Source organism: Streptomyces sp. Ag109_G2-15 (assembly GCF_900215565.1).
Classification (GTDB): Bacteria; Actinomycetota; Actinomycetes; order Streptomycetales; family Streptomycetaceae; genus Streptomyces; species Streptomyces diastatochromogenes.
This window is the reverse complement of sequence record NZ_OCNI01000001.1, coordinates 5,939,370-6,051,828: the sequence shown is the minus strand read 5'-3', so window position 1 is coordinate 6,051,828 and position 112,459 is coordinate 5,939,370. Positions and strand designations below refer to the sequence as shown.

Sequence of the window (112,459 nt, the reverse complement as noted above, 5' to 3'; positions counted from 1 at the left end):
GCAGCGCCTGAGCAGAAACGTGCCGCCGGGGCGGCCGGAACCGTATGTTCCGGCCGCCCCGGCGGCTTTCTGCGCGCTTGGCAGGGCGCGGAGGTACGGATGCGCCGGGGGGCCCGCAGCAGTCGTGCTGCGGGCCCTCCGGCGCTTGTCGTACGCCTTACGCCTCGTCCCGGCGCAGCGACGGCTTCAGCTCCTTGAGCCGGCCGAGCAGGCCGTTGACGAACGAGGGCGACTCGTCCGTGGAGAACTCCTTGGCGATCTGCACCATCTCGTCCAGGACGACGGCGTCCGGGGTCTCGTCCACCCAGATCAGCTCGTAGGCGCCCAGACGCAGGATGTTGCGGTCGACGACCGGCATCCGGTCGAGCGTCCAGCCCACCGCGTACTGGGAGATCAGCTCGTCGATGCGCCGCGCGTGCTCCGCGTAGCCCTCGACCAGCTGCATCGTGTACTCACTCACCGGCGGCTGCCGGGTGTCGGACCGGGAGAGCCGGATCCAGTCCGCGAGGACCGTCAGGACGTCGGCGCCGCGCTGGTCGCCCTCGAAGAGGATCTGGAAGGCGCGTTTGCGGGCCGTGTTGCGGGCAGCCACGGTTAGCTGTTCACCCGGCCGAGGTAGTCGCTCGTACGGGTGTCGACCTTGATCTTCTCACCGGTGGTGATGAAGAGGGGGACCTGGATCTGGTGGCCGGTCTCCAGGATGGCGGGCTTGGTGCCACCGGTGGAGCGGTCGCCCTGGACACCCGGCTCGGTCTCCTGGATGGTCAGCTCGACGGCGGCCGGGAGCTCGACGAAGAGCACCTCGCCCTCGTGCTGCGCCACGGTGGCCGTGAAGCCCTCGATGAGGAAGTTGGCGGCGTCGCCGACGGCCTTGCGGTCGACCATCAGCTGGTCGTAGGTCTCCATGTCCATGAAGACGAAGTAGTCGCCGTCCATGTACGAGAACTGCATGTCGCGCTTGTCGACAGTGGCCGTCTCGACCTTGACGCCGGCGTTGAAGGTCTTGTCGACCACCTTGCCGGACAGCACGTTCTTGAGCTTGGTGCGCACGAAGGCCGGGCCCTTGCCGGGCTTGACGTGCTGGAACTCGACGACGGACCAGAGCTGGCCGCCTTCGAGCTTGAGCACCAGGCCGTTCTTGAGGTCGTTCGTGGAAGCCACGGTTGCGGAATCTCCTGGACTGACGTACGACCCCGGGGCATGCGCACAGCGCGAGGCTAGAGCGCGAGCAGCTCCTTGGTCGTGATGGTGAGTAGCTCGGGTCCGCCGTCCGCCTCAGGGCGTACGACGAGCGTGTCATCGATCCGGACGCCGCCCCGGCCCGGGAGGTGGACCCCCGGTTCGACGGTGACCGGCACGCAAGCGTCCAGTTTACCCATGGCCGCAGGGGCCAGCTGCGGGTCCTCGTCGATTTCGAGTCCGACGCCGTGTCCCGTCAGCGGTGGTAGAGCCTCAGCATAGCCTGCGGAGCCCAGCACCTGGCGTGCCGCACGGTCGACCTCGCGGTAGGCGGCGCCGGGCGCCAGGGCCTCTCGTCCGGCGCGCTGGGCAGCGAAGACGAGGTCGTACAGCTCGATCTGCCAGTCGGCGGGCGAGGTGCCGATGACGAAGGTACGGCCGATCTCGCAGCGGTAACCGCGGTAGGTGGCGCCCAGGCACACGGAGAGGAAGTCGCCCTCCTCCACCCGGCGGTCGGTGGGGCGGTGGCCGCGGCGGCCGGAGTTCGGGCCGGTGGCCACGGAGGTGGGGAATGCCGGGCCGTCGGCGCCATGGTCGACCAAGCGCCGTTCCAGCTCCAGCGCGAGGTGCCGTTCGGTGCGGCCGACCAGGATGGACTCCAGCAGCTCACCGAGGGCCTGGTCGGCGATCTCGGCGCCGATGCGGAGGCAGGAGATCTCCTCCTCGTCCTTGACGACCCTGAGCTGCTCGACGGCTCCGCCGAGGTCGGCGAGGCGCAGCCGTGGGGCGACGGCGGAGAGGGCTCGGTGGCGGGCGACGGTGAGGTGGTGTTCCTCCACGGCGAGGGATTCGGCGCCTTGGCCTCCGGCGAGATCGGCGGCTGCTACGGCGGAGTCGCCCCCGGGTGCGGGAAGGACGTGCAGCGCCAGCGTCTCGTCGGGGCGGCCCTCGGTCGGCCGGTCGTCCAGCGGGCCGGCGCAGACCAGCAGGTCCTGGCTCTTGCCCAGCAGCAGTACGGCGCCCTGCGGGGCTGCGGCGGCGAGATAGCGCACGTTGGCAGGGCGTGAGATGAGCGCTGCCGCGGTGCCGGCCGCGTTGCAGCGTTCCCTGAGCTGGGCTCGGCGGGTCGCGTACACCTCTGACATGAGATGAGCGTAGGAGTTTTGGGCGGTTTGTGCGTATTGGTGAGGGCCGAGTGGGGTTCGTGAGGGGTGCGGTTGTGTTCTGAGTGCGGGTCGGTGGGGGTTGATCGCGCCCACGCGGCGGAGCCGCGTATCGATACAGCCCCGCGCCCCTGACTTGGACCAGTCAGCCCCTGCTTACCAGCTCGGTGGGCTCGCTATCGCCCTCGCCAGGACGTCGTCCAGTACTCGGGCCGTGCCGGGAACGTCCAGCTGGGAGTTGTCGATGATCGGGAGGCCTGAGCCGTACCAGCCGGCCATGCGGCCGTGGATGCGGGCCACCTCCTCGTCGGTGAGGCGGCGGTTGCCGGAGCGCTCGGCGTTGCGTTCCAGGACGATGTCGAGGCCCGGAAGGAGAACGACCGGGAGCAGGCCCGGGCCGACGTGCCGTTTCCAGCCACCCAGGCCCACGACGGGGCGGTCCGGGAAGACGGCGTCGTCGAGGACGCAGGAGATGCCGTTGGCCAGGAAGTTCCGGGCGGCGAAGCCGCAGGTGCGGCGGGCCAGGCGGTACTGGGCCTCGGAGTTGTCGTTCCACCCGGACTGCGGGTTCGCATAGCCCGCGCGGACCCATTCGCGCACGTCGTCCAGGCTGATGTGGGCGGTGGGCACCCTACGGTGGTCCGCCCAGTACTTGGCGACGCTCGTCTTGCCCGCGCCCGCGGGGCCGATCAGCAGGACGGCCAGCGTGGTGGCCGTGGGGTCCGGGACCGCGGCCGCGGCCGGCGGTGCGGTGGGGACACCGACCGGGCCGCCGGGCGGCAGCGGTACGTGACCGGTCGTGTCGGGCGGTGGCGGGGCGGGGGCGTGCTGCGGAGGTGCGGGCGGCATGGGACCGACGGGGGGTGCGGGAGGTACGGATCCAGGTCCGGCCCCGGGGAAGCCGGGTGGCGGCGGGGGCACGGGTGCGGGACCCTGTGGGGCTCCCGGGTGGTGTGCGGCCGGCGCCCAGCCGGCGTGCGGTCCCTGCCCCGGCTGGTGGGGCGGCGGCAGCGGAGACCCCACTGCGTGCTGCATCCGTTGCCACTCCGTCTCGTACACACATTTGGCGCTGGCAGGCGGGTACGGAGCCCGCTCCCTACCGAACGGTACCGCCCCCGGCCGTCGTTTGGTGAAACGACCGGGGGCGGTCCGAAGTGCCCGGCCCGGGAAGGGAATCGGGCGGAAGGGAACAGCGGAGTACTTACTGGCCCACTTCTCCGTAGGCGGCGAGGAGGACGGCCGGGTCCGGGCCCTCCAGGACGGTCGGCTTCGCCAGTCCGTCCAGCACGATGAAGCGCAGCAGGTCACCGCGGGACTTCTTGTCGACCTTCATCGTCTCGAGCAGCTTGGGCCACTGGTCGTAGCGGTAGTGCAGCGGCAGGCCGACCGACTCCAGGACGGTGCGGTGGCGGTCCGCCGTCGCGTCGTCCAACCGGCCCGCCAGACGGCCCAGTTCGGCGGCGAAGTGCATACCGACCGCGACCGCGGCGCCGTGCCGCCACTTGTAGCGCTCGTTCTTCTCGATCGCGTGGCCGAGCGTGTGGCCGTAGTTCAGGATCTCCCGCAGGCCGGACTCCTTCAGGTCGGAGGAGACGACGTCCGCCTTGACCCGGATCGAGCGCTCGATCAGCTCGGCCGTGTGCGGGCCGGCCGGAGTGCGGGCGGCCTCGGGGTCGGCCTCGATGAGGTCCAGGATCACCGGGTCGGAGATGAAGCCGGCCTTGATGATCTCCGCGAGCCCGGAGACGTAGTCGTTGACCGGGAGGGAGTCCAGCGCGGCCAGGTCGCACAGCACACCGGCCGGCGGGTGGAACGCGCCCACCAGGTTCTTGCCCTCGGCGGTGTTGATGCCGGTCTTGCCGCCGACCGCCGCGTCCACCATGGCCAGCACCGTGGTCGGGACGGCGATCCAGCGCACCCCGCGCAGCCAGGTCGCGGCGACGAAGCCCGCGAGGTCCGTCGTCGCACCGCCGCCCACCCCGACGATGACGTCGGAGCGGGTGAAGTTGGACTGGCCCAGCGCCTTCCAGCAGTAGGCGGCGACCTCGGCGGTCTTGGCCTCCTCCGCGTTGGGCACCTGGATGGCGACGGCCTCGTAGCCCTGATCGGCCAGGTCGGCGCGCAGTGCGTCGCCGGTCTCGGCGAGTGCCTCGGGGTGGATCACCGCGACGCGCTTGGCCTTCGGCCCGATCAACCCGGCCAGCTCGCCCAGGAGTTGCCGGCCGACCAGCACCTCGTACGGGTCGGTGCCCGCGGTGCCTGCGACCTGGATCCGGGTGACTGCCTCGCTCATGCTTCCTTCAACTCCAGTGCGTCCAGCGCCTGTTGGGTGACCTCTTCGGGGGTGCGGCCGTCGGTCGGTACGACCGCGGTGGCGACCTCCTCGTACAGGTGACGGCGGGCCTCCATCAGCTCGCGCCACTGCTTGCGCGGGTTGACGGCGAGCAGCGGGCGGGCCGCGTTGAGGCCGGTGCGCCTGACCGCCTCCTCCACGTCCATGGAGAGGTAGACCACCCGGTGTCCGGCGAGCAGCGCGCGCGTGTCCGCGTCGAGGATCGCCCCGCCGCCGAGCGCGAGGACGCCCTCGTGCTCGGCGAGCGCCGTGTGCACCGTGCGCTTCTCGATCGCGCGGAAGGCGGGCTCGCCGTCGTCCACGAAGATCTCGGCGATGGTGCGGCCCTCGGCGGCGACGATGTCGTCGTCGGTGTCCCGGTAGCCGACCCCGAGCCGCTCGGCCAGCAGCCGCCCGACGGTGGACTTGCCCACGCCCATCGGGCCGACCAGTACGACCGCGGTCATGGCGGTCACCGGATGGCGAGGTTGTCGAGGTACGACTGCACGTTCCGCCGGGTCTCCGGGACGGAGTCGCCGCCGAACTTCTCCGCGACGGCGTCGGCGAGGACGAGCGCCACCATGGCCTCGGCGACGATGCCGGCGGCCGGGACCGCGCACACGTCGGAGCGCTGGTGGTGGGCCTGGGCGGCCTCGCCGGTGGCGACGTCGATGGTCTGCAGGGCCCGGGGCACGGTCGCGATCGGCTTCATCGCGGCGCGTACGCGCAGCAGCTCGCCGGTGCTCAGACCGCCCTCGGTGCCACCGGAGCGTCCGCTGGACCGCTTGATGCCCTCGGGGGTGGTGAGGATCTCGTCGTGCGCCTTGGAGCCGGGCACCCGGGCCAGCTCGAAGCCGTCGCCGACCTCGACGCCCTTGATCGCCTGGATACCCATGAGCGCGGCGGCCAGGCGGGCGTCCAGCCGGCGGTCCCAGTGCACGTGCGAGCCGAGGCCGACCGGGACGCCGTAGGCGAGCACCTCGACCACACCGCCGAGCGTGTCGCCGTCCTTGTGGGCCTGGTCGATCTCCGCGACCATCGCCTTCGACGCGTCGGCGTCCAGGCAGCGCACCGGGTCGGCGTCGAGCTTCTCTACATCGGCCGGGGTCGGGTAGACGCCGTAGGGGGCCTTGGCGGAGGCCAGCTCGACGACGTGGGAGACGATCTCGATGCCGGCCGTCTCCTTCAGGTAGGAGCGGGCGACGGCGCCGAGCGCCACACGCGCGGCGGTCTCACGGGCGGAGGCGCGCTCCAGGATCGGGCGGGCCTCGTCGAAGCCGTACTTCTGCATGCCGGCGAGGTCGGCGTGGCCGGGCCGGGGCCGGGTCAGCGGCGCGTTGCGGGCGAGGCCGTCGAGGATCTCGGGGTCGACCGGGTCGGCCGCCATGACCTGCTCCCACTTGGGCCACTCGGTGTTGCCCACCATGACCGCGATCGGGGAGCCGAGGGTGAGGCCGTGCCGGACACCACCCAGGAAGGTGACCTCGTCACGCTCGAACTTCATCCGCGCACCGCGGCCATAGCCGAGCCGCCGCCGCGCCAGGTGGTCCGCCACCATCTCCGTGGTGATCGGCACGCCGGCGGGAAGCCCCTCCAGCGTCGCGACAAGTGCGGGACCGTGGGACTCCCCCGCGGTCAGCCAACGCAGCCTGCTCAACGGTGCTCCTCAGTGTTCGCGCCCGGTACTGCCCTCCGTACCCGCGTCCTCGCGTACGGCGACGGCGCGACCGGGTGCGCGACCCCGGTCCGCCACCTCCGATCCTCCCACGTCCGGGGGCGGTGTCCGGCCGCTGGTCCAGCAGGCGGGACGGAGCGGCGGAGCGGAGGCGGCCGTTCAGCGCGCGGCGAGTGCCTTCTCTCCGGCGTGCCGCATGGCTTCCAGGGGTGCCGGGGAGATGCCGGTCATCTGCTCGACCTGGAGAACGGCCTGGTGGACGAGCAGGTCCAGGCCGCTGACGACGGCGCCGCCGAACATCGACCAGCGGGCCGCCAGCTCGGTGGGCCAGGGCTCGTAGAGCACGTCGAAGAGGGTGGCGGGGCGCTCGGGTACGGCGGTGGCGAGGGCGTCGGTGGCCCCGGCCGGGGTGGTGGCGATCACCAGGGGGGCCTTCAGGGCCTGCTGGGCGTCGGCCCAGTCCGCCGTACGGACGTCCACGTCGAGCCGTTCGCCCCACTGGCGCATCTCGGCGGCGCGGGCCTCGCTGCGGACGTAGGCGACGACCTCGCCGGTGCAGATCCGGGCGAGCGCGGCCAGGGCCGAGGAGGCGGTGGCGCCGGCGCCGAGGATCGCGGCGGAGTCGACCTGTTCGATGCCGTGCTCGCGCAGGGCGGCCACCATGCCCGGGATGTCGGTGTTGTCGCCGATGCGGCGGCCGTCCTCGGTGAAGACCACCGTGTTGACGGCGTCGACCGAGGCGGCGGTCTCACTGATCTCGTCCACCAGCGGGATGACCGCCCGCTTCAGCGGCATGGTCAGCGACAGCCCCGCCCACTCCGGCCCGAGCTTCTCGATGAAGTCGGGCAGGGTGTCCTCGTCGATCTCGAAGCGGCCGTACGACCAGTCGGTGAGCCCGAGTGCGTCGTAGGCCGCCCGGTGCAGCACCGGGGAGAGGGAGTGGGCGATGGGCTTACCGAGTACGGCGGCCCGGCGGGCTTCAGTTGCCCGAGGTGGCATTGAATTTGTCCTTGAGCTGCTGGAATTCGGCGTAGGTCTTGGCGAATTCGGTATTGGTCGTACCGTCGGTCGCCACGAAATAGATCCAGCCGTCGTGGGTCGGATTCAGTGCCGCCTTCATCGCGTCCTCACCGGGGTTGCCGATCGGACCGGGCGGAAGGCCCTTGTGGGTGTAGGTGTTGTACGGGCTCTGGTTGCTGTTGATCTCCTTTTCGGAGATGTGGATGTTGCTCGTGCCCTTGAGATAGTTGTACGTCGAGTCGAACTGGAGCAGCTGGTTGGTCTCGGTGTTGGTGGGCTTCAGACGGTTGTAGATCACTTCCGCCATCTTGCGGAAGTCGTCGTGCGTCTTGCCCTCGGCCTGGACCAGGCTCATGACCGTGACGAGCTGGAACGCGTTGTTCAGACCCAGCGTCTTCGCCTTTGTCTGCAGGTCGTAGGCGGCGTACTTCTCCTTGGCCTGGGTGACCATCTGCTTCAGGATCGCGTCGGGCTTCATGCCCTTCGCGGCCGCATAGGTACCCGGGAACAGGAAGCCCTCCAGCGGGTCCTGGACTTGACCGCTGGTCTGCGCCCAGCTCGGCAGACCGAGTTTCCTGGACTGCTGCTTGGCGATCTTCCGGGTGGTTCCGGTGGACAGTTGGAGTTTCTTGTCGATCGCCGCGTAGACACCCGCGTTACGCTCGCCGGGCGTGACGATCACGTTGTTCTGGCTCTTCGGGTCGAGCATCAACTGGACGGCGCTGGCGGCGGACATCTGCTTCTCCAGCGTATAGACGCCTTCCTGGAGGCCCTTGCCCTTGGGGTTCGCCTGCAGTGCGGAGACGAACGCGTCCGCGCTCTCGACGACGCCCGCCTCCCTCAGCTTCTGTCCGATCTCCCAGCCGCCGGCACCCTTCGGGATGGTGACCGTGACCTGTTCGCCGTTTCCGCTGCCCGCGTAGTCAGGGGCCGGGCCGAAACGATTTTGGTAGTACTTCCAGCCGAAGTAGCCGACCGTGCCGAGGCCGCCGCCGAAGACCAGGACGACCACCATGCAGGCGCAGCCGGTGCGCCGCTTCTTGCTCTTGACGGGTTTCTTGCCGCGCCGTTCGCCACGGCCGGACCTGCTGTCCGCCTCGTCGTCGGCGTCCTCGTCGTCGCCGCCCCCGGCGAAGAAGGCGTGTTCGCCCTGGTCCTCACCCGGGTCCCAGCCGGTCTCGGGATCCGGGTCCGTTCTCGGCTCGGGGCTCCTGCGACCGGGCGGCACCGGCGGCGGGTAGGCGTCCTCGGTGCCGTAGAAGTCGGGCTGCTCTCCGCCGTAGGCCACCGGCTGCTGGCCGTACGGGTCGCCGGGGTCGGCCGCGTACGGCACATGGCCGTGCGTGCCGGTCGCGTCCCAGCCGCCCTGGTGCTGGTACTGCTGCGGGGTGTGCACCGCGAACTGCTGCTGGTCCTGACCGGCATACTGCTGGTCCTGACCTGCGTAGTGCTGATGGCCCTGTTCGTCGTAGTACTGGTACTGCTGCTGGTCGTACCCGGGCTGCTGACCCTGGGTCCAGTCGCCGTACTGCGGCTGGGGGTACTGCTGCTGTGGCTGGCCGCCGTAGGGGGACTGCTGACCCACGTGGGCCTGCTGTCCTCCCCATCCGCCGTCCCCGTACAACGGGTCCTCCGGATGCCACGGTTCGGGGCCAGGGCCCCGGCCATACTCAGTCATCGATCCCCTAGAGCCGCGAGGCCGACGGTCGCGCGGCCGGTGCTCCGGCTTCCGTTCCGCCTCTTGCTGTGCGGCGGCTGTTCGAACACCGCCGCATCGCGCGGAACGTTACCGTATCGCGATCAGATGACCACTTCGACGCCCTCGCCGGGTGCTTTACCTGACACCCGTTCGGATTCCAGGGCCTGCTGCAGGATGATGACGGCTGCTGCCTGGTCGATGACGGCCCGGCCCTTCTTGGATTTCACCCCCGAGGCGCGCAGTCCCTGACTGGCCGTCACGGTCGTCATCCGCTCGTCCACCAGCCGGACCGGAACGGGCTTGATGCCCTTGGCGAGTTCCTGGGCGAAGGTGCGGACCTTCAGGGCGGCGGGGCCCTCGCCCCCCTTGAGGGAGCGAGGGAGTCCGACGACGACCTCGATCGGTTCGTACTCCTCCACCAGCTGCCTGAGCCGGCGGTGGGCGGCCGGGATGTCCCGGCCGGGGACGGTCTCCACCGGAGTGGCGAGGATCCCGTCGGGGTCACACGAGGCGACCCCGATCCGGGCGTCCCCGACGTCGATCGAGAGTCGGCGTCCTCTGCGCATTTCCGACCGTTTCCTTACTCGGCTGTCACTTGGCGGTGTCGGCGACGAGTCGCTCGACGGCCTCGACGGCCTCGCCGACGGCGGCCGGGTTCTGGCCGCCGCCCTGGGCGACGTCCGGCTTGCCGCCACCGCCGCCGCCGAGGGTCTTGGCGGCGGTACGGACCAGGTCACCGGCCTTGAGACCGCGCTCGCGGGCGGCCTCGTTGGTGGCGATGACCGTCAGCGGCTTGCCGTTGTTCACCGTGAAGAGGGCGACCACGGCGGCCCGGCCGCCCTGGATGCGGCCGCGCACGTCGAGGACCAGCTTGCGCAGGTCGTCCGGCGTGGTGCCGTCCGGGACCTGGCCGGTGACCAGGGCGATGCCGCGGATGTCCTTGGCGGACCCGGCGAGACCGGCGGCGGCCTGCAGCACCTTCTCGGCGCGGAACTTCTCGATCTCCTTCTCGGCGTCCTTCAGCTTGCCGAGCATGGCGGAGACCTTCTCCGGGAGCTCCTCCGGGCGGCCCTTGATCAGCTCCTGGAGCTGGGCGACGACCGTGTGCTCGCGGGCGAGGAAGTTGTAGGCGTCGACGCCGACCAGGGCCTCGATACGGCGGACACCCGAACCGATGGAGGACTCGCCGAGCAGCTTCACCAGGCCCAGCTGGGCGGTGTTGTGCACGTGGGTGCCGCCGCACAGCTCCTTGGAGAAGTCGCCGATGGTCACGACGCGGACCCGCTCGCCGTACTTCTCGCCGAACTCGGCGATGGCGCCCTGCTTCTTGGCCTCGTCGATGCCCATGATCTCGGCGTGCACGTCGAGGTCGCGGGCGAGCACCTCGTTGATCTTCTGCTCGACGTCGGTCATCACGGCCGTCGGGACGGCGGACGGGGAACCGAAGTCGAAGCGGAAGCGGCCGGGCTGGTTCTCGGAACCGGCCTGGGCGGCCGTCGGGCCGAGGGCGTCACGCAGGGCCTGGTGGGTCAGGTGGGTGGCCGAGTGGGCGCGGGCGATGGCCTTGCGGCGGCGGTGGTCGATCGAGGCGTGGGCCTTGGCACCGACCGTGACCTCGCCGACCTGCACGACACCCTTGTGGACGTACACGCCCGGGACCGGCTTCTGGCAGTCGCGGATCTCGATCACGGCACCGGAGTCGACCTTGATGCGGCCGGTGTCACCGATCTGGCCGCCGCCCTCGGCGTAGAACGGGGTGCGGTCGAGGACGATCTCGACCTCGTCGCCCTCGGTGGCGGCCGGGGAGGACACGCCGTCGACGAGGATGCCGACGATCGTGGTCTCGCCCTCGGTGTCGGTGTAGCCGATGAAGTCGGTCTCGCCGGTCCTGTCGGCGATCTCGCGGTAGGCACCGGCGCCGGCGTGGCCGGTCTTCTTGGCCTGGGCGTCGGCCTTGGCGCGCTCCCGCTGCTCCTTCATCAGGCGGCGGAAGCCGTCCTCGTCCACGGACAGCCCCTGCTCGGCGGCCATCTCCAGGGTGAGGTCGATCGGGAAGCCCCAGGTGTCGTGGAGCAGGAACGCCTTGTCGCCGGGCAGGACGGTGGAGCCGGCCTGCTTGGTCTCGGTGACGGCGGTGTCGAGGATGTTGGTGCCGGCCTTCAGCGTCTTGAGGAAGGCGTTCTCCTCGGCGAGGGCGACCTTCTCGATGCGCTCGCGGTCGGTGACCAGCTCCGGGTACTGCTGACCCATCATGGCGATGACGGTGTCGATCAGGTCGAGGACGACCGGACCGGTGGCGCCCAGCAGGCGCATGTTGCGGATGGCGCGGCGCATGATGCGGCGCAGGACGTAGCCGCGGCCCTCGTTGCCGGGGGTGACGCCGTCGCCGATGAGCATCACCGACGTACGCATGTGGTCGGTGACCACACGCAGCGAGACGTCCGAGTCGTGGGCGTCGCCGTAGGCCACGCCGGTCAGCTCGGTGGCCTTCTTGATGACGGCCATGGAGGTGTCGATCTCGTACATGTTCTGCACGCCCTGCAGAATCATGGCGAGGCGCTCCATGCCGAGGCCCGTGTCGATGTTCTTGCTCGGCAGCTCGCCGAGGATCTCGAAGTTGTCCTTGCCGATGCCCTCGCCGCGCTCGTACTGCATGAAGACGAGGTTCCAGATCTCCACGTACCGCTCGTCGTTGACGGCGGGGCCGCCCTCGACGCCGAACTCGGGGCCGCGGTCGTAGTTGATCTCGGAGCAGGGGCCACAGGGTCCGGGGACGCCCATGGACCAGTAGTTGTCCTTCATGCCGAGGCGCTGGATGCGCTCCTTGGGCACGCCGACGACGTCGTGCCAGATGCGCTCGGCCTCGTCGTCGTCCTGGTAGACGGTGATCCAGAGCTTCTCCGGCTCCAGGCCGTAACCACCCTTGTCCTGGGGCGTGGTGAGCAGCTCCCAGGCGTACTTGATGGCGCCTTCCTTGAAGTAGTCGCCGAAGGAGAAGTTGCCGCACATCTGGAAGAACGTGCCGTGGCGCGTGGTCTTGCCGACCTCTTCGATGTCGGGCGTGCGCACGCACTTCTGCACGCTGGTGGCGCGGTCGAACGGCGGCTTGACCTCACCCAGGAAGTAGGGCTTGAAGGGCACCATGCCGGCGGGGACGAGGAGCAGAGTCGGGTCGTCCGCGATGAGCGACGCCGAAGGGACGACGGTGTGCCCGCGCTCCTCGAAGAAGCTCAGCCAGCGGCGGCGAATCTCGGCCGACTCCATCAGTGGTCCTCATTCCGGTTGTACGAGTACGTCGTGTTCTCGATGTACTTCGGGTTGCTGCGGTCGTTCTCGATGGCGGCGTACCGCCGGGGCGCGGGGAGTTCGGGGTTCTCCTGGATGCCCAGCGCCTCCCCCAGCTCGGCCTCCCGCTGCGCCATGTTGTCGCGGACGTCGAGCGCGAAGCCGACCGCGCGGTCCTTCAGGCGCTGACCGGTCTCCAATGCCTTGTTGGCCGCGGTCGCGGCGAGGCTCTCGGGGGTCAGCTGCTTCAGCTTGCGGTTGACCTTGGTGGTGGCCCACACACCGGCGGCGACACCCGTGGTGAACCAGAACGTACGGCGGAACATCGCTCGGTCAGTCCTTCTTTCCCCGGTTGCTCCGCTTCCGTGCCGCCGGGACCGTACGGCCCACGATCACGGTACGCCTGGGCTCCTTGGCGGGCACGTTCTCCTTGCGGCCGCCGATCGCCCTGCGCACGCCGTAGCCGAAGGCCGCGACCTTGACCAGCGGGCCGCCGAAGGTGGAGGCGACGGTGGTCGACAGCGCGGAGGCGTTCGACGTGACCTCCTGGACGTCGGAGGCGATCGCGTCGACCCGGTCGATCTGGGTCTGCGCGGAGCGCACGGCCGCGGAGGCGTCGGCGAGCAGCGGGACGGCCTGGTCGGTCACGTCCGCCACGAGCTTGGTGGTCGCCTTGAGCGTCTGGGCCAGCCTCGCCAGTGCGACGGCGAGGAAGGAGACCAGGATCGCCCAGAAGACGGCCACCAGGATCCCGGCCACCTCTCCACCGGACACTGTGCGCACCCGCTCCCTGAAAACGTGCCTGAGCATCGAAAAAGTCGTGCACCGAGCCTATCGCGCCACGGGTGGCGCTCCGTACCGGATTACGGTCGGCGGACGGCGGAGTTGCGGGAAGCGATTGTACGGAATGAACACGGTTCAGTACGCTCCGTGTCCCATGCGAGGTCCTCAGCGCCCCGGCCCGTCCGCGGACGGCGATCTGCCCCTTGAACTCACCTCTTTCGTCGGGCGCTCGGCCGAACTCGCGGAGCTGGCCGAGGCGATGGAGGCGGCCCGGCTGGTGACGGTGACCGGGGTCGGCGGAGTGGGCAAGTCCCGGCTGGCCGTACGGGCGGCGGCACGGTCGGCGCCGCCGGACGGGGTGTGGCGGGTCGAGCTGGCGCCGGTCCGGGATCCGCAGTTCGTGGAGTACGCGGTCGTGGAGGCGCTGGGGCTGACCGACCACACCACCCGGCTGCCCCGGGAGATCCTGCTCGAGCGTCTCGCCTGCCGCCGCGTCCTGCTGGTGCTGGACGGGTTCGAGCACCTGGTGGCGGCCTGCGCCGAGCTGGTGTCCGAGCTGCTGCGCAGGTTGCCGGAGCTGCGGGTGCTGGCCGTAGGGCGGCGTCCGCTGGGGCTGACGGGCGAGCGGCTGTTCCCGCTGGCACCGCTCGTCGAGGACGAGGCGGTGGAGCTGTTCGCGGACCGGGCCCGGCAGCACGGGCTGGATACGGGTGACTGCCCGGTGGTGCGGGAGCTGTGCGGTCGGCTGGAGGGGATCCCGCTGGCTCTTGAGCTGGCCGCGGGACGGCTGTGGGCGCTGTCACCGGCTCAGCTGCTGGAGCGTCTCGACGACCGGTTCCGGCTGCTGACCGGCGGCGGCCGGGACGCCCTCCCCCGCCACCAGACGCTGCGCACGGCGATCGGCTGGAGTCATGAGCTGTGCACTCCGGCCGAGCGGCTGCTGTGGGCGCGGCTCTCGGTGTTCGCGCAGACCTTCGACCTGGAGGCGGCCGAGTACGTGTGCAGCGGGGACGGGCTGGCCGCCGAGGACGTCCTGGACGTGCTCGCGGAGCTGCTCGCTCAGTCGGTGATCTCCCGCGAGGAGACACCGACGGGCCCCCGCTACCGGATGCTGGACACGGTCCGGGCCTACGGCGCCGACTGGCTGGAGGCGACGGGGGACGCGGTACGGCTGCGACGGCGGCACCGCGACTGGTATCTGGGCCTGGCGACCTGGTGCGAGCTGGACTGGTTCTCGCCCCGGCAGCGCGAGGTGGCCGCACGGATCGAGGTCGAGCTGCCGAACCTGCGCACCGCCCTGGAGTTCTGCCTGACCGAGCCGGACGAGGCGCATCTGGGCCAGTATCTGGCGGGCTCGCTGTGGTTCTGCTGGGCGGGCTGCGGGCGGCTGTCCGAGGGGCGGCGCTGGCTGGAGCGCAGCGTGGAGCTGGAGTCGGAGTACGAGCAGTCCCGGCTGAAGGCGCTGTGGGTGCTCGGCTATGTGGCGATCCTGCAGGGCGACACCGTGCCGGCGCTGGCCGCGCTGCGGGAGTGCCGGGTACAGGCGGAGCGGGTCGCGGACCTGACGGCGGTGGCGTACGCGGAGCACCGCACCGGCTGTCTGGCCCTGGTCACGGACGACATGGCGCGCGCAGAAACGCTGCTGCGCTCGGCGCTCGACCGCTACCAGGAGATCGGCGAGCTGAACAGCAACGTGCTGATGGGCCAGGTCGAGCTGGCGATGACGCGGGCGTTCCAGGGGGACCTGGCGGACGCGGTGCGGCTGTGCGAGGACGTGCGCCGGGTGTGCGAGGACCACGGGGAGCGGTGGGCACGGTCGTACGCGCTGTACGTGCTGGCCTACGCGGCCTGGCGGGACGGGGATCCGGCCGGCGCGCGGGAGCTGCTCGCGGACTGTCTGGACAACGCGCACGCCTTCCACGATCTGCTGGGCTCGGTGCTGTCCCTGGAGCTGCTCGCCCTGGTGACGGCGGCCCAGGGCGACCCGGCCGAGGCGGCGGTCCTGCAGGGCGCCGCGGGCCGCATGTGGCCGTCGGTGGGGCTGCCGCTGTTCGGCTCGGCGTACTACAACGCCCCACACGAATTGTGCGAGGCGACGGCCCGGCAGGCGCTCGGCGACGAGCGGTACGAGGAGTGCGTACGCGAGGGAGCGCGGCTGGACCGGGACGCGGCCGTGGCCCGGGCGCTGGGCGGCGGCGGTGTACGGCCGCTGGAGGCGCTGCCCGCGCCGCGCGGACCGGTGTCGCACGCCCTCGGGGACGCCGGGAAAAGCAGACCCGCCGCCTCGCCCACCCGGAAGGGCGGGGAGACGGCGGGCTGAGGTGCTGCGCCGGGGCTGGGATCAGCGGGCGTAGTACTCGACGACGAGCTGCTCGTCGCAGATCACCGGGATCTCCTTGCGGTTCGGCTCGCGGTCCAGGCGGAACGCCAGGGCCTTGAGGTTCACCTGCAGGTAGCGCGGGGTCTCACCGTCGGGGGCGAAGCCACCCTCGCGGGCGATCTGGAAGAGCGTCTTGTCCTTGGAGCGGTCGCGGACCTGCACGACGTCGTCCGGACGGACACGGAAGGACGGCTTGTCGACCTTCTGGCCGTTGACCTGGATGTGGCCGTGGACGACCATCTGGCGGGCCTGGTAGATCGTGCGGGCGATGCCCGAACGCAGGACCAGCGCGTCGAGACGGCGCTCGAGCTCGATGATCAGGGCCTCACCGGTCTTGCCCTGGACCTTGGAGGCACGCTCGTAGGCGCGGACGAGCTGACGCTCGGACACGTCGTACTGCGCACGCAGACGCTGCTTCTCGAGCAGACGGACCTTGTAGTCCGAGTTCTGCTTGCGGCCGCGGCCGTGCTCACCCGGCGGGTAGGGGCGGGCCTCGAAGTACTTGACGGCCTTCGGGGTCAGCGCGATGCCGAGGGCACGCGACTTCTTGACCTTGGGGCGGGACTGGTTCGCCACTGTCTCTATCTCTTTCGTCGTTTTCGGCTCGTCAGAGTTAGGGAGGTCGCATCCGCAGCCGGGAAAACCCGCCGGGTCCGCAGGGGACCTGCCGGGCAGCCGCTTCCCTGGTCTGGGCACATACGTGCAGCACGCGAGTGGCCCACCGACCTCTCCCGGGATTCCGGGTGGTGGTGGGCTGCCCGCGACACCGTTCGACGGTGCGCGACGCTCCTGGAGTCAGTCCCGAGGGACTGGATCTCCGGCTGGCTGTCCCGCTCTGACTGCGCGGAACTCAGCACTTCGGGCAAGTCTACAGGGCGCTCAGGACCGCTTGCGACCGAGGTGCTTGCGGGTCCATTCGACGGCGTCCGCGTATCTGGCCTCGGCGCCGTGCCGGGTCGGTGTGTAGTACTCGCGGTCCTTGAGGGCGTCCGGGGCGTACTGCTGCTGGGCGATGCCCTCGGGCAGGTCGTGCGGGTACACGTAGCCCTGCGCGTGGCCGAGCTTGGCCGCGCCCTTGTAGTGCCCGTCCCGCAGGTGCGGCGGGACCGATCCCGCCAGGCCCTTGCGTACGTCCTCCATGGCGGCGCCGATCGCGGTGGTCGCGGCGTTGGACTTGGGGGCGAGCGCGAGGGCGATGGTGGCGTGGCTGAGGGTGAGGGCGGCCTCGGGGAAGCCGATCATGGCGACGGCCTGGGCGGCGGCGACCGCGATGGGCAGCGCGTTGGGGTCGGCCAGGCCGATGTCCTCGCTGGCGGAGATCATCAGGCGGCGGGCGATGAAGCGGGGGTCCTCGCCGGCCTCGATCATGCGGGCCAGGTAGTGCAGGGCGGCGTCGACGTCGGAGCCGCGGATGGACTTGATGAGGGCGCTGGCGACGTCGTAGTGCTGGTCGCCGTCGCGGTCGTACTTCACCGCGGCCCGGTCGACGGTCTGCTCCAGGGTCTGGAGGCTGATCTCCGTCTCGCCCTGGTCGAGGGCGGCCCCGGCGGCGGCCTCCAGGGCGGTCAGGGCGCGCCGGGCGTCGCCCCCGGCGATGCGCAGGAGGTGGTCCTCGGTGTCCTCCGGGAGGGAGACGGCCGCCTTGAGGCCGCGCTCGTCGCTCAGCGCCCGCTTCAGCAGTCCCCGGATGTCGTCGTCGGTGAGGGGTTCGAGGGTGAGGAGGAGGGAGCGGGAGAGCAGCGGGGAGATGACCGAGAAGTACGGGTTCTCCGTGGTCGCCGCGATCAGCGTCACCCAGCGGTTCTCGACCGCGGGGAGCAGGGAGTCCTGCTGGGCCTTGCTGAAGCGGTGGATCTCGTCCAGGAAGAGGACGGTCTCCTTGCCGAAGCCGCCGGTGGCGCGGCGGGCTCCGTCGATGACCGCGCGGACCTCCTTGACGCCCGCGGTGATCGCGGACAGCTCCACGAACCGCTTGTTGGTCGCCTTGGAGACGACGTAGGCGAGCGTCGTCTTGCCGGTGCCGGGCGGGCCCCAGAGGATCACCGAGGACGGTCCGGCCGGGCCGCCGTTGCCCTCGCCGACCAGTCTGCGCAGCGGGGATCCCGGCTTGAGCAGGTGCTGCTGGCCCACCACCTCGTCGAGGGTGCGCGGGCGCATGCGGACCGCCAGGGGACTGCCGGCCGGGTCCTTCTCCTGGCGTTCCTCTGCTGCGGCGGTGAACAGGTCGGGTTCCACGCCTTGAACCCTAAATCACCGCACTGACAACCCGGCCCGGGCTGTCGGCCAGAGGCTGCCGTCAGCTGGTCCAGAAGTCCCACCAGCGGGTCAGGATCAGCATGCCGATGATCCCGATGTGCAGGACCGGCATGACCCAGGTGAACTCGCCGAAGAAGGACTTCAGCCAGCGCGGGGACGGCAGGAAGTCGTTGCGGATGTTGAACGAGGTGACGTACCAGAACATGGTGATCGTGGCGACCCAGGCCAGCGAGCACCACAGGCACAGCGCGTTGATCCGGTACAGGGACTGGAACTGCAGCCAGGTGCAGAAGGCGACGCCGAAGAGCGTGCCGAAGTTGAAGGTCAGCCAGTACCAGCGCGGGAAGCGGGCGCGGGCCAGCAGGCTCACGCCGACGCAGATGACGATGCCGTAGCAGACCAGGCCGAGCATCGGGTTCGGGAAGCCGAAGGCGGCGGCCTGCTTGCTCTCCATGACGCTGCCGCAGGAGACGACCGGGTTGAGGCTGCACCCGGGGGTGAACGTCTTGCCCTCGACCTTGGCTTCGAGCAGCTTGAACTTGTCGATCGTGATGACCCAGGCGGCGAGCAGTCCGGCGGCGCCGGTGATCACCAGCAGCAGGGCGAAGGCGCGGCTGCCGCCCACCGTGCGGGGTGCGTCGGCGGCACGCTCGGGCCCGGGCTCCGTGGAGACGTCTTTGACTGTCGTCTTGCTCATCACGCCGATTCCGTCACTTGAGAGTTGGACCATCTTCGGGCACGGGTCATTGTGCCGCACACACCTGGGTACGCACCGTTCGCTCCGCATAAGCATGTACGTATGACCGGTGCCTCCTGTTCGCTTCCGGACAGCACTCAAAGCCGCTGACGACAAAGGCGCCGGACGCTCCCCCGGGGAGCGTCCGGCGCCCACGCGCGCGTGTGTGCGGCTAGCCGAGCCGCGATTCCAGCTCGGCCACGATGTCGTTCACACCGACCGCCGTCTGCTCGCCGGACTCCATGTCCTTGAGCTGGACGACGCCTTCGGCGAGGTCGCGCTCGCCGGCCACGATCGTGTAGCGGGCCCCGCTGCGGTTGGCGTTCTTCATGGCGCCCTTCAGGCCCTTGCCGCCGTAGGAGAAGTCCGCCGCGACGCCGGCCTTGCGCAACTCGGTGACCTTCGCGAACAGGACGCGGCGGGCCTCTTCGCCGAGCGGCACCGCGTAGACGCTGGTCGAGGACGGGATGTCCAGCTCGATGCCCTCGGCCTCCAGGGCGAGGACCGTGCGGTCGACGCCGAGGGCCCAGCCCACCGAGGGCAGCGCGGGGCCGCCGATCATCTCGGACAGGCCGTCGTAGCGGCCGCCGCCGCCCACCGCGGACTGGGAGCCCAGGCCGTCGTGCACGAACTCGAAGGTGGTGCGGGTGTAGTAGTCCAGGCCGCGGACCAGCTTCTCGTCGTCCTCGAAGGACACGCCCGCCGCCGTGATCAGCTCGCGGACCTCCTCGTGGTACGCCTTGCACGCGTCGCACAGGTAGTCACGCAGCAGCGGGGCGCCGCCCAGCTGCTTCTGGACCGACTCCCGCTTGTCGTCGAGCACGCGCAGCGGGTTGATCTCGGTGCGCCGGCGGGTGTCCTCGTCCAGGTCCAGGCCGCGCAGGAAGTCCTGCAGTGCGGCCCGGTACACCGGCCGGCACTCCTTGTCGCCCAGACTGTTCAGCAGGATGCGGAAGTTGCTCAGGCCCAGGGAGCGGTACGCCTGGTCGGCCAGGATGATCAGCTCGGCGTCCAGCGCAGGGTCCTCGGCGCCGATCGCCTCGGCGCCGACCTGGGAGAAGTGCCTGTAACGGCCCTTCTGGGGGCGCTCGTAGCGGTAGTACGAGCCGGAGTACCAGAGCTTGACCGGCAGGTTGCCCGCCTTGTGCAGGTTGGCCTCGAGGGCCGCGCGCAGTACAGAAGCGGTTCCCTCGGGACGCAGGGCCAGCTTGTCGCCGCCCTTGGTCTCGAAGGCGTACATCTCCTTGGTCACGATGTCGGTGGACTCACCCACACCGCGGGCGAAGAGTTCGACGCTCTCGAAACCGGGGGTCTCGATGTAGCCGTAGCCGGAGTTGCGCAGCGGGGCCGCGATCGCCTCGCGGACCGCCAGGTACGTCGCGGAGTCCGGCGGAATCAGGTCGTACGTGCCCTTGGGGGCCTGAAAGGTACTCACGGAAGCTCTCTCGTCACATTCCTCGTCGGGGAGCCTGCGAGGCTCCCTGGCCGGCCGCCACCTGCCGCAGATAGGGGTTGGTGGCGCGCTCCTGGCCGATGGTCGTCTGGGGGCCGTGGCCGGACAGCACCACGGTGGAGTCCTCGAGCGGCAGGCACACGCGGGCCAGCGAGTCGAGCATGTCCTCCATGGAGCCACCCGGCAGATCGGTGCGTCCGATGGAGCCGGCGAACAGCAGATCCCCGGAGAAGAAGACCGAGGGGATGTCCGCGGTCTCGGGCATCTGGAAGGTCACCGACCCCTTGGTATGGCCCGGTGCGTGCGCGACGGAGAACTCCAGCCCGGCAAGCGAAAGCCCGGCGCCGTCGGTCAGCTCCTTGACGTCGTCCGGCTCCCCCACGGTCAGCTCGCCCATCAGCGGCATGCCGATGGACCGGCCGAGCGCCTTCTCGGGGTCGCTCATCATGTACCGGTCCTCGGGGTGGATCCAGGCCGGTACGTCGTGCGCGCCGCACACGGGGACGACCGAGGCCACATGATCGATGTGGCCATGGGTGAGGACGACGGCGACGGGCTTGAGCCGATGCTTCTTCAGTGCTTCCTCGACGCCCTGGGCGGCCTGGTGGCCCGGGTCGATGATCACGCACTCCTCACCGGCGGCGGGGGCGACGAGATAACAGTTCGTCCCCCAGGCCCCGGCGGGGAACCCGGCAATGAGCACGATCGTCCTTCGTTGTGTCGATACGGGAGGGCTTACGGGCGGGCGGCCCGTGGTCCAGAGCCTACCGGCGCTGCCGTTTCCTCAGCGAACCCATATACGGTACGGGGCTACACGCGTCTGTCGGCTCACAGGACGCACGCGTACCGGTCGACACACGACACGCATGAGGAGAGAACCCGGTGGTCAGCCAGGAGCAGCGGCGGCGTCAGCTCGCCCGGGAGAAGTTCTTGCGGCAGCAGCAGCGACGCACCAGCGCGCGGCGCAAGGCACGCATGCGCAACTCCGTGATCGCGTCGGTGCTGGGCGTGGTCGTGATCGGCAGTGTCGCGCTGTACACGACCGGTGTGCTGAAGAACGACGACGACAAGAAGACCAACGCGAGCGCGGACGTCACGCCGAGCGCCACGCCGTCCAGCAAGGCGCCGGACCCGTGCGAGAAGCCGGCCGCGGGCTCGATCAAGAAGGAGACCTGGAAGAAGGAGCCGGCGATGTCGATCGACACGTCGGCGAAGTACACGATGAAGCTCGCGACGACGTGCGGTGACATCGGCATCGCGCTGAAGACGTCGGCGGCCCCGCACACGGTGAACTCGTTCGACTTCCTTGCGGGCAAGGGCTTCTTCGACCACACCAAGTGCCACCGCCTGACCACGAACGGCATCTACGTGCTGCAGTGCGGCGACCCGACGGGCCTCGGCAGCGGCGGTCCGGGCTACACGATCCCGGACGAGAACCTGAAGGACGCGAGCCTCAAGGGCAACAAGTACCCGGCGGGCACGGTGGCGATGGCCAACACCGGCCAGAAGCACACCGGCGGCAGCCAGTTCTTCCTCGTCTACAAGGACAGCCCGTTGCCGCCCAGTTACACGCCGTTCGGCACGATCGACGCGGCGGGTATGAAGGTGCTGACCAAGATCGCGGCCGCCGGCGAGAACACGGGTGCCGGTGACGGTGCCCCGAACGCGACGGTTGTGATCAACAAGGCGACGGTCACCAAGTCCTGACGCCGGAGCGACGCTCAACACGGCCAACTGCGGAATTCGGTCGCGCTGGATGCGGACAGGCAACCCGCTGGTCGCCTATGTTGGCCGTGACGAAACTGTGGACGATGCCCGGGGGCGCTGAGGCCCCCGCAGGCATCATGTGGAGGAGGCGCTGTGAGCAGCGACCCGTGGGGCCGCGTCGACGAGACGGGGACCGTGTACGTGCGTACGGCCGACGGCGAGCAGGTCGTCGGTTCCTGGGCGGCCGGCTCCCCTGAGGAGGCGCTTGCCTACTTCGAGCGCAAGTACGAGGGCCTGGTTGTCGAGATCGGCCTCCTCGAGAAGCGAGTGCAGACGACGGACCTGTCGGCGAAGGACGCCCAGACCGCGATCGACCACCTGCGCGAGCAGGTGGACGCGCACCACGCGGTCGGCGACCTGGAAGCGCTGCGGGCCCGCCTCGACAAGCTCGTGGCGACGGTCGAAGCCCGGCGCGAGGAGCGCAAGGTGCAGCGGGCCAAGCAGTCCGACGAGGCCCGCAAGGCCAAGGAGGACCTGGTCGTCGAGGCGGAGCAGCTGGCGCAGTCCGACCAGTGGCGGGCCGCCGGCGAACGGCTGCGGGCCCTGGTGGACACCTGGAAGGGGCTGCCGCGTCTGGACCGCAAGTCCGACGACGAGCTGTGGCACCGCTTCTCGCACGCCCGGTCGGCGTTCTCCAAGCGTCGCAAGGGGCACTTCGCGCAGCTGGACGCGCAGCGCGAGGAGGCCCGCAAGACCAAGGAGCGGCTGGTCTCCGAGGCCGAGGCGCTGTCCGGCTCGACGGACTGGGGTCCGACGGCGGCGCGCTACCGCGAGCTGATGGCGGAGTGGAAGGCCGCGGGCCGCGCCCAGCGCGAGCACGAGGACGACCTGTGGAACCGCTTCCGCGGCGCCCAGGACGTGTTCTTCGCCGCCCGCGGCTCGGTCTTCGCGGAGCGGGACGCCGAGCAGGCGGAGAACCTGAAGCTCAAGGAGGAGCTGGCCGGGGAGGCCGAGAAGATCCTCCCGGTCACGGACCTCAAGGGCGCCCGGGCCGCCTTCCGCTCGATCAACGAGCGCTGGGAGGCCATCGGTCACGTCCCGCGGGACGCGCGTCCGAAGGTCGAGGGCCGGATGCACGCGGTCGAGCGCGCCATCCAGGAGGCCGAGGAGGCCGAGTGGCGCCGGACCAACCCGGAGGCACGCGCCCGTGCCGAGGGTCTGACCGGTCAGCTGCAGGCCGCCGTGGACAAGCTGCGGGCGCAGATCGAGCAGGCGCGCGCCCAGGGCAACAACTCCAAGGCCGACAAGCTGGAGCGGGAGCTGGAGGGCCGCCAGGCGCTCCTGGACCAGGCTCTGAAGGGCCTGCAGGAGTTCGGCGGCTAAATCCCCGCCTCCCACGCGTAAGGGCCCCGTACGTGGCGTACGGGGCCCTTCTGCATGCGTGCCTGCGACCGGCCGCCGCGTGCGTGTCCTACGCCCGGCTGCGCGCCGAGGTCACGCGGTAGACGTCGTACACGCCCTCCACACCCCGAACGGCCTTCAGGACGTGGCCGAGGTGCTTCGGGTCGCCCATCTCGAAGGTGAAGCGGGAGGTGGCCACCCGGTCGCGGGAGGTCTGGACGGCCGCGGAGAGGATGTTGACGTGCTGGTCGGACAGGACGCGGGTGACGTCCGACAGCAGGCGGGAGCGGTCCAGGGCCTCGACCTGGATGGCGACCAGGAAGACCGAGGACTGGGTGGGCGCCCACTCGACGTCGAGGATGCGCTCCGGCTCACGGGACAGTGACTCCACGTTGACGCAGTCGCTGCGGTGAACCGATACACCGCTACCCCGCGTGACGAAGCCGATGATCGGGTCGCCGGGGACGGGCGTGCAGCAGCGGGCCAGCTTGACCCACACGTCGTCGACGCCCTTGACCACGACGCCGGGATCGGCGCTGGAGCGCCGCTTGCGGCCGCGGGTGCGGGTCGGCGGGACGGCCTCGTCGATCTCCTCGGTGGCCGCCTCCTCGCCGCCGAGCGCCTGGACCAGCTTCTGCACGATGTTCTGCGCGGAGACATGGCCCTCGCCGATCGCCGCGTACAGCGCGGAGATGTCGGAGTAGCGCATCTCGTGCGCGAGCGTGACGAGGGAGTCGCCGGTGAGGATGCGCTGGATCGGCAGGTTCTGCTTGCGCATGGCGCGGACGATGGCGTCCTTGCCCTGCTCGATCGCCTCGTCGCGGCGCTCCTTGGAGAACCAGGCCCGGATCTTGTTGCGGGCGCGCGGCGACTTGACGAACCCGAGCCAGTCGCGGGACGGGCCCGCGCCCGGTGCCTTGGAGGTGAAGACCTCCACCAGGTCGCCGTTGTCCAGGGTGGATTCGAGCGGTACGAGTCTGCCGTTGACCCGCGCTCCTATGGTGCGGTGGCCGACCTCGGTGTGGACGGCGTACGCGAAGTCGACCGGAGTGGCCCCGGCCGGGAGCGCGATGACGTCGCCCTTGGGCGTGAAGACGAAGACCTCGTTGCGGGACAGGTCGAAGCGCAGCGACTCCAGGAACTCGCTGGGGTCCTCGGTCTCCTTCTGCCAGTCCAGCAACTGGCGCAGCCACGCCATGTCGTTGAGGTGGTCGTCCTTGCCCTTGCCGGCCTTGGGCACGTCGGTACGGACCTTGGAGGCACCGGCGACGGCCTCCTGCTTGTACTTCCAGTGCGCGGCGATGCCGTACTCGGCGCGGCGGTGCATGTCGAACGTGCGGATCTGGAGCTCAACGGGCTTGCCGTTGGGGCCGATCACCGTCGTGTGCAGCGACTGGTACATGTTGAACTTGGGCATCGCGATGTAGTCCTTGAACCGGCCGGGGACCGGGTTCCATCGCGCGTGCACGGTGCCGAGGGCGGCGTAGCAGTCCCTGACCGTGTCGACCAGGACACGAATGCCCACCAGGTCGTAGATCTCCGCGAAGTCGCGACCGCGGACGATCATCTTCTGGTAGACGCTGTAGTAGTGCTTCGGGCGTCCGGTGACGGTCGCCTTGATACGGGCGGCGCGGAGGTCGGTCTGGACCTCGTCGGTCACTATGGCGAGGTACTCGTCCCGCTTGGGCGCCCGCTCGGCCACCAGCCGCACGATCTCGTCGTACATCTTGGGGTAGAGGATCGCGAACGCGAGGTCCTCCAGCTCCCACTTGATGGTGTTCATGCCCAGGCGGTGGGCGAGGGGCGCGTAGATCTCCAGCGTCTCGCGCGCCTTCTTCTCCTGCTTTTCGCGCTTGAGGTAGCGCATGGTGCGCATGTTGTGCAGGCGGTCGGCGAGCTTGATGACGAGGACGCGCGGGTCCTTGGCCATCGCCACGACCATCTTGCGCACGGTCTCGGCCTGCGCGGCCTCGCCGAACTTGACCTTGTCGAGCTTGGTGACGCCGTCCACGAGGAGGGTGACGACGTCGCCGAAGTCGCGGCGCAGGTCGTCCAGGCCGTACTCGGTGTCCTCGACGGTGTCGTGCAGCAGGCCCGCCATGAGGGTGGCCGGATCCATGCCCAGCTCGGCGAGGATGGTGGTGACGGCGAGCGGATGCGTGATGTACGGGTCGCCGCTCTTGCGCTTCTGCCCCCGGTGCCAGCGCTCGGCGACCTGGTAGGCACGCTCGATCTGCCGGAGCGTCGAGTTCTCGATCTTCGGGTCGTTGCTGCGCACTATCCGCAGCAGCGGCTCCAGCACGGGGTTGTACGGGTTCGCGCGCTGCACGCCCAGGCGGGCGAGGCGGGCGCGGACGCGGTTGGAGGAGCCGCTGCGGGCGGGCTGGCCGGCGGCGGGGCGCACAGGTGGGACCGGTTTGGGACGCGCGGCCTCGGCGGCCTTCTCGACGGGCGCGGACTGGGCGTGCTCGACCGCCCCGCGGGCGTCGCTCTTCGCGTGCGACGCGTTCGGCGCGGGCTTGGCCGCGGGTGCCGAGGCGGGCTCGGGCTTGGCGGCGGTCAGTGGCTGGGCCTCGTCTGGCAAGAGGACTCCTCGTGCGCGATCCGGGTCCCCCGGTCAGGCTCCGGAGACCCCATGGTAGCGATCCTGCGCCTAGTCATCGCCTTCAGGCGGATGTGAGGACCGTCTACCGGTGAAACGCGAGGGGCCGCCGCGGGATTCCGGGAGGTGACTTCGAGACGTTTTCCCGGCATAGGGCGAGTGTCCCGCACTCGAACGGCGACGGCCGCCCCGGTGGTGCCGGAGCGGCCGTGGAGCACAGGTGCTCGGTTGCGTCAGACCTGTCAGATCTGGAGCAGCGCCTCCAGCGGTGCCCCGTTCAGCGCCGACTCCAGACGGGCGCGACCGTCCAGGAAGCCCAGCTCCATGAGGACCGCGAGGCCGGAGACCTCGGCGCCCGCCCGGTGGATGAGCTGGATCGCGGCTTCGGCGGTGCCGCCCGTGGCGAGGACGTCGTCCACGATCAGCACACGGTCACCGGAGGACAGGTCCTCCGCGTGCACCTCGATCTCCGCCGAGCCGTACTCCAGGTCGTACGCCTGACGCAGGGTCGCCCCGGGGAGCTTGCCCGCCTTGCGTACGGGGATGAAGCCGAGGCCCGCGCGGACCGCGACCGGGGCGCCCAGGATGAAGCCCCGGGCCTCCAGGCCGACGACCTTGGTCGCGCCGGTGTTCGTGGCGATCTCGGCCAGCGCGTCCGTGAGGGCCGTGAAGGCGGCCGGGTCCGCCAGGAGCGGGGTGATGTCCTTGAACATCACGCCCTGCTCCGGGTAGTCCGGCACATCGCGGATGCGGCTGAGCAGCAGCGTCGTGATCTCTGCGAGCTCGGTCATCGGCGCTTCCCCGAGGGTCGGCCGCGGCCCCGGCTGCGGGACGACGGCTGGTTGCGGGGACCCACCACGGCGGGAGCGGCGTCGTCGGGCTCGTCACCGGCGGCGGACCGCCCGTCCGCGAAGTCCTCCTCGGCGGCGGCCTGCGCACGCTTGGCCAGGACCCGCTTCCTGAGCGCCCGCATCGCCGGCTCGCGCTCCTTGAGGTCGGCGACGAGCGGCGTGGCGATGAAGATCGAGGAGTACGCACCGGCCGCGAGGCCGACGAACAGCGACAGCGAGATGTCGTTCAGCGTGCCGGCCCCGAGGAAGCCGCCACCGATGAACAGCAGGCCCGCCACCGGCAGCAGCGCGACCACGGTGGTGTTGATGGAGCGGACCAGCGTGCCGTTGATCGACCGGTTGGCGATGTCGCTGTACGTCCAGCGGGTCTGCTTGGTGATGTCCTTCGTCTGCTCCTTGAGGCTGTCGAAGACGACAACCGTGTCGTAGAGCGAGTAACCGAGGATCGTCAGCAGACCGATGACCGTACCGGGCGTGACCTCGAAGCCGACCAGGGCGTAGATACCGCTTGTGATGGTGATGTCGTGGATCAGCGCGACGAGGGCCGCGACGGCCATGCGCCACTCGAAGGCGATCGCCAGGTAGATCACCACGAGGATCATGAAGATCGCCAGGCCCTCCCAGGCCTTGTTGGCGATCTGCTCGCCCCAGCTCGGGCCGACCAGGTCGGCGGCGAGCTTCTCCGGGTTGAGGTTCAGGTCCTTGGCCAGCGTCTGCTTGATCTGGTCCGACTTGTCGGTGTCGATACCGGCGATCTGGATGCGCAGGCTGCCGTTGCCGAGCTTCTGGACGACCGCTTCATGGCCGGAGGCGGACTTCGCGTACTCCTCCGCCTTCGCGACCGACGTGCTCATGCTCGTCGGCGTCGTGAAGACCGCGCCGCCCTGGAACTCGATGCCCATGTTCAGGCCGCGCACCGCCAGGCCGAGGATGGCCGTGATGGTGATCAGGATCGAGACGCCGTACCAGATCTTGCGCTTGCCGACGAAGTCGTAGCTGATCTCGCCGCGGTGCAGACGAGCGCCGAGGTTGCCGAGTTTCGACATCGCTCACGCCTCCTTCGGGTCGGCAGAGCCGGCGGCGGGACCGGCGGGACGGCGGGTGCGGCGCAGGGGCGGCTGGGCGCCCAGGCTCTTCGGGTCGAGGCCGGACCACTTGTGGCCGTTCGCGAAGAACTTGCGGCGGGCGAGCAGAGTCATCAGCGGCTTGGTGAAGAAGAAGACGACGACCACGTCGAGCACGGTGGTCAGGCCGAGCGTGAACGCGAAGCCCTGCACCTTGCCGACGGTCACGATGAACAGCACCGCGGCGGCGAGGAACGACACGAAGTCGGAGACGAGGATCGTGCGCCGGGCGCGCGGCCAGGCACGCTCGACGGCGGGCCGCAGCGTGCGGCCCTCGCGGATCTCGTCCCGGATGCGTTCGAAGTACACGATGAACGAGTCCGCGGTGATACCGATGGCGACGATGGCACCGCAGACGGCCGGCAGGTTCAGCGCGAAGTGGATGGCCGGGCCGAGGAGCGCCATGATCACGTAGGTCAGGATCCCGGAGACCAGCAGGGAGGCCATGGCCACGATCGACAGACCGCGGTAGTAGGCGATCAGGTAGATCACGACCAGCGCGAGACCGATCGCGCCGGCGAGCAGACCGGCGTGCAGCTGGTCACCGCCGAGTGCGGCGGTCACCGTGGTGACGGTCTCCTCCTGGAACGACAGCGGCAGCGCACCGTAGGACAGCATGTTGGCGAGGCTCTGCGCCTCCTGCTGCGTGAAGCGGCCGGAGATCTCCGCCTGGCCGCCCGAAATGGCCGTCTGCACGAACGGGCTGGAGACGACCTCGCCGTCGAGGACGATGCCGAACTCGTTCTGCGGGGACTGGTTCTTGGCCAGTTCGGCGGTGATGTCCGCGAACTTCTTCGACCCGCTGGAGGTGAAGGTCATCTGGACCTGCCAGCCGGAGGCACCCTGGGTGTCGAAGACCGCGGCGGCCTTCTTGACCTCGGTGCCGTCCACGGCGGCCGGGCCGAGCACGTACTTGTACCAGACCTTGTTGACCTCACCGCAGGCCACGGTGGCCTCGCCGGGCTTGGCGTTGGTGCCGGCCTTGGCGCGCTGGGCGGGCTTGGAGCAGTCCAGCGCGGCGTACTGCGCCTGGAGCTTGGTGGCCTCGGCGCTGCCGCTGGAGGACGCGGACGGGCTGGGCGACGACTTGGATCCCGCCGAGGACGTGGCGCTCGGGGAGCCGGAGGACGACGGCGTGGCGTCGGCCTTCAGGGCGTCGGTGACCGCGCGGCCCTGCGAGGTGGCGGTGGCCGTCGGCGTCGGGGACCCGGTGGAGGACGAGGACGCCTTCTCCTTGGCGGAGGCGCTGCTCGACGGGCTCGGCGAGCTGCTGCCGCTGGAGGACGCGCTCGGCGAGGGGCTCTGCGCGGCGGCGCCCGTGGGCTCGCTGGCGAGCACCGGGCGGAAGTACAGCTTGGCGGTGGTGCCGACCTGCTGCTGGGCCTCCTTGGAGTTGGTGCCCTTGGGGATGTTCACGATGATGTGGTCGTTCCCCTGGGTCTGCACCTCCGCCTCGGAGACGCCCAGGCCGTTGACACGGCGGTTCATGATCTCGACCGCGGTGTCCATGTTGGCCTTGTTGATCGCGGACCCCTGGTCGGCCTTCGCCTTGAGCGTGATGCTCGTGCCACCGGCGAGATCGATGCCGAGACGCGGAGTTTTGTGCCCGGAGGCGAACATCCCTCCGGTGAGCGCCAAAATGGCGATCAGGATCAAGGCCAGCGAGCGCCCTGGCTTGCTCTGGGCGCTCGCGCTCCGGCCCTTCTTAGGTGCTGCCACCTTCTCGTACTCCCTCTCGGGCCGCCCCGCGCCCGGTCGGCGCGGTCGGCCATGACATGGTGTCGGGCTCCCGTGCGGAAAACAGACGCGCCCGGGGTGCGTGGGGCGCGGTCAGGCCGCGCCGCGCACCCCGGACGTGACTACTTCGCGTCGGTGTCGCCGTCGGTCTTCTTCGGCTCTTCGTCCGCCTTGGCCTCGGCGGCCTCGTCGGCCTCGTCGGCCTTGTCCTCGGTGGCGTCCTTCTTACCAAGGTCGACGGCCTTGTCGTCGGAGGCGGCGGCAGCGGCGTCGGCAGACTCGTCGGTCTCGGTGAGGGAGGAGGCGTCGTCCGGGACGATGTCGGCGTCGGACTTCAGGTCGTGCTCGATGCCGTGGACGATGCGGTTGTACTCGTCGTCCGTGAGAACGGCGCCGATCGAGTTCTTGGCGAAAAGGAGGTCGACACCGGGGCCGGCGTCGAGGAGGACCGTGTCCTCGTTGACCTCCTTGACCGTCGCGTACATCCCCCCGATGGTGCGGACACCGGAGCCGGGCTGCATCTCGTTCCGCATGTTGGCGGCCTGCTGCTGCTTCTTCTTGGCCGAGCGCGTCATCAGGAACATGGCCGCGATGAGCACGATGAAGGGGAGAAGGGTAAAGGCATTCACGGGACGGAATTTCCTTCGCGCGACCGCGCGGTGAGCGGCCTGGGGGATGGGGGTTGGTCGGCGCCGCCCGTAAGGGCGGCATCGGCGGAGTCTAAGCGAGTCCGCGCGCATGGAACAACGCTCAGCATGGCACCTGGGTTCCTGCTCCCGCCATTGCCCTCGCCGTCACGGAGCCATCACGCCCCGAACAGGTCCTGTTGTCCGTTAGCTGACGAGCGGGGCGGGGTCAGGCCGAGATGCGCCCATGCCGCGGGGGTGCCGACCCGGCCCCGTGGGGTGCGGGCGAGCAGGCCCTCCCGGACCAGGAAGGGTTCCGCGACCTCCTCGACGGTCTCCCGCTCCTCCCCCACCGCGACGGCGAGCGTGGACAGGCCCACCGGACCGCCGCCGAACAGCTTCAGCAGCGCCTCCAGAACGGCCCGGTCCAGGCGGTCGAGGCCGCGCGCGTCGACCTCGTAGACGGCGAGGGCGGCAGCGGCGATCTCGCGGGTGATCAGGCCGTCGGCCTTGACCTGCGCGTAGTCGCGCACCCGGCGCAGCAGGCGGTTGGCGATACGGGGCGTGCCGCGGGAGCGGCCGGCGATCTCGGCGGCGCCGTTCGGCTCGATCTCGACGTCGAGCAGGCTCGCCGAGCGGTGCACGACCCGCTCCAGCTCGGCGGGCTCGTAGAACTCCATGTGCGCGGTGAAGCCGAAGCGGTCGCGCAGCGGGGGCGGCAGCAGGCCCGCGCGCGTGGTGGCGCCGACCAGCGTGAACGGGGGCAGCTCCAGGGGGATGGCGGTGGCGCCGGGGCCCTTGCCGACGATGACGTCGACCCGGAAGTCCTCCATGGCCATGTACAGCATCTCCTCGGCGGGCCGGGACATGCGGTGGATCTCGTCCAGGAAGAGGACCTCGCCCTCCTGGAGGGACGAGAGGATCGCGGCGAGGTCGCCGGCGTGCTGGATGGCGGGGCCGGAGGTGATGCGGATGGGGGCGCCCATCTCGGCCGCGATGATCATCGACAGAGTCGTCTTGCCCAGGCCGGGCGCGCCGGAGAGCAGCACGTGGTCGGCGGTGGCGCCCCGCGCGCGTGCGGCGCGCAGGACCAGGTCGAGCTGTTCGCGCACCTTCTCCTGGCCGATGAACTCGCCGAGGTCCTTGGGCCGCAGGGCGGCCTCGACGGCCTGGTCCTCCCGGTCGGCGGACGCACCGACCAGCCGCTCGGCGGCGGACGTGTCGGTCGTGTCGTCCCAGTTCACTGAAGGTACTCCTAGCTGGACGTGCCGGATGCGTCTGCTGGCCGGGGGTCCGGCCCGCGGCCGGAGGCCGCTGTCGGATGCTGCGTCCCCCGGGCAAGCACAGCATGTGATGTGCCTCGGGGTCGTCGGGTCAGCGGGCGCGGTTCAGGGTCAGCGGGCGCGGTTCAGGGTCAGCGGGCGCGGTTCAGGGTCTGCAGGGCGGCCTTCAGGAGCTGCCCCACCTGCGGTGTGCCGTCGGCGGCCTCGGCCTGGGGCGTTACGGCGGCGACCGCCTCGTCGGCCTCGCGGGTGGCGTAGCCGAGGCCGATGAGCGCCGCGTGCAGCTGGTCGCGCCAGCCCTGGCTGACCGGAGCGCCGACGGCGGGGGCGCCGATGGGCGCACCGAGCCGGTCCTTCAGCTCGAGCAGCAGCTTCTGCGCGCCCTTCTTGCCGATGCCGGGGACGGCGATGAGGGCCTTCTCGTCAGCGGTGGCGACGGCGCGGCGCAGTGCGTCCGGCGTGTGCACGGCGAGCATCGCCTGGGCGAGGCGCGGTCCCACCCCGCTCGCCGTCTGCAGCAGTTCGAAGACCTGGCGCTCGTCGTCGTCCACGAAGCCGTACAGGGTCAGCGAGTCCTCGCGCACCACCAGGGAGGTGGCGAGCTTGGCCGGCTGGCCCATGCGCAGGCCGGAGAGCGTGTTCGGGGTGCACTGGACGGCGATGCCGATGCCGCCCACCTCGACGACCGCGGAGTCGGGGGCGAGGGCGGCGACCGGGCCGCTGACGAACGCGATCATGCCGTACGGCCTTTCGTTGCGTGGACGGTGTGCCGGGCGACGGCCTGCTGGAGCCGGTTCTGGGCGGGGGCGCGCCAGATGTGGCAGATGGCGAGGGCGAGGGCGTCGGCGGCGTCGGCCGGCTTCGGCGGGGCGCTGAGCCGGAGCAGGCGGGTGACCATGGCCCCGACCTGGGCCTTGTCGGCGCGGCCGCTGCCGGTGACGGCTGCCTTGACCTCGCTGGGGGTGTGCAGGGCGACCGGGATGCCGCGCCGGGCGGCGCACAGCATGGCGACGGCGCTGGCCTGCGCGGTGCCCATGACGGTGCGCACGTTGTGCTGGCTGAAGACGCGCTCGACGGCGACGAACTCGGGCCGGTGCTCGTCCAGCCACTCCTCGATGCCCTGCTCGACGGCGAGCAGCCGGAGGCTCAGGTCGGCGTCCGCGGGCGTCCGTACGACCCCGACGCCGAGCATGGTGAGCGGCCGGCCCGCGACCCCCTCGACGACACCGACACCACACCGGGTCAGCCCGGGGTCCACCCCCAGTACACGCACGCGCGCCCCTCCCTTCGGTCGCCTGTTTGTGCAGGCTATCGGGTGCCACCGACAACGCCTCGCACAACGCCCGGCAAAGCGACGGGCCGACGGGAGGTGTCCCGTCGGCCCGGTCAGCCGTGCAGAGCGCGGCAGCGCTACGCCTCGACCTTCTCCATGATGTCGTCGCTGACGTCGAAGTTGGCGAAGACGTTCTGGACGTCGTCGCTGTCCTCGAGCGCGTCGATCAGCTTGAAGATCTTCTTGGCGCCCTCCTCGTCCAGTTCGACCTGGACGGACGGCACGAAGCTGGACTCGGCGGAGTCGTAGTCGATCCCGGCGTCCTGGAGGGCGGTGCGGACCGCCACCAGGTCGGTGGCCTCGCTGATGACCTCGAAGGACTCACCGAGGTCGTTGACCTCCTCGGCACCCGCGTCCAGTACGGCACCCAGGACGTCGTCCTCGGTCAGCTCGCCCTTGGGGACGATGACGACGCCCTTGCGGCTGAACATGTACGACACGGAGCCCGGGTCGGCCATGTTGCCGCCGTTGCGGGTCATGGCGACGCGCACGTCGGAGGCGGCGCGGTTGCGGTTGTCGGTGAGGCACTCGATGAGCACCGCGACACCGTTCGGACCATAGCCCTCGTACATGATCGTCTCGTAGTCGGCGCCGCCTGCCTCGAGACCGCCACCACGCTTGATCGCGGAGTCGATGTTCTTGTTCGGGACCGACTGCTTCTTGGCCTTCTGGACGGCGTCATAGAGCGTCGGGTTGCCCTCGAGGTCGACGCCGCCCATGCGCGCCGCGACCTCGATGTTCTTGATCAGCTTCGCGAAGAGCTTGCCGCGCTTGGCATCGATCACGGCCTTCTTGTGCTTCGTCGTGGCCCATTTAGAGTGGCCGGACATCTGCCTGTCTCCTTCGCGTAACCCGTCTATGAACGAACGCCAGAGATCCTACAAGGACTCGGGTGTCCGGTTGGCGCGCACCATGTCGACGAACAGGGAGTGCACACGGTGGTCGCCGGTCAGTTCCGGGTGGAACGACGTGGCGAGCGCGTTGCCCTGACGGACCGCGACGATGTGGCCGCCGTACTCGGCGAGCACCTCGGCCTCGGCGCCGACGGACTCGACCCACGGGGCGCGGATGAAGACGCCCTCTACAGGATCGCCCGGGACTCCCTCGACGTCGACCGCCGCCTCGAACGACTCGTTCTGCCGCCCGAAGGCGTTGCGGCGCACGATCATGTCGATGCCGCCGATGGTCTCCTGGCCCGAGCGCGGGTCGAGGATCTTGTCGGCGAGCATGATCATGCCGGCGCAGGTGCCGTAGACGGGCATGCCGTCGCGCACGCGCGCGCGGAGGGGCTCCATCACTCCGAAGAGGACGGCCAGCTTGGAGATCGTGGTGGACTCGCCGCCGGGTATGACGAGGCCGTCGACCTCGGCGAGTTCCTCGGGGCGCCGCACCGGCCTGGCCACGGCGTCGGCCGCGGCCAGGGCGATGAGGTGCTCCCGTACGTCGCCCTGGAGGGCCAGGACGCCTATCACGGGGGTGTTCATGTGTTCCGGTGCCTTACCAGCCGCGGTTCGCGTAGCGCTCGGACTCGGGGAGGGTGTCGCAGTTGATGCCGACCATGGCCTCGCCCAGGTTGCGGGAGGCGTCCGCGATGATCTTCGGGTCGTCGTAGAAGGTGGTGGCCTTCACGATGGCGGCGGCGCGCTTGGCCGGGTCGCCGGACTTGAAGATGCCCGAGCCCACGAAGACACCCTCGGCGCCGAGCTGACGCATCAGGGCGGCGTCGGCCGGGGTGGCGACGCCACCGGCGGAGAAGAGGACCACCGGCAGCTTGCCCAGCTCGGCGACCTCCTTGACCAGCTCGTACGGGGCGCGCAGCTCCTTGGCGGCGGCGTACAGCTCGTTGTTGTCGTAGCCGCGCAGGCGGGCGATCTCGTTCTTGATCTGGCGCAGGTGGCGGACGGCCTCGACCACGTTGCCGGTGCCGGCCTCGCCCTTGGAGCGGATCATCGCGGCGCCCTCGGCGATACGGCGCAGGGCCTCGCCCAGGTTGGTGGCACCACAGACGAAGGGGGTGGTGAAGGCCCACTTGTCGGAGTGGTTGACCTCGTCGGCCGGGGTGAGGACCTCGGACTCGTCGATGTAGTCCACACCGAGGGACTGCAGCACCTGGGCCTCGACGAAGTGGCCGATGCGGGACTTCGCCATGACCGGGATGGACACGGCGTTGATGATGCCCTCGATCATGTCCGGGTCGGACATGCGGGCCACGCCGCCGTCCTTGCGGATGTCGGCCGGGACCCGCTCCAGGGCCATGACCGCGACGGCGCCCGCGTCCTCGGCGATCTTCGCCTGCTCCGGCGTGACGACGTCCATGATCACGCCGCCCTTGAGCTGCTCGGCCATGCCGCGCTTCACACGGGCGGTGCCGGTCTCGGGAGCCTGGTTCTCGGTGGTGGACACGGGTGACCTCGCTAGGGAAAAGAGGGTTTTCTGCTCCAGAGAGGAAACGTGAGTGGACCAGGCCACAGCAAGGGCCAATGGCAACCCGGTGGATCCTTTTGGTCCACCGAAGGTTCAGGAGGCCCGCTCCACCAGGGCGGCGGGCGGCTCGTCGTCCATCTCGAAGGCCAGCGGGAAGGGGGCGTGGCCGGCCAGCCGGAACCAGCGCACCTTGCGGTGCTCCCGGAGCCTGCGGGCGGCTCCCACGGCGTCGTTGTGGAAGCGGCGGGCCATGGGGACCCGGCGGACGGCCTCGGCCAGCTCACGGGCCGCCTCCTCGCCGCCCGGGGCCTCCCGTACGGCCTCCACCTGCTGCGGAGCCTCGAACACCGCGCGCAGGGCCTGGCTCAGCTCGCTCTCCGCCACCTCCCGCTGCTCCTCCTCGGCCTGCCGGGCGGCGTGCGCGGCCTCGTAGAGCACGATCGAGGCGGCCGGGTCCAGCACGCCCGAGGTCGCCAGTTCCTGCGTCACGGAGGCCCGCCGCAGCAGCTGCGCGTCCAGCGCGGCGCGCGCGGCGTCCATCCGCACGTGCAGCCGGTCCAGCCGCCCGGCCGTCCAGCTCAGGTACAGGCCGATGGCGACGAGCGCGACGAGGATCCAGATGAGGGTTGGGGTCACGGGCGAAGGTTAGTCGGCTCCCGGGGCCGGCCGGAGCAGACCCTCGCCTCAGTCCCGCGCCAGCCCGAACCGGGCCCGGAACCCCGTCCGCTCGTCCGTGGCCACCGCCGCCGTACCGGTGGTGACCGTCTCGTACACCGACAGGATGTCCGCGCCGACGGTGGACCAGTCGAAGCGGCGGACGTGGCTGCTCCCCCGCTCGCGCAGTTCGTCCAGCCGTTCCGGGTCCGCCAGCAGGCGTACGGCCGCGTCGGCCAGGGCGTCCGCGTCCTCGTTGGTGAAGACCTCGCCGGCCGCGCCCTGGTCGAGGACCTGGACGAAGGCGTCCAGGTCGGAGGCGAGGACGGGGGCGCCCGCGGACATGGCCTCGACGAGGATGATGCCGAAGCTCTCGCCGCCGGTGTTGGGCGCGATGTACAGGTCGACGCTGCGCAGGAAGCGCGCCTTGTCCTCGTCGCTGATCATGCCGAGGAACTGGACGCGGGAGCGCAGCTCCTCGGGCAGGTCCTCGACGGCCGCCTCCTCGTCACCGCGCCCCGCGACCAGCAGACGCGTCTGCGGGCGGGCGGCGAGGATCTTCGGGAGGGCCTTCATCAGGACCGGCAGACCCTTGCGGGGCTCGTCGATACGGCCGATGAAGCCCAGCGTGTCGCCCTGCCACTCGGGGTTGGGCTCGGCCTTGGCGAAGAAGTCGACGTCGACCCCGTTGGGGATCACCACCGCGTCGCCGCCCAGGTGCTCGACCAGGGTGCGGCGGGCGTACTCGCTGACCGCGATCCGCGCGCTGATCTTCTCCAGCGCGGCCTGCAGGATCGCGTACGCGGCGATCATGGCGCGCGAGCGGGGGTTGGAGGTGTGGAAGGTGGCCACGATGGGACCCTGCGCCGCCCAGCAGGTCAGCAGGCCGAGCGACGGGGACGTCGGCTCGTGGATGTGGACCACGTCGAAGGCGCCGTCGTGCAGCCAGCGCCGCACACGCGCGGCCGACAGGAAGCCGAAGTTCAGCCGGGCCACCGAGCCGTTGTACGGCACCGGGACCGCGCGGCCGGCCGAGACGACGTACGGCGGCAGCGGGGTGTCGTCGTCGGCCGGGGCGAGGACGGAGACCTCGTGGCCCAGGCGGATGAAGTACTCGGCGAGGTCGCGGATGTGGAACTGGACTCCCCCGGGCACGTCCCAGGAGTACGGGCAGACGATCCCGATTCTCACGAGGGTCCCTTCGCGGGGTCGAGGTCGGCGAGCCACAACCGCTGGAGCATGTGCCAGTCCTCCGGATGATCGGCGATCCCGGTGGCGAAGGCGTCGGCCAGCGCCTGTGTCATGACAGACGTCTTCTCGGCCCGCGTACCTGACTCCGGTACCTCGATCGGCGGATGGATCTGCCCCTTCATGACCGGCGACTCGTCGTACCAGAGCGTGACGGGCAGCAGCAGGGCGCCGGTCTGCTGGGCGAGGAGGGCCGGGCCCGCGGGCATCCGGGTGCGCTCGCCGAAGAAGTCGACCTCGACGCCGGACGCGGACAGGTCACGGTCGGCGACCAGGCAGACCAGGCCGCCGTCGCGCAGCCGCCGGGCAAGGGTGCCGAAGGTGTTGCCGCCGCTGTGCGGCAGGACCTCCATGCCGAGGCCCTCGCGGTAGGCGACGAAGCGGTCGTAGAGCGTCTCGGGCTTCAGGCGCTCGGCGACCGTGGTGAACGGCGTCTCCAGCCTGGTGGTGACCCAGGCACCGGCCAGGTCCCAGTTGGCCAGGTGCGGCAGCGCGAGGACCACGCCCCGGGGGGAGGCGATCCCGTCGGTCAGGTGGTGCACGTCCTTGCACTCGAAGCCCGTCTTCACGCGCTCGGCGCTCCAGGCGGGCAGCCGGAAGGACTCCATCCAGTAGCGCAGGTACGAGCGCATGCCCGCGCGAGAGAGTTCGGCCAGCCGCTCGGGGCCGGCGTCGGGCACCACGCGCGCGTAGTTCGCCTCCAGCCGCAGGACGCCCTTGCCGCGCTGTTTCCAGGCGAGGTCGGCGATGGACCGGCCGAGGCGGACCGCGACGGGTTCCGGGAGCTTCTTGACGGTGCTCCAGCCGAGGCCGTACAGCGCGTCGGTGAGCCGGTCGGCGGTGCTCACTTCGCCGCCTCACTCCCCTGGGACGCGTTCTGCTGCGCCGCCTCCGCCTCGGCCGACTCGCGGCGGACGGTGACGACCCGCTGGATGAGGGTGACCAGGCTGCCCACGGCGACGATCCACAGGGCGATCGGCAGCAGCCACTGGATGCCCGGCACGCCGAACTTGTGGAGGCCCGCGAGACCGGCCGCGACCAGCGAGATCACCAGCCGCTCGGCGCGCTCGACGAGCCCGTTGACGGCGACCGGCAGTCCGATCGACTCGCCCCGGGCCTTGGTGTACGACACCACCTGGCCGCTGGCCAGGCAGAAGATCGAGACGGCGCACAGGACGTTGTCGTTGCCGTTGCCCGCGTACCACAGCGCGAAACCGCCGAAGATCGCGCCGTCGGCCACCCGGTCGAGCGTGGAGTCCAGGAAGGCGCCCCAGCGGCTGGAGCGGCCCAGCTGGCGGGCCATGTTGCCGTCGACCAGGTCGGAGAAGACGAACAGGGTGATCACGATCGTGCCCCAGAAGAACTCGCCCCGGGGGAAGAAGACCAGCGCGCCCGCGACCACTCCGGCCGTGCCGATGAGCGTGACCGCGTCGGGGCTGACGCCCCGGCGGATGAGAAACGCGGCGAACGGTGTGAGGACACGCGTGAAGAATGCACGCGCGTACTTGTTCAGCATGGCCTTCCCGACGGTCGTGGCGCCGCGGCCCTGGTGGCCACCGGCTGGCCCATCGTAGTCACGCGCGCACGTGCCTGACGGGCGGGCACCCGCAGTCGTGCCGCGAGCCGGTGCACACCCGCTCGCGCGGGGCGCGCGTGGCGCGAACGGCGTCCGTCGTATGGACGCAGCGTGACGGGAGTGGAAAGCTCGAAGAACCGCGGGCGTCGCAGGAGCCGCCAGTGCACGCGGTGCCGCGTGTCCGCGCCCACAGTGACCTCACCGTGCACGGGAGGCAGGATCATGGGCGACAAGGCGCAAACACACCCCGGAGCCGCCGGCAGGGCAGTGGCGGCCGACCACCCCGCGTCCGTACGGAATGTGGTGCTGGTCGGCCACTCCGGTTCGGGCAAGACCACTCTGGTGGAGGCCCTCGCGCTGACCGCGGGGGCGGTGAACCGGGCGGGCCGCGTGGAGGACGGCGGCACCGTCTCCGACTACGACGAGATCGAGCACCGGCAGCAACGCTCGGTACAGCTCTCCCTGGCCCCGGTCGAATGGGACGGGTTCAAGGTCAACGTCCTCGACACCCCTGGATACGCCGACTTCGTCGGCGAGCTGAGGGCCGGTCTGCGCGCGGCGGACGCGGCCCTCTTCGTCGTCTCGGCCTCCGACGGGGTGGACGGCTCGACCCGCATGGTGTGGGAGGAGTGCCAGGCCGTCGGCATGCCCCGCGCGATCGTGATCACGCACCTGGAGGCCGCGCGCGCGGACTTCGAGGAGATGACCCGGGTGTGCGCGGAGGCCTTCGGCGCGGACGACCCCGACGCCGTGCTGCCGCTGTACCTGCCGCTGCGCGGGCCGGAGGGCCCGGACGGGCACGCGCCCGTGACCGGGCTGATCGGGCTGCTGTCGCAGAAGCTGTTCGACTACGCGTCCGGCGAACGCAAGGAGTCCGAGCCCGGCGAGGACCAGCTGCCGGACATCGAGGAGGCCCGCAACCGGCTCATCGAGGGGATCATCGCCGAGAGCGAGGACGAGACCCTCATGGACCGCTACCTGGGCGGCGAGCAGATCGACGTCAAGACGCTGATCGACGACCTGGAGCGGGCCGTCGCCCGCGGCACCTTCTTCCCCGTCCTGGCGGCCGCCCCCGCCGCCGACGGCGGACGGCAGGGCCTCGGCACGGTCGAGCTGCTGGAGCTGATCACCGGCGGGTTCCCGACCCCGTTCGAGCACCCCCTGCCCGGGGTCACCACGATCGACGGCAAGGCGCGCGAGCTGAAGGCCTGCGACACCGGCGGCCCGCTGGTCGCCGAGGTCGTGAAGACCGCCTCCGACCCGTACGTCGGCCGGATCTCGCTGGTCCGCGTCTTCTCCGGCACCCTGCGCCCCGACGAGACGGTGCACGTCTCCGGGCACGGCCTGGCCGACCGCGGGCACGAGGACCACGACGTCGACGAGCGGATCGGCGCGCTGTCCATGCCGTTCGGCAAGCAGCAGCGCCCGGTGACGCACGCCGTCGCGGGCGACCTGGTGTGCGTGGCCAAGCTCGGCCGCGCCGAGACCGGGGACACGCTCTCGGGCAAGGACGACCCGCTTCTGATGGAGCCCTGGCAGATGCCCGACCCGCTGCTGCCGCTCGCCATCCAGGCGCACAGCAAGGCGGACGAGGACAAGCTGTCGCAGGGGCTGAGCCGGCTGGTCGCCGAGGATCCGACAATGCGCCTGGAGCAGAACCAGGACACCCACCAGGTGGTGCTGTGGTGCCTGGGCGAGGCCCACGCGGACGTCGCCCTGGAGCGGCTGCGCAGCCGGTACGGCGTCCAGGTCGACGTCGTCCCGCACCGGGTCTCCCTCCGGGAGACGTTCGCCACGAAGGCCGCCGGACGGGGCCGGCACGTCAAGCAGTCCGGCGGGCACGGGCAGTACGCCATCTGCGAGATCGAGGTGGAGCCGCTGCCGGGCGGCTCGGGCATCGAGTTCGTGGACAAGGTGGTGGGCGGCGCCGTACCGCGCCAGTTCATCCCGTCCGTGGAGAAGGGCGTACGGGCGCAGGCCGCGAAGGGCGTGGTCGCCGGCTATCCGCTGGTGGACGTGCGGATCACGCTGCTGGACGGCAAGGCGCACTCGGTGGACTCCTCCGACGCCGCCTTCCAGACGGCGGGCGCGCTGGCCCTGCGCGAGGCCGCGACCCAGACGCGGATCCATCTGCTGGAGCCGGTGGCCGAGGTCACCGTGCTGGTCGCCGACGACTACGTGGGCGCGGTGATGAGCGACCTGTCGAGCCGGCGGGGCCGGGTGCTCGGCACCGAACAGGTGGGCTCCGGCCGGACCCTGGTCCGCGCCGAGGTGCCCGAGTTCGAGATCGGCCGCTACGCGATCGACCTGCGCTCCCTGTCGCACGGGACGGCCCGCTTCGACCGCGCCTACGCCCGGCACGAGCCGATGCCGCCGCAGGTCGCCGAGCGGGTCCGTGAACAGGCGGGAGAGCCCTCGTAGTTCACCACTCGTGGACTCCGTGCGCCGGCGGGCGGCTTTGGCCGTCCGCCGTCGCGGTGTCAGTGGCTGCGGATACGCTGATCACCTGATCACGATGTGCCGAACTCGTGCGGTAGTGGCGTGGTATCGGCAGGACGGCCTGTTCAACAGGTGTGCGGAGCAAGGAAGTCGGGAAGGCCGCAGAAGCGACACCGGCGGCGATGGGGGCGGGAATGTCGGTTGGAACGGAGTGGGACGGACCGCAGGTGCCCGTGTCCGGCGACGAGGGCCAGGCGGCGACCTTCGCGCTGGCCTCGGCGGCCTACCGGGACAACGTGGTCGAGGACATCAAGAAGACCGACAACGAGTGGCACCAGTCGACGGTCAAGCCCGGCCGGATCGCCCTGCTCAAGCCCAACCTCGGCGAGGCCTTCTCGCGGGCCGTGGTCGACCGCATGCTCGCGCCCGGGCGCAAGCCGCTCATCCAGTCCTTCGGCGCCGAGCCCCAGGTCGTCGTGGAGCACTGCCTGGCGGCCAACAACATCCGCCGGGAGCGGGACAACCGGCTGTCCCTGGTCATGGTGGTGTGCGGCCTGATCTTCCTGCCGGGACTCATCGGCTGGCTGCTCGTCTTCCAGCTGCGCACGTTCGTCGCCAAGCGGGACGACAAGCGGGCCGGGGCGCTCGCCACCGCCCTGCTCGCCGGGGTCGGCGTGGTCGGCGCGCTCTTCCTGCTGAAGATGCCGCTCAGCGGATTCTGGGGGTGGTACGCGCGCGGGTGCGTCGTCGCCCCGGTGCTGGGCTGGTTCTGGGCCAAGCAGATCTGCGACCGCACCGCGAAGGATCTGCGGGCCCGCTGGGACGGCCTGCTCTCGGGCACCACCGTCGGCGCCAAGGTCCCCGAGGCCGTGCCGCGCAGCCCCGGCGAGACCGCGGCCGAGCAGCTGCGCCAGTCGCTGGCCCGGCTCAGCGCCGAGCAGCAGTCCAACTCGGTCTTCTACGCGGGCCCCAAGGGCATACTCGGCATGGGTACCCGCTGGGGCGCGTGGCAGCTCGCCGAGGACCTGGTGTCCGCCGATCCCACCCGGGAGATCCACCCCTTCCGCAGCTGGGACGTCATACGCGCGATCCACGACCAGCTGCGCATGCTGGAGCGCGGTCCACTGAACACCGGCGGCTTCCCGAAGCCGTCGATACGGCACTGGATCGTCACGCCGATCGGGGAGAACGCCAAGGAGGTGTCCCGGCCGTCGGGCACGGACGTCGAGGCGTTCCAGATCAAGTCGCACGCCATACAGGACATCTGCAACAAGCAGCAGTTCGGCAGCGGTGACCGGCACTATCTGGGCGTGCAGTGGACCCTGTGGGACGGGCAGCTGGTCCTCACCATGCTGATCACGGTGACCGTGCTGCACGAGACGCTGCGCATCGAGGTGACCGGGCACGCGCTGGGTCCGGTGAACCCGCTGTTCCGCGCGAAGCCGGAGGCGCCGACCAAGGAGGTCGCCAAGTCCCTCAAGCCGTGGGAGACCCGCACGATCAAGCTGCCGCTGGTCCCGACCGACGAGGTGGTACGGCTCGCCGCGCGCGCCCCGCTGACCTGGTATCCGCCGCTGCTCAACTGGCTCGGTGGCTCCCTCGCCCTGCCCGAGCCCTTCGGCCTCCGGCACGCCTGGGCCGACCAGCCCTGGCGCCACCGCTTCATGGCCGACGACGCGCTGCGTGCGGCCACGCCGGTCCTGCGGGTGGTGCACTCGGCCGCGCTCAGGGTCCTGGAGGAGAACGGTGTGAACACCGAGAAGTTCGGCAACCGCTCGTCCGTCCTCAGCGGCCTGGTCCAGGATCCGACACCGCGCAAGGCAGACACGTACGACGCGTAGGGGTGCCCTCTCCCGAGGGCACCCGGGGGCCTACGCCGGCCAGGCCTCCGCCAGCATCTTCCGCGTGTCCGCCAGCAGCTGCGGCAGCACCTTCGTGTGGCCGACGACCGGCATGAAGTTCGTGTCGCCGCCCCAGCGCGGGACGATGTGCTGGTGCAGGTGGGCTGCGATGCCGGCGCCGGCCACCGTGCCCTGGTTCATGCCGATGTTGAAGCCATGGGCGCCGGAGGCGGTGCGCAGGGCGGTCATCGCCTGCTTGGTCAGCTCGGCCAGCTCGGCGGTCTCCGGCCCGGTCAGGTCGGTGTAGTCGGCCACGTGCCGGTACGGCACGGTCATCAGGTGGCCGCCGTTGTACGGGTAGAGGTTGAGCACGGCGTACACGTGCTCGCCGCGGCGGACGATCAGGCCGTCCTCGTCGGACTTGGCCGGGATGGAGCAGAAGGGGCAGCCGTCGCCGGCCCCCGGGCCGGTCGGCTTGTTCTCGCCCTGGATGTAGGCCATCCGGTGGGGCGTCCACAGGCGCTGGAACGCGTCCTGCGTCCCCACTCCGATCTGCTGCTCCGGCTCACTCGTCATGCAAGGCAGCATATGGCTTCGCCCGTTCGCGGCGTGTCGCCGGGGCGGCAGGAGGGCGGTCACCGGCCAAGCTTGGCCGGTGGACGACGACAGCCCCGAGGCCCGTTGGGGGCAGCGCACCGAGATTCCCCTCTTCGCGGCCTCACTGGTCTTCCTGGCGGCCTACGCGACCCGCGTCCTGGCGACCAGCGTGGCGCCCTTCTGGCGCGACCTGTGCGGCTTCGTGCTGCTGGCTCTCTGGGTGGCCTTCGCCGTGGACTACGTGGTGCGCTGGCGGCTCAGCGGGCAACGCTTCCTGCGCTTCGTCACCACGCATTTCCTGCTCACGATCGTGGTCGTCCTGCCGCTGTTGCGCCCGTTGCGGATCGTGCCGCTCTACGACGTCATCCAGCGCCGGCAGGGCGAGCCCCGGCTGTCCCTGTACGCCCGGGTGATCGCCTACGCGAGCCTGTCCACCCTGCTGCTCGGCTTCTCCGGTGCCCTCGCGACCTACCAGCAGGAACGCGGGGCGCCCGGCGCCACCATGAAGACGTTCGGGGACGCCGTGTGGTGGGCCGCATCGACCCTCACCACGGTCGGCTACGGCGACATCACCCCGGTGACCAGGCTCGGCCGGGTGATCGCGACCGGGATGATGGCCTGCGGAGTGGGCCTGCTCGGCGCGGTGACGGGTTCGTTCTCCTCGTGGCTGATGCAGACCTTCTACCGCGAGGGCGACGAAAGGCCCCCGGGGAAATGATCCCCGGGGCCCTCCAGGCTGTGCGGATCAGACCTGCGTCCGCTCCTCCACGACCTGCGCGATCTTGGCGATGGCCTCGTCGAACGGGATGCCGTTCTCCTGCGAGCCGTCGCGGTAGCGGAAGGACACCGAGCCGTTCGACATGTCCTCGTCGCCCGCGATGACCATGAAGGGCACCTTCTGCTTCTGGGCGTTGCGGATCTTCTTCTGCATACGGTCCGAGGAGGAGTCGACCTCGACGCGCAGGCCCTTCTTCCGGGCCGCCGCGGCGAACTTCTCCAGGTACTCGACGTGCCCGTCGCCGATCGGGATGCCGATCGCCTGGACGGGAGCGAGCCACGCCGGGAAGGCACCCGCGTAGTGCTCCAGGAGCACCGCGAAGAAGCGCTCGATCGAGCCGAAGAGGGCTCGGTGGATCATCACCGGGCGCTGCTTGGCGCCGTCCGGGCCGGTGTACTCCAGGTCGAAGCGCTCAGGCAGGTTGAAGTCGAGCTGGATGGTCGACATCTGCCAGGTGCGGCCGATCGCGTCCTTGGCCTGGACGGAGATCTTCGGGCCGTAGAAGGCGGCGCCGCCCGGGTCCGGGACCAGGGGCAGGCCCTGCTTCTCGGCGACCTGGCGCAGCGTCTCGGTCGCCTCCTCCCAGACCTCGTCGGAGCCGACGAACTTCTCCGGGTCCTTGGTGGACAGCTCCAGGTAGAAGTCGGTCAGGCCGTAGTCGCGCAGCAGGCCGAGGACGAAGGTGAGCGTCTTGTCCAGCTCCTCGGACATCTGCTCACGGGTGCAGTAGATGTGCGCGTCGTCCTGGGTGAAGCCGCGGGCGCGGGTCAGGCCGTGCACGACGCCCGACTTCTCGTACCGGTACACGGTCCCGAACTCGAAGAGGCGCAGCGGCAGTTCACGGTACGAGCGGCCGCGCGCGTCGAAGATCAGGTTGTGCATCGGGCAGTTCATGGGCTTGAGGTAGTAGTCCACGCCCTCGTCGAGCTGCATGGGCGGGTACATGCCCTCGGCGTACCAGTCCAGGTGGCCGGACGTCTCGAAGAGCTTCCCCTTCGTCGCGTGCGGGGTGTAGACGAACTCGTAGCCCTCTTCCTCGTGCCGGCGGCGCGAGTAGTCCTCCATCACGCGGCGGACGATGCCGCCCTTGGGGTGGAAGACGGCGAGGCCGGAGCCGATCTGCTCGGGGATCGAGAAGAGGTCCAGCTCGGAGCCGAGCTTGCGGTGGTCGCGCTTCTCGGCCTCGGCCAGGAAGTCCAGGTAGCCCTTCAGCTCGTCCTTGGAGGGCCAGGCGGTGCCGTAGATGCGCTGGAGCATCGGGTTCTTCTCGCTGCCGCGCCAGTAGGCGGCCGCGTTGCGCATCAGCTTGAACGCCGGGATGAGACGGGTCGAGGGCAGGTGGGGACCGCGGCAGAGGTCCTTCCAGCACAGCTCGCCGGTCTTGGCGTCCAGGTTGTCGTAGATCGTCAGCTCGCCGGCGCCGACCTCGACGTCCGCGCCGTCGTCGTGCGACGCCGAGCCCTTGAGGCCGATCAGCTCCAGCTTGTACGGCTCGTTCGCCAGCTCCTCGCGGGCGGCCTCGTCGGTGACGACGCGGCGGGAGAAGCGCTGCCCGCGCTTCTGGATCTCCTGCATCTTCTTCTCGACGGCCTTGAGATCCTCGGGCGTGAACGGCTTCTCGACGTCGAAGTCGTAGTAGAAGCCGTCCTTGACCGGCGGGCCGATGCCCAGCTTGGCCTCGGGGAACAGCTCCTGCACGGCCTGCGCCATGACGTGCGCGGTGGAGTGGCGCAGGATGTTCAGACCGTCCTCGGAGGAGATCTCGACGCCCTCGACCTCGTCACCGTCGGACAGCGCGTACGCGAGGTCCTTCAGCTCGCCGCCCACGCGCGCGGCGATGATCGACCGCTCGCCCGCGAAGAGGTCGGCGGCCGTAGTGCCCGTCGTCACCACGCGTTCTTCCCGCTCGGAATCGCGTTGGATGATCACACGGACGTCTGACACCGGTCTCTCCTGACTGAAGGTGGGGTGCGGCGCCATACCAGGAGCGCGCGCACAAGGGATCGTACCGACCCGACACCACCGACCGCGAAACGGTCACCCTCAGTCCTCGCCCCCGTACGCCTCCCCGCACGCCTCCTCGAAGAAGTCGAGGTTCTCCTGCAGGGACTTCATGAGCCGGTCCCGCTCGGCGTCGTCCACCTGCACAGGTACGACCCCGGAGGCGCCGGTGAGCCGGCGGAAGCCGCCCCGGCGCTCCAGGCGGCCGTGCACCCGCACCGGGAGGCCGACGAGGTGGGCGTGGCCGGCGATGCGGTAGTCCTCCTCGTCGAGGGTGACGCGGACGTGCGGGACCTCGGCGCCCGCGAGCACCCGCAGCCGTACGGTGCCCTCGCCGCGCGGCCCGGAGCGGCGCAGGCGGACCACCGTGCCGGTGATCCGGACCGGCACGGAGGGTTCCCCCTGCAGGTAGCGGGCGCCGGCCGCGTGCAGCACGGGCAGGTCGCCGGGTGAGAACTCGACGGGCTCGGCGGAGGCGGCGCATCCCTCGGGCACTCCGGCCCCGGGGGCCCAGGCGATGGCGATGCGCGCACCCTCGGTGCCGCGGACGAGTGTGGTCAGCGCCTCGGTCAGCTCGCGGCTGACGCCGGCCTCGACCGCGCCGTCGAAGGCGTCCATGCCGCCGGTGGCCCGCTGGTAGTCGATGGCTTCCCGGGCCGCGTACAGGGCCTGGTGGAGGCGGACGGCGAGCGAGCGGCCGGTGGGCACGGGCACGAAGGCGGTCAGCCGGTGGCCTTCGGCGGTGGGGCCGACGAGGACGTTCTCCAGGAGGGCGGCGGCGGGCCGGCGGTGCCGGGCACCGTAGTAGCCGGCCCGCGCGCGGGTGGCGAGCGCGGCCGCGAGGAGCATCTGGCGGGCCGCGGTGCGCAGTCGCTCGTCGACCGTCCAGGGGGAGGCGCCGGCGGGACCGCTCGGGGTGTCCCGCCACCAGCGGATCTCGTCGCTGGGCAGGGCGAGGGAGATCAGCACCTCGCGCGCGGCGGGGGTGTCGCTGCGGGCGAGGGCGTCGAGGGCCTCGCCGAGCAGGTCGTCGCTGTCGGGGAAGGCCCGGCTCTCCGGCACCAGCAGGCTGGTCGCACCGCCGCCCGGCCCGGGCGGGGTCCAGCGGCCGTAGCGCCCGGCCGCTCCCCCGCGCCGCTGCCAGCCGTGCCGGCGCAGCAGGGCGCCGAGCACGGCGGGGTCGACCTCGGCGGGGTCGGGCGGCTGGTTCCAGGCCAGGTCGTCGGGGTGCGGCCGGACCTGCCGGGCCGGCTCGTCGTACGGACGGATCCTCATGGCCTGCCTCCCGTCCCGACCCGCGTCATGATCTCGCACAGCGCACGGTCGTCGAAGATGCGCGAGGTCGGTATCCGCACGGTGGTCCGGTGCCGGCCGGTGACCGGGTGGCCGGCGAGGTTGACCCAGTAGCAGCAGTGCCTGAGGTCGAGCCGGTCGTGGCTGGCGCGCAGCCAGTCGTCCTGGGAACGCGGGACCAGCATGACGACCAGGATCTTGTGCACCGAGACGGGCGTGCGGGCGAGTTTGCGCAGGTGGTCGTTGTCGAGGGTGAAGGAGAAGAAGCGGCCCGGCGGGTTCGGCGGCACCTGGTAGGTGCACTTGAGCTGCACCTTGATGGTGACCTCGTCGTCGACGGTGTGTCCGGGTGCGCTGTGGCTGACGTGCCAGTCGATGCCGTTGTCCGGGAAGGGCTGGGACAGCGAGCAGCCCGCCGCGGCGGAGACCGCGTGCAGGTAGCCGACCTGCAGTGTCTCCATGCAGGCGGTGGTGGCGAGCGTGCCGCGAAGGGGGCCCGAGTGGTCGGGCAGCAGCCCGCCCTGCTCGGGCTGCGCTATGGCCATGACCAACAGCCTTCCAAGCCAAGAGTTTCCCCGTGCCGGGCCGCTGAACTGCAAAGACCCGTACTCCTGTTGTCTCCTCCCGGCGTACGGCGCAAACGGCCCGGGTATCACCAAACGGGCAGAAGACGGAACGTCATCTGCGCTGGGTGAACGAGGAGTTGGGTTCAGATGACGACCTGGTACGAGGGGCCGCTGGCGGCCTTCGACACGGAGACGACGGGCGTGGACGTCGAGACCGACCGGATCGTGTCGGCCGCCGTCGTCGTCCAGGACGCGCCGGGTACCCGGCCCCGCATCACCCGTTGGCTGGTGAACCCGGGGGTGTCGGTGCCGGAGGCGGCGACGGCGGTGCACGGTCTGACGGACGAACACCTGCAGCACAACGGCCGCTGGCCGGCGCCGGTGATGTTCGAGATAGCCGAGCAGCTGGCCGAGCACGCGGCGATGGGCCGCCCGCTGGTGGTGATGAACGCGCCGTTCGATCTCACGCTGCTGGACCGGGAGTTGCGCCGGCACCGCGCTTCCTCGCTCGACCGCTGGTTCGAGGCGAGCACGCTGCATGTGCTGGATCCCCGGGTCCTGGACAAGCACCTGGACCGCTACCGCAAGGGCCGGCGCACGCTGACCGACCTGTGCGCGCACTACGGCGTGACGCTGGAGGGCGCGCACGACGCGGCGGCGGACGCGCTGGCCGCGCTGGACGTCGTACGTGCCGTGGGCCGCCGTTTCGCGACCCGGCTGGAGCGTCTGACCCCTGCCGAGCTGCACACGCTCCAGGCCACCTGGCACGCGGCGCAGGCCCGCGGTCTTCAGGCGTGGTTCGCGCGCAGCGGCTCGGAGGAGACGGTGAGCACGGACTGGCCGCTCAGGCCGGAGTTGCCCGCGGCGGCGTAGCCGCACGAAAAGAGCCGGTCCGCTGATGCGGACCGGCTCCTTCCCGGTGGGCGATACTGGGTTCGAACCAGTGACCTCTTCGGTGTGAACGAAGCGCTCTCCCACTGAGCTAATCGCCCGGGAACGCACTGAACAATACAGGCCCCTGCGGTGTTACTTCAAACCGCTTCCAGGTGGCGCAGCAGTCCGCGCCGCCCGGCCCGCATCATCAGCCGGTGGTTGGCGCGGAAGACGGGACGTCCCGGCACGGCCAGCCGTCTGAGCAGCGGCTTGGTGACGTCCACGACCTGGTCGTAGCGGGCCAGTGTGCCCGCGCCTTCGGCGGTGACCGTCCAGCGGGCCCAGCCCTCGATGTCTCCGGACACGGCGATCTCCAGGATGCCGGCGGCCGGGTCGTGGCGTGTCTCACGGGCGGTGAAGGTCATGGCGTACGGCAGCAGGGAGCGGATGGTGATGACGCCGGTGCCGTCGTCGAGCCGGGTCACCGCCCGTACCTGCGGCCACCAGTCGGGATAGCCCTCGGGCCGCTCCAGCACCGCGAACACGGCGGCCGGCGGGGCCGGCAGGGACCACAGGCTGCGGAAGCGGTAGTGGGTCCAGTCCATGGGCAGAGTCTGCCCTGGTGGGCGCGGTGATCTGAGTACGCGTACTCATGTGCCTCGCCGTGACGCGGACCACACTCGGGGGACGAGCGCCGCCGCCCGTGCGACGGCGCTCCCCCAGCGCGGTCAGCTCGGCATCTTGTCGCCGAGCAGGGCCAGGTTCTCGATGGCCGCGAGGCCGTACAGCGCCGTGTCGTTGGTCGACACCCAGCTCGCCTCGCTCCCTTCGACCAGGGTGGCCGGTCCGGTCAGCTTCTCGGTCTTCCACGGCGAGGACTCGGTGTAGCCGTCGGAGCTGTAGAACTTGGTCCAGGCCCGCTTGGCGAGGGCCGCGTCACCGGTCTGTACGGCGGCGTAGGCGTCCAGGCGCGAGTGGCCCTGGAAGAGCAGCAGGGTGCCGAAGTTGCTGCCGTAGCGGGCCGCCTGTTCGGCCTTGGTGGCGTTGAAGTAGCGGCAGTAGTCGAGGTAGGCGTCCTTGAACTTCGGCAGGTCGACCAGGTGGATCAGCTCGGCGCACAGCTCGTTGAGGCCGAAGACGGCGGAGAGGTGAGAGACCGCCACCGCCGGCTTGTCGGCGACGGCGAACCTGCCGGTGTCGATGTCGTACAGGCCGCTGCCCTGGACGAAGCCGTTGGGCTGGGCGGCGATGGTCTCCATGGTGGACAGGACCCGTGCCTTGGCCTTCTCCCACTGGGGGCCCTTGCGCTCCCACTCCGTCAGCCACGCCGACACCAGGCCGCTCCAGTCGGTGCCGAAGCCGATCGACAGGGCGTGCGGGTCGGGGGTGTACGGGTCGGTGCGGACCTTGCGCTGCGGGTCGAGGACGAGGAACGTCTCGTCGGAGTCGACGTTGGCCCGCATGAGGTCACCGACGCGTTCGTCGGCGGTGAGGAAGTAGTAGAAGCGCCGGTAGGTGGTGTTGGCGATGCGCTGCTGCTTGGCGCTGTCGGCGAAGTGCTGCACGCCGTGCCGGGTGCCGAGGCCCGCCCACTGGCCGAGGTGGTAGACGTCGACCTCGCCGGTGTGCCGGGTCATCGCCTCGGCGAAGCGGAAGATGTCGGAGCGGCCGCTTCTGAGGTACGCGTACCAGAGCCACAGGTCCGGCGACAGCTCGGAGTTGTCCCAGGCGTAGCCGCCGATGTCGTACCGCCACACGTGCCGGGCCGAGTCGTAGGTGTGCATGATGTCGCCGTAGTCCCAGAAGCCGTACCAACGGCGCATCTCCACCTGGTCCTTGTAGTAGGTGAAGAGAAAGTCGAGGTGGTCTTCGATCTTCGCCCTGGCGGCGGTGGAGCGGTCCGGCTCGGAGAACAGGCCGGGGCCGAAGACCTTGGCCTTGATGAGCTGCCTGGGCGGGGCGGCGAGCTGCGGCAGCGTGCGTACGGCCGTCACCTGGTCGGCGAGGGTCTCGGCCGCGGGCGTCGACTCGTTGGCCCAGAAGAGGAGTTCGGAGGTGCGGGCGATGCCGTACGGGGTGCCGAACTCCGGCTCGTAGTCCTCATAGGTGATGTTGAGGCCTTCGAGCTGCTTGGCGTAGGTGTCCTGGCCCATGCCGTCGTGGTAGAAGCGCAGGTCCATGGGCTGTGCCTCGGGCGACCAGAGCCACAGCGTGACGGTGGCCTCATCGGTGTGGGCGTCGCGGATGTCGAGCTGCGCGGGGAACTTCTCCCAGAAGTCCCTCAGGCCGAAGGAGAAGCCGCCGCTCGCGCCGCCTACGTAGCCGAAGCCGGAGGCCCGCCCGCCGCCGCCGGCGGTGATCCAGCCGTAGCCCTTCTTGGTGCGCTTGCGCAGGGTGAAGCCGTCGGCGGAGAGCTGGGAGAGGGTGTAGTCGCCCCAGTGCGGGATGTACTGCAGCCGGGTGGTGACGCGTTGGTCCCAGGTGGACGGGTCGGGCAGCTTCTGGCCCGCGTACTGGGCGGCCTGGACGGCGGCGCCCGGGTCGCGGCGCAGCCCGGTGATGCCCTGTACGGCCTCCCGCAGCAGGCCGGTGCCCTCGCCGCCGATGCGGATGTGCCGGTCGTAGGCCGCGTCCCGCATGGGCACGGCGAACCGTACGCCGAGCCCGCGGATGAAGTCGCCGCTCGCCTTGCCGGGCTCCAGCGTGCCGTCGTACGTGATGGTGTGCACCATGCGGAAGGAATCGGAACCGGCGTAGAAGTAGAGCCGGATCGAGAAGGGCAGCCAACTGCGGGCGCCCTTGCGGTGCTTGCCGTCGATGCGGACCACTGCGCGGACCGGGCCGTCCTGTTCGACGGTGACCTCGTCGATCGCGCCGTCGAAGCGCTCGGTCTTGACCGTGCCCTGGTCCTCGTCCTCGACCTCGGGCTGCCGGACGAGCACGAGCCGGCCGTTCCTGGCGATCTCGGTCGACCCCCGGGTGACCGACTTGATGAGGGTCGAGCCGTTCTTGCCGATCTTCACGGTGATGACACCGGTGGAGACGTCGATGGTGCCGCCGCTGCGGTCGACGGTGACCTTCTTGTCGGGGGCCTTGGGGGTGCCGGCCGTGAGGGTGAGCTTGCCGGAGCCCGAACCAACGGCGTGCGCCGTCCACTTGAGGGAGCCGTCGGGCCAGTAGGCGAGCGGCCAGGTCTGTACGGGGACGTCCTTGCCGTCGGCGTCCGTGAGCGCGAAGGTCTGGTCCTCCTGGTAGGTGCCCATCGGCCAGGGCACGCCGACGGTGGAGCCGGGCGCGGCGCCGAGGCCGCCGTCCTCCAGCCAGTCCAGGGTCACCGGGTCGGCGTCGCCTGCCGCGTCCACGGCCGCGGCCTGTGCGTCGTTCGCCCCCAGTGCCCAGCTGAACTGGGCGGCGGCTCCGGCGACGGCGGCGGCCTTGAGAAGGGACCTGCGGGGGATGGGGGACATGGCCTTTCCTTCCGTACGATGGCTGGTCAGGGGCATGACAGAGAGACGCGGCACCCAGGGCGCCGGCGTTGGTCGGGGGCACCGCAGGCTCAACGGCGCCGGTACCGCTCCTCCACGGCGACGGCCGCCGCCGCTATGGCCCCGAGCACGGGGACCGCCAGCGGTGCGATGAGCAGAGCGGAACAACAGGTCAGGACCGCTCCGCCGACGAGCAGGAAGGATCCGGTGGGGTCGAGGACCGTACGGCGGCCGGCGTCGGCGAGCAGGGCGCGCCAGCGGCTCCCCGGGGTCCACACGGCCGCCGCGCGCAGCCCGGCCACGGCGAGCCCCAGCAGCGCGAACAGACCCACGGCACCGACGAGCGGCCCGCCGGGCAGCCCGGCGCGCACGGCCTGGACGTCCACCCGGACGAGCGCCACCGCGATCCAGCCGCCGACCCCGACGGCCCAGCCGCCGCGCGACGCGCCCCGGAAGTCGGCCGCGAAATCCCGCCAGCCGCCCCCCTCGTGAGCCGTACGCCGGCGCAGATGCCGGGCGCCGGCGGCGAAGGCGGCCGGGTAGGTGACGACTCCGAGGGAGGCCACCGCGATCCACACACCGGTGAGCAGACACTCGGCGAAGACCCCGAACCGCTCGGCGAACACGGACTCCCTGCGTGGCTTCACGCGCGCTTCCGCCATGGTGCCCGCCTCAGCCCTTCAGTCCGGAGGTCGCCATGCCGTCGATCAGGTACCGCTGGAAGGCGAGGAAGAACAGCAGCACCGGCAGCAGCGCGACCAGGGACATGGCGATCATGCCGCCGTAGTTGGCGGCCACGCCGTCGGAGTCGCGGAACATCATCAGACCGAGGGAGACGGTGTACTTGCCGGGCTCGTTGAGGTAGATCAGCGGGCCCATGAAGTCGTTCCAGGCGTTGATGAAGGTGAAGATCGCGCTGGTGATCAGCGCGGGCCGGCACAGCGGCAGCACGATCGACCAGTAGATGCGCAGATGTCCGCAGCCGTCGAGCCGGGCGGCCTCGTCCAGCTCGCGGGGCAGGTTGCGCATGAACTGCACCATGAGGAAGACGAAGAAGGCCTCGGTGGCGAGGTACTTGCCGATCAGCAGCGGGGCGTAGCTGTTGATCCAGCCCAGCTTCTGGAACATCACGTACTGCGGGATGAGCAGCACGTGGTACGGCAGCAGCAGCGTGCCGATCATGAGCGAGAACAGCAGGTTGCGCCCGGCGAACCTGATGCGCGCGAAGGCGTACGCGGTCAGCGAGCAGGAGATCAGGACGCCCACTACGGCACCGAGCGCGTAGACGAGGGAGTTCTGGAAGAAGGTCCAGATCGAGATGTCGGCGATGCCGTCGGCGAGGCCCTTGAAGTTGCCGAGGATCGGGTGGGACGGGAACAGCGTGAGGCTGTTGATGATGTCCTTGCTCGGCTTGAACGAGGCCCCGATGACCCAGACGACCGGGTAGAGGATGACGGCGAGGATCAGCAGGGCGCCGAGATGCCAGGCGAGGGAGCCGCCGCGCCTGCGGCCCACTCCCGAGGCCTTCGTGGTGATCGCGCTCATCGGGCGTCCTCCTCGTAGTGCACCCACTTCTTCTGGGACCAGAAGAGGACGGCCGTCACCAGGGCCACGGCGAGCAGCAGCATCCAGGCCATGGCGGAGGCGAAGCCCATCTGGGAGTTCTTGAAGCCCTGCTGGTACAGGTAGCAGGTGTAGACGAGCGTGGCGTCGGCCGGTCCGCAGTAGGTGTTGGAGACGACGTACGCGGAGCCGAAGATCTGGAAGGAGTGGATGGTCTCCAGGAGCACGTTGAAGAACAGCACCGGGGAGATCATCGGCAGGGTGATGTTCCAGAACCTCCGGAAGGGTCCCGCGCCGTCCATCTCGGCGGCCTCGTACAGCTCCCGGGGCACCTGCTTGAGCCCGGCCAGGAAGATGACCATGGGCGCCCCGAACTGCCAGACGGTCAGCGCGACCAGGCAGTACAGCACCCAGTCGGCGTTGCCGACCCAGCCGCCGACGTGGAAGCCGAGGAAGGTCTGGGTACGGTCCACGATCGCGTCGTCGGAGAAGAGCGAACGCCAGACGAACCCGATGGAGACGCTCGCGCCGATGAGCGAGGGAGCGTAGAAGGCGGCCCGGTAGAAGGCCTGGCCGCGGCGGCTCTGCGCGAGGAGCAGGGCGACACCGAGGGCGAGCAGCAGTTTCAGCGGGGTGCCGATGACGACGTACTTGGCGGTCACCTCGACGGACTTCTGCCAGCGCGGGTCGTCGAACATCTTGGTGAAGTTGTCGAACCCGACCCACTTCGGGGTGTTGAAGAGGTTGTAGTCGGTGAACGCGAAGTACAGCGAGGCCACCATCGGGCCCGCGGTCAGCAGCAGGAAGCCGGCGATCCACGGGGACATGAAGAGATAGCCGGCGAGGTTCTCCCGGCGGCGGCCCGGCCGCCCCGCGGTGGCGCGGGCGGCCGGGCGTGCCGTGCGGGAGGCGGGCACGGAGTCCTTGACGAGCGTCACGGCACGTCCCATCAGGCCTGGAAGGCGGCCTCGGACTCGGTGAAGAACTGCTTCACCGCGTCCGCGACCTTGGTCTTGCCCTGCCCGAGGTCGCCGCCGAGGCGCAGGAAGGCGGCCTCGATGGTGTCGGCACCGGACGGGTGCGGGGTGATCGTGCCGAGGACGCCGGACTTGGCGGTGTCCTCCTCGTACTGCGCGATCTCCTTGTTCACCGTGTCGGTCGGCCTGAACGCCTCGTACTGCTCGGTGCTCGCGAGGATGCCGCGGTCGTAGCCCATGATCCTGCCGACCTCGGGGTCGTGGACCATGAAGTTGATGAACTGGGCGACTTCCTTGGGGTGGGAGGTGCGGGCGGAGGCGCTGAGCATCAGGGAGGCGAGGTACTGGCCGGTGTTCTTGCCGTCGGTGGTGGGGATCGGGGCGAGGCCGTAGGTGCTGTCGCCCTCCGCGGAGTAGCGGACGGTGAAGTTGTCCCAGGTGAACTCCGAGGCGCCGTGACCGGCGGAGAGGGAGGACTTGGGCATGTCCTGCTGGACGACCTTCGGGTCGGTGACGATGCCGGCCTTGATGCGGTTGTAGCCGTCCGTCCACCACTCCGTCAGGTCGGCCTTGTCGAAACCGAGTCCGTCCTTGGTGAAGAAGGCCTTGCCGTTCTGGCGGAGGTAGAGGTCGTACAGGTACATGATGGCGAAGTAACCGGTGTCGCCGGCGATCTTCGTCTTGTCGTGGATGGTCTTCAGGGCCTTGAAGTACTCGTCCCAGGTCCAGCCCTGCTGCGGCTCGACGCCCGCCTTCTGGAAGAGCTTCTTGTCGATGACGAGCGCCATGGTGTTGGAACCGACGGGAACGCCGAGCTGCTTGCCGTCGACCTCGCCGACCTTCGTGACACCCGCGCGGAAGTGATCCAGGCTCAGATTGCCTGCCTGCACCTGGGACTTGAGGTCGAGAAGAATTCCGCGCTTGTCGTACTTCCGAAGAAATGTGACGGCGTTCTGGAAAACGTCCGGGGGATTTCCGCCGGCCGCCTGCGTCTGGAACTTCTCCCAGAACGATTGATACGTCTGAAAGTCGGTCTTGACCTTGATCTTCGGGTACTTCTTCTCGAAGAGCGCGATCGTCTGGTTGATCTTCTTGGCCCGCTCCTCGGCACCCCACCACGAGTAACGGATCGTCACCGTCCCGTTCCCGGAACCGCTTTCGCCGCCACAGCCGGTCGTCGCCGCGAGCCCGAGTGCGGCAGCGGAGGCCCCGGCCGCCTTCAGGATCGTACGCCTCTCAAGATTCTTGCTGGTTCCCACGGTCGGGCCCCTCCCCGCAGCGTCGTCGCCGCCGTCATGAATCGTTTCAAGTAAGCGCTTGCTGGCACAAGTTACGGAGGGGCCGGAGGTGCGTCAATGATTCGGACAGGATTTTCTTCGCGGCGGGGGGCGGGGCGTGGGGCCTCCGACCGGGGCACCGGGGCGGGTGTGGAGGGTGACTGTGCAGGTGAGGGGGGTCGGTGCGGGGCGGGTGGGGAAGCGGGGCGGGCGGTCGGAGGGCGGGTGGTTTCCGGGGGGCCTGCTGGACGAAGGGGGCACAGTCGTCGAGGGCGTGCGGGCGCCGGCAAGGGACAGCCGGGTGGCCGGAAACGCGTCGGTCGGGGCGGTCGCGCCGGTCACCTCAGGCCTCGTCGGTCGCGTCGGTCGCGTCGGCCTCGTCGGCCTCGTCGGTCGCGTCCGTCGCCTCGGTCGGCCGGGGAGGCATCGAGAGCACCGCACGCAACCGGCGAGTCCGCGTGCCGCTCGATCGGGATGAAGGCGGGATCCGACGCACGGCCCGGCCCGGCGGCAGAGCGAGATGATCCACCGGACGGCGCAACGCCCACGGTGACTTTTACCGGCTCGGCAGCACGGCGGGCCGGGCGGGGGCGGTCACCGGCGCACACACGACGACGGCCCACCTGCTGTTCGCAGGTGGGCCGTCGGTTCCGGGTGGGCGATACTGGGTTCGAACCAGTGACCTCTTCGGTGTGAACGAAGCGCTCTCCCACTGAGCTAATCGCCCGGGCGCAGGAAGAACATTACCCCATGTCAGGGGGTGCCTCCGACCACGCCCGGGTCCGTGATCACTGGTCCTTGATCTTCCACGGCATCACGATGCCGAACTTCCACAGGTAGACCCCGACGAGCACGCCCACGATCACCAAGCCGATCACCGTCAGCGTGATGTTCCGGCGGCGCACCCTGGGGTCGAGGGCCTTCTGGGCCGCCTCGGTGACCTTGCGTTTCGTCCAGCGCAGCACGAGCTGGGCCCAGACGAACTCGGTCGCCCAGATCGCCATGCCCCCGAAGATCACCACCCAGCCCGGGCCGGGCAGCGGAAGCATGATGATGCCCGCCACGACGACCGCGAGGCCGACCACGAAGATGCCGACCTGCCAGCTCAGATGCAGGACCCGGCGGGCCTTGACGAAGGCCGGCGCCCGGGAGCCGAGCCCCTGCTCGGACTGCTCCGGGCCCGCTGTCGTGTCCGCCTTGCTTGCCTTGTCCGCGTTGTCCGCCGCCATGGCGACCTCACCCGGCTCGTCACTCCCCGTATTCATACAGACAAACCCTACCGGAGTGAATCCAGTCACCGGAATGGTCGTAGATCTCGTACGAGTTCTCGGCCGGAAGAGTTACGTAAACACACGCAAAACCCTCAGAGGGGTTTACAACGGCACCGTAGGTGGCATGTCGATTTCGCCGACGTGCGAATCCCCGAGCGCACACTGAGCGAAAGGCCCTGGCGCTTATGAACACCACGGTCAGCTGCGAGCTGCACCTGCGCCTCGTTGTGTCGAGCGAGTCCTCCCTGCCTGTCCCCGCAGGCCTGCGGTACGACACGGCCGACCCCTACGCCGTGCACGCCACCTTCCACACCGGAGCCGAGGAGACCGTCGAGTGGGTGTTCGCCCGCGACCTCCTCGCCGAGGGGCTTCACCGGCCCACCGGCACCGGCGACGTCCGCGTCTGGCCGTCCCGCAGTCACGGTCAGGGCGTCGTCTGCATCGCCCTGAGCTCCCCGGAGGGGGAGGCCCTGCTGGAAGCCCCGGCGCGGGCCCTGGAGTCGTTCCTGAAGCGAACCGACGCCGCCGTGCCACCCGGCACGGAACACCGGCACTTCGATCTGGATCAGGAGCTCTCGCACATCCTGGCGGAGAGCTAGGCCGCGGCCCCTCGAAGCCGCCCGGCGCCGTCCACTCGGGGAGACGGCTCGGGCCAAGACAACCGCATACGGCACAGACCCGCGCCGTCACCGTGAGTGTTCACGGGGCGGCGTCGGCCTGTTTTCCGGCCACATCCCGGCATATCGTGCAAGCACCGGACGGGCTCGGGAACCGCCGAGGGCACGGAGGCGTTCTACCGGGCAATCGCCGGTGGGCGGCACCCCGGTGCGCTGGGCACGGTTGTCGCTACCATCGGCCAGCATCGGCGGGCGCCCGCCCGACATCCAGGCCAGGGAGCGAAACGTGCTGATCACCCACGACACCCGGTGCGCCCTCGACACCGTGGTGGATCTGGTGAACACCGCGCCGGAGGACGACACGGCGGCGGACGGGCTGCCGGATGTCGCGGCTCTCGCTGATTTCGTGCGCGGCCACGCGATCAGCGATGTCGGGGTGCTGTCGGAGTTCGACCTGTCGGCGGTCCGCAAGGTCCGGGGCCGGTTCGCGGGGATCTTCGCCGCCCCGGACGCCCGGTCCGCCGCGGGGATGATCAACGAGCTGGTCGCCGCGGCCGGCACCACGCCGCGTCTGACGGACCACGACGACTACGACTGGCATGTGCACTACTTCGCCCCGGGCGCGTCCGTGGCGGACCACCTGGCGGCCGACTGCGGGATGGCGCTCGCCTTCTTCGTGGTGGCCGGGGAGCAGGAACGGCTGCGGCGCTGCGAGGCGCCGGACTGCCGGCGGGCCTTCGTGGATCTCTCCCGCAACCGCTCGCGCCGCTACTGCGACAGCCGCACCTGCGGGAACCGGCTGCATGTGGCCGCCTACCGGGCCCGGCGCAAGGAGGCGACGGGCTGATCCCCGGGGACACTCCAGGTCGACGCCGGTCCCGGCGGGTGACGCCGGGACGGACGTGTACGGCTCACAGCAACAGCAGGTCGTGCAGCGCAGCCATGAGGAGCAGACACCCGATCACCGCAAGGAAGATCATCAGCGGTGGCTGGGATAGGGCGAAGAGGCATCCGCGCGGCTCGTCCTTCGGCGGCGCGGCCTCGCTCTGTCTCGTGTCCAGCATCTCTCGGTGATGATGACCCAGGGGGTGCCCCGTTGGCGATCACCACACCCTCGGAGTGCGGTACTGCACCGATTTCCGTACCGGCCCGTTCGACTTGCTTCCGGTTGTGAACGGTTTCAGGTCATATGCCGTGCTTCTTGAGGATGGCCTCGATGTCGCTGAAGTCGTCGCCGGAGGTGGTGGAACGCGGGGCGCTCGCGGGCGGGGCGGCAGGCCGGGTCGCCGGGCCCAGCGAGGGGGCCGAGGCCGCCGGGGCCACCGCGTCACGTCCGGCGGCCCGCGCCGCCTTGCGCTCCGCACGGGTCCCCCCGCGCCTGCGCTCCACGGCCCGTGTCGTCGCGAACAGCGCCCAGGCCACGCCCAGCACACCGAAGCCGGCCCAGGCCGTCGGGCTCAAGGCCGTGTCGGCCAGCCAGCCGACGACACCCGTCATCACCAGGCCCAACGGGACGAGCGCGTAGGCGGCGATGCGGGTGGCCGCCAGGAAACGCTTGCGGTAGGCGGTGACCGCGGCGACGCCCAGGCCGGCCGCGGAGACGGCGGAACACACGGTCTCGGCAATCATCCGGTCCTCCTGGCGGTCTCGGCGGCGCGCGAGGTGCGCTTCGTCCCTTCCATCCTGCACCGCCCGGTCCTCGCGATGCCATGCTCCGGCCCGACATCAGGGAGATCTCCGGGTCGTCTCCTCCCGAGGTGCCGCTGGACGCCGTACCGTCCCGATTCGGCCCCAGGGGTCCCGCCTGGAAGACTGGTGCGCATGAGCGACTCCTCCCCCGCACGCGCCGAAGCCCTCGTCCTCGACGTCTGGTGCGAACTCCAGTGCCCCGACTGCCGCAGCGCCCTGGACGACCTCCGTGCCCTGCGCGCCCGCTACGGCGACCGGCTGGAGCTGCGGCTGCGGCACTTCCCGCTGGAGAAGCACAAGCACGCCTTCGCCGCCGCCCAGGCCGCCGAGGAGGCGCTGGAGCAGGGGCAGGGCTGGCCCTACGTCGAGGCGGTCCTCGGCCGGGTCGAGGAGCTGGACCGTGCGGGAGAACCCTTCCTGGTCGAGGTCGCCCGTGAACTCGGGCTGGACGCCGAGGAGTTCGACACCGCGCTCATCGACGGGCGGCACATCCTGATCGTCGACGCCGACCAGGCCGAGGGCAAGGCGATCGGCGTCACCGGCACACCGACCTATGTCATCGGCGGCGAGCGCCTCGACGGCGGCAAGAGCCAGGAGGGGCTGCGCGAGCGCATCGAGGAGGTCGCGGACCGGCTGCTGGCCGGGCCGCAGGCCTGACCGGCCGCTACAGCAGGTCCTTGTAGAGGGAGTACCGCGTCGTCTCGTAACCGAGCGACTCGTACAGCCGCTCGGCCGGGGTGTTGCCGGCGAAGACGTTGAGGCCGAGGACGCGGCGGCCGGCGTCGATCGCCTGCCGCTCCGCCAGCAGCATGAGCGTACGGCCGTGACCTCGGCCGCGGTGGGCCCCATCGGCCTCCACGTCGAAGACGTAGGCCTTGTCGTCCTGCAGGGACACCCACAGCGTGCCGACCCGCACGCCCTCGTGTTCGACCACGCTGAACAGCATGTTCTCGGTGGCGCGCCCGCGCGGCAGCAGCGTCTCGTGGTCGTGGCGCGACTTGGCGTACGCCTCGGCCTCGGGCACGCCCCGCTCGATCCAGACGCGTGCGTAGGCCTCCGACTCGTACGCGAGCCACGCCTCGTACTCGGCCTCGTCCATGGGGTGCGCCAGGCTGCCGGCGGGCAGTTCGGGCGGGACCTCGCCGAGCGGCTTCTCCATGCCGCGGCTGCGGTGGACGTAGCCGAGCGCGTCGAAGAGCCGCAGCGCGGGGCCGGCGTCGCCGGGGACGCTCGTCTCGATCTGCCGGCAGCCCCAGCTGCGGGCCACCTCCTCGGCGGCGAGCACGGCCACCGTGCCCCGGCCGCGGCGGCGGTCCTGCTCTTCGATGCGCAGGTCCCGTATCTGGGCCATCGCATCACCGAAGGCGAGCGAGGTGCCGAGATGCATCGAGCCGACGGGCCGGCTGTTGACGCACACCTGGTAGCGGCGTGAGCGCGTCCCGTCGGCGTTGCGCTGGAGCGGCTCGGTCGGCCGCAGGGTCGTCGTCATCACGGGTGTTCTACCCGCTCCGGAGCCCCGGGTCAGCCGAATTTCCCGCGTCTGTCAGGGATCCAGGTCCTCCCCGGCCCGGTCCTCGAAGATGCGCATGGCCTTCGCGGTGACCGGGCCCGGCGCAGCGGTCAGTTCCCGGTCGTCGATACGGTGCACGGCCTGGACGTCCCGCAGGGTGGAGGTGAGGAAGACCTCGTCGGCCCGCTCCAGCACGTCCAGCGGCAGGTCGGTCTCCTTGGCACCGGTCCACTCGACGGCGAGGGCGCGGGTGATGCCGGGCAGGCAGCCGGAGGCGATCGGCGGGGTGTGGATCTCGCCGTCCAGGACCACGAAGACGTTCGACCCGGTGCCCTCGCAGAGCTGTCCGACCGTGTTGCCGAACAGCGCCTCGGAGGCGCCGCGTTGGTGGGCGCGGGAGAGGGCGACGACGTTCTCGGCGTACGAGGTGGTCTTCAGGCCGGTGAGGGCGCCGCGCTCGTTGCGGGTCCAGGGGACGGTGATCACGGCGGTGGCGTCGGGGCGTCGCGCGGTCTCGCCGAGCGCGACCACCAGGGTCGGGCCGTGCTCGCCGCGGTCGGAGCCGAGCGGTCCGTGGCCGCCGGTGTAGGTGATGCGCAGCCGGCCCAGCGGCATCGGGTTGGCCTCCAGGACGGCCGCGCAGGCGCGGCGGACCTCGGCGTGGTCGGGGTCGGGCAGACCCAGGCCGCGGGCCGAGCGGGTCAGCCGGTCGAGGTGCCGGGTGAGCGCGAACGGCTGCCCGTCGACCGCCTTCACCGTCTCGAAGATGCCGTCGCCGACGGTCAGCCCGTGGTCGAAGACGGAGACCCGGGCCGACTCCATGTCCTGCAGCCCGCCGTCCAGCCAGATCCTCATGTCAGAGCCCCTCCGCTCTCCTCGTACGTCCCCGACGCTACCGCGAGCAGCCGCGACGCCTTCAGCTCGGTCTCGCGCCACTCCCCCTCGGGATCGGATCCCCAGGTGATGCCGGCACCGGTGCCGAAGCGGAGCATCCCGGCGCTCCGGTCGATCCAGAACGTCCGGATGCCCACGGCCAGCTCGCCGACGCCCCGGTCGGCGTCGACCCAGCCGATGCCGCCGCAGTACGGACCACGGGGTGCCGTCTCCAGCGCCTCGATGATCCTGAGGGCGCTCGACTTGGGGGCGCCGGTGACCGAGCCGGGCGGGAAGGCCGCGGCGAGGAGGGCGGGCCAGCCTGCGCCGTCGCGCAGCTCGCCGCGGACGGTGGAGACCAGGTGGACCAGGCCGGGGTGCTTCTCCACGGCGCACAGGTCGGGGACGGTCACACTGCCGGTGGCGCAGACGCGCCCGATGTCGTTGCGGACCAGGTCCACGATCATCACGTTCTCGGCGTAGTCCTTCTCCAGGAGGTCCGCCTCGGTCCGCCCGGTGCCCTTGATGGGGCCGGACTCGACCGTGCGGCCGTCCCGGCGCAGGAACAGCTCGGGCGAGGCGGTGGCGATCTCCACGCCGTGCTCCGGCAGCCGGATCGTGCCCGCGTACGGCGCCGGGTTGCCACGGGCCAGCAGGGCGGTCAGGGCGTCCACGTCGGCGTCGGGGGCGACCGGCGCGCTGAGCACCCGGCAGAGGTTGGCCTGGTAGACCTCGCCGGCCGCGATGTGCTCGCGGATCCGGCCGACGGCCGCCGTGTAGGCGGTGTGGTCCAGGGAGGTGGTCCAGTCCCCCACGGCAGGGCCGTGCCAGCCGCCCGGTACCGGGGCGGGCACCGGCTCCTCCCGTACGTGCGCGAAGCGGGCGCAGGTCAGCCGGCCCTCGAAGTCGGCGCAGACGGCCCAGAAGCCGGTGGAGTCCAGGGCGGCGGGATCGTCGGTGACGTCGAGGAGGCCGGTGGCGAGGCGGTCGCCGAAGCGGGCGAGAGGAGGGAGGCCGGAAGGGAGGTCGAGCACGTGGTCGAGTCTAGGGCGGGTGGCCGAAAGGTGGCCCGGGCATGTCCCCTCGGGGGCGCTGACCACGGCGTCCATCGGGTGCAGCGCAGCACGCTGCGCAAACGCGTTTTTGTACTGGCCCGGGAATCCGCTAGAGTTCAACACGTCGCCGGGACGCGGAAGCGGACCGAAACGACAAGCGGACGTAGCTCAGTTGGTAGAGCGCAACCTTGCCAAGGTTGAGGTCGCGAGTTCGAGCCTCGTCGTCCGCTCGAAGGAAGAAGGGGTCATCCCGATCCCCTACACTCCTGGTGGAGTGGCCGAGAGGCGAGGCAACGGCCTGCAAAGCCGTCTACACGGGTTCAAATCCCGTCTCCACCTCCAAGGACGATTAGCTCAGCGGGAGAGCGCTTCCCTGACACGGAAGAGGTCACTGGTTCAATCCCAGTATCGTCCACTGGATCTTCTCGTAAGATCCACGGGTCTTCTCGAAGATCCCACCCGCGCGATTAGCTCAGCGGGAGAGCGCTTCCCTGACACGGAAGAGGTCACTGGTTCAATCCCAGTATCGCGCACTGTCTGTGATCCACGCGTCACAGTCCGCGGACGATTAGCTCAGCGGGAGAGCGCTTCCCTGACACGGAAGAGGTCACTGGTTCAATCCCAGTATCGTCCACACAGCAAAGAGCCCCCGGCCGTCTCGTACGGCCGGGGGCTTCTTCGTGTGCTCGGCTTTCCTGGCCTCAGCTGGAGAACAGCATGTGGCCGAAGCTCTTGTGGCGGTGGTGGCCGCCGTGGCCGCCGTAGTGACCACCGCCGTGGCCGCCGCCGTGCGGGGCGCCCCAGGCGGGGGCGGGCGGGGCCGGGTACGCCTGCGGAGCGGCGGGCGGGGCCGGCGGGACGGGCTTGGCCCACTGGGACTCCAGCTGGGTCAGCGCCTCCAGCTCGCCGTAGTCGAGGAAGATGCCGCGGCAGCCGCTGCACTGCTCGATCTGGACGCCGTTGCGGTTGTAGGTGTGCATCGGCGCATGGCACTTCGGACACTGCATGGTCGGCTCAACTCCTCGCCGGTTGGTCCTGCTTCGTGTTTCCCCAGGACAGACTCCGTCCGGCCCCGGTCGGTTGCACCTTACGCCGGGAATCCGTGCGTCAACTGGTGGGGTACGGGGTTCATTCGGGCACAGGCGTCCACCAGGGCCTGTTCCACCTCGTCCAGCGGGCGGTCTGCCGCGAGCGCCTTGGTGAGCGCGCGGGCCGCGGTCTGCACGGTGAGGGCGCGGGCCGGGACGTCCAGCGCGGGCCAGGGGTCGCCGTCGGCGGGTACGGCGGGGCCGCCGGCCTCGCGGTAGGCGGTCAGGAAGCGGGTCCACTCGTCGGGCGGGAGGAGTCCGCAGGCGTACCAGGCGGCAGGGCGGGCGAGGTCCCAGGCGGGGACGCCGACGCCGAGGTCGTCCACGTCTATCAGCCGCCAGGGGCCGTCGGGCGCGGGATGGCGGACGAGCTGGCCGAGGTGGAGGTCGCCGTGGCAGAGGGCCGGGGTGCCGGGCATGGGGGCCTCGGCGCGGGCCCAGGCGGGGAGGGCGTGCCAGGCCCGCAGGACGGGGGGTGCGGCTGAATGGGGCGCCGCGTCCAGGGCCGTACGCAGGCGGTGGACGGCGTGGGCTGCTTTGGCGGGGCCGCGCATCGGGGGCAGGGGGTGGTCGGGAGGGGGCGTCCGGTGCAGCCGGGCGAGGAGGGTGGCGGCGGCTTCCCAGGGGGCGGCGTCCGGGTCGTCCGGGTCCACGGGGGCGCCGTAGGGCCAGAAGGTCACCAGGCGGTGGTGCAGGGGGGCCGGGACGGGGGTGAGCGGGGCGAGGAGGATGTCCGGGAGGCGGGCTGCCGCGGCGAGGCGGAGGGTCAGCTCGGCGGGGTCGGTGTCCGGGGCGTGGGCCTTGGCGACGGTGTCGGCGTGGCGTACGACGGTGGCGTCGGGGCGGTCTGCGAGGGGGGTGTTGGCGCAGGTGCAGGTGGCTCCGCCGGTTTGGGGGTGGGCGGTGGCTGTGAGTTTTGCGGTGAGAGCGGTGAGTAGGTTCACGGGGGCCTCGGTGGGTGGGGGTCGGGGTGAGCGTACGCGCGGCGTGCGGTGGTGGGGGTTCCGGGGCTTGGCGGGGCTGTGCTGGGGCCCGGTGCTGGGGCTGGGCGGGGCTGCATTGGTGCCCGGTACTGGGGCTGGGCGGGGGTTGGGTCGCTTGCCGGCGCTTGCGGGGTGCCGCTGCGCCCACCCGTGCCGCCCCAAGCGGCACGACTGCCCGCAGCTGAGCAGGCACGACGGCCGCTGCCGGGTGGGCGCCGACCCAGCAGCACGACTACCCGCAGCTCAGCAGGCACGACGGCCGCTGCCAGGTGGGCGCCGACCCAGCAGCACGACTACCCGCAGCTCAGCAGGCACGACGGCCGCTGCCAGGTGGGCGCCGACCCAGCAGCACGACTACCCGCAGCTCAGCAGGCACGACGGCCGCTGCCAGGTGGGCGCCGACCCAGCAGCACGACTACCCGCAGCTCAGCAGGCACGACGGCCGCTGCCAGGTGGGCGCCGACCCAGCAGCACGACTACCCGCAGCTCAGCAGGCACGACGGCCGCTGCCAGGTGGGCGCCGACCCAGCAGCACGACTACCCGCAGCTCAGCAGGCACGACGGCCGCTGCCAGGTGGGCGCCGGTCCAGCGGCACGACTGCCCGCAGCAATGTGGGTGCGGCGGTGCTGATGGCCGCAGCTACGCGGGCGTGACGGTCGGCGGGGCTGCAACTCCCTAGGGGCGCGGGGAACTGCGCGACCTGCCCCCACCGGCCCGCAGACGAGTGCGGCGCGGAGCCTCCTCGGCCCCGAAACGGCGTGATGCCGGCGCAGCGAGGAGCGTCCTCGGCCCCCGAAACGGCGTAATGCCGGCGCAGCTCCCCAGCTGCGCCGGCATTTGTGCCGTCCGCCGCACCCCCGTCCCCACGGGGTTTCATGGATGGATGTCCCCGCCCGGACCGCTCTTCCGGGCCTGGGGTCGCCGCTCAGCGCCCCAGCATCGCACCCACGGACGACGCCTGTGTGGCCACTGTCTCCCAGCCGTCGAAGACGATGAGGAGCAGCGCCGCCAGAGGAAGGGCCATGAGCGTCGCCACCAGGGGGTGGCGGCGGCCCGTCCGGCGAGGAGCGAACGTCGTGCGTCGCGGTGCCGGGTGGGCCATGGTCCCTCTCCTGACCGTCTCGGTTGTTGTTGGCAGCGGCGGGTGCCTGACCTCGGGGGACGAGTGCTGCACCCGCCGCTTGACCTCAAATCTAGGCGCGCGGCCCTCGGCGGGCGTCATGCCTTCGTACCGAATCGCGGGCCTCCCGGAGGATGAGCCACGACCTGCGGAGTACTCCCCTGGGTGGAGACGGGGACCTAGGTCTCGGGGTCTTCCCGGAGGGGACGCCCGCCGTGTCCTGCCATTTCCGGACCGTCCGACGGGTGGCACGAGTGACTTCGATCACTTCGCGTGGGGTGAGGGGGTGCGGTGCGTCCGGGCGGCGGTCGGTCCGGGGTGGCGGGCGGGCGGCCGTCCGCGGTGCTCTTCCGGAGGGCGCTGCTCCCTGACCACGGTCACCCTGGCCGGGGCCAACCTCCCTGCCGTGTCCGCATGTTGACGTCACAGGCACCCCAAAGGCACCGCAGGGAGCGGCTTCCTGACCGCGTTTCACCTCGTGCTCCCGCCGCGCACAATCCATCCGCCCCAGAGGGCGCGGCCTCTGCGCGCAGGCGGCTGTGGAAACGTAAGCTGTGCCACGTCACAGGGACCGGGCAGCGGGGATGAACATGGCGATGATGCGCCTGAGGCGCGAGGACCCGCGCGTCGTCGGCTCGTTCAGGCTTCACCGACGGCTCGGCGCGGGCGGAATGGGCGTGGTCTACCTCGGCTCCGACAAGAAGGGGCAGCGGGTCGCGCTGAAGGTGATCCGGCCCGATCTGGCGGAGGACCAGGAGTTCCGGTCCCGGTTCGCCCGTGAGGTCTCGGCGGCCCGGCGCATCAGGGGCGGCTGCACCGCACGGCTGGTGGCGGCGGACCTGGAGGCGGAGCGGCCGTGGTTCGCGACGCAGTACGTGCCCGGGCCCTCCCTGCACGACAAGGTCGCCGACGAGGGCCCGCTCCTCGCGGCCGAGACGGCGGCGGTCGGCGCGGCCCTGTCCGAGGGACTCGTCGCCGTGCACGAGGCAGGTGTCGTCCACCGGGACCTGAAGCCCTCCAACATTCTGCTGTCCCCCAAGGGGCCGCGGATCATCGACTTCGGCATCGCCTGGGCCACCGGTGCCTCCACGCTCACCCACGTCGGCACCGCGGTCGGCTCCCCCGGCTTCCTCGCTCCCGAGCAGGTGCGCGGCGCGGCCGTGACCCCGGCGACGGACGTCTTCTCGCTCGGCGCGACCCTGGCCTACGCCTCGACCGGCGACTCGCCCTTCGGGCAGGGCAGTTCCGAGGTGATGCTGTACCGCGTGGTGCACGAGGAGCCGCAGCTGCACGGCGTTCCGGACGCCCTCGCCCCCCTGGTGCGAGCCTGTCTGGCCAAGGATCCCGACGACCGGCCCAGCACCCTCCAACTGTCGCTGCGGCTCAAGGAGATCGCCGCCCGCGAGGCCCAGGGCCTGGCCGACGTACGGCCCCCCGCACCACGCGCCGCGGAGGCGGACCGGCCCACCGGACGGCTCGTGGACACCTATCCCGAGCAGCAGCGCACCCAGCGGCGCACCGCCCCCGGCACCCCGGTGCCGCGCGCCGGCACGCCCTCCCGGAGCGGTACCTCTCGGGGCGGCAGCGCCTCGCGCGGCGGGGGCGTCGCCTCCCGGCCGGGCACCGCCCGTCCCACCCCGGCCCCCCGCGCCGGCGGCCCGCGCTCCGGCAGCGGGAACCGGCCCGGTCCGCGCAGCGGTACCGGGCGTCCGGCGCCGCGCGCGACGGGGACCGGCCGCCGCCCGGCCAACCCCCGGCTGCTGCGTCAGCGGCTGTTCGTGTTCGTGGTGGTGACGCTGCTGGTGGCGCTCGGCATCGCGGTGGCGCAGGGCTGTCAGGGCCCGGCGCGCGGGCTCGGCGACGACCGGCGGCAGGAGCACGTACAGCCGAGCCTCAAGCCGCTGGACGACGGGAAGCTGATGTCGCAGCGGTACGAGTCGACGTTCGAGTCCGACGCCGGGTCCAGCTCCGGGAACTGACCTCCCCGGGACCGGCTCAGGCGCCCGGCCGTCCCGAGGCCACCGCGTAGAAGGCCACCGCGGCCGCCGCGCCCACGTTGAGCGAGTCGACCCCGTGGGACATGGGGATGCGCACCCATTCGTCGGCGGCGACCAGGGCCTGGGTGGACAGGCCGTCGCCCTCGGCGCCGAGCATCAGGGCCACCCGGTCCATCCGGTGCGGGGCGGCCTCGTCGAGGGGCCTGGCCTTCTCGTCCGGGGTGAGCGCGAGGAGGGTGAAGCCCGCCTCGCGGACCGACTCCAGGCCCTTGGGCCAGGTCTCCAGACGGGCGTACGGCACGGAGAACACCGCGCCCATGGAGACCTTGACGCTACGGCGGTACAGCGGGTCGGCGCAGTCGGGCGACAGCAGCACCGCGTCCATGCCGAGGGCGGCCGCCGAACGGAAGATCGCGCCGATGTTGGTGTGGTCGTTGACCGACTCCATGACCACCACCCGGCGGGCGGAGCGGAGCAGCTCCGCCGCCGTCGGCAGCGGCTTGCGCTGCATGGAGGCGAGGGCGCCGCGGTGCACGTGGTAGCCGGTGACCTGCTCGGCGAGTTCCGGGCTGACCGCGTACACGGGGGCCGGGAGTTCGTCGATGACGTCACGCATGACGTCGATCCACTTGGCCGAGAGCAGCATGGAGCGCATCTCGTAGCCGGCTTCCTTGGCCCTTCTGATGACCTTCTCGCCCTCGGCGATGAACAGGCCCTCGGCCGGCTCGCGCTTGCGGCGCAGTTCGACGTCGGTCAGGCCCGTGTAGTCGCGCAGGCGCGGGTCGTCGGGATCCTCAACGGTGATGAGATCGGCCACAGGGTGATACTGCCTTGTCCTACGTGTGGTGCCAACGGCTGGGAACGGGTTGTGTTACCCCGGGTTACGCGCCGGCTCCGCCGGCAAGGGCAAACGCATCAAGCCGCGGGCTCCGGGCCGACGTTCACGACCTCGCCGATGACGATGACCGCCGGGGGCTTCACGTCCTCGGCACGTACGGTCTCGGCGACCGTGGCGAGGGTCGCGTCCACGCGGCGCTGGGCGGCCGTCGTGCCCTCCTGGACGAGGGCGACGGGGGTCTCGGGCGACTTGCCGTGCGCGACGAGCGTCTCGGCGATCTTCCCGATCTTGTCGACGCCCATGAGGATCACGAGCGTGCCGGTCAGCTTGGCCAGCGACGGCCAGTCGACCAGGGAACGCTCGTCGTCGGGGGCGACATGGCCGCTGACCACGGTGAACTCATGGGCGACGCCGCGGTGGGTGACCGGGATGCCGGCCGCTCCCGGGACGGAGATCGAGCTGGAGATGCCCGGCACGACCGTGCACGGGATGCCGACCTCGGCGAGCGCCTGGACCTCCTCCATGCCCCGGCCGAAGACGAACGGGTCGCCGCCCTTGAGCCGTACCACGGACTTGCCCTGCTTGGCGTGCTCGATCAGCGCGTTGTTGATGGCCTCCTGGGCCATGTAGCGGCCGTACGGGATCTTCGCGGCGTCGATGACCTCGACGTGCGGCGGGAGTTCGGCGAGCAGGTCGCGCGGGCCGAGCCGGTCCGCGATGACGACGTCGGCCTCGGCGAGCAGGCGGCGGCCGCGGACGGTGATGAGGTCCGGGTCGCCGGGGCCGCCGCCGACCAGGGCCACGCCGGGGGTGCGGGTGCGGTGATGGGGCGCCACCAAGGTGCCGTCGCGCAGGCCCTCCACCACCGCGTCGCGGATGGCGGCGGTGTGGCGGGGGTCGCGGCCCTTGGCTTCCGTGGTGAGGACGGCGATCGTGACGCCCTCGCTGTGGCCGGTCGCCGGGGTCCAGGCCGTCGCCCGGTCGGCGTCGTCGGAACGGACGCACCAGACGCGGTGGCGCTCCGCTTCGGCGGAGGCGGCGGTGTTGGCCGCGGGGTCGCTGGTGGCGATGAGGGCGTACCAGGCAGCCGCGAGGTCGCCGTCCGCGTAGGGGCGCCGCTCCCAGGTGATCTCGCCCGCGTCCGCCATCGCCTCCACGGAGGGGGTCGCCTCGGGGGACACGAGGAGGATGTCCGCGCCCGCCGCGATCAGGGCGGGGAGGCGGCGCTGGGCGACCTGGCCGCCGCCGAGGACGACCACTCGGCGGCCGGAGAGGCGGAGGCCTACGGGGTAGGCGGGGTGTTCGGCCATGAGGGACGGCTCCTCTTGCGGCTTGCGGTGGCCCTGACGTGCGGATTTTACGTTGGTGCAGGGAAGGGCGGCTCAGGTGTCCGGTGGCTGGTCAGCGTCGCCGGGTGCGCGGCTGTGGGTGGTTGTGCCCACCCGTTCCTCCCCCAGTGCCTGAACGGCCTGGGGGGACCCCAGCGGAACGACTGCCCACCACCACCAACGAGTTGAAAGGGAACCCGGAGCCGCCCCCAGCCCTACTTCTCGGTGACCCCCGCCGAATCGAACGTGGCCACCTCGTGCATGGCCCTCGCTGTGCTCTGGACCAGGGGCAGGGCGAGGAGGGCGCCGGTGCCCTCGCCGAGGCGGAGGTCGAGGTCGACCAGGGGGCGCAGGCCCAGCTTGTTGAGGGCGGCGACGTGGCCGGGCTCGGCGCTGCGGTGGCCGGCGATGCAGGCCGCGAGCACCTCGGGGGCGATGGCGCGGGCGACGAGCGCCGCGGCGCCGGCGCTGACGCCGTCGAGGATCACCGGGGTACGCAGGGAGGCACCGCCCAGGAGCAGGCCGACCATCGCCGCGTGTTCGAAGCCGCCGATGGCCGCGAGGACGCCGATGGGGTCGGCCGGGTCCGGCTGGTGGACTTCGAGCGCGCGGCGGACGACCTCGGTCTTGCGGGCGAGGGTCTCGTCGTTGATGCCGGTGCCACGGCCGGTGACCTCGGCCGGGTCGGCACCCGTGAAGACGGAGATGAGCGCGGCGGACGCCGTCGTGTTGGCGATGCCCATCTCACCGGTGAGCAGCGCCTTGTTCCCCGCCGCCACCAGGTCGCGGGCGGTCTCGATGCCCACCTCGATGGCCGCCTTGGCCTCCTCGCGGGTCATCGCGGGGCCGGTGGTCATGTCGGACGTGCCGCCGCGGATCTTGCGGGGCAGGAGGCCCGGGGTGGCGGGCAGGTCGGCGACCACGCCCACGTCCACGACGCAGACCTCGGCGCCCACCTGGTTGGCGAAGGCGTTGCAGACCGCTCCCCCGCCGAGGAAGTTGGCCACCATCTGGGCGGTGACCTCCTGCGGCCAGGGGGTGACGCCCTGGGCGTGCACGCCGTGGTCACCGGCGAAGATGGCGACGGCCGCGGGCTCCGGGATCGGCGGCGGGCACTGCCGGGACAGGCCCGACAGCTGCGCGGAGATGATCTCCAGCATGCCGAGCGCGCCGGCCGGCTTGGTCATGCGCTTCTGGCGCTCCCAGGCCTCGCCGAGCGCCTTGGCGTCCAGCGGGCGGATCTGTGCGACGGTCTCGGCAAGCAGGTCGTGGGGTTCCTCTCCGGGCAGGGCGCGGCGGCCGTACGTCTCCTCGTGCACCACCCAGGACAGCGGGCGGCGCTTGGACCAGCCGGCCTGCATCAGCTCGGGCTCGTCCGGGAACTCGTCGACGTACCCGACGCACAGGTAGGCGACGACCTCCAGGTGTTCGGGCAGGCCGAGCGCGCGGACCATCTCCCGCTCGTCGAAGAAGCTGACCCAGCCGACGCCGAGGCCTTCGGCGCGCGCGGCGAGCCAGAGGTTCTCGACCGCGAGCGCGGAGGAGTACGGCGCCATCTGCGGCTGGGTGTGCCGGCCGAGGGTGTGGCGGCCGCCGCGGGTCGGGTCCGCGGTGACGACGATGTTCACCGGGGTGTCGAGGATGGCCTCGATCTTCAGTTCCTTGAACTGCTTGGCCCGGCCCTTGGGCAGCGACTTGGCGTACGCGTCACGCTGTCGCATGGCCAGTTCGTGCATGGTGCGCCGGGTGTCGGCGGACCGGATGACGACGAAGTCCCAGGGCTGCGAGTGGCCCACGGAGGGCGCCGTGTGAGCCGCCTCCAGGACGCGCAGCAGCACCTCGTGCGGGATCGGGTCGCCGCGGAAGCCGTTGCGGATGTCGCGCCGTTCGCGCATCACCTTCAGGACGGCCTCGCGCTCGGCGTCGTCGTAGGCCGGAGCGGCCGGTCCGGTGGACTGTCCTGCCTCTTCCACTGCGGCCGTGCTCTCTTCCTGGTCGGCGGCCCTGGTCTCCAGGTCCTCCGCGTGCTGTACGACATCGGGGGCGTGCTCGTCGTCCGGTGCGGCCGGTCCGGCGGCGGGCTCGGCCTCGCGCGGCGCGGGGACCGTGGCGACGGGCTCCTGCTGCTCCTGGGCGGGCAGGGCGAGGGGGTGCGGTGGGGTCGGCGCCAGGTGCGGGGTGGTCGGCACCTGGCCCTCGACCGGCACGAACTGCCCGAGGGGCTGCTCGGGGTGCGGCTGCAGCGGGACCCCGGACGGGAGCGGGTCGGCGGCGGCAGCGGGCACCGGCTGCCCGGGAACGCCCTCCGGCGCGGCGGGCTCCGCCTCGGCGGCGGCCGGTGCGGGGGCGGGCTCGGCGGGCTGGAGCTGCGGGCCGGCGAGTACGGCGGAGCCGTCGGCCGGGGTCGGCGTCGCCGCGGCCGGGTCGACGGCGTCCTGCGCCGGAGGCTGCGGCTGCTGCGGGGCGGTCACGGCATCGCCGTCCTGGGGGACGGGACCCGCGAGCTGCGGGCCCTGGGCCTGCAGAAGGGCGGGCTCGGGCGCCTCGGTGGCCGCGGGGGTGCCTTCACCGGCAAGCGGCGGCTGCACGGCGTCCTGCGCCGGGGCGACGGACTCCGGGGTCTGTGCCGGTTCGGGCACCTGCACCGACTCCGGCGTCGGCACCGGCTCGGCAGCGGGCACGGGCTCGAGCGTCGGCACCAGCTCGGCAGCGGGCGCGGACTCGGGCGCCTGCGCCGGTTCGACCGGGGCCGGGACCTCGGCGGCCGGGTCGGGGACGGCGACGGGCTGGGCCTCGACGATGCCGGAGGCCTGCGGGTCGGGCTGGACCGGAACGGTCTCGGCGACTTCGGCGACGCCCTGAGCCACGACGACGGCGGCGGCCTCCTCCGCAACAGCCTGTGCCGGAGCGGCCTCGGCAACCTCGGCCGTCACATCCGCACCTGAGGGAACCTCGGGCTGCACGGCCTCGGCGATCTGCACACCCTCAACGGGCTGAACGGGCTCGGCCTGCTGGACGACCTCGGTCTGCTGGACAGGCTCGGGCACCTGGACGGGCTCGGGCACCTGAACGGCCTCCGCGACCTCCGCCGCATCCGCGACCGGCCCCTGGACCGATACGGCCTCGCCCTGCGTCACCTGAACCGGAGCACCCTGCTCCACCACGTCCACCACGTCCGAAGCAGCAGCCACCTGGCCGGTCTCCGCGCCCGCCGTGGCCTCAGCGGCCTGGACCGCTTCACCGACCTCGGGCGTCACCGGTACGACCCCGTCGTCGGCGACTCCGCCACCAGCGGCATCGACAGCGGCTGCACTCACGGCGTCCACCGGAGCCTGGACCTGGACCTGGACCCCCTCGGGGCCCTGCCCCAGGTCCCCCTGGGGGACGTACACCCCATCGTGACCGTGCACAGGCTGCACCCCGTCATGGCCGTGCACGGCCTGCGTCTGGACCTCCTCGCCCGGAGCCTGCGCGGCCGCCTGGGTGGCCAGGCGGGTCATCGTGGCCTGGGCGGGGTCGGGCGTCGCCTCGGCGACGGGCTGCGGGGCCGCGGCCGGACTAACCGTTTCGGCAGCCGGGGCCTCCATGCCGACCTGGGCCACGGCGACCGGCGCGGCACCCCAGGGGGCCGCGTTCTGCGGGGCCATGTCGCGCAGCGGCTGGACGTCGAGGTACTCGGGCCCGGCCGGGGCCGGTCCCGGCTGCCGTACCGGCGCTCCGGCGGGCCCGCGGTCGGCGAGGGAGCGGACCGGGCTGGCGGAGGCGTCGGGGATCGGCGGACCGAGGTGCAGCGGCCGGCGCGGCTGGGGTGCCGCCGCCGGGTCGTGCGGGGCCGAGAGGATGGGCGACGGCGGTACGGACGCCGGCGCCGGATTCGGCAGCCGGACGCCACCGAGGTCGACGGAGCCACTGTCCCGGCCGGCCGTCTCGTGCGGGCCCGGCTGGTGGACGGCCTCGACGACCGGTTCCGGGGCGGGCGGCTGCACTTCGTTGCCCCACGCCCCCTGGGCACCCGGCAGCAGCAGGTCTTCGTCCTCGGCGGGTTCCTCGGAGAGGTAGGTGTACGCGCCGTGCGCGGGGACGCCCGGCTGCTCCACCATGCCTGCGCTCTCCGGCTGCCCCTCGGCCGGGACCTGGCCGGTGTCGGTCATGCGTACCCCTCGCCCATCGGTTAGTGCTTCTACGACCAGCTCACCCGGAACGGCGCACCGACCGCCCCGTAGTGAAGAACGAGCGTGCGTGCCCAGCGGCACGAACGACCCGCCCAAAAAGGCGACAAAGCCATTCAGTGGCATTGTCCCGGCCGTTCAGCCGTCGCGACAGCATGATCCGCGACAGCCCGCTGTGGACTGCGCCACGTTGCGCGTCCTCGGGTTCTGCCGTACCACACCCACCCCAAAACGGGCGCGCTTTCCGGACATTGGCGAACGAAGTTCCGGGCCACCGGTGCGGTACAACGATCGGCCAGCCTACCGCGCGCAGTACGACAACAGGATCACGGGGCGCGATCGGGCAGTACCCCGCTGAGCAGGAACGCGACGTTCCGCTCGGTCTCCGTCCAGGCCCTCGTGTCGAGTTCGACGGACTGGAGCAGGGCGCACTCGACCCGGTATCCGTGTTCGGTCAGGCCGCGGCCGACGAGTTCGGCCTCGTCGCGGGTGGCCGCGTGGGTCACGATGCGCTGTGGACGCCGGTCGGCGACCGCGGAGACGACGGCCGCTCCCCCGCCGCCGACCCGTACGACGTCCGGTTCGGGCAGGTTTTCGAGGACATGCGGGGCGGTGCCCTGCACCACCTGGAGCTGGACGCCGAAGCGGCGGGCGGCCGCCTCGGTCCGGGCGCAGGCGTCGGGTTGCCGGTCGACGGCGATGACGGCGGCTCCGGCGCGTGCGGCCTCGGTGGCGAAGGCGCCGCTGCCGCAGCCGATGTCCCAGACGAGGTCGCCGACCCGGGGGCCGAGCCGGGCGAGTTGGGCGGCCCGGAGCAGCTGGGTCTCCCCTTCGCCGAGGCCGCCGCCGTACGCGCCGTACTCGTCGTACGCGCCGTATTCGTGGTCCGGCTGCACCCAGCCGCGCGGGCCGGCACCCGGGTCACGCCCGGCGATCCAGCCGCCGCCCTCGGCGACCCCGGCCGGGCCCCCGATGACGATGACGACGTTCGGGTCGCGCCAGGTGTGGTCGGGGGCCTTGTCGGAGGTGACGACGGAGACCTGCTCGCGTTCGGTGCCCAGCTCCTCGCAGATGACGAAGGTCCGGTGGATCCCGTCCATGAGCAGACCCAGCTCGGCGGGGCCGGCGCCCGGTGAGGTGAGGACGGCGACCTTGGTGTGGGCGCGGCAGACGTTCACGGCCCGGCGCAGGGTGCGCGGGTGGGCGACGACCACCTGGGCGTCGTCCCAGGGCATGCCGGCGCGGGCGAAGGCTGCGGCCACGGCGGAGACGGCGGGGACGACCTCGACCTCCAGGCCGAACTCCGGTGCGCGCAGGGTCCGTACGACGCCGAAGAAGCCGGGGTCGCCGTCGGCGAGCACGACCGCGGTACCGCGGTGGGCGGCGATGCGGCGGGCGGCCAGCGCGAGGCTGCCGAGGCGGATGCGCTCGGCGGTGGGCGGGACCTCGGAGAGCGCCAGGTGGTGGGCCGCGCCTGCGACGAGCGTGGCGGCGCCGAGGGCGGCGCGTGCCGTGTCGGTCAGCGGCGAGCCGTCCCAGCCGATCACCGTGACGCGGTCGGCCATCGTCGTCAGTCTCCAGGTTTTCGCAGCTCGTCAGGGGTACGGGGCCCGTGGGTGGGCTCCGTGAGAGTACCCGGTGAAGGTAGCGGACGCGCGGTGCGGCGGGGCCGGGCGCGGATCCGGTCGTGCCTCGCCGGGCTCAGTTCCAGTCGGAGTAGGAGGTGAAACCGCCGGTGTCGGCGAACTGCCCGTCGGCGCCCTCCAGGTCCTCCGGGAGGAGGCTCCACACGATGAAGTCGGTGCGTACGTCGGTCCAGGACCCGTCCTCGGTCCGGACGTGGACTATGCAGGCGTTGCGCAGCACGCCCTCGCTGATGCAGCCGATCTTCTGGGCCACCTGCTGGGAGGCGGTGTTGTCGGCGGCGGTACGGATCTCGATGCGCTCGAACTTCTGGTCGCCGAGGAGCCATTGGGCGGTGGCGAGGGCGGCCTCGGAGGCGTAGCCCTCGCCGCGGGCCCAGGGGGCGATGATGTACGACAGCTCGGTGGAGCGGATGTGCCAGTTGGTCTTGGTCAGCTGGACGATGCCGACCAGGCGCTGGGTGAGGAACTCGGTGACGGCGAGGTCCAGACCGCGGCCCGCGGTGCGCTCGGCGGGCGCGTACTCGGTGATCCAGTGCCGGGCACCGTCCGCGGTGAACGGCTGGGGGACGTCGGTCCAGGCGGCGACCTGCTCGTCGTTCATCATCTCGGCCAGGGCGGGCACGTCGTCCTCGTCGAGGGGACGCAGCACCAACCGCTCCGTGCTGATGGAGATGTTGGGGAAGGTGCTAGTCATGCGCCACTCCGTAACCTTCGGAAAACCTTCGGGGCCTGCTGAACTGCCCAGCATGCAGCATGAAACCACTGAACGACACGACAGGGTCCACCCCCAGTGAGGGAGTGGACCCCGTGCGTGGCGATACGCGGTATACGCCCCGTCAGAAAGAGGGGATGACCGAGCCCTGGTACTTGTCCTCGATGAACTTCTTGACCTCGGGCGAGGTGAGGAGCTTCGCGAGCTTCTTCACTCGCGGGTCCTTCTCGTTGCCCTTCTTCACGGCGAGGAAGTTGCCGTAGGGGCTGTTCTTCGCGGACTCCAGGACCAGGGCCTCCTTGGCGGGCTTGATGCCCGCGGAGATGGCGAAGTTGCCGTTGATCACGGCCGCGTCCACGTCCTCGAGGGAGCGCGCGGTCTGGGGCGCCTCGACCTCCTTGAACTTGAGGTTCTTGGGGTTCTTGGCGATGTCCTGCGGGGTCGCCTCGGTGCCGGCGCCGTCCTTGAGCGTGATGAGCCCGTTGGCGGCGAGCAGCTTCAGGGCGCGGGCCTCGTTGACGGAGTCGTTCGGGACGGCGATGGTCGCACCGCTCTTGAGGGCGTCGACGCTCTTCACCTTGTGGGAGTAGAGGCCGAGCGGCTCCAGGTGCACCGTGACGACGGGCACGATGTGGGTGCCGCGCTTCTTGTTGAAGTCGTCCAGGTACGGCTGGTTCTGGAAGTAGTTGGCACCGACCGAGCCGTCCTCGGTCGCCGTGTTCGGCGTGATGTAGTCGGTGAACTCCTTGACCTCGAGGTCGAGGCCCGCCTTCTTCGCCAGGTTCTTCTTGACGAAGTTCAGGATCTCGGCGTGCGGGGTCGGGCTGGCGGCGACGACCAGCGGTCCGCTGTAGTCGGACGAGCCGGCGGAGGCCTTCTCCGAGCCGCAGGCGGTGAGCCCGAAGGTGAGGGCTCCGGCGGCGAGGACGGCGGTGGTGAGCTTGGCGGTGTTACGCACGAAAAGTGCCTTTCCTTAAGGGTGGTGCGACCCCGTGATGGGTGTACGGGGAGTCTTTGGGGTGGGGTGCTCAGGCGACCTTGGCGATGTCGGCGGCCTCGGGCTCCTCAGCCTTCAGCAGGCGCAGCTTGGGAGCGGGGCCGGAGCGGGCGCCGCGGTGGTGCAGCGAGCGGGCCGCGTAGTCGCCGGCGAACTGGATGAGGGAGATGACGACGGCGAGGATCGCGACGGTGATCCACATCAGCTCGGTCTCGAAGCGCTGGTAGCCGTAGCGGACGGCGAGGTCGCCGAGGCCGCCGCCGCCGACCGTGCCGGCCATGGCGGAGTAGCCGATCAGGGCGATGATCGTGGTGGTCGTGCTGGCGATCAGCGAGGGCAGCGCCTCGGGGACCAGGACCTTGCGGACGATGGTCCAGGAGTTGCCGCCCATGGCCTGCACGGCCTCGACGAGACCGTTGTCCACTTCGCGGACGGCCGTCTCGACCAGGCGGGCGAAGAACGGGATACCGCCGATGGCGAGCGGCACGATGGCGGCGGTGGTGCCGATCGTCGTGCCGGTGAGCCAGCGGGTGAAGCTCATCAGCGCGACCATCAGGATGATGAACGGCATCGACCGGCCGACGTTCACGACCTGGCCGATCACCTTGTTGGCGACGACGTTCTGCAGCAGGCCGCCCCGGTCGGTGAGGACGAGGAGGATGCCGAGCGGAAGGCCGGCGGCTACGGCGATCAGGGTGGACCAGGCCACCATGGAGAACGTCTCGCTACACGCCTGGGACAGCAGCGGCTGCATCTCGGACCAGGTCACTTGGCACCTTCCTTCACCAGCACGGGCTCCTGGCCCACGACGTCGATCTGCAGGCCCTGCTCGCGCAGGAAGCCGATGGGCACCACGTTCTCCTCGTAGCGGCCGGGCAGTTCGATGCGCATGCGGCCGATCTGGAGTCCGCCGACGGTGTCGATGGCGGCGCCGAGGATCGAGATGTCGATGTTGTAGGTGCGCGAGAGCTGGGAGATGACCGGCTGGGTGGCGGCCTCGCCGTGGAAGGTGACGTCGAGGACGGTCCGGTCGGCGCCGGTGGCCTCGCCGCCCACCGGGAACAGGGCGGAGGCCAGCTCGGAGCCGGGGGTGGCCAGCAGCTCGCTGACCGTGCCGGACTCCACGATCCTGCCCTGCTCCATGAGGGCGGCGGAGTCGCAGACGGACTTCACGACGTCCATCTCGTGCGTGATGAGCAGGACGGTCAGGCCCAGCTGCCGGTTCAGGTCACGCAGCAGCTGGAGGATGGAGCGGGTGGTCTCCGGGTCGAGGGCGCTGGTGGCCTCGTCGGAGAGCAGCACCTTGGGGTCGCCGGCGAGGGCGCGGGCGATGCCGACGCGCTGCTTCTGGCCACCGGAGAGCTGGGCGGGGTAGGCCTTGGCCTTGTCGGCGAGGCCTACCAGGTCGAGGAGTTCGAGCGCCTTGCGGGAGCGCTCCTTGCCCGACCTGCCGAGGATCTCCAGCGGCAGCTCGATGTTGTCCTGCACGGTCCGCGAGGAGAGCAGGTTGAAGTGCTGGAAGACCATGCCGATCCGGCTGCGTGCCCGGCGCAGCTCCTTGCCGGCGCGGGGGCCGTGTCCGGCGAGCGCGGTGAGGTCCTGTCCGTCGACACTGACCGTCCCGGAGGTCGGACGCTCGAGCAGGTTGACGCAGCGGATGAGCGAGGACTTTCCGGCGCCGGACTGGCCGATGACGCCGTAGACCTCGCCTTCGCGGACGTGGAGATCGACGCCGTCGAGGGCGGTGACCTCGCGGCCGCGGGAGCGGTAGACCTTGGTCAGGCCCGAAGTGGTGATCACTGGGGTTTCCGTCACTGTCGAGTGCGCGGGCGTGGGTGTGCCCGGGCACGGGTGCATTCGTTGCATTCGTTCAGGGACGCGGCACAGTTCTCGCTGAGGCGGTGAACCGGGGAGAACGTCGTGTGCGCGGGGCGGCAGTCACGCGGGCCGGGGATCCGGCGCGGGACAGGCCACGGCTCTCGCTTCGGGGCGCGAGGCTCAGATGGTGCGGGGGCCCTCTAGAAGGCGCACATTCGGCACATCATGCGACACATACAACGAGCACCGGGCGTCAGGGTCGCCTCGGTCGCAAGGGTGCGGCAGCTCGTCGTGGTCATGCGATCAGTAAACCAGACCTACGGTGCTGACAGGCCGCCGCTGTCCGCATGCTGGACAGCGGCGGACAGTTCTCAGTCGCGAACGGAGATCTCCACTCCCCCGTCGGTGACCAGTGCGGACAGGGCCGACAGGTCCTTCACCACCAGGTCGGCGTCCAGCTCCTCGGCCCGGTGGGTTGTGGCCAACGCCACGGTGGTCATGCCGGCCGCGCGGCCCGCCTGGAGTCCGGCGGGGGCGTCCTCGAAGACGACACAGCGGGCCGGGTCCACGCCGAGCTGCCGGGCGGCGAGCAGGTAGGGCTCGGGGTCGGGCTTGCCGCGGGTGATGTCGTCGGCGGCGATCAGCGTCTTGGGCAGGATGCCGACGGCGTCGAGGCGGACCTCGGCGAGCCGCCGGGTGGCGGAGGTGACGACGGCCCAGCGGTCGGCGGGGAGCGAGTCGAGGAAGTCCCGCGTCCCGGGCAGCAGGTGCACGCCCCCGTCGGGCACGTCCTCCACCTCCAGCTGTTCGACCCGGGCGACGGCCTCCGGCACGAGGTGGGCGGGCAGCAGATCGGCGACTATCTCGGCGGCCGGCCGTCCGTGCAGCTCCACCCGTCCGAACTCCTCGGCCGTGATCCCGTACTCGCGCGCCCAGCGCGTCCAGCAGCGCTCGACGGAGTCGAGGGAGGAGACGAGGGTGCCGTCGTTGTCGAACAGGAGGGCGTGCGCGTGGATCGTCATGACCTAGACCCTACGGTGGTCTAGACCCCTTGGTGTACGACGGGGTCGGCGGCGGCGGGCCGTTTACGCCGTAATAAGGTCACCGCATGCTCAATGCCCTGACGCTGGTGACCGGGGTCGCCGCGCTGCTGCTCGCCGCCTGGTGCGGCTGGGCCGCGTACCGGGACCAGCCGACCAAGGACTGGCACTTCATCGGCATGGCCGTGGTGTCGCTGCTGGCCGTGGTCCAGCTGGTGGTCGGGATCGTGCAGCTGGCCCGGGGCGAGAAGCCGGACCAGGGCACGACCATCTTCGTGGCGTATCTGCTGGGCGCGTTCGCGTGCGTGCCGGCGGCGGGCTTCATGTCCCTGGCCGAGCGGACGCGCTGGGGCTCGGTGACGGTGGCGGCGGGCGGCGTGGTGCTGGCCGTGCTCGAGGTACGGCTCTACGACATCTGGGGAGGCTGAGATGACGGCGGTGGAGGAGAAGCCGACCCGGCTGATCAGCGGGCCGGGGATGCTGCTCGTCTGGTTCTACGGCGTGATGGTGGTCGGGGCGGTGTCGCGCTCGGCGTACCAGATCGCGACGGACTTCGGCCGGGCCCCGCTGGCGTACTCGCTGTCGGCGGTGGCGGGTGTGGTGTACGGCTTCATCACGTACACCCTGATCCGTGGTGGCGAAACGGCCCGCAGGGCGGCGCTGGTGTGCTGCGCCGCCGAACTCGCGGGCGTGCTGATCGTGGGTACCTGGACCCTGGTGGACCGCTCGGCCTTCCCCGACGCGACCGTGTGGTCGGACTACGGGATGGGCTACATCTTCATTCCGGTGCTGCTGCCGCTCTCGGCCATGTACTGGCTGAGGAAGGCACGGAACACCGTCACGCCGTAGTCGCGTACGTCCCGGCCGGCTTCTCCAGGACGATCATCTCCACGCCGTCCGCACCCTTGGACCTGCCCACCGTCTCGTAGCCGGAGCGGCGGTACAGGCGGAGGTTGCCCTCGCTGCGGTGGCCGGTGTGGAGGCGGAACCTGGTGGCGCCCCGCTCCTCCGCCAGTGCCGCTTCGGCCGCGCGCAGCAGCCTCGCGCCGATGCCGTGGCCCTGGAGGCGCGGGTGGACGCAGAGCTTGCCGATGGCGGCGGCGCCGTCCTCGGTGACCTTGCCGCGCACCGCGCCGACCACCTCGTCACCGAGACGGGCGACGAACACACAGTCGGCGGCGACCTCCTCGCGGACCGAGTCGAGACTCTGGACGAGCGGGTCGATGCGGTAGTTGCCGTACAGCGCCGCCTCGCTCTGGAAGCACAGGTACTGGAGCTTGAAGATCTGCTCCGTGTCCTGCTCGGTCGCCACCGAGATGGTCACGCTCATGCCCATGTGCGCACGCCTCCCGCTCACCTGATCGCCTGTGGTCCCTCACTCCTATCCCCGCACTTCGCGGGCCGCAACCTCCGGCGCGAGCAAACGACGCAGACATCCCAGACATCTGGAACGTTCCGGTCCGAGACTGCCCTGTGAGATACCCAACTCCCCCGCGATCTCCCGGTATGTCAGGTCCCTCGGAGAGAGCAGCGCCTCGATCAGGCTGGGGCAGCGTCCGGGCAGACGGCGGACCGCGTCGCGCAGGGCGCGGTACCGGGCGGCCGTGAGCACCAGTTGCTCGGGGTCGGAGCGGGCGTCGTCGGCCGGCTCGGTGCCGTACGGCCGTTCGAGCCGGGTGGTGCGACGGCTGCGGCGGGCCTCGGCGCGGACCGCCTTGCGCAGCCAGCCCTGCGGGTCGAGCGGCGGCCCGGTGGTCTCCAGACGCTCCAGGAGACGGAGCCAGACGGCCTGCTCCAGATCGCCCGGCTCGCTTCCGGCGGCATATGCCTCGGCGGAGGCCTCGGCGGTGAGCAGCGGGCGCAGGGTGGTTACCAGCTCGTGCGTCATATGCGGAACGACGCGCCGCCCCGGCGGCAGGTTTCCGGGGCGGCGCGGAGTCACCCCTAAAGGGGTGCGGTACGACCTTGGTGTTGACGCGGGCGGCGCGACTCAGCCGGCCAGGAAGTCGGCGCGGGCCAGCACACCGGTGTCGGCGTTGTCCGTGAAGACGCCGTCGATGCCGGTCGCGAAGTACGTCTTGAAGGCGCCGAAGACGTCACCGTAGGCGTCCGCCGCGCTGCCCTTGCGGTACTCCGCCGGGAGGAACGGGTTCTCGTTGCGCATGGTGTAGGGGTGCAGGATCAGACCGACCTTGTGCGCGTCGGAGACGAGCGTGGTCGGCTGGGCCAGGGTCCCGTCGGGGTTCTTCGGGATGATCAGGTCCAGCGTCGGGCCGATGCCCTGCGCGTAGCCGGCGATCTCCCTGAGGCCCTTGGGCGTGATCAGGTCGGCGACCGTGCGCGGGTCGCCCGCCTCGACGAAGTCGTAGGGGCGGCTGCTCGCCGAGGAGAGCAGGACGACGAGCGGGTTGTCCACCAGCTGGTTCAGCTTCTGGATGCTGCTGGGCTCGAAGGACTGCAGGATGACCGGCGAGTTCCGGTTGTCCTTGCCGTACTTGCGCAGCAGCTTCGCCACCCGCTCCTCCAGGCCCAGGCCCAGCTTGCGGAAGTACGTGGGGTGCTTGGTCTCGGGGTAGATCCAGACCTGCTTGCCGCGCTTGCGGGTCTGCTCGTCCTGCCACTTCAGGACCTCTTCGAACGTGGGGATCTCCCAGCGCCCGTTGTAGAGGGTGTTGTGCGGGCGGTTGGCCGGGATGCGCTCGACCGCGCGCAGCGTCTTCAGCTCGGCGAGGGTGAAGTCCTCGGTGAACCAGCCCGTGGTGGGGACGCCGTCGAGGACCTTGGTGGTCTTGCGGTCGGCGAACTCGGGATGCGCGGCGACATCCGTGGTGCCGCCGATCTCGGGCTCGTGCCGGCAGACGAGGTGTCCGTCCTTGGTGGGCACCAGGTCGCCCGCCTCGACGACGTCGGCGCCGAGGTCGAGGGCCAGGTTGTACGAGCCGAAGGTGTGCTCGGGGCGGTAGCCGCTGGCACCCCGGTGGCCGATGATCGTCGGCACCGGCAGGCTCTTCAGCCCGCGCCCGCCATACCCGGCCGTCCGGGCGTCGGCCGCCCGGGCGGTTCCGGACAGTCCGAGGACCGCTCCGCCCGCGCCGAGCACGGCTGCGCCGAGAAGCGCCCGCCGTCCCGTTCCCTGCGTCTGCCCGTTCGTCTGGTCGCTGTCCATGAGCGCCCTCCTGCCGTCCTGCCGCTTCAGTGCGCGCCGATCGTAGGGGCGTACACATGACCGACGGGAGACCTCGGTTCGAACACACGGGTGACGCCGTCTGTCGTGTGCGAGGCGGGACATGACGGACCGTCGGCGTCGGCTGCACGCGTTCCGCGCGACCTCCGTCACACTGTCGCCGTACGTTACTGACGGACACCGGGGCGTCACCGCAGGTAAACCAGTGTCAACAGTGCGTAAGACCTCGGTGAACCGGACGCACCCGATGTGCGCTTCCCCCTGGGCCGCGAGTAATGTCCTCACCTGCACAGACACATATCGCTTCCCTCGACATCGGAGGACCCGTTGTCCCGCTTCGCGCTCATCAAGGCAGTGCTCGGACCGATCATGCGCCTGATGTTCCGCCCACAGGTGGAGGGCGCGGAGCACATCCCCGGGGACGGGCCGGTCATCCTGGCCGGCAACCACCTGACCTTCATCGACTCGCTGGTGCTGCCGCTGGTCACCAAGCGGCAGGTGTACTTCATCGGCAAGGACGAGTACGTCACCGGCAAGAGCCTCAAGGGCCGGCTGATGGCGTGGTTCTTCACCGGCGTCGGCATGATCCCGGTGGACCGGGACGGGGCCAACGGGGGTGTTGCCGCGCTGATGACCGGGCGGCGGATCCTCGAAGAGGGCAAGGTGTTCGGCATCTACCCCGAGGGCACGCGGTCGCCCGACGGGCGGCTGTACCGGGGGCGCACCGGTATCGCGCGGCTGACGCTGATGACCGGCGCCCCGGTGGTTCCGTTCGCGATGATCGGCACGGACAAGTTGCAGCCGGGGGGTAAGGGGATTCCGCGGCCCGGGAAGGTCACCGTTCGCTTCGGCGAGGCGATGGAGTTCTCTCGGTACGAGGGGATGGATCGGGATCGGTATGTGCTGCGGGCTGTGACCGATTCTGTGATGGCTGAGGTTATGCGGCTTTCTGGGCAGGAGTACGTGGACATGTACGCGACCAAGGCCAAGGCCGCGTAGCGCTGCTGGCGGTTCGGCCGGTTTTCGAGTGCGGGTGCGTGGGGGCTGATCGCGCCCACGCGGCGGAGCCGCATATCGATACAGCCCCGCGCCCCTGAGGTACTCGCCTTAACCGGCGCTTTCCAGTTTCTGTCCCTTCAGCAGGAACCATGCTGCCGCCGCCGTTGTCAGCAGGACCGCTGCTCCCGCGCCGGAGGCCAGCTGCAGGCCGTGGACGAAGGATTCGCGGGCCGCTGTGAGCAGGGCCTCCGCCGTGTGCGGGGGCATGTTCGTCGAGGCCTGCACCGCCGCTCCCAGTGACTCGTGGGCCGCTGCCGGGGTTCCGGTCGGGCCCGTGAAGTCGCGGTAGACGCCGGTGACGATCGAGCCGAGCAGGGCGATGCCGAGGGCCGCGCCCAGTTCGTAGGCCGTCTCGGAGACCGCGGAGGCGGCGCCCGCCTGGTCCTTGGGCACGCTGGAGAGGATCACGTCGGCCGTCACCGTGAAGGAGAAGCCGGCGCCGATGCCGACGACCAGGAGCGCGGCGCCGAGGACCGGGTAGCCCGTCGACTGGCCCACCGTCGTGAGGACGGCGAGGGCGACGCCCACGGCGGCCAGACCGACCGAGACCACGGACCGTACCGAGAAGCGGCGGGCCGCGCGGCCCGCGACCAGGCCGGCCGCCACCGCGCCGACGGCGGCGGGCAGTTCGGCCAGGCCCGCCTCGAAGGGGCTCCTGCCCTGGACGAGTTGCAGGTACTGGGAGAGGAAGAACACCAGGCCGGACATGCCCAGCACGGTCAGCAGGTCGGCGAGGACCGCTCCGCTGAAGCCACGGCGCCGGAACAGGCGCATGTCCAGCAGCGGGGTCGGCATGGTGAGCTGGCGGTGCACGAAGCCGTAGAGGGCCGTCGCCCCCAGCAGGGCCGCGGCGAGCGTGGGCCAGGTGAAGCCGTGGGTGGCGGCCTCCTTGACCGCGTAGACCAGGGCGATCATGCCGACGAGCGACAGGACGACGCTGATCAGGTCCCAGGGGCCGGGGTTCGGGTTACGGGACTCGGGCAGGGTGCGGATGCCGACGAGGACCAGGACCGCCATCACCGGCAGGTTGATGAGGAAGACCGAGCCCCACCAGAAGTGTTCGAGCAGGAATCCGCCGGCGATGGGACCGACCGCCGTGCCGGCGGAAGCCGTGGCGCCCCAGATGCCGACGGCGAGGCTGCGCTCGCGCGCGTCGTGGAAGAGGTTGCGGATCAGAGCGAGGGTGGCGGGCATCAGGGTCGCACCCGCGACTCCGAGCAGGGCCCGCGCCAGGATCATGAGTTCGGGGGTCGTCGCGTAGGCGTTCAGGACGGATATCGCGCCGAACGCCGTGGCGCCGACCAGCAGGATCCGCTTGCGGCCGATGCGGTCGCCGAGGCTGCCCATGGAGACCAGCAGACCGGCGATGACGAAGGAGTAGACGTCACCGATCCACAGGAGCTGGGTGCCGGAGGGGTTGAGGTCTTCGCTGATGTAGGGGGTCGCGAGGCCGAGGACGGTGGCGTCGACGGCCACCAGCAGCACGGCCAGGACGAGGACGGAGAGCGCGAGCCAGCGGCCCGGGCGCTTCTCCGCCTCCGCCGAGCGAGCCGGCTGCAGGGTGCTGGTCATGATTCCTCTCTCCGTAGTGCGCCGCCGAGCAACAGCTCGGCGATCATGTGGGTGAAGTCCTTGGGGGCGACCCGGCCGTCGTGCATGGCCCAGGCACACGAGGCGATGAGGCCGTACAGCGCCTCGGTGAGCCAGACCGGGGTGAGATCGATGCGGAACTCGCCGCTCTGCTGACCGCGCACGAACACCGCGCCGATCCGCGTGTCGAGCCGCAGCCAGCCGGGGTCCCCGTCGGCTTCCCAGAGCTGGTTCTCTCCGTACAGGAAGGCGAGCAGCCCCGCTGCGGGCTGGATCTCGCGGACCATCCTGCGTACGGCTTCGCTCGCGGACCCCTCGTCCAGCCGGGCACGGTCCAGCGCCGCCTCGCACTCCGCGATGCCGAGCGCCTCCAGCGCCCGTACGAGCGCGTCACGCCCGGCGAAGTGGCGGTGCAGCGTGGCCCGGCTGATCCCGGCGGCCTTGGCGACCTCGTCCATGGTCGCCGTGGACTTACGGGTCAGCAGGGCGGCTGCGCTGCGCAGCACGTGGTCACGATCCAGGGCCATGAGACAAGAGTAGCCCATGTGAGACATCCTTGTCTCACATTAGGCATGCGTGACTCATAGGCGCTGGTCAGAGCAGGTGATCGGTCAGTGCCAGGGCAGCGAGCCGCGCCGCTCCCAGTAGGCGCCCGGGTCCTCCACCAGCGTGGCGAGGCGGGTGAGCTGGTCCGCGTCCAGGTCCACGACGGGGGCGTGGAGGTTGGAGGCGAGCTGGGTGACGGTCGCGGCGCCGGAGAGGACGACACCCACCCAGGGCCGGCGCAGGATCAGCGCGAGGGCGACGGCGTCGCAGCCGAGGTCGGTCTCCTCGGCCACGGCCTTCAGCACGTCCGGGGCGTGCGGTGCGGCGAGCCGGCCGTTGGCCATGCCCTCCTTGATGATCACGGTCAGTCCGGCGTCGTGCGCCTCGGCGAGCGCGGGCCCGGCCGAGGTCTCGAGGGCGTTGTACGTCGACTGGACGGTACGGAAGAGGGGCTCGTCGTCAACGCGCACGGCGAGGGCGGCGCGGATCGCGTCGGCCTGGGCGGGACCGCTGGTGGAGAAGCCGATGCTCAGGCCCTCGGCCGCGGCCTCGGCGAGTCTGGCGTGGAGTTCCTTGTCGGTGAGGGCCGGGCTGTCCGGGGTCACCGAGTGGATCTGGTAGAGGTCGAGCCGGTCGCCGAGGAGCGCGTCGGTCTCGGCGCGCTGGCGCTCGTACGTCGCCAGGCTGTGGTCCTTCACCTCGTGCTGCTCGGCGTCGGTGGACCAGCCGGCGGTGTAGGTGTAGCCCCACTTGCTGCCGACTACCACGTCGTCGATGTCCGGGCGGGCGTTCAGCCAGTCGGCGAGGAACTCCTCGGAGCGGCCGTAGGAGCGGGCGACGTCGAAGTAGCGCACGCCCTGGGCGTAGGCGGCGTCGAGCAGCTCATGGGTGCGGGCGCGCAGGGCGTCCACGGTGCGCTCGGCCGGGAGGTCGTCCTCCCGGCCGAGGTTGATGTAGCCCGGACGGCCGACGGCGGCCAGGCCGAGTCCGATGTGCGCGGTGGGTGTGGTCGCGGCGGCCAGGCGGCTGAACGGCATGCGAACTCCCTGCACGATCGGCGGAGGCTGATTCCGCACCAATCTACCCAGCCCGGCGCGGTTCAGCCCGTGCTGACGCAGCGTGGCACGAAGGCGGGGTCGGCCGGCCCCTTCCGCCCCAGGGCGTTGAGCACCCACTGCTCCACCAGTGGGGACTTGGGCGCCTGGTCGTGTTCGGTGATGTCGAGCGGGCAGCGGTCCTGGAGCAGCACGTTGGTCACCTGGGCGGCCGGGCCGTCGAGGAAGGCGCTGGTGTACGGCAGCACGACCTCGTCGTAGCGGGTGGCGATCGCCGTGTAGTCCGGGCCCACCGGGGTCTCCGGGTCCGAGTTGAGCTTCTTCAGGAAGTCCGAGCCCGCGGTCTGGTCGACGCAGGAAGGGCACACGGTGGCGCCGGCGGCGAGGGCGAGCGGGTTGGAGGTGCCGTGGTTGGAGGGCACGATGCCGACGAGGTCGTCGACCTTGGTCGCGCCGCCGAGGAACTTCACGTAGTAGCGGGGCATCATGCCGCCCTGGCTGTGGCCGACGATGTCGACCTTCTTGGCGCCGGTCGCGCCGAGCACGGCGTTCACGAAGTCGCGCAGTTCGGCCGCCGAGTCCGGGATCGGGGCGGTTTCCAGGTCGCCGTACTCGAAGGAGAAGACGCAGTAGCCGGCTTGCGCGAGCGCGGGCGAGAGGGTCAGCCAGTTCTCGTACGAGGTCTTGAAGGTGCCGTTGACCAGGACCACGGGCTGCGGGTGAGCGGAGTCCGGCTTGCAGGACCAGTCGTTGGCGCCGGGTGGCGGGGTGTCGGCTGCGCTCGCGGGGGCCGTGAGGCCCAGAGCGCAGAGCGCGGCCACCGCGCTGACGGCGAGGAGGCGGGCTGTCTGTCGTGTACGTCTCGCGCGCATGACGTCCCTTTCATGCTCGACTGTGATCGACCGGCGTTCGGCAATGCCGAACCAGTAACCGGAATAGTTACCTCCGGGTATACGAGCGTCAAGGTTTTGGACAGTGGCCGAATCCCATCCGTTATCGAACGGTCCGGGCAGCACGAAGGGCCCGGACGGGGTGTCCGGGCCCTTTCTGTTCTGCTGCGGGTGCTCAGCCCTGCTTGGCCGTCGCCCACTCGTGCTGGGCCGCCACGTCCGCCTTGACCTCGGTGAGCTGGACGGCGACCGCGCTGGGTGCCGTGCCGCCGCGGCCGTCGCGGGAGGCGAGGGCACCGGGGACGTTGAGGACCGTGCGGACGTCGGGGGTCAGGTGGGCGGAGATCTTCGCGAACTGCTCGTCGGTCAGCTCGTCCAGCTCCTTGCCGTCGGCCTCCGCGACCTTCACGCACCCCCCCGCGACCTCGTGGGCCACGCGGAACGGCACACCCTGCTTGACCAGCCACTCGGCGATGTCGGTGGCGAGCGAGAAGCCGGCCGGGGCCAGCTCCTCCATGCGCTCGCGGTGCACGGTGAGCGTCGCCATCATGCCGGTGAAGGCCGGGAGCAGGACCTCCAGCTGGTCGATGGAGTCGAAGACCGGCTCCTTGTCCTCCTGCAGGTCGCGGTTGTACGCCAGCGGGAGGGCCTTGAGGGTGGCCATGAGACCGGTCAGGTTGCCGATCAGGCGGCCCGACTTGCCGCGCGCCAGCTCGGCGATGTCGGGGTTCTTCTTCTGCGGCATGATCGACGAACCCGTGGAGAACGCGTCGTGCAGGGTCACGAAGGAGAACTCCTTCGTGTTCCAGATGATGATCTCCTCGGAGATCCGGGAGAGGTTGACGCCGATCATCGCGGTGATGAAGGCGAACTCGGCGACGAAGTCACGGGAGGCCGTGCCGTCGATGGAGTTGCCGACGCTGCCGTGCTCGAAGCCGAGGTCCTTGGCGACCGCCTCCGGGTCCAGGCCGAGGGAGGAGCCCGCGAGGGCGCCGGAGCCGTACGGCGACACGGCCGTCCGCTCGTCCCACTGGCGCAGCCGCTCGGCGTCCCGGGACAGGGACTGGACGTGCGCCAGGACGTGGTGGGCGAAGAGCACCGGCTGGGCGTGCTGGAGGTGGGTGCGGCCGGGCATGGCCACGTCCGGGTGGGCCTCGGCCAGGCCGATCAGCGCGTCCTGGAGGTCGGCGATCAGGCCGCCGATGATCCGGGCGTGGTCCCGCAGGTACATCCGGAAGAGGGTCGCCACCTGGTCGTTCCTCGACCGGCCGGCGCGCAGCTTGCCGCCGAGGTCGGGGCCGAGCCGCTCCAGCAGGCCCCGCTCCAGGGCGGTGTGGACGTCCTCGTCGGCGATGGTGCCGACGAAGGAGCCGTCGGCCACGTCCGCTTCCAGCTGGTCGAGCCCGGCGATCATGCGGGTCAGCTCGTCCTCGGAGAGCAGCCCCGCCTTGTGCAGCACGCGCGCGTGGGCGCGTGAACCGGCGATGTCGTAGGGCGCGAGCCGCCAGTCGAAGTGGACGGACGCGGACAGCTTCGCCAGGGCCTCGGCGGGACCGTCGGCGAAACGGCCGCCCCAGAGCCGTACGTCACCGCTGTTGCTGCTCACTTGCGCTGCTCCTAGAGAGTTACGGAATGTGCGTTGGCTGCCTGTGCGAGGTCTAGGTCAGGCTCCGCCTGCAAGATCACGGCGCGCCGCGATCTTCGACGACAGGCTGTAGATGTCGATGAAGCCCTTGGCCGCGGCCTGGTCGAAGGTGTCGCCGGTGTCGTAGGTGGCGAGGTTGAAGTCGTACAGGGACGAGTCCGAGCGCCGGCCGGTGACCACCGCGCGGCCGCCGTGCAGGGTCATCCGGATGTCGCCGGAGACGTGCTGGTTGGCCTCGTTGATGAAGCCCTCCAGGGCGCGCTTGAGCGGGGAGAACCACTGGCCGTCGTAGACCAGCTCGCCCCAGCGCTGCTCGACCTGCCGCTTGTAGCGGGCCAGCTCGCGCTCGACGGTGACGCTCTCCAGCTCCTGGTGGGCGGTGATCAGGGCGATCGCGCCCGGAGCCTCGTACACCTCGCGGGACTTGATGCCGACCAGCCGGTCCTCGACCATGTCGATCCGGCCGATGCCCTGGGCGCCGGCGCGCTCGTTGAGCTGCTGGATGGCCTGCAGGACGGTGACGGGCTTGCCGTCGATCGCGACCGGGACGCCCTCCTTGAAGGTGATGATCACCTCGTCGGCCTCGCGCGCCACGGCCGGGTTCTGCGTGTACTCGTAGATGTCCTCGATCGGGGCGTTCCAGATGTCCTCCAGGAAGCCCGTCTCGACCGCGCGCCCGAAGACGTTCTGGTCGATGGAGTACGGGGACTTCTTGGTGGTGGCGATCGGGAGCTGCTTCTCCTCGCAGAAGGCGATCGCCTTGTCCCGGGTCATCGCGTAGTCGCGGACCGGGGCGATGCACTTCAGGTCGGGGGCGAGGGCGACGATGCCGGCCTCGAAGCGGACCTGGTCGTTGCCCTTGCCGGTGCAGCCGTGGGCGACCGTGGTGGCGCCGTGCTTCTGGGCGGCGGCGACCAGGTGCTTGACGATCGTCGGCCGGGAGAGTGCGGAGACCAGCGGGTAGCGGTCCATGTAGAGGGCGTTGGCCTTGATCGCCGGGAGGCAGTACTCGTCGGCGAACTCGTCCCTGGCGTCGGCGACCTCGGCCTCGACGGCACCGCAGGCGAGGGCGCGCTTGCGGATGACGTCCAGGTCCTCGCCGCCCTGGCCGACGTCCACCGCGACGGCGATGACCTCGGCGCCCGTCTCCTCGGCGATCCAGCCGATGGCGACGGAGGTGTCCAGACCGCCCGAATAGGCGAGTACGACGCGCTCGGTCACGGGTTTCTCCTCACACTGCACTTGCTGACATGCATGAGTATGCAGACCACTGCATGACTCGTCAATTCTCGGAACCCTTGAACAACTGAAACCGCTTTCTCGTACTTCCCACCGAACGCTGGCGCCGCGTTGATCACAACCCACTCCTGACCCAAGTGAGGCAGTCGCATGTCCAGGGCACTTCCGAAGTACAACAAGCGTCGCGTGGCGATCATCGGCGGCGCTGCCGCCGTGGTGCTCTCCGGCGCGGTGATCGCCGGTTCGGCCCTCGCCGGGACGCCCGCCAAGAGCGACGGCGCCGCAAGCGCCCGCACCCTCGCGAGCCCCGGCACGATCACCTGCCCCGACGTGAAGTCGAAGCTGCCCGCGATTCCGGCCTCCGCCCAGGCCGAGGTCGACCGCAACCTGGCCCTGCTGCAGACGCAGATCCAGGAGGCCAACACACGGCTGAAGAACACCGTGGGCCAGGGCGGGCCGAACTTCGTCAACAACGCGATCCTCGGCCCGCTGAAGGACAAGCGCGTCTCCACCATCGACCGCATCGCCATCTCCATCGGCCGCAAGGGGACCAAGCCGACGGGGCTGGACGCGCTGGCGCCGTGCACCCTGAACGCGGGCGGGGGCGTGAACACGGGCGGCGCCGGAGGCACGAACGCGGGGGGCGGCCAGGCGCCCGCCACCGCCACCCCGAGCGCCGCGGCGAACCAGCAGTCGGGCGGCGGGGCTGCCGCGGGTGGCAGCGCGGCCGTGGGCACGATCTCCTGCCCGGACGTGGCCTCCAAGCTGCCGGCCGTCCCGGCCTCCGCCCAGGCCGAGGTCGACCGCAACCTGGCCCTGCTGCAGACGCAGATCCAGGAGGCCAACACACGGCTGAAGAACACCGTGGGCCAGGGCGGGCCGAACTTCGTCAACAACGCGATCCTCGGCCCGCTGAAGGACAAGCGCGTCTCCACCATCGACCGCATCGCCATCTCCATCGGCCGCACCTCGGCCAAGCCGACCGGCCTGGACTCGCTGGCCGCCTGCACGCTCACCAAGTGAGGTGACAGGCAGCCGTGGCCGCCCCGTGGGACAGCGCCGGCCGGGGCGGCCGCGGTGGATCGGGCCGAGCGGATCCGGTCGAGCGGATCCAGCCGAGCGGATCCGGTAATTCCTTAGACGGGCGAACGACTTTCATCAATAATCGTTAGACATGGGAAAGACCTATGAGCGCATAGACGGCAGGCTCCGGACGTTCATCGAGGAGCAGCCAATCTTCTTCACGGCGACCGCGCCGCTCGCCGGCGACGGCACGGTCAACCTCTCTCCCAAGGGCCTCAAGGGCTCGTTCGTGGTGCTGGACGAACTCACCCTGGCCTACCTGGACTTCGCCGGGTCCAACGCGGAGACCATCGCGCATCTGCGGGAGAACGGCCGGATCACCCTCATGTGGTGCGCCTTCCAGGGCCCGCCGAACATCGTGCGGGTGCACGGCCGGGGCGAGGCGGTCTTCCGGGACGACCCGCGCTTCCGGGACCTGCTCGCCCGCTTCCCGGACATCGACCCGAACCTGCACGGCCTGCGCGCGGTCATCGTCGTCCACGCCGAACTGGTGCGGGACAGCTGTGGATACGCCGTCCCCCACATGGCCTACGAGGAGGACCGCGACCTGCACGCCAAGCGGTTCGCCCGCGAGGACGACGACTCGCTGAGCGCCTACTTCGCCAAGAAGGAGCACATCGCGACGAGCCTGGACGGCCTACCCGGGCTGCCGTTGCCGCTCCCACCCTCTACCGTCTGAGCCATGCGCCCAGGTGTCGTCGTCGCCCTCGTGTCCGCGTCCGTCTGCCTGCTCGGCTTCACGCCCGGGCCGGGGCCGGTGCCGTTGCCCGCGCGGATGGCGGACACCGGGGGCGGCACCCAGCTGATCACCGCCCGGGCACCGGGCACCGGCTCGACCTCCGGCACGGTCACCTGGTGGGACCGGCGGGACGGGCAGTGGGTGCGGGCCGGGTCCGCTCCGGCGCGGTTCGGGGCGAAGGGCCTGGTGGAGGGGCGGACGCGGAAGCAGGGAACGAACACCACGCCGACCGGTCTGTACCGCCTTCCGTTCGCCTTCGGGATCAAGGGCGCGCCGAGCGGGACACGGGTGGCGTACCGGGCGGTGAAGGAGAGTTCCTGGTGGTGCGAGGACGTCGACTCCACCGCGTACAACCGCTGGGTGGATCCGCTGCCGGCCGACTGCCGCGCCTCGGAGTCCGAGCGGCTGGGCTCCTACCCGACGCAGTACGCGTACGGGCTGGTCGTCGGGTTCAACTACGACCGCCCGGTGCGCGGACGCGGTGCCGGGATCTTCCTGCACGTCAACGGGAAGGCGGCCACGGCCGGCTGTGTCTCCGTCCCCGAGGACGCGATGCGGCGGATCCTGAAGTGGGCTGACCCCGGCAGGAAACCGCACATCGCGATCGGCACCGTGGACGGCGCCACGGCCATCACCCGTTACTGACCTCGCCCGCCGGCAGCCGTACGGTGAACGTCGTCGCCCCCGGCCTGCTCTCCAGCCCGACGCTCCCGCCGTGCGCCTCGACCACCGCCGCCACGATGGACAGGCCGAGGCCGGCTCCGCCGCCGGAGGCGTCCTGGCGGCGGCGGTGTTCCGCGCGGGTGAAGCGTTCGAAGACGCCCGGCTGGACGTCCTCGGGGACGCCGGGGCCGTCGTCGTGGACCGAGAGGCGGGCCGAGCCGTCCTCGGTCTCCAGGGTCACCGTCACCTTCGTGCCCACGGGTGTGTGCAGACGCGCGTTGGCCAACAGGTTGGCCAGCACCTGGTGCAGACGGTGGGTGTCGCCCGTGACCGTGACCGGTTCCTCCGGGAGGTTCAGGGTCCAGCGGTGCTCGGGGCCCGCGGCCCGGGCGTCCGTCACCGCGTCCAGGACCAGGTGGGTCAGGTCGACGGGGCGGCGCTCCAGCGGGCGGCCCGCGTCGAGGCGGGCCAGCAGGAGCAGGTCGTCGACCATGTCGCCCATGCGGGAGGACTCGGCGGCGATGCGCTCCAGGGCGCGGGTCACCTCCGGTGGGACCGGACCCGGGTGCAGGAGGGCCAGCTCGGCGTGGCCGCGTACCGAGGCGACCGGGGTGCGCAGTTCATGGCTGGCGTCGGCGGCGAAGCGGCGCAGCCGCTCCTCGCTGGCTTGGCGTTTGGTCAGGGCGTCCTCGACGTGGCCCAGCATGCGGTTGAAGGCGGCCGCCACCCGGCCGACCTCGCTGCGGGAGTCGGGTTCCGGGGCCCGGGCCGGCAGGGCCACCTCGCCGCTGGCGAGCGGGAGTTCGCTGACCCGGGTGGCGGTCGCCGCCACCCTGCTCAGCGGGCGCAGCGACCAGCGGACCCAGCCGGCCCCGGCCACGCCGGTCGCCACCAGGGCCAGGCCGAAGACGACGCCGGCCACCAGTTCGAGGCGGTGGACGGCGGCCTGGACCGGCTCCAGCGGCAGGCCGACGATCAGGACGTCCTTGTCCCGGCCCGGGGTGGCGACGACCCGGTAGTCGTCCAGGGCGGAGAGGTCGACGGTGTGGGGTCTGCCGTCGGCCGGTACGGCGGCCAGCCGCTTCCGGTCCCTGGCAGTCAGGTCCACGCTCAGGTCCGCGGACGGGTCGCCGGAGCGGATGAGCCCCATGTTGGTGACCTCACCGTTCAGGAGGCGGGCGCCGAAGGTGCCGGTGGCCAGGCGGCGGGTGTCGCCGTGCTCGTCGCCGATGGGGGTCCCCCCGGTCGAGTCCTTTCGAGACTGGGGGAGATCGTCGGGCATCCGGCCGTGGTGCTCCAGGCTCTCCGGGAACCGGGTGCCGACCTGGGTGAGCTGTTCGTCGAGGCGCTGGGTGAGGAAGCCGTTCAGTTCGACGACCGCGGCCAGTCCCACGGCGGCGCAGCTCACCGCGAGCAGTACCACCAGCCCGACGGTGAGACGGGCGCGCAGGGTGCGCGGGCGGGGCAGGCGTCGTACGGACCTCACCGGGGCACCGGCTTCAGGACGTAGCCCGCGCCGCGGACCGTGTGGATCATGGGTTCGCGGCCCGCGTCCACCTTCTTGCGCAGGTAGGAGATGTACAGCTCGACGACATGGGCCCGGCCGCCGAAGTCGTAGGACCAGACCCGGTCGAGGATCTGCGCCTTGCTCAGCACCCGGCGCGGGTTGCGCATGAGGAAGCGGAGGAGTTCGAACTCGGTCGGCGAGAGTTCGATCAGCTCGCCGCTGCGGGTCACCTCGCGGGCCTCCTCGTCCATGACCAGGTCGCCCACGGTCAGCCGGGGCCCCTCCTCCAGCTGGCGGGCCATGCCCGCGCGGCGCAGCAGTCCGCGCAGCCGGGCGACGACCTCCTCCAGGCTGAAGGGCTTGGTGACGTAGTCGTCGCCGCCCGCCGTGATGCCGGCGATGCGGTCCTCGACCGCGTCCCGTGCGGTGAGGAAGAGCACACAGACGTCCGGCTTCACCTCGTGCAGGCGGCGCAGCACGGCGAAGCCGTCGGTGTCCGGGAGCATCACGTCCAGGACGACGGCGTCGGGCAGCAGCTCCCGCGCGGCGGTGACCGCGGCGGCGCCGTCGCCGGCCGCGCGCACCTCCCAGCCCTCGTAGCGCAGGGCGCCGGTGAGCACCTCCGCGAGGTCGGGGTCGTCGTCGACGACGAGGACGCGCAGCGGAGTGCCGTCGGGTCGGGTGAGGGCCGGGCGGCCGGAGCGGGTGGTGTTCATCGCGTCTACCAGCATCGCTCGTGCGCGGGGCGGCCGGCCGCCCGGGCGGCTCTGAGTTTCCTCTGAGTCCGCTGGGTACGGCGGCCGCTCAGAGGTGTCTCAGAGGTTCGGACCGCACAGTGGCCTGGCACGACGGACGAAGGGACGACCATTCATGACCACCGTGGACGCGGGGCGGGCGGCCCCGCCCCGGCCCCTGACCGCGCGGCGCTCCCCCGCGGGGCCCGTGCTGGCCGTGCTGTGGGCGGGAGCGGCGGCCGTGGTCGCGCTCTGGTGGGCGGACACGGGGGCCGTGGTCGGTGCGGCGGGCTGGCTGACCGGGGCCGGGCGGATCGCCGGGCTGCTGTGCGGGTACGCCTGCGCGGTGCTGGTCGGTCTGATGGCGCGGGTGCCGCTGCTGGAGGTGCGGATCGGCTCCGACCGGGTGGCCCGCTGGCACGCGATGGCCGGCCGGTACACCGTCTGCCTGCTCGTCGCGCACATCGCGCTGATCCTGGCCGGGTACGCCGCCCAGGACCGGGCCTCGCTGTGGCACGAGGCGGTCACCGTCGTGCTGGACTACCCGGAGATGCTCAAGGCCACCGCCGGCACGGTGATCCTCTTCGCGGTCGGCGTCACCTCGGTACGGGCCGCGCGCCGCCGCACGAGCTACGAGTTCTGGTACTACGTCCACCTCCTCACCTACGCGGCCGTCTTCCTCGCCTTCGGGCACCAGCTGGCGCTGGGCGAGGAGTTCAACGGCAAGCCGGTGGCCACCGCCGTCTGGTACGCGCTGCACCTCGGGGTGGCGGCCCTGGTGCTGTGGTTCCGGGTGCTCGCCCCGGTGCGGCTCAACCGGCGGCACCGGCTGCGGGTGGAGTCGGTGCAGAAGGAGGCGCCGGGCGTGTACTCGGTCGTCGTGCGCGGGCGGCACCTGGACGAGCTGGGCGCGCGGCCGGGGCAGTTCTTCCGCTGGCGGTTCCTCGGCGAGGGCATGGGCTGGACGTCGACGCCGTACTCCCTGTCGGCGCCGCCGCGCCCGGACCTGCTGCGGATCACGGTCAAGGCGCTGGGCGACCACAGCGCGGCCGTGGCGCTGCTGCGGCCGGGCACCCGGGTGTGGGCGGAGGGCCCGTACGGCTCCCTGACCGCGGAGCGGGCCACCGGGCAGCGGTCCCTGCTGATCGCGGCCGGTGTCGGCATCACCCCGCTGCGGGCGCTGTTCGAGACGCTGCCCGGCGAGGTCACCCTGCTCTACCGGGCGCGCGGTGCCGAGGACCTGGCACTGGGCGGCGAGCTGGAGGCGATAGCCCGCTGGCGGGGCGCGCAGGTGCTGTACGCGCTCAACGGGCCGCGCGGGGAGCGGCCGAGCATCACGGCGGAGTCGCTGCGGGCGACCTTCCCGGGGCTTGCCGACCACGACGTCTACATCTGCGGTCCGCACGGCTTCGCCCAGGACGTGTACGGCGCGCTGCGGGCGGCCGGGGTCCCGGACCGTCGTATCCACCACGAGTCGTTCGAGCTGTGAGGCCTTCCGTGCACGCGTTGAACAAGAACCGCCCGCTCCGCCGCATCGTGCTGGCGAGTGCGGCCACCGTCTCCGGGATGGTGCTGCTGCTGTCGCTGAAGCCGCACACGAGTCCCACGCTGGCGACGGCGAGCACCAAGTCGCCCACGACGTCGAGCGGTTCGAGCCCGACGGCCGGCTCCAGCTCGGGGACGAAGACCGTCACCGGCGACACCGTCCAGACCCGGTGGGGCCCGGTCCAGGTGCGGGTGACCATCAAGAGCGGCACGCTCACGGACGTGACGGCCGTCAGCTACCCGCAGGACAACCCGCGCGACCAGGAGATCAACAGCTACGCCCTGCCCCAGCTGCGGCGCGAGGCCCTGGCCGCCCAGAGCGCGCAGATCGACACGGTCTCGGGGGCCACGTACACCAGTGATGGTTACCGCCAGTCACTCCAGTCCGCCCTCGACTCGGCAGGCCTCTGAACACTCAGCGCATGCGGCACGTATCTGTGGGCCAAGGGTCAAGTCCCACGGAGGAACCGTGACCACCACGCTCGCAGGCGGACGTGCCGCCCGCCGCCAGACGATGCGCCGCATCCGCCCGCGCCGCTCCCCGGCCGTACCGCTGCTGCTCGCGGTCGGGGCGGGGGCGGTGGCCGTGCTGTGGCTCTGGTGGCACAACACCCCGTCCATCGCCGACGACAACGGCAAGATCCTCAATGCCGGCCGGATCACCGGCCTGCTGGCCGGCTACCTGATGGCGCTGGTCGTGCTCCAGATGGCGCGCGTACCGGCGCTGGAACGGCGCGTCGGCTCCGACCGGGTGGCCCGCTGGCACGCGATGAGCGGCCGCTACACGCTCTGCCTGATCGTCGCGCACGTCTTCCTCACCATGTGGGGGTACGCGCTCCAGGCGGGCAAGTCGCTCGGCGACATCGTCCAGCAGACCATCGACTCCATCAACCAGCTGCCGGACATGGGCAAGGCCGCCATCGGCACGGGCCTGTTCGTGGTCATCGGCCTGACGTCGATCGGCCCGGTCCGCCGCCGGCTGCCGTACGACACCTGGTACCACGTCCACCTGCTCACGTACGCGGCCGTGTTCCTGACGTTCTGGCACCAGATCACCTCCGGCAACGACTTCGCGGTCGAGCCGACCGCCAAGACCTTCTGGTACGGGCTCTACGGCACCGTCACCGCACTCGTGGTCTGGTACCGGATCCTCACCCCACTCCGGCTGAACCTCCGTCACCGTATGCACGTGGCAGCCGTGATCGAGGAGACGCCGGGCATCGTGTCCGTGCTGATCGGCGGCCGCAAGCTGCACCGGATGGGCGCGGAGGCGGGCCAGTTCTTCCGCTGGCGGTTCCTCGCGCCCGGGATGCGGTTCAGCTCGCACCCGTACTCGCTGTCGGCGGCGCCCCGCCCCGACATGCTGCGGATCACGGTGAAGGCGATCGGCGACCACAGCGCCCGGCTGCGCGAACTCACGCCCGGCACCCGGGTGTGGGCGGAGGGCCCGTACGGCGCGCTCACCGCACAGCGGCGCAGCAAGGGCAAGGTGCTGCTGGTCGCGGGCGGGGTCGGCATCACGCCGATGCGGGCGTTGTTCGAGACGCTGCCCGGCGCGTCCGGTGACATCACCCTGCTCTACCGGGCCAACACCACCCAGGACCTGGCCCTGTGGGGCGAGCTGGCCGCGATCGCCAAGGAGCGCGGCGCCCGGCTGATGTACGCGGTCAACAGCCCCGAGGGCGAGCGGCCGGACATCTCGGCGGAGAACCTCCAGCGGAAGATCCCGGACATCGATCACCACGATGTCTTCATGTGCGGCCCGCCCGGGTTCGCGCAGTCGGTGTACGAGGCACTGCGCGGCGCGGGAGTCCCCGCACGGCGTATCCACCACGAGTCGTTCGAGATGTGAGCGGGAGCTGCAAGCGATGAGGAAGAGCCACCCCATTCGGCGCGTCGTGCTGGCCACCGCCGCCACCGTGTCCGGTGTCGTGCTGCTGCTGTCGCTGAAGCCCGCCTCGGATCCGGCGGCCGCGTCGGCCGCGGGCGCGGCACCGCAGCAGACGGCGGCGGCGCAGGAGGCGCCGCAGGGCGGAGCGCAGGATGCCGGGGCGTCCGCCGGCACGGTGACCGGAGACGCGGCGCAGACCCAGTACGGGGCCGTGCAGGTACGGCTGACCGTCGCGAACGGCAAGATCACCAAGGCGGAGGCGGTGCAGGCGCCCAAGGGCGGACTCAGCGACCAGAAGACCGCGCTCGCGGTGCCCAAGCTGAACCAGGAGGCCGTGGCGGCGCAGAGTGCGCAGATCGACGCGGTGTCCGGGGCGACGTACACGAGCACGGGGTACAAGAAGTCGCTGCAGTCGGCGCTGGACAAGATGAAGGCGTCGTCGGGCTCGTCTTCAGGGTCCTCTTCCGGCTCGTCTTCCGGCTCGGCCCAGGCGCAGGCCCGTACCGTCACCGGGAAGGCCGTCCAGACCCAGTACGGCACGGTCCAGGTCCGGATCACGGTCAGCGACGGGAAGATCACCAAGGCGGACGCGGTCCAGGCGCCCAAGGGCGGACTCAGCGACCAGAAGACCGCGCTCGCCGTGCCCAAGCTCAACCAGGAGGCCGTGGCGGCCGGGACCGCGAACATCGACGCCGTCTCCGGGGCCACCTACACCAGCACCGGCTACAAGCAGTCGCTGCAGTCGGCGCTGGACCAGGCCGGTGGCTGACACGGTGGCCGAGCCGGCTGAAGCTCCCGCCGCGGTGCGCCATGCGGAGGAGGTCATGGGGACCGTCTTCTCCTTCGACGTCCGCGGCGGGGAACCCCGTGCCGTACGGCAGGCCTTGGCGGAGGCGGTCGCGGGCCTGCACCGGGTCGACGCGCTCTTCTCCACCTACCGCGAGGACAGCGAGGTCTCGCGGCTGGCCCGGGGCGAGCTGACCGTGGCCCAGTGCGCTCCCGAGGTGGCCGAGGTGCTGGAGCTGGCGGCCGAGGCGGAGCGGGTGAGCGACGGGTGGTTCAGTACCCGGTACCGCGGGTCGCTGGACCCGACCGGGATCGTGAAGGGCTGGTCGGCGGAGCGGGCGGCGCGGCTGCTGGCCGCGGTGGACGGGGTGTGCGGGGTCAGCGTCAACGGCGGCGGTGACGTCCAGCTGCTGGGCGCGCCGCAGCCGCAGCGGCCGTGGCGGGTCGGGGTGTCGGATCCGCTGCGCCCCGGTGGGCTGGCGGCGGTGATCTCGGCGGCCGGAGTGGACGAGCTGTCGGTGGCGACGTCCGGTACGGCGGAGCGGGGCGACCACATCGTGGATCCGCGTACCGGCAGGTCAGCGGTGACGGACTTGGTGGCGGTGACCGTGGTGGGGCCCCGGCTGACGTGGGTGGACTGCTGGGCCACGGCGGCGTTCGCGATGGGGTCGAGGGCCGGGCTCGCGTGGCTCGAGTCGCTGCCGGACGTGGAGGCATTGCTGATCACGGCGGGTGACGAGGTGCGGTGCACCGGGGGGCTGGCGGCGCGGCTCGGCTGAACATCGGGTCCGAGAAGCACATCGGGTCCGAGAAGCCGGAATTTTTGATGTTTCTACCAAGTTGTGCCGGATGGCCATCCAACTCCCGCGCTGGGACGTATCCCCTGTGGGGCAAGTTTCAGGAGGAACGCATATGGCTATTTTCAGCAGTCTCATGCCGGCGAAGGGCCACGACCGCGGCGGTGACTCGTCAGGGCACGACTCTTCCGGGCACGGGGACCGCCACGGCGACCACGGCGACCGTCACGGCGACCACGGCGACCGCCACGGTGACCACGGCGACCGTCACGGCGACCACGGCCACAACGGCTACTGAGCGCACACGGAGGCTGAGCGGACCGGATTCGGAAGGACCCGGCCCGCTTCGCCGATCCCCGAGGAACACACGCCATGGCGCATGTCCTGCGGCGATTGCTCTCGGCGGGCGAGACGTCCGACGCCGTGGTGCCGGCCGCGCCCCCGGTGCCCCCGCGCGAGGTGTTCCGGCGGTTCTGGCCGTACACCCGCGGTGGCCGGCGCTGGCTCGTGCCCATCCTGCTCTTCAGCCTGATCGGCCCCGTCGTCGACGCCGCGGAGATCTGGCTCTTCAAGATCGTGGTGGACGATGTGCTCGTCCCCCGCGATCTGCGACCGCTCCTGTGGATCGCACCCACCTATCTGGGGCTCATCGTCGGTTCCGGCGTGCTGGGCTTCGCCGACGACCTGACGTCCACCTGGGTCGGCGAACGCTTCCTGCTCACACTTCGCTCCGATGTGTTCCGGCACGTCCAAGGGCTGTCGCTCGGATTCTTCGAACGCCGGCGGCTCGGGGACGTGCTGTCGCGCGTCACGGGCGATGTCGACGCGGTCGAGACGTTCCTGCTCTCCGGGGTGGCGGACGCCGTCTACTACGTGATCAGCCTGGGCGTGTACCTCGGCCTGCTGCTCTACCTCCAGTGGGATCTCACCCTCCTCGCCCTGGTCATCGTGCCGCTGTTCTGGGGCACGGCCCGGCACTTCTCCAAGCTGATCAAGGCGGCCTCGCGGGAGCGCAGGCGCCGTAGCGGCTCGCTCAGCGCGATCGCCGAGGAGTCGCTGGGCAACGTCGCGCTCGTGCAGGCCTACAACCGGCAGGCGTGGGAGGAGCAGCGGTTCGAGCGGGAGAACATCGGCAAGTTCCGGGCGGCGATGGCCTCGGCGCGGATCCGTGGCGTCTACGGACCGATCGTCGACGTCATCGAGGTGTCCGGCGGCCTCGCGGTCATGGGTCTGGGCACCTGGAAGCTGGCCCAGGGCCAGCTCACGCTGGGCGGGCTGCTGGTCTTCCTGGCGCTGATCGGCAAGCTCTACAGCCCGGTCCGGGGCCTGTCCCGCCTCGGCACCACCTTCTACGCGGCGTCCGCCTCGGCGGAGCGGATCATCGAGATGCTGGACCAGCGGCCGCAGGTGACCGAGGCCCCCGGTGCCCGGCGGATCGGCCGGGCGCGCGGTGACGTGGAGTTCGACGGCGTCTGGTTCCGCTATCCCGGCACCGCGTCCTGGGCGCTGTCGGGCCTGTCCTTCCATGTGGCACCGGGCGAGACACTGGCGCTGGTCGGGGCCAGCGGGGCCGGCAAGTCGACCGTCGCGAAGCTGCAGTTGCGCTTCTACGACCCCGACCGGGGAGCGGTCCGCCTCGACGGGACCGATCTGCGCACCCTGCGCCTGTCCGACGTACGGGAGAACGTCGCGGTGGTCCTGCAGGAGACGCTCGTCTTCCACGGCACCGTGCGGGAGAACATCGCCTACGGCCGGCCCGAGGCGACCGAGGCGGACATCGTCACGGCGGCGCGCGCCGCCGACGCGCACGAGTTCATCGAGGAGCTGCCGGAGGGGTACGACACGCTAGTCGGCCAGCGCGGCCGGACGCTCTCCGGCGGACAGTGCCAGCGCCTGGCCATCGCCCGCGCGATGATCAGAAACGCGCCCGTGCTCCTGCTGGACGAGCCGACCACCGGGCTCGACGTCCGGTCCGGCCGGCGGATCATGGACCCGCTGCGCCGGCTCATGGCCGGGCGGACGACCGTCGTCATCTCCCACAACCTGCTGACCGTCCGCGACGCCACGCACATCGCGGTACTGGACGGCGGCCGGGTGGTCGAGCACGGCACCCACGACGACCTGCTGCGGCGCGGCGGGACGTACGCCCGGCTGCACCGGCTGAACGCCATGACCGGGACCGCGCCGCAGGGGAGGGTCCTGTCGTGAGCGACTCCGCCCCGCCCTCCCTCGCACCGGGTGCGAGACCGGCCCCGGGCTATGAGGTCCTGGCGCATCTGACGCGCACCGGCTGGCTCGACGTCTACGACGCCTGGAGCGAGGAGCGGGCCTGCCGTTGTGTGATCAAGCTGGTGCGTCCCGACCGCCTGGACGAGGACCCGCTGCGCGAGCGGCTGCTGCGGGAGGGCCGGTGGCTGTGCGAGTTCACCCATCCCCACCTGGTGCGCGCCTACGAGACCTTCGAGTCGCCCGAGCCGCTCGTCGTCCTGGAGACCCTGACCGGTGAGACGCTGTCCCACCTGATCGACCGGCTGCCGCGGCGGCCGACCGCGGCAGACGTGGCGCTCCTCGGGGTGCAGTTGTGTTCCGCGGTCCACTACCTGCACGGACGGGGCCTGCTGCACCTGGACCTCAAGCCGTCCAACGTGGTGGTGGACTGCGGTCATGCGAAGGTGCTGGACCTGAGCGTCGCCCGGCCGCCCGGTGACGCGCCCGCGGGCTTGGGTACGTTCTGCTATCTCGCTCCGGAGCAGGCCCGCGGCGGGCCGCTCACGGCCGCGGCCGACGTGTGGGGGATCGGCATCACGCTGTACGAGGTCGCCTGCGGTGACGTGCCGTTCGACTGCGGCGGGACCGCGGACGAGCCCTACAAGTCCTACGACTCCTGCGACGGGGAGCGGGCGGACCGCTATCCGCAGCTGGAGCGGAGCGCCCCTTCGATCACGGCCCGGCGGCGTCTGCCGGCCGCCCTCGCCGCCGCCGTCGACGGCTGTCTGCGCGCCGACCCGGCGTCCCGGCCCACCGTCGCCGAACTGGCCGCCGCCCTCGACGCGACGTCACCCGGCCCGCGGCTCCTCACCACCCACGCCTGAGGCCGCCTGGGCCGGGTTCAATCCACATCCGGGGTCTGGACCTGACCGACCTGCAGATCGGCCGTGGCGAGGACGGTGCCGTCGGAGGAGGTCAGGCGGGCGCCCGAGATCGCCGAGGGGTCGACGGGGGTCGACGCGGCCCAGTTGCCGTGCCCGTTGCGCAGGGCGAAGTCGCCGATGTGGGTGGTGGTGCCGTCCGGATGCTCCAGGAGACAGGCGACCTTGCCGGTGTACGAGGCGTGGGAACCGGTGAGAGCGACGGACATGGCGACCCAGCCGGGGGGCCCGGGGTGGGCGTAGACCTCGCCGGCCGGCTCCTCGGCCCCGAGGGGCGAGGTCAGGTCGCCGACCAGCACGGGCTCGCTCTCGACCGCGGTGACCGGCGCGGCCGTGATCGCCTCGACGGCGGTGCTGATCCCCCAGCCGGCGAATCCGCAGGCGAGGGCGAGGGCGGCCACGGCGGACGCCATACGCAGCCGGGCCCGGCGGGCGCGGCCACGGAAGCCCTTGTGCTCGGGTGCCGACGGGTGCGCGTGCGGGCGGCCCTCGGGCGCGGTCGCGGCACGGGTCAGTCCGCGCGACACCCGGGCTTCGAACCCGGTCGGCGGCTCGGCCGGCGGCAGCAGGCCGATCAGCCGGTCGCCGACGAGGGTCATGTGCTCGACGTACTCCCGGCAGTCCGCGCACTGCTCCAGATGCTCGACCGCTTCGGCCCGCTGACGCCCGAACAGCACGCCGAGTGCCAACTCGGCGCCGTTCTCCCGGAGCCTCTCGCAGGTCACGTCACTGGCCATGGTCGCCTCGCTTCGGAGACGTGAGCGTGTTCCGCAGCTTTGCCATCGCGGTTCTGATCCGCGTCTTGGCGGTCCCCAGCGGGATCTTCTCCCAGTCGGCGATCTGCTGGGCCGTCATTCCGTAGATGCCCGCCATCACCAGGGCACGTCCCTGTTCCCGTGGCAGTTCCGCCACGGCGGCCCGCAGCCGGGCCGAGGCCTCGTCGGCCAGCGCCCACTGCTCGGGCGTCTCGCTGACGACGTCGAGGAGCACGTCGAGGTCCTCGGGCGCCATCGGCTCGCTCCGCCGGGAACGGAGTGCGTCCACGGCGAGGTTGTGCGCGATCGTCGTCAGCCAGGTCGCCACCGAGCCACGGCGCGGGTCGTAGATCTGGGCATGACGCCACGCGCGCTCGAACGTCTGCTGGGCGATGTCCTCGGCGAGCTGTGGGTCCCCGGTGACGGCGATGGCGACACCGAAGACCGTGTGCTGGAACCTCCGTACAAAGGTGGCGGCGAGTTCCGGGTCGCCGGTGGCCAGCCCGGACAGCAGAGCCTCGTCCGGGAGCCGGCCCACCGGGAACCGAATCCCCTGCATACCTCCATATACGGTCCGCCCCCGCCAGGAGATTGCCCGGCCTTCGCGGCGGAAGATCACATTCCCATTGTCCGCCCGTCCCCCGGGCGGCGCCCGTCAGTGACCGTTCTGGGCCAACCGCAGCAGATGGTCCGCCAGCGCCTGCCCGCCGGTGGGATCCCGGCTGATCAGCAGCAGCGTGTCGTCGCCCGCGATGGTGCCGAGGATGTCGTGCAACTCGGCCTGGTCGATGGCCGAGGCGAGGAACTGGGCGGCCCCCGGAGGGGTGCGCAGGACCACGAGGTTGGCGGAGGCCTCGGCGGAGATCAGCAGCTCCTGGGACAGGCGCCGCATCCGCTCCTCCTTCGCCGACTCCCCCAGCGGAGCGCGCGGCGTGCGGAAGCCGCCCTCGCTCGGCACCGCGTAGATCAGGTCGCCGTCGTTGTTGCGGATCTTGACGGCGTTCAGCTCGTCGAGGTCCCGCGACAGTGTCGCCTGGGTCACGCTCAGCCCGTCGTCGGCGAGCAGCTTCGCCAGCTGGCTCTGCGACCGCACCGGCTGCCGGTTGAGGATGTCCACGATCCGGCGGTGCCGTGCGGTGCGGGTCTGCGGCACGGCCGGCCCGGCACCCGCCGCCTGCTCGTGGTCCTGCGCCTGGCTCATCGTCGTCTCATTCTCCGGATCGTCCGTCCCCATCCGCTGGGTTCGCTGTGCCGAGGATGCCAGGCAGCGCCTCGAGGAAGGCGCCTGTCTCGTCGTCGCTCAGGTTCAGCGGCGGCATCAGCCGTACGACGTCGGGAGCGGGCGCGTTCACCAGGAACCCGGCCTCCTGGGCCGCCTGCTGCACCTGCGCTGCGAACGGCCCGGTGAGCACGATACCCAGCAGGAGGCCCGCGCCCCGGACATAATCGATCAACGGGTGGCCGAGCGCCTCGATTCCCTCGCGCAGGGCGCCGCTCTGCCGCTTCACGTTCTCCAGCAGCCCCTCGTCCGCGATGGTGTCGAGGACGGCGAGCCCCGCAGCGCAGGCGACCGGGTTGCCGCCGAAGGTCGTACCGTGCTGGCCGGGCTGGAGCAGTTCGGCGGCCCGCCCGAAGGCCACGGTGGCACCGAGCGGCAACCCGCCGCCGAGCCCCTTGGCGAGCGTGACGACGTCGGGCAGGACGCCCTCGTGGGCCTGGTACTCGAACCAGTTCCCGGTCCGGCCGATGCCGGTCTGCACCTCGTCCAGGACCAGCAGCGCCCCGCTGGCCGCGGTGATCGCCCGGGCCGCCTTCAGGTACCCGGAGGGGGGCACCACGACCCCGTTCTCGCCCTGGATCGGCTCGATGACGACGAGCGCCGTCTCCTCCGTGACCGCCGCGGCCAGCGCCTGGGCGTCGCCGTACGGCACGTGGGTGACGTCGCCGGGCAGCGGCAGGAACGGCGCCTGCTTGCCGGGCTGGCCGGTGAGCGCGAGGGCGCCCATGGTCCGGCCGTGGAAGCCGCCGGTGGTCGCCACCATGTGGGTGCGCCCGGTCAGCCGGCCGATCTTGAAGGCGCCCTCGTTGGCCTCGGCACCCGAGTTGCAGAAGAAGACCTTGCCGTCCCGGCCGAAGACCTGCAGGAGGCGTTCGGCGAGGGCGACGGGCGGCTCGGCGATGAACAGGTTGGAGACATGGCCGAGGGAGGCGATCTGCTTGCTGACGGCCTCGACGACCGCGGGGTGGGCGTGGCCGAGCGCGTTGACCGCGATACCGCCGACGAAGTCCAGGTACTGCCCGCCGTCGGCGTCCCACAGCTTGGTGCCCGCACCGCGCACGAGGGGCAGTCGCGGGGTGCCGTAGTTGTTCATCAGCGCGCCCTGCCAGCGCGCGGTCAGCTCTGCGTTGGTCGCGGTACCCGTCATGACTGTTCCCCCTCGGCTTCGTCGGGCACGACCATCGTGCCGATGCCCTCGTCGGTGAAGATCTCCAGCAGGATCGAGTGCTGGACCCGGCCGTCGATGACGCGGGCGGTGGTGACGCCGTTGCGCACGGCGTGCAGGCAGCCCTCCATCTTCGGCACCATGCCGGAGGACAGCTCCGGCAGCAGTTTCTCCAGCTGGGACGCGGTGAGGCGGCTGATCACCTCGTCGCTGTTCGGCCAGTCCTCGTAGAGGCCCTCGACGTCGGTGAGGACCATGAGGGTCTCGGCCCCCAGTGCCGCAGCGAGTGCCGCAGCCGCCGTATCAGCATTGACGTTGTAGACATGTCCGTCGTCCTGGGATCGGGCGATCGAGGACACGACCGGGATGCGGCCGTCGGCCAGCAGGGCCTCGATCGCGCCCGTGTCGATCGCGGTGATCTCGCCGACCCGCCCGATGTCGACCAGTTCGCCGTCGATCTCGGGCTGGTGCTTGGTGGCGGTGATGGTGTGGGCGTCCTCGCCGGTCAGGCCCACGGCGAGCGGGCCGTGCTGGTTGAGCAGCCCGACCAGTTCGCGCTGCACCTGCCCGGCCAGCACCATCCGTACGACGTCCATGGCGTCCTCGGTGGTGACCCTGAGGCCCGCCCTGAACTCGCTGACGATGCCGTGCCGGTCGAGGGCGGCGCTGATCTGGGGGCCGCCGCCGTGCACCACGACCGGCTTGAGGCCGGCGTGCCGCAGGAAGACGACGTCCTGGGCGAAGGCCGACTTCAGCTCCTCGTTCACCATGGCGTTGCCGCCGAACTTGATGACGACGATCTTGCCGTGGTGCCGGGTCAGCCAGGGCAGCGCCTCGATGAGGATCTGGGCTTTCGGCAGGGCCGTGTGCTTACGAGTGCTCATGACGAGTAGGCGCTGTTCTCGTGGACGTAGTCGGCGGTGAGGTCGTTGGTCCAGATGGTGGCGGTCTCGGCACCGGCCGCGAGGTCGGCGACGATGTGCACCTCGCGGTAGCGCATGTCGACCAGCTCGCGGTCCTCGCCGACCGAACCGTTCTTGCACACCCAGACGCCGTTGATGGCGACGTTGAGCTGGTCCGGCTCGAAGGCGGCGCTCGTGGTGCCGATCGCGGAGAGCACGCGGCCCCAGTTGGGGTCCTCGCCGTGGATCGCGCACTTGAGGAGGTTGTTGCGGGCGATGGAGCGGCCCACCTCGACGGCGTCGTCCTCGGTCGCGGCGTTGATCACCTCGACCTTGATGTCCTTGCTGGCGCCCTCGGCGTCGCCGATGAGCTGCCGGCCGAGGTCGTCGCAGACCTGGCGTACGGCCTCGGCGAACTCGTCGTACTCCGGGGTGATGCCGGAGGCACCGGAGGCGAGCAGGAGCACCGTGTCGTTGGTGGACATGCAGCCGTCGGAGTCGACGCGGTCGAAGGTGGTGCGCGTCGCGGCGCGCAGCGCCCGGTCCAGCACCTCGTCGTCGAGGTCGGCGTCGGTGGTGAGCACGACGAGCATGGTGGCCAGGCCCGGCGCGAGCATGCCCGCGCCCTTGGCCATGCCGCCGACGGTCCAGCCGTCCCGGGCCGCCACGGACGTCTTGTGGACGGTGTCGGTGGTCTTGATGGCGATGGCGGCCTTCTCGCCGCCGTGCTCACTGAGGGACCCGGCCGCCGTCTCCACTCCCTTGAGGACCTTGTCCATGGGCAGCAGCACGCCGATGAGGCCGGTGGAGCAGACGGCGACCTCGATGGCGCCCCGGCCGAGCACCTCGGCGACCTTCTCGGCGGTGGCGTGCGTGTCCTGGAAGCCCTTGGGGCCCGTACAGGCGTTGGCGCCGCCGGAGTTGAGGACCACGGCCGACACCTGGCCGCCCCCCAGGACCTGCTCGGACCAGAGCACCGGCGCGGCCTTCACACGGTTGGAGGTGAAGACGCCCGCGGCGGCACGGCGCGGCCCGTCGTTGACCACGAGGGCCAGGTCGGGGTTGCCGTTCTCCTTGATCCCGGCGGCGATGCCCGCCGCCTGGAATCCCTTGGCTGCCGTGACACTCACGGTGCGACTCCGATCGTGGAAAGTCCCGTGGTCTCGTCGAGACCCAGGGCGATGTTCATGCTCTGTACGGCACCGCCCGCGGTGCCCTTGGTCAGGTTGTCGATGGCGCTGATCGCGATGATGCGGCCCACCGCCGCGTCGTACGCGACCTGCACCTGAACGGCGTTGGAACCGTAGACGGACGCCGTCGCGGGCCACTGTCCCTCGGGGAGCAGGTGGACGAACGGCTCGTCGGCGTAGGCCTTCTCGTAGGCGGCGCGCACGGACTCGCCGGTCACCCCGTCCCGGGCGGACGCGCTGCAGGTGGCGAGGATGCCGCGGGGCATCGGCGCGAGGGTCGGCGTGAAGGAGACGGAGATCCGCTCCCCGGCCACCCCGCTGAGGTTCTGGATCATCTCGGGGGTGTGCCGGTGGCCGCCGCCGACGCCGTACGGCGACATGGAGCCCATGACCTCGCTGCCGAGCAGGTGGGGCTTGGGCGCCTTGCCCGCGCCGGAGGTGCCGGACGCGGCGACGATCACCGCCTCGGGCTCGGCGAGGCCGGCCGCGTAGGCCGGGAACAGGGCGAGGGAGACGGCGGTCGGGTAGCAACCGGGCACCGCGATGCGCTTGGACCCCTCCAGCGCGGCGCGGGCGCCCGGAAGTTCGGGGAGGCCGTAGGGCCAGGTGCCGGCGTGCGGGGAGCCGTAGAACGTCTCCCAGTCGGCCGGGTCCCTGAGCCGGAAGTCGGCGCCCATGTCGACCACGAGGACGTCCGGGCCGAGCTGCTCGGCGACGGCGGCGGACTGCCCGTGGGGCAGCGCCAGGAAGACGACGTCGTGCCCGGCGAGGGCCTCGGCCGTGGTCTCCGTCAGCACCCGGTCGGCCAGCGGCAGCAGATGCGGCTGGAGCGCGCCGAGCCGCTGGCCGGCGTTGGAGTTGCCGGTCAGGGCACCGATCTCGACCTCGGGGTGCGCGAGGAGCAGGCGCAGGACCTCTCCGCCCGCGTACCCGCTCGCTCCGGCCACCGCCGCACGTACCGCCATGTCCATCCTCCTCTGGATGGCATGACTATACGTATCGCTGCACTTTTATGCAATCGGCTCGGTCTCGGGGCGGCGGGACAGCATGATCCGGCGGGAGACGAGGAAGGTCACCGGGATCGCCGCCGCGGAGGCGAGGAGGGGGGCGAAGCGGCTGCCCGCGTGCAGGACGTCGACGATCACGTACACACCCGCGGTGGTGATCAGGAAATTGGTGGCGTTCGTCAGCGGGAACAGCAGGAATTTCCGCCAGGTCGGCCGCGTCCGGTAGGTGAAGCGGGCGTTCAGGAAAAAGGATCCGATCATGCTGATCAGGAATGCCAGAATATGCGCGGCCAGATAGGGCAGCCAGGTGAGGAACAACAGGTAAAGAACGTAGTAGGTGGCCGTGTTGACGACACCGACTGCGGCGAAGGTGAGGATCTGTCGCGAGATCAAGGGATGAGGTCTTTCGTCCGTTCCACGTTGGTCGCCTTCACCAGGAAGTGCGGGCGCCCCTTCACCTCGTAGTAGATGCGGCCGGTGTACTCCCCGATGACTCCCAGCATGACCATCTGTACGCCGGCGAGGGCGGTGACGGCGGTGATGATGGTCACATAACCGGGCGTCTGGACGCCGTTGACGAGCGCGGCGCCCACGATCCAGGCGGTGTACACCCCGGCGCACAGCAGCAGGCCCATGCCGAGCCAGAGGGCGGCGCGCAGCGGCCGGTTGTTGAAGGACAGCAGGCCGTCGAGGCCGTAGTTGAGCAGGCTGCGGAAGGACCAGGAGCTGGTGCCGGCCTCGCGGGTCGCGTTCTCGTACTCGAAGGTGGTGCTCGGGAAGCCGACCCAGGCGAACAGGCCCTTGGAGAAGCGGTTGTACTCGGTGAGGTTCAGGATCGCGTCCACCACGCGGCGCGACAGCAGGCGGAAGTCGCCCACACCGTCGACGAGTTCGACGTCGACCAGCCGGTTGATGAGCCGGTAGTACAGGCGGGCGGTGAGGGTGCGGGTGAGGCGGTCGCCGGTGCGACTGCGCCTGGCGATGACCTGGTCGTAGCCCTGGCCGCGCAGCTCCACCATCCGTTTGATCAGCTCGGGAGGGTGCTGGAGATCGGCGTCCATGACGACGACCGAGTCGCCCGAGGCGTGCC

106 protein-coding genes and 7 tRNA genes (1 of these 113 running past the window's edge) are annotated in these 112,459 nt (G+C 71.0%); 29 read left to right on the top strand and 84 right to left on the bottom strand.

Annotated features, from left to right (window positions below):
* Positions 1-157 precede the first annotated feature (157 nt).
* The 13 genes from nusB to CRP49_RS27285 form a co-directional block, all read right to left on the bottom strand.
* Positions 158-592, bottom strand: coding sequence for a transcription antitermination factor NusB (gene nusB / locus CRP49_RS27345; protein WP_097255767.1), 435 nt, complete (start codon positions 590-592; stop codon positions 158-160).
* A gap of 2 nt (positions 593-594) precedes the next feature.
* On the bottom strand, positions 595-1,161 hold the full coding sequence (efp, locus tag CRP49_RS27340) for an elongation factor P (protein WP_094220735.1): 567 nt from the start codon (positions 1,159-1,161) through the stop codon (positions 595-597).
* Positions 1,162-1,217: 56 nt separating this feature from the next.
* On the bottom strand, positions 1,218-2,324 hold the full coding sequence (locus tag CRP49_RS27335) for an aminopeptidase P family protein (RefSeq protein WP_097255766.1): 1,107 nt from the start codon (positions 2,322-2,324) through the stop codon (positions 1,218-1,220).
* Positions 2,325-2,498: 174 nt separating this feature from the next.
* Positions 2,499-3,377: a Pro-rich N-terminal domain-containing protein gene (locus CRP49_RS27330; protein WP_097255765.1), complete on the bottom strand. Its 879-nt coding sequence runs from the start codon at positions 3,375-3,377 to the stop codon at positions 2,499-2,501.
* A 166-nt stretch (positions 3,378-3,543) separates the two neighbouring features.
* Entirely contained in the window at positions 3,544-4,635 is a 1,092-nt protein-coding gene (gene aroB, locus CRP49_RS27325; protein WP_097255764.1) for a 3-dehydroquinate synthase, read from the bottom strand.
* Positions 4,632-5,141 carry a shikimate kinase gene (locus CRP49_RS27320; protein WP_097257554.1) on the bottom strand — a complete coding sequence of 170 codons (510 nt, stop codon included), beginning with the start codon at positions 5,139-5,141 and terminating at the stop codon, positions 4,632-4,634. The genes aroB and CRP49_RS27320 overlap by 4 nt, the downstream gene beginning before the upstream one ends.
* A gap of 5 nt (positions 5,142-5,146) precedes the next feature.
* Positions 5,147-6,331 carry a chorismate synthase gene (gene aroC / locus CRP49_RS27315; protein ID WP_094220730.1) on the bottom strand — a complete coding sequence of 395 codons (1,185 nt, stop codon included), beginning with the start codon at positions 6,329-6,331 and terminating at the stop codon, positions 5,147-5,149.
* 177 nt (positions 6,332-6,508) lie between these two features.
* The gene (locus CRP49_RS27310) at positions 6,509-7,348 is read right to left on the bottom strand and encodes a shikimate dehydrogenase (protein WP_097255763.1); all 840 of its coding nucleotides are present in this window, start codon (positions 7,346-7,348) and stop codon (positions 6,509-6,511) included.
* Complete coding sequence (mltG, locus tag CRP49_RS27305) at positions 7,329-9,047, bottom strand: endolytic transglycosylase MltG (RefSeq protein WP_097255762.1); 1,719 nt, start codon at positions 9,045-9,047, stop codon at positions 7,329-7,331. The genes CRP49_RS27310 and mltG overlap by 20 nt, the downstream gene beginning before the upstream one ends.
* 122 nt (positions 9,048-9,169) lie before the next feature.
* Entirely contained in the window at positions 9,170-9,634 is a 465-nt protein-coding gene (gene ruvX / locus CRP49_RS27300; RefSeq protein ID WP_097255761.1) for a Holliday junction resolvase RuvX, read from the bottom strand.
* Between the two features lie 25 nt (positions 9,635-9,659).
* Positions 9,660-12,332 carry an alanine--tRNA ligase gene (gene alaS / locus CRP49_RS27295; RefSeq protein WP_097255760.1) on the bottom strand — a complete coding sequence of 891 codons (2,673 nt, stop codon included), beginning with the start codon at positions 12,330-12,332 and terminating at the stop codon, positions 9,660-9,662.
* Positions 12,332-12,679: a hypothetical protein gene (locus CRP49_RS27290; protein ID WP_097255759.1), complete on the bottom strand. Its 348-nt coding sequence runs from the start codon at positions 12,677-12,679 to the stop codon at positions 12,332-12,334. The genes alaS and CRP49_RS27290 overlap by 1 nt, the downstream gene beginning before the upstream one ends.
* 7 nt (positions 12,680-12,686) lie before the next feature.
* Positions 12,687-13,127, bottom strand: a complete 441-nt coding sequence (locus CRP49_RS27285) for a DUF948 domain-containing protein (protein WP_094220724.1) — start codon at positions 13,125-13,127, stop codon at positions 12,687-12,689.
* Between the two features lie 163 nt (positions 13,128-13,290).
* Here CRP49_RS27285 and CRP49_RS27280 point away from each other — a divergent pair, with 163 nt between their 5' ends.
* Entirely contained in the window at positions 13,291-15,456 is a 2,166-nt protein-coding gene (locus CRP49_RS27280; protein ID WP_257033497.1) for an AAA family ATPase, read from the top strand.
* A gap of 21 nt (positions 15,457-15,477) precedes the next feature.
* Here the strand turns inward: CRP49_RS27280 and rpsD are convergent, their stop codons facing one another.
* The 5 genes from rpsD to CRP49_RS27255 all read right to left on the bottom strand — a co-directional run bounded on the left by rpsD (position 15,478) and on the right by CRP49_RS27255 (position 20,664).
* Complete coding sequence (gene rpsD, locus CRP49_RS27275) at positions 15,478-16,092, bottom strand: 30S ribosomal protein S4 (protein WP_066996810.1); 615 nt, start codon at positions 16,090-16,092, stop codon at positions 15,478-15,480.
* Between the two features lie 303 nt (positions 16,093-16,395).
* Positions 16,396-17,751 (bottom strand): replication-associated recombination protein A, encoded by a 1,356-nt coding sequence (locus CRP49_RS27270; protein ID WP_097255757.1) that lies wholly within the window; start codon positions 17,749-17,751, stop codon positions 16,396-16,398.
* Positions 17,752-17,812: 61 nt separating this feature from the next.
* On the bottom strand, positions 17,813-18,469 hold the full coding sequence (locus CRP49_RS27265; protein ID WP_094220721.1) for a vitamin K epoxide reductase family protein: 657 nt from the start codon (positions 18,467-18,469) through the stop codon (positions 17,813-17,815).
* Positions 18,470-18,680: 211 nt separating this feature from the next.
* On the bottom strand, positions 18,681-19,943 hold the full coding sequence (hisS, locus tag CRP49_RS27260; RefSeq protein ID WP_097255756.1) for a histidine--tRNA ligase: 1,263 nt from the start codon (positions 19,941-19,943) through the stop codon (positions 18,681-18,683).
* A gap of 13 nt (positions 19,944-19,956) precedes the next feature.
* Positions 19,957-20,664, bottom strand: a complete 708-nt coding sequence (locus CRP49_RS27255) for an MBL fold metallo-hydrolase (protein WP_094220719.1) — start codon at positions 20,662-20,664, stop codon at positions 19,957-19,959.
* Positions 20,665-20,843: 179 nt separating this feature from the next.
* Between CRP49_RS27255 and CRP49_RS27250 the strand changes: the two genes are divergently transcribed.
* Complete coding sequence (locus CRP49_RS27250) at positions 20,844-21,668, top strand: peptidylprolyl isomerase (protein WP_097255755.1); 825 nt, start codon at positions 20,844-20,846, stop codon at positions 21,666-21,668.
* A 153-nt stretch (positions 21,669-21,821) separates the two neighbouring features.
* Positions 21,822-23,051 (top strand): DUF349 domain-containing protein, encoded by a 1,230-nt coding sequence (locus CRP49_RS27245; RefSeq protein ID WP_097255754.1) that lies wholly within the window; start codon positions 21,822-21,824, stop codon positions 23,049-23,051.
* Between the two features lie 88 nt (positions 23,052-23,139).
* Here the strand turns inward: CRP49_RS27245 and CRP49_RS27240 are convergent, their stop codons facing one another.
* The 15 genes from CRP49_RS27240 to pgsA all read right to left on the bottom strand — a co-directional run bounded on the left by CRP49_RS27240 (position 23,140) and on the right by pgsA (position 38,467).
* A complete protein-coding gene (locus CRP49_RS27240) occupies positions 23,140-25,653 on the bottom strand; it encodes a bifunctional (p)ppGpp synthetase/guanosine-3',5'-bis(diphosphate) 3'-pyrophosphohydrolase (protein ID WP_097255753.1) in 2,514 nt (837 codons plus the stop codon).
* A gap of 260 nt (positions 25,654-25,913) precedes the next feature.
* The gene (locus tag CRP49_RS27230) at positions 25,914-26,462 is read right to left on the bottom strand and encodes an adenine phosphoribosyltransferase (RefSeq protein ID WP_097255752.1); all 549 of its coding nucleotides are present in this window, start codon (positions 26,460-26,462) and stop codon (positions 25,914-25,916) included.
* Entirely contained in the window at positions 26,459-27,568 is a 1,110-nt protein-coding gene (gene secF / locus CRP49_RS27225) for a protein translocase subunit SecF (RefSeq protein ID WP_097255751.1), read from the bottom strand. The genes CRP49_RS27230 and secF overlap by 4 nt, the downstream gene beginning before the upstream one ends.
* 3 nt (positions 27,569-27,571) lie before the next feature.
* A complete protein-coding gene (gene secD, locus CRP49_RS27220; RefSeq protein WP_179851765.1) occupies positions 27,572-29,365 on the bottom strand; it encodes a protein translocase subunit SecD in 1,794 nt (597 codons plus the stop codon).
* A gap of 140 nt (positions 29,366-29,505) precedes the next feature.
* Positions 29,506-30,012: a preprotein translocase subunit YajC gene (gene yajC, locus CRP49_RS27215; RefSeq protein WP_097255749.1), complete on the bottom strand. Its 507-nt coding sequence runs from the start codon at positions 30,010-30,012 to the stop codon at positions 29,506-29,508.
* Positions 30,013-30,188: 176 nt separating this feature from the next.
* The gene (gene ruvB / locus CRP49_RS27210) at positions 30,189-31,253 is read right to left on the bottom strand and encodes a Holliday junction branch migration DNA helicase RuvB (RefSeq protein ID WP_094220711.1); all 1,065 of its coding nucleotides are present in this window, start codon (positions 31,251-31,253) and stop codon (positions 30,189-30,191) included.
* 170 nt (positions 31,254-31,423) lie between these two features.
* A complete protein-coding gene (gene ruvA / locus CRP49_RS27205) occupies positions 31,424-32,029 on the bottom strand; it encodes a Holliday junction branch migration protein RuvA (protein WP_097255748.1) in 606 nt (201 codons plus the stop codon).
* On the bottom strand, positions 32,026-32,565 hold the full coding sequence (gene ruvC, locus CRP49_RS27200; protein ID WP_094220709.1) for a crossover junction endodeoxyribonuclease RuvC: 540 nt from the start codon (positions 32,563-32,565) through the stop codon (positions 32,026-32,028). The genes ruvA and ruvC overlap by 4 nt, the downstream gene beginning before the upstream one ends.
* Before the next feature lie 137 nt (positions 32,566-32,702).
* Positions 32,703-33,455 carry a YebC/PmpR family DNA-binding transcriptional regulator gene (locus CRP49_RS27195; protein ID WP_097255747.1) on the bottom strand — a complete coding sequence of 251 codons (753 nt, stop codon included), beginning with the start codon at positions 33,453-33,455 and terminating at the stop codon, positions 32,703-32,705.
* 48 nt (positions 33,456-33,503) lie between these two features.
* Positions 33,504-34,109 carry a pyridoxal 5'-phosphate synthase glutaminase subunit PdxT gene (gene pdxT / locus CRP49_RS27190; RefSeq protein WP_097255746.1) on the bottom strand — a complete coding sequence of 202 codons (606 nt, stop codon included), beginning with the start codon at positions 34,107-34,109 and terminating at the stop codon, positions 33,504-33,506.
* A gap of 13 nt (positions 34,110-34,122) precedes the next feature.
* Entirely contained in the window at positions 34,123-35,028 is a 906-nt protein-coding gene (gene pdxS, locus CRP49_RS27185) for a pyridoxal 5'-phosphate synthase lyase subunit PdxS (protein WP_097255745.1), read from the bottom strand.
* A 114-nt stretch (positions 35,029-35,142) separates the two neighbouring features.
* Complete coding sequence (locus tag CRP49_RS27180) at positions 35,143-35,685, bottom strand: hypothetical protein (protein WP_097255744.1); 543 nt, start codon at positions 35,683-35,685, stop codon at positions 35,143-35,145.
* A 48-nt stretch (positions 35,686-35,733) separates the two neighbouring features.
* Positions 35,734-36,894 (bottom strand): glycosyltransferase family 4 protein, encoded by a 1,161-nt coding sequence (locus CRP49_RS27175; protein WP_097255743.1) that lies wholly within the window; start codon positions 36,892-36,894, stop codon positions 35,734-35,736.
* The gene (locus CRP49_RS27170) at positions 36,891-37,799 is read right to left on the bottom strand and encodes a phosphatidylinositol mannoside acyltransferase (RefSeq protein WP_097255742.1); all 909 of its coding nucleotides are present in this window, start codon (positions 37,797-37,799) and stop codon (positions 36,891-36,893) included. Before CRP49_RS27170 ends, CRP49_RS27175 begins: the two co-directional genes overlap by 4 nt.
* On the bottom strand, positions 37,796-38,467 hold the full coding sequence (gene pgsA, locus CRP49_RS27165) for a phosphatidylinositol phosphate synthase (protein ID WP_094220702.1): 672 nt from the start codon (positions 38,465-38,467) through the stop codon (positions 37,796-37,798). The genes CRP49_RS27170 and pgsA overlap by 4 nt, the downstream gene beginning before the upstream one ends.
* A 282-nt stretch (positions 38,468-38,749) precedes the next feature.
* On the opposite strand from pgsA, the gene CRP49_RS27160 reads away from it, so the two are divergent.
* Entirely contained in the window at positions 38,750-40,948 is a 2,199-nt protein-coding gene (locus CRP49_RS27160; RefSeq protein ID WP_097255741.1) for an elongation factor G-like protein EF-G2, read from the top strand.
* Between the two features lie 212 nt (positions 40,949-41,160).
* Positions 41,161-42,807: a hypothetical protein gene (locus CRP49_RS27155; RefSeq protein ID WP_097257552.1), complete on the top strand. Its 1,647-nt coding sequence runs from the start codon at positions 41,161-41,163 to the stop codon at positions 42,805-42,807.
* 30 nt (positions 42,808-42,837) lie between these two features.
* Here CRP49_RS27155 and CRP49_RS27150 read toward each other — a convergent pair whose 3' ends face one another.
* On the bottom strand, positions 42,838-43,395 hold the full coding sequence (locus tag CRP49_RS27150) for an HIT domain-containing protein (protein ID WP_094220700.1): 558 nt from the start codon (positions 43,393-43,395) through the stop codon (positions 42,838-42,840).
* Between the two features lie 67 nt (positions 43,396-43,462).
* On the opposite strand from CRP49_RS27150, the gene CRP49_RS27145 reads away from it, so the two are divergent.
* Positions 43,463-44,122 (top strand): potassium channel family protein, encoded by a 660-nt coding sequence (locus tag CRP49_RS27145; RefSeq protein WP_097255740.1) that lies wholly within the window; start codon positions 43,463-43,465, stop codon positions 44,120-44,122.
* A gap of 27 nt (positions 44,123-44,149) precedes the next feature.
* Here the strand turns inward: CRP49_RS27145 and thrS are convergent, their stop codons facing one another.
* The 3 genes from thrS to CRP49_RS27130 form a co-directional block, all read right to left on the bottom strand.
* The gene (gene thrS, locus CRP49_RS27140) at positions 44,150-46,126 is read right to left on the bottom strand and encodes a threonine--tRNA ligase (RefSeq protein ID WP_094220698.1); all 1,977 of its coding nucleotides are present in this window, start codon (positions 46,124-46,126) and stop codon (positions 44,150-44,152) included.
* A gap of 99 nt (positions 46,127-46,225) precedes the next feature.
* A complete protein-coding gene (locus CRP49_RS27135; protein WP_097255739.1) occupies positions 46,226-47,458 on the bottom strand; it encodes a hypothetical protein in 1,233 nt (410 codons plus the stop codon).
* Positions 47,455-48,021, bottom strand: a complete 567-nt coding sequence (locus tag CRP49_RS27130) for a DUF4365 domain-containing protein (RefSeq protein WP_094220696.1) — start codon at positions 48,019-48,021, stop codon at positions 47,455-47,457. Before CRP49_RS27130 ends, CRP49_RS27135 begins: the two co-directional genes overlap by 4 nt.
* A 168-nt stretch (positions 48,022-48,189) precedes the next feature.
* Here CRP49_RS27130 and CRP49_RS27125 point away from each other — a divergent pair, with 168 nt between their 5' ends.
* A complete protein-coding gene (locus CRP49_RS27125) occupies positions 48,190-48,915 on the top strand; it encodes a 3'-5' exonuclease (protein ID WP_094220695.1) in 726 nt (241 codons plus the stop codon).
* Positions 48,916-48,962: 47 nt separating this feature from the next.
* Here the strand turns inward: CRP49_RS27125 and CRP49_RS27120 are convergent.
* From CRP49_RS27120 to CRP49_RS27080, 9 genes are all read right to left on the bottom strand, one after another.
* Positions 48,963-49,034: transfer RNA gene (locus tag CRP49_RS27120), tRNA-Val, on the bottom strand.
* Between the two features lie 39 nt (positions 49,035-49,073).
* On the bottom strand, positions 49,074-49,520 hold the full coding sequence (locus CRP49_RS27115; protein ID WP_097255738.1) for an SRPBCC family protein: 447 nt from the start codon (positions 49,518-49,520) through the stop codon (positions 49,074-49,076).
* 123 nt (positions 49,521-49,643) lie between these two features.
* Positions 49,644-52,382, bottom strand: coding sequence for a Tat pathway signal sequence domain protein (locus CRP49_RS27110; protein WP_097255737.1), 2,739 nt, complete (start codon positions 52,380-52,382; stop codon positions 49,644-49,646).
* 89 nt (positions 52,383-52,471) lie between these two features.
* Positions 52,472-53,062 (bottom strand): hypothetical protein, encoded by a 591-nt coding sequence (locus CRP49_RS27105; protein WP_097255736.1) that lies wholly within the window; start codon positions 53,060-53,062, stop codon positions 52,472-52,474.
* Between the two features lie 10 nt (positions 53,063-53,072).
* Positions 53,073-53,945 (bottom strand): carbohydrate ABC transporter permease, encoded by an 873-nt coding sequence (locus CRP49_RS27100; RefSeq protein ID WP_097255735.1) that lies wholly within the window; start codon positions 53,943-53,945, stop codon positions 53,073-53,075.
* Complete coding sequence (locus CRP49_RS27095) at positions 53,942-54,901, bottom strand: carbohydrate ABC transporter permease (RefSeq protein ID WP_097257551.1); 960 nt, start codon at positions 54,899-54,901, stop codon at positions 53,942-53,944. Before CRP49_RS27095 ends, CRP49_RS27100 begins: the two co-directional genes overlap by 4 nt.
* An 11-nt stretch (positions 54,902-54,912) precedes the next feature.
* The gene (locus CRP49_RS27090) at positions 54,913-56,199 is read right to left on the bottom strand and encodes an ABC transporter substrate-binding protein (protein ID WP_097255734.1); all 1,287 of its coding nucleotides are present in this window, start codon (positions 56,197-56,199) and stop codon (positions 54,913-54,915) included.
* A 673-nt stretch (positions 56,200-56,872) separates the two neighbouring features.
* A tRNA-Val gene (locus tag CRP49_RS27085) sits at positions 56,873-56,944 on the bottom strand.
* A gap of 61 nt (positions 56,945-57,005) precedes the next feature.
* A complete protein-coding gene (locus CRP49_RS27080) occupies positions 57,006-57,482 on the bottom strand; it encodes a TIGR02611 family protein (protein WP_097255733.1) in 477 nt (158 codons plus the stop codon).
* A 191-nt stretch (positions 57,483-57,673) separates the two neighbouring features.
* Here CRP49_RS27080 and CRP49_RS27075 point away from each other — a divergent pair, with 191 nt between their 5' ends.
* Together CRP49_RS27075 and CRP49_RS27070 are read left to right on the top strand one after the other, a co-directional pair.
* Positions 57,674-58,087, top strand: coding sequence for an SsgA family sporulation/cell division regulator (locus CRP49_RS27075; RefSeq protein WP_004002642.1), 414 nt, complete (start codon positions 57,674-57,676; stop codon positions 58,085-58,087).
* A gap of 304 nt (positions 58,088-58,391) precedes the next feature.
* On the top strand, positions 58,392-58,952 hold the full coding sequence (locus CRP49_RS27070; protein WP_097255732.1) for a CGNR zinc finger domain-containing protein: 561 nt from the start codon (positions 58,392-58,394) through the stop codon (positions 58,950-58,952).
* 64 nt (positions 58,953-59,016) lie between these two features.
* Here the strand turns inward: CRP49_RS27070 and CRP49_RS46975 are convergent, their stop codons facing one another.
* Positions 59,017-59,169 carry a hypothetical protein gene (locus CRP49_RS46975; protein ID WP_165289388.1) on the bottom strand — a complete coding sequence of 51 codons (153 nt, stop codon included), beginning with the start codon at positions 59,167-59,169 and terminating at the stop codon, positions 59,017-59,019.
* A 121-nt stretch (positions 59,170-59,290) separates the two neighbouring features.
* A complete protein-coding gene (locus tag CRP49_RS27065) occupies positions 59,291-59,734 on the bottom strand; it encodes a hypothetical protein (protein WP_097255731.1) in 444 nt (147 codons plus the stop codon).
* 192 nt (positions 59,735-59,926) lie between these two features.
* Between CRP49_RS27065 and CRP49_RS27060 the strand changes: the two genes are divergently transcribed.
* Entirely contained in the window at positions 59,927-60,451 is a 525-nt protein-coding gene (locus CRP49_RS27060) for a DsbA family protein (protein WP_179851763.1), read from the top strand.
* Between the two features lie 7 nt (positions 60,452-60,458).
* Here the strand turns inward: CRP49_RS27060 and CRP49_RS27055 are convergent, their stop codons facing one another.
* Genes CRP49_RS27055 through CRP49_RS27045 form a run of 3 tightly spaced genes read right to left on the bottom strand, consistent with a single transcriptional unit; the run spans position 60,459 to position 63,211 of the window.
* Positions 60,459-61,283, bottom strand: a complete 825-nt coding sequence (locus CRP49_RS27055; protein WP_097255729.1) for a GNAT family N-acetyltransferase — start codon at positions 61,281-61,283, stop codon at positions 60,459-60,461.
* A 54-nt stretch (positions 61,284-61,337) separates the two neighbouring features.
* Positions 61,338-62,159 (bottom strand): aminotransferase class IV, encoded by an 822-nt coding sequence (locus CRP49_RS27050; RefSeq protein WP_097255728.1) that lies wholly within the window; start codon positions 62,157-62,159, stop codon positions 61,338-61,340.
* Positions 62,156-63,211, bottom strand: coding sequence for a chorismate-binding protein (locus CRP49_RS27045; protein ID WP_097255727.1), 1,056 nt, complete (start codon positions 63,209-63,211; stop codon positions 62,156-62,158). Before CRP49_RS27045 ends, CRP49_RS27050 begins: the two co-directional genes overlap by 4 nt.
* A gap of 178 nt (positions 63,212-63,389) precedes the next feature.
* On the opposite strand from CRP49_RS27045, the gene CRP49_RS27040 reads away from it, so the two are divergent.
* From CRP49_RS27040 to CRP49_RS27020, 5 genes are all read left to right on the top strand, one after another.
* A tRNA-Gly gene (locus CRP49_RS27040) sits at positions 63,390-63,462 on the top strand.
* Positions 63,463-63,500: 38 nt separating this feature from the next.
* Positions 63,501-63,574 (top strand) — tRNA-Cys (locus CRP49_RS27035).
* 1 nt (position 63,575) lies between these two features.
* Positions 63,576-63,647 (top strand) — tRNA-Val (locus CRP49_RS27030).
* Positions 63,648-63,693: 46 nt separating this feature from the next.
* Positions 63,694-63,765, top strand: a tRNA-Val gene (locus CRP49_RS27025).
* Positions 63,766-63,794: 29 nt separating this feature from the next.
* Positions 63,795-63,866 (top strand) — tRNA-Val (locus tag CRP49_RS27020).
* Between the two features lie 67 nt (positions 63,867-63,933).
* Here the strand turns inward: CRP49_RS27020 and CRP49_RS27015 are convergent.
* The 3 genes from CRP49_RS27015 to CRP49_RS46970 all read right to left on the bottom strand — a co-directional run bounded on the left by CRP49_RS27015 (position 63,934) and on the right by CRP49_RS46970 (position 66,406).
* Positions 63,934-64,239: a zf-TFIIB domain-containing protein gene (locus tag CRP49_RS27015; RefSeq protein WP_094216927.1), complete on the bottom strand. Its 306-nt coding sequence runs from the start codon at positions 64,237-64,239 to the stop codon at positions 63,934-63,936.
* A gap of 80 nt (positions 64,240-64,319) precedes the next feature.
* Positions 64,320-65,264, bottom strand: a complete 945-nt coding sequence (locus CRP49_RS27010) for a phosphotransferase family protein (protein WP_097255726.1) — start codon at positions 65,262-65,264, stop codon at positions 64,320-64,322.
* Between the two features lie 965 nt (positions 65,265-66,229).
* Positions 66,230-66,406: a hypothetical protein gene (locus CRP49_RS46970; RefSeq protein ID WP_094216925.1), complete on the bottom strand. Its 177-nt coding sequence runs from the start codon at positions 66,404-66,406 to the stop codon at positions 66,230-66,232.
* A 602-nt stretch (positions 66,407-67,008) separates the two neighbouring features.
* Between CRP49_RS46970 and CRP49_RS26995 the strand changes: the two genes are divergently transcribed.
* On the top strand, positions 67,009-68,403 hold the full coding sequence (locus CRP49_RS26995) for a serine/threonine-protein kinase (protein WP_257033696.1): 1,395 nt from the start codon (positions 67,009-67,011) through the stop codon (positions 68,401-68,403).
* 16 nt (positions 68,404-68,419) lie between these two features.
* On the opposite strand, the gene CRP49_RS26990 is transcribed toward CRP49_RS26995, so the two are convergent.
* The 9 genes from CRP49_RS26990 to CRP49_RS26950 all read right to left on the bottom strand — a co-directional run bounded on the left by CRP49_RS26990 (position 68,420) and on the right by CRP49_RS26950 (position 80,951).
* Positions 68,420-69,238 (bottom strand): RNA methyltransferase, encoded by an 819-nt coding sequence (locus tag CRP49_RS26990; RefSeq protein WP_097255724.1) that lies wholly within the window; start codon positions 69,236-69,238, stop codon positions 68,420-68,422.
* A gap of 98 nt (positions 69,239-69,336) precedes the next feature.
* A complete protein-coding gene (cobA, locus tag CRP49_RS26985) occupies positions 69,337-70,569 on the bottom strand; it encodes a uroporphyrinogen-III C-methyltransferase (RefSeq protein ID WP_097255723.1) in 1,233 nt (410 codons plus the stop codon).
* A gap of 233 nt (positions 70,570-70,802) precedes the next feature.
* Positions 70,803-74,738 carry a nicotinate-nucleotide--dimethylbenzimidazole phosphoribosyltransferase gene (cobT, locus tag CRP49_RS26980; RefSeq protein ID WP_097255722.1) on the bottom strand — a complete coding sequence of 1,312 codons (3,936 nt, stop codon included), beginning with the start codon at positions 74,736-74,738 and terminating at the stop codon, positions 70,803-70,805.
* 344 nt (positions 74,739-75,082) lie between these two features.
* Complete coding sequence (gene cbiE, locus CRP49_RS26975) at positions 75,083-76,321, bottom strand: precorrin-6y C5,15-methyltransferase (decarboxylating) subunit CbiE (RefSeq protein ID WP_097255721.1); 1,239 nt, start codon at positions 76,319-76,321, stop codon at positions 75,083-75,085.
* Positions 76,322-76,457: 136 nt separating this feature from the next.
* On the bottom strand, positions 76,458-77,096 hold the full coding sequence (locus CRP49_RS26970) for a GNAT family N-acetyltransferase (protein WP_097255720.1): 639 nt from the start codon (positions 77,094-77,096) through the stop codon (positions 76,458-76,460).
* 142 nt (positions 77,097-77,238) lie between these two features.
* Positions 77,239-78,072 carry a MetQ/NlpA family ABC transporter substrate-binding protein gene (locus tag CRP49_RS26965; RefSeq protein WP_097255719.1) on the bottom strand — a complete coding sequence of 278 codons (834 nt, stop codon included), beginning with the start codon at positions 78,070-78,072 and terminating at the stop codon, positions 77,239-77,241.
* A gap of 70 nt (positions 78,073-78,142) precedes the next feature.
* Complete coding sequence (locus CRP49_RS26960; protein ID WP_167444161.1) at positions 78,143-78,880, bottom strand: methionine ABC transporter permease; 738 nt, start codon at positions 78,878-78,880, stop codon at positions 78,143-78,145.
* On the bottom strand, positions 78,877-79,968 hold the full coding sequence (locus CRP49_RS26955; RefSeq protein ID WP_097255718.1) for an ATP-binding cassette domain-containing protein: 1,092 nt from the start codon (positions 79,966-79,968) through the stop codon (positions 78,877-78,879). Before CRP49_RS26955 ends, CRP49_RS26960 begins: the two co-directional genes overlap by 4 nt.
* A 332-nt stretch (positions 79,969-80,300) precedes the next feature.
* A complete protein-coding gene (locus tag CRP49_RS26950; protein ID WP_097255717.1) occupies positions 80,301-80,951 on the bottom strand; it encodes an HAD family hydrolase in 651 nt (216 codons plus the stop codon).
* Positions 80,952-81,037: 86 nt separating this feature from the next.
* Here CRP49_RS26950 and CRP49_RS26945 point away from each other — a divergent pair, with 86 nt between their 5' ends.
* The gene (locus tag CRP49_RS26945; RefSeq protein WP_094216916.1) at positions 81,038-81,397 is read left to right on the top strand and encodes a hypothetical protein; all 360 of its coding nucleotides are present in this window, start codon (positions 81,038-81,040) and stop codon (positions 81,395-81,397) included.
* Between the two features lies 1 nt (position 81,398).
* Complete coding sequence (locus CRP49_RS26940; protein ID WP_097255716.1) at positions 81,399-81,818, top strand: hypothetical protein; 420 nt, start codon at positions 81,399-81,401, stop codon at positions 81,816-81,818.
* Here the strand turns inward: CRP49_RS26940 and CRP49_RS26935 are convergent.
* From CRP49_RS26935 to CRP49_RS26925, 3 genes are all read right to left on the bottom strand, one after another.
* Complete coding sequence (locus CRP49_RS26935; protein WP_097255715.1) at positions 81,808-82,305, bottom strand: GNAT family N-acetyltransferase; 498 nt, start codon at positions 82,303-82,305, stop codon at positions 81,808-81,810. The two genes, CRP49_RS26940 and CRP49_RS26935, sit on opposite strands and share 11 nt — an antisense overlap.
* Positions 82,306-82,350: 45 nt before the next feature.
* Positions 82,351-82,857 carry an RNA polymerase sigma factor gene (locus tag CRP49_RS26930; protein ID WP_097255714.1) on the bottom strand — a complete coding sequence of 169 codons (507 nt, stop codon included), beginning with the start codon at positions 82,855-82,857 and terminating at the stop codon, positions 82,351-82,353.
* 102 nt (positions 82,858-82,959) lie between these two features.
* The gene (locus CRP49_RS26925) at positions 82,960-84,135 is read right to left on the bottom strand and encodes a glycerophosphodiester phosphodiesterase (protein ID WP_097255713.1); all 1,176 of its coding nucleotides are present in this window, start codon (positions 84,133-84,135) and stop codon (positions 82,960-82,962) included.
* Between the two features lie 345 nt (positions 84,136-84,480).
* Between CRP49_RS26925 and CRP49_RS26920 the strand changes: the two genes are divergently transcribed.
* On the top strand, positions 84,481-85,152 hold the full coding sequence (locus CRP49_RS26920) for a 1-acyl-sn-glycerol-3-phosphate acyltransferase (protein ID WP_097255712.1): 672 nt from the start codon (positions 84,481-84,483) through the stop codon (positions 85,150-85,152).
* A gap of 108 nt (positions 85,153-85,260) precedes the next feature.
* Here the strand turns inward: CRP49_RS26920 and CRP49_RS26915 are convergent, their stop codons facing one another.
* The 6 genes from CRP49_RS26915 to CRP49_RS26890 all read right to left on the bottom strand — a co-directional run bounded on the left by CRP49_RS26915 (position 85,261) and on the right by CRP49_RS26890 (position 92,159).
* Positions 85,261-86,784: an MFS transporter gene (locus CRP49_RS26915; protein WP_097255711.1), complete on the bottom strand. Its 1,524-nt coding sequence runs from the start codon at positions 86,782-86,784 to the stop codon at positions 85,261-85,263.
* The gene (locus CRP49_RS26910; RefSeq protein WP_094216909.1) at positions 86,781-87,329 is read right to left on the bottom strand and encodes a TetR/AcrR family transcriptional regulator; all 549 of its coding nucleotides are present in this window, start codon (positions 87,327-87,329) and stop codon (positions 86,781-86,783) included. Before CRP49_RS26910 ends, CRP49_RS26915 begins: the two co-directional genes overlap by 4 nt.
* An 84-nt stretch (positions 87,330-87,413) precedes the next feature.
* Positions 87,414-88,385: an aldo/keto reductase gene (locus CRP49_RS26905; protein ID WP_097255710.1), complete on the bottom strand. Its 972-nt coding sequence runs from the start codon at positions 88,383-88,385 to the stop codon at positions 87,414-87,416.
* Between the two features lie 62 nt (positions 88,386-88,447).
* On the bottom strand, positions 88,448-89,275 hold the full coding sequence (locus CRP49_RS26900) for an alpha/beta fold hydrolase (protein WP_097255709.1): 828 nt from the start codon (positions 89,273-89,275) through the stop codon (positions 88,448-88,450).
* A gap of 193 nt (positions 89,276-89,468) precedes the next feature.
* Positions 89,469-90,899 carry an argininosuccinate lyase gene (gene argH / locus CRP49_RS26895; RefSeq protein ID WP_097255708.1) on the bottom strand — a complete coding sequence of 477 codons (1,431 nt, stop codon included), beginning with the start codon at positions 90,897-90,899 and terminating at the stop codon, positions 89,469-89,471.
* Between the two features lie 57 nt (positions 90,900-90,956).
* Positions 90,957-92,159, bottom strand: a complete 1,203-nt coding sequence (locus CRP49_RS26890; RefSeq protein ID WP_097255707.1) for an argininosuccinate synthase — start codon at positions 92,157-92,159, stop codon at positions 90,957-90,959.
* A gap of 168 nt (positions 92,160-92,327) precedes the next feature.
* Between CRP49_RS26890 and CRP49_RS26885 the strand changes: the two genes are divergently transcribed.
* The 3 genes from CRP49_RS26885 to CRP49_RS26875 all read left to right on the top strand — a co-directional run bounded on the left by CRP49_RS26885 (position 92,328) and on the right by CRP49_RS26875 (position 94,644).
* Positions 92,328-93,200, top strand: coding sequence for a hypothetical protein (locus CRP49_RS26885; RefSeq protein ID WP_179851761.1), 873 nt, complete (start codon positions 92,328-92,330; stop codon positions 93,198-93,200).
* Positions 93,201-93,351: 151 nt separating this feature from the next.
* The gene (locus tag CRP49_RS26880) at positions 93,352-93,939 is read left to right on the top strand and encodes a pyridoxamine 5'-phosphate oxidase family protein (RefSeq protein ID WP_097255706.1); all 588 of its coding nucleotides are present in this window, start codon (positions 93,352-93,354) and stop codon (positions 93,937-93,939) included.
* Positions 93,940-93,942: 3 nt separating this feature from the next.
* Entirely contained in the window at positions 93,943-94,644 is a 702-nt protein-coding gene (locus CRP49_RS26875; RefSeq protein ID WP_097255705.1) for a L,D-transpeptidase, read from the top strand.
* On the opposite strand, the gene CRP49_RS26870 is transcribed toward CRP49_RS26875, so the two are convergent.
* Positions 94,631-96,148: a cell wall metabolism sensor histidine kinase WalK gene (locus CRP49_RS26870; protein ID WP_097255704.1), complete on the bottom strand. Its 1,518-nt coding sequence runs from the start codon at positions 96,146-96,148 to the stop codon at positions 94,631-94,633. The two genes, CRP49_RS26875 and CRP49_RS26870, sit on opposite strands and share 14 nt — an antisense overlap.
* Complete coding sequence (locus CRP49_RS26865) at positions 96,145-96,885, bottom strand: response regulator transcription factor (RefSeq protein WP_097257549.1); 741 nt, start codon at positions 96,883-96,885, stop codon at positions 96,145-96,147. Before CRP49_RS26865 ends, CRP49_RS26870 begins: the two co-directional genes overlap by 4 nt.
* A 154-nt stretch (positions 96,886-97,039) precedes the next feature.
* Here CRP49_RS26865 and CRP49_RS26860 point away from each other — a divergent pair, with 154 nt between their 5' ends.
* Genes CRP49_RS26860 through CRP49_RS26840 form a run of 5 tightly spaced genes read left to right on the top strand, consistent with a single transcriptional unit; the run spans position 97,040 to position 101,904 of the window.
* Positions 97,040-98,392, top strand: a complete 1,353-nt coding sequence (locus CRP49_RS26860; RefSeq protein WP_097255703.1) for a ferric reductase-like transmembrane domain-containing protein — start codon at positions 97,040-97,042, stop codon at positions 98,390-98,392.
* Between the two features lie 8 nt (positions 98,393-98,400).
* On the top strand, positions 98,401-98,859 hold the full coding sequence (locus CRP49_RS26855) for an FMN-binding protein (RefSeq protein ID WP_097255702.1): 459 nt from the start codon (positions 98,401-98,403) through the stop codon (positions 98,857-98,859).
* 58 nt (positions 98,860-98,917) lie between these two features.
* On the top strand, positions 98,918-100,300 hold the full coding sequence (locus CRP49_RS26850; RefSeq protein WP_179851760.1) for a ferric reductase-like transmembrane domain-containing protein: 1,383 nt from the start codon (positions 98,918-98,920) through the stop codon (positions 100,298-100,300).
* A gap of 16 nt (positions 100,301-100,316) precedes the next feature.
* Positions 100,317-101,108, top strand: a complete 792-nt coding sequence (locus CRP49_RS26845) for an FMN-binding protein (protein ID WP_179851759.1) — start codon at positions 100,317-100,319, stop codon at positions 101,106-101,108.
* A complete protein-coding gene (locus CRP49_RS26840; protein ID WP_257033495.1) occupies positions 101,101-101,904 on the top strand; it encodes an FAD:protein FMN transferase in 804 nt (267 codons plus the stop codon). The genes CRP49_RS26845 and CRP49_RS26840 overlap by 8 nt, the downstream gene beginning before the upstream one ends.
* Positions 101,905-102,094: 190 nt before the next feature.
* On the opposite strand, the gene CRP49_RS48045 is transcribed toward CRP49_RS26840, so the two are convergent.
* Positions 102,095-102,226: a hypothetical protein gene (locus CRP49_RS48045; protein WP_257033494.1), complete on the bottom strand. Its 132-nt coding sequence runs from the start codon at positions 102,224-102,226 to the stop codon at positions 102,095-102,097.
* A gap of 68 nt (positions 102,227-102,294) precedes the next feature.
* On the opposite strand from CRP49_RS48045, the gene CRP49_RS26835 reads away from it, so the two are divergent.
* On the top strand, positions 102,295-104,130 hold the full coding sequence (locus CRP49_RS26835) for an ABC transporter ATP-binding protein (RefSeq protein ID WP_097255701.1): 1,836 nt from the start codon (positions 102,295-102,297) through the stop codon (positions 104,128-104,130).
* A complete protein-coding gene (locus CRP49_RS26830; RefSeq protein WP_097255700.1) occupies positions 104,127-105,014 on the top strand; it encodes a serine/threonine-protein kinase in 888 nt (295 codons plus the stop codon). The genes CRP49_RS26835 and CRP49_RS26830 overlap by 4 nt, the downstream gene beginning before the upstream one ends.
* Positions 105,015-105,031: 17 nt before the next feature.
* Here the strand turns inward: CRP49_RS26830 and CRP49_RS26825 are convergent, their stop codons facing one another.
* The 9 genes from CRP49_RS26825 to CRP49_RS26785 form a co-directional block, all read right to left on the bottom strand.
* Entirely contained in the window at positions 105,032-105,808 is a 777-nt protein-coding gene (locus CRP49_RS26825; protein ID WP_097255699.1) for a hypothetical protein, read from the bottom strand.
* Positions 105,798-106,385: an RNA polymerase sigma factor gene (locus CRP49_RS26820; protein ID WP_094216895.1), complete on the bottom strand. Its 588-nt coding sequence runs from the start codon at positions 106,383-106,385 to the stop codon at positions 105,798-105,800. The genes CRP49_RS26825 and CRP49_RS26820 overlap by 11 nt, the downstream gene beginning before the upstream one ends.
* A gap of 96 nt (positions 106,386-106,481) precedes the next feature.
* On the bottom strand, positions 106,482-107,027 hold the full coding sequence (locus tag CRP49_RS26815; RefSeq protein ID WP_094216894.1) for an arginine repressor: 546 nt from the start codon (positions 107,025-107,027) through the stop codon (positions 106,482-106,484).
* A gap of 7 nt (positions 107,028-107,034) precedes the next feature.
* Positions 107,035-108,252 carry an acetylornithine transaminase gene (locus CRP49_RS26810; RefSeq protein WP_097255698.1) on the bottom strand — a complete coding sequence of 406 codons (1,218 nt, stop codon included), beginning with the start codon at positions 108,250-108,252 and terminating at the stop codon, positions 107,035-107,037.
* Positions 108,249-109,154 carry an acetylglutamate kinase gene (argB, locus tag CRP49_RS26805; protein WP_097255697.1) on the bottom strand — a complete coding sequence of 302 codons (906 nt, stop codon included), beginning with the start codon at positions 109,152-109,154 and terminating at the stop codon, positions 108,249-108,251. The genes CRP49_RS26810 and argB overlap by 4 nt, the downstream gene beginning before the upstream one ends.
* Positions 109,151-110,302, bottom strand: a complete 1,152-nt coding sequence (gene argJ / locus CRP49_RS26800) for a bifunctional glutamate N-acetyltransferase/amino-acid acetyltransferase ArgJ (RefSeq protein ID WP_097255696.1) — start codon at positions 110,300-110,302, stop codon at positions 109,151-109,153. Before argJ ends, argB begins: the two co-directional genes overlap by 4 nt.
* Positions 110,299-111,327, bottom strand: a complete 1,029-nt coding sequence (gene argC, locus CRP49_RS26795; RefSeq protein WP_097255695.1) for an N-acetyl-gamma-glutamyl-phosphate reductase — start codon at positions 111,325-111,327, stop codon at positions 110,299-110,301. The genes argJ and argC overlap by 4 nt, the downstream gene beginning before the upstream one ends.
* 45 nt (positions 111,328-111,372) lie before the next feature.
* Entirely contained in the window at positions 111,373-111,762 is a 390-nt protein-coding gene (locus tag CRP49_RS26790; protein ID WP_097255694.1) for a GtrA family protein, read from the bottom strand.
* Positions 111,759-112,459 carry the 3' portion of a glycosyltransferase family 2 protein gene (locus tag CRP49_RS26785; protein ID WP_097255693.1) on the bottom strand. 250 nt of this gene lie beyond the right edge of the window, so 701 of the gene's 951 nt are visible here — the last part of the coding sequence; its start codon lies beyond the right edge, outside the window; the stop codon is at positions 111,759-111,761. The genes CRP49_RS26790 and CRP49_RS26785 overlap by 4 nt, the downstream gene beginning before the upstream one ends.

What these genes read in the sequence shown, in the direction of transcription:
- CRP49_RS27335 (WP_097255766.1), bottom strand. Translation starts at nt 2,324, where the DNA reads ATGTCAGAGGTGTACGCGACCCGCCGAGCCCAGCTCAGGGAACGCTGC.
- CRP49_RS27330 (WP_097255765.1), bottom strand. Translation starts at nt 3,377, where the DNA reads ATGCAGCACGCAGTGGGGTCTCCGCTGCCGCCGCCCCACCAGCCGGGG.
- aroB (WP_097255764.1), bottom strand. Translation starts at nt 4,635, where the DNA reads ATGAGCGAGGCAGTCACCCGGATCCAGGTCGCAGGCACCGCGGGCACC.
- CRP49_RS27320 (WP_097257554.1), bottom strand. Translation starts at nt 5,141, where the DNA reads ATGACCGCGGTCGTACTGGTCGGCCCGATGGGCGTGGGCAAGTCCACC.
- CRP49_RS27310 (WP_097255763.1), bottom strand. Translation starts at nt 7,348, where the DNA reads ATGCCACCTCGGGCAACTGAAGCCCGCCGGGCCGCCGTACTCGGTAAG.
- mltG (WP_097255762.1), bottom strand. Translation starts at nt 9,047, where the DNA reads ATGACTGAGTATGGCCGGGGCCCTGGCCCCGAACCGTGGCATCCGGAG.
- ruvX (WP_097255761.1), bottom strand. Translation starts at nt 9,634, where the DNA reads ATGCGCAGAGGACGCCGACTCTCGATCGACGTCGGGGACGCCCGGATC.
- alaS (WP_097255760.1), bottom strand. Translation starts at nt 12,332, where the DNA reads ATGGAGTCGGCCGAGATTCGCCGCCGCTGGCTGAGCTTCTTCGAGGAG.
- CRP49_RS27290 (WP_097255759.1), bottom strand. Translation starts at nt 12,679, where the DNA reads ATGTTCCGCCGTACGTTCTGGTTCACCACGGGTGTCGCCGCCGGTGTG.
- CRP49_RS27280 (WP_257033497.1), top strand. Translation starts at nt 13,291, where the DNA reads ATGCGAGGTCCTCAGCGCCCCGGCCCGTCCGCGGACGGCGATCTGCCC.
- CRP49_RS27265 (WP_094220721.1), bottom strand. Translation starts at nt 18,469, where the DNA reads ATGAGCAAGACGACAGTCAAAGACGTCTCCACGGAGCCCGGGCCCGAG.
- CRP49_RS27230 (WP_097255752.1), bottom strand. Translation starts at nt 26,462, where the DNA reads ATGACCGAGCTCGCAGAGATCACGACGCTGCTGCTCAGCCGCATCCGC.
- secF (WP_097255751.1), bottom strand. Translation starts at nt 27,568, where the DNA reads ATGTCGAAACTCGGCAACCTCGGCGCTCGTCTGCACCGCGGCGAGATC.
- ruvA (WP_097255748.1), bottom strand. Translation starts at nt 32,029, where the DNA reads ATGATCGCGTTCGTCAGCGGCCCGGTCGCCGCCCTCGCCCCCGACTCC.
- CRP49_RS27195 (WP_097255747.1), bottom strand. Translation starts at nt 33,455, where the DNA reads ATGTCCGGCCACTCTAAATGGGCCACGACGAAGCACAAGAAGGCCGTG.
- pdxT (WP_097255746.1), bottom strand. Translation starts at nt 34,109, where the DNA reads ATGAACACCCCCGTGATAGGCGTCCTGGCCCTCCAGGGCGACGTACGG.
- pgsA (WP_094220702.1), bottom strand. Translation starts at nt 38,467, where the DNA reads ATGCTGAACAAGTACGCGCGTGCATTCTTCACGCGTGTCCTCACACCG.
- CRP49_RS27160 (WP_097255741.1), top strand. Translation starts at nt 38,750, where the DNA reads ATGGGCGACAAGGCGCAAACACACCCCGGAGCCGCCGGCAGGGCAGTG.
- CRP49_RS27155 (WP_097257552.1), top strand. Translation starts at nt 41,161, where the DNA reads ATGTCGGTTGGAACGGAGTGGGACGGACCGCAGGTGCCCGTGTCCGGC.
- CRP49_RS27150 (WP_094220700.1), bottom strand. Translation starts at nt 43,395, where the DNA reads ATGCTGCCTTGCATGACGAGTGAGCCGGAGCAGCAGATCGGAGTGGGG.
- CRP49_RS27135 (WP_097255739.1), bottom strand. Translation starts at nt 47,458, where the DNA reads ATGAGGATCCGTCCGTACGACGAGCCGGCCCGGCAGGTCCGGCCGCAC.
- CRP49_RS27130 (WP_094220696.1), bottom strand. Translation starts at nt 48,021, where the DNA reads ATGGCCATAGCGCAGCCCGAGCAGGGCGGGCTGCTGCCCGACCACTCG.
- CRP49_RS27125 (WP_094220695.1), top strand. Translation starts at nt 48,190, where the DNA reads ATGACGACCTGGTACGAGGGGCCGCTGGCGGCCTTCGACACGGAGACG.
- CRP49_RS27115 (WP_097255738.1), bottom strand. Translation starts at nt 49,520, where the DNA reads ATGGACTGGACCCACTACCGCTTCCGCAGCCTGTGGTCCCTGCCGGCC.
- CRP49_RS27110 (WP_097255737.1), bottom strand. Translation starts at nt 52,382, where the DNA reads ATGTCCCCCATCCCCCGCAGGTCCCTTCTCAAGGCCGCCGCCGTCGCC.
- CRP49_RS27105 (WP_097255736.1), bottom strand. Translation starts at nt 53,062, where the DNA reads ATGGCGGAAGCGCGCGTGAAGCCACGCAGGGAGTCCGTGTTCGCCGAG.
- CRP49_RS27100 (WP_097255735.1), bottom strand. Translation starts at nt 53,945, where the DNA reads ATGAGCGCGATCACCACGAAGGCCTCGGGAGTGGGCCGCAGGCGCGGC.
- CRP49_RS27080 (WP_097255733.1), bottom strand. Translation starts at nt 57,482, where the DNA reads ATGAATACGGGGAGTGACGAGCCGGGTGAGGTCGCCATGGCGGCGGAC.
- CRP49_RS27075 (WP_004002642.1), top strand. Translation starts at nt 57,674, where the DNA reads ATGAACACCACGGTCAGCTGCGAGCTGCACCTGCGCCTCGTTGTGTCG.
- CRP49_RS46975 (WP_165289388.1), bottom strand. Translation starts at nt 59,169, where the DNA reads ATGCTGGACACGAGACAGAGCGAGGCCGCGCCGCCGAAGGACGAGCCG.
- CRP49_RS27065 (WP_097255731.1), bottom strand. Translation starts at nt 59,734, where the DNA reads ATGATTGCCGAGACCGTGTGTTCCGCCGTCTCCGCGGCCGGCCTGGGC.
- CRP49_RS27060 (WP_179851763.1), top strand. Translation starts at nt 59,927, where the DNA reads ATGAGCGACTCCTCCCCCGCACGCGCCGAAGCCCTCGTCCTCGACGTC.
- CRP49_RS27055 (WP_097255729.1), bottom strand. Translation starts at nt 61,283, where the DNA reads ATGACGACGACCCTGCGGCCGACCGAGCCGCTCCAGCGCAACGCCGAC.
- CRP49_RS27050 (WP_097255728.1), bottom strand. Translation starts at nt 62,159, where the DNA reads ATGAGGATCTGGCTGGACGGCGGGCTGCAGGACATGGAGTCGGCCCGG.
- CRP49_RS27015 (WP_094216927.1), bottom strand. Translation starts at nt 64,239, where the DNA reads ATGCAGTGTCCGAAGTGCCATGCGCCGATGCACACCTACAACCGCAAC.
- CRP49_RS46970 (WP_094216925.1), bottom strand. Translation starts at nt 66,406, where the DNA reads ATGGCCCACCCGGCACCGCGACGCACGACGTTCGCTCCTCGCCGGACG.
- CRP49_RS26995 (WP_257033696.1), top strand. Translation starts at nt 67,009, where the DNA reads ATGAACATGGCGATGATGCGCCTGAGGCGCGAGGACCCGCGCGTCGTC.
- cobA (WP_097255723.1), bottom strand. Translation starts at nt 70,569, where the DNA reads ATGGCCGAACACCCCGCCTACCCCGTAGGCCTCCGCCTCTCCGGCCGC.
- cobT (WP_097255722.1), bottom strand. Translation starts at nt 74,738, where the DNA reads ATGACCGACACCGGCCAGGTCCCGGCCGAGGGGCAGCCGGAGAGCGCA.
- cbiE (WP_097255721.1), bottom strand. Translation starts at nt 76,321, where the DNA reads ATGGCCGACCGCGTCACGGTGATCGGCTGGGACGGCTCGCCGCTGACC.
- CRP49_RS26970 (WP_097255720.1), bottom strand. Translation starts at nt 77,096, where the DNA reads ATGACTAGCACCTTCCCCAACATCTCCATCAGCACGGAGCGGTTGGTG.
- CRP49_RS26955 (WP_097255718.1), bottom strand. Translation starts at nt 79,968, where the DNA reads ATGCACCCGTGCCCGGGCACACCCACGCCCGCGCACTCGACAGTGACG.
- CRP49_RS26950 (WP_097255717.1), bottom strand. Translation starts at nt 80,951, where the DNA reads ATGACGATCCACGCGCACGCCCTCCTGTTCGACAACGACGGCACCCTC.
- CRP49_RS26945 (WP_094216916.1), top strand. Translation starts at nt 81,038, where the DNA reads ATGCTCAATGCCCTGACGCTGGTGACCGGGGTCGCCGCGCTGCTGCTC.
- CRP49_RS26940 (WP_097255716.1), top strand. Translation starts at nt 81,399, where the DNA reads ATGACGGCGGTGGAGGAGAAGCCGACCCGGCTGATCAGCGGGCCGGGG.
- CRP49_RS26935 (WP_097255715.1), bottom strand. Translation starts at nt 82,305, where the DNA reads ATGGGCATGAGCGTGACCATCTCGGTGGCGACCGAGCAGGACACGGAG.
- CRP49_RS26930 (WP_097255714.1), bottom strand. Translation starts at nt 82,857, where the DNA reads ATGACGCACGAGCTGGTAACCACCCTGCGCCCGCTGCTCACCGCCGAG.
- CRP49_RS26925 (WP_097255713.1), bottom strand. Translation starts at nt 84,135, where the DNA reads ATGGACAGCGACCAGACGAACGGGCAGACGCAGGGAACGGGACGGCGG.
- CRP49_RS26915 (WP_097255711.1), bottom strand. Translation starts at nt 86,784, where the DNA reads ATGACCAGCACCCTGCAGCCGGCTCGCTCGGCGGAGGCGGAGAAGCGC.
- CRP49_RS26910 (WP_094216909.1), bottom strand. Translation starts at nt 87,329, where the DNA reads ATGGCCCTGGATCGTGACCACGTGCTGCGCAGCGCAGCCGCCCTGCTG.
- CRP49_RS26905 (WP_097255710.1), bottom strand. Translation starts at nt 88,385, where the DNA reads ATGCCGTTCAGCCGCCTGGCCGCCGCGACCACACCCACCGCGCACATC.
- CRP49_RS26900 (WP_097255709.1), bottom strand. Translation starts at nt 89,275, where the DNA reads ATGCGCGCGAGACGTACACGACAGACAGCCCGCCTCCTCGCCGTCAGC.
- CRP49_RS26885 (WP_179851761.1), top strand. Translation starts at nt 92,328, where the DNA reads ATGTCCAGGGCACTTCCGAAGTACAACAAGCGTCGCGTGGCGATCATC.
- CRP49_RS26880 (WP_097255706.1), top strand. Translation starts at nt 93,352, where the DNA reads ATGGGAAAGACCTATGAGCGCATAGACGGCAGGCTCCGGACGTTCATC.
- CRP49_RS26875 (WP_097255705.1), top strand. Translation starts at nt 93,943, where the DNA reads ATGCGCCCAGGTGTCGTCGTCGCCCTCGTGTCCGCGTCCGTCTGCCTG.
- CRP49_RS26865 (WP_097257549.1), bottom strand. Translation starts at nt 96,885, where the DNA reads ATGAACACCACCCGCTCCGGCCGCCCGGCCCTCACCCGACCCGACGGC.
- CRP49_RS26860 (WP_097255703.1), top strand. Translation starts at nt 97,040, where the DNA reads ATGACCACCGTGGACGCGGGGCGGGCGGCCCCGCCCCGGCCCCTGACC.
- CRP49_RS26845 (WP_179851759.1), top strand. Translation starts at nt 100,317, where the DNA reads ATGAGGAAGAGCCACCCCATTCGGCGCGTCGTGCTGGCCACCGCCGCC.
- CRP49_RS26835 (WP_097255701.1), top strand. Translation starts at nt 102,295, where the DNA reads ATGGCGCATGTCCTGCGGCGATTGCTCTCGGCGGGCGAGACGTCCGAC.
- CRP49_RS26825 (WP_097255699.1), bottom strand. Translation starts at nt 105,808, where the DNA reads ATGGCCAGTGACGTGACCTGCGAGAGGCTCCGGGAGAACGGCGCCGAG.
- CRP49_RS26820 (WP_094216895.1), bottom strand. Translation starts at nt 106,385, where the DNA reads ATGCAGGGGATTCGGTTCCCGGTGGGCCGGCTCCCGGACGAGGCTCTG.
- CRP49_RS26815 (WP_094216894.1), bottom strand. Translation starts at nt 107,027, where the DNA reads ATGAGCCAGGCGCAGGACCACGAGCAGGCGGCGGGTGCCGGGCCGGCC.
- CRP49_RS26810 (WP_097255698.1), bottom strand. Translation starts at nt 108,252, where the DNA reads ATGACGGGTACCGCGACCAACGCAGAGCTGACCGCGCGCTGGCAGGGC.
- argB (WP_097255697.1), bottom strand. Translation starts at nt 109,154, where the DNA reads ATGAGCACTCGTAAGCACACGGCCCTGCCGAAAGCCCAGATCCTCATC.
- argC (WP_097255695.1), bottom strand. Translation starts at nt 111,327, where the DNA reads ATGGCGGTACGTGCGGCGGTGGCCGGAGCGAGCGGGTACGCGGGCGGA.